105 protein-coding genes and 4 pseudogenes (1 of these 109 only partly in view) are annotated in these 113376 nt (G+C 71.0%); 46 read left to right on the top strand and 63 right to left on the bottom strand.

The genetic code is table 11. From position 1 onward, the window contains the following. Nucleotides 1-29 carry the 3' portion of a chloramphenicol phosphotransferase CPT family protein gene (locus ACFW6B_RS24105; protein ID WP_386598614.1) on the top strand. The gene continues 589 nt to the left of window position 1, outside the view, so 29 of the gene's 618 nt are visible here — the last part of the coding sequence; the start codon falls outside the window, past its left edge; its stop codon occupies nucleotides 27-29. Nucleotides 30-50: 21 nt separating this feature from the next. Here the strand turns inward: ACFW6B_RS24105 and ACFW6B_RS24100 are convergent, their stop codons facing one another. Then, complete coding sequence (locus ACFW6B_RS24100) at nucleotides 51-2240, bottom strand: FG-GAP repeat domain-containing protein (protein ID WP_386598613.1); 2190 nt, start codon at nucleotides 2238-2240, stop codon at nucleotides 51-53. A gap of 241 nt (nucleotides 2241-2481) precedes the next feature. Between ACFW6B_RS24100 and ACFW6B_RS24095 the strand changes: the two genes are divergently transcribed. Beyond that, nucleotides 2482-3357, top strand: coding sequence for a PhzF family phenazine biosynthesis protein (locus ACFW6B_RS24095; RefSeq protein ID WP_386598612.1), 876 nt, complete (start codon nucleotides 2482-2484; stop codon nucleotides 3355-3357). Nucleotides 3358-3422: 65 nt separating this feature from the next. Here ACFW6B_RS24095 and ACFW6B_RS24090 read toward each other — a convergent pair. From ACFW6B_RS24090 to ACFW6B_RS24080, 3 genes and pseudogenes are all read right to left on the bottom strand, one after another. Continuing rightward, nucleotides 3423-4790, bottom strand: a pseudogene (locus tag ACFW6B_RS24090) (IS256 family transposase). Further along, a complete protein-coding gene (locus tag ACFW6B_RS24085; RefSeq protein WP_386598611.1) occupies nucleotides 4780-5598 on the bottom strand; it encodes a thioesterase II family protein in 819 nt (272 codons plus the stop codon). The pseudogene ACFW6B_RS24090 and the gene ACFW6B_RS24085 overlap by 11 nt, the downstream one beginning before the upstream one ends. Nucleotides 5599-5627: 29 nt before the next feature. After that, nucleotides 5628-6317, bottom strand: coding sequence for a FadR/GntR family transcriptional regulator (locus tag ACFW6B_RS24080; protein ID WP_386598609.1), 690 nt, complete (start codon nucleotides 6315-6317; stop codon nucleotides 5628-5630). Nucleotides 6318-6504: 187 nt separating this feature from the next. Here ACFW6B_RS24080 and leuA point away from each other — a divergent pair, with 187 nt between their 5' ends. Both leuA and ACFW6B_RS24070 read left to right on the top strand, forming a co-directional pair. Further along, the gene (leuA, locus tag ACFW6B_RS24075; protein ID WP_386598608.1) at nucleotides 6505-8304 is read left to right on the top strand and encodes a 2-isopropylmalate synthase; all 1800 of its coding nucleotides are present in this window, start codon (nucleotides 6505-6507) and stop codon (nucleotides 8302-8304) included. Between the two features lie 20 nt (nucleotides 8305-8324). Continuing rightward, nucleotides 8325-9110 (top strand): ABC transporter ATP-binding protein, encoded by a 786-nt coding sequence (locus tag ACFW6B_RS24070; RefSeq protein ID WP_386598607.1) that lies wholly within the window; start codon nucleotides 8325-8327, stop codon nucleotides 9108-9110. A gap of 54 nt (nucleotides 9111-9164) precedes the next feature. On the opposite strand, the gene ACFW6B_RS24065 is transcribed toward ACFW6B_RS24070, so the two are convergent. Next, the gene (locus tag ACFW6B_RS24065) at nucleotides 9165-10022 is read right to left on the bottom strand and encodes a hypothetical protein (protein WP_386598606.1); all 858 of its coding nucleotides are present in this window, start codon (nucleotides 10020-10022) and stop codon (nucleotides 9165-9167) included. A gap of 263 nt (nucleotides 10023-10285) precedes the next feature. Here ACFW6B_RS24065 and ACFW6B_RS24060 point away from each other — a divergent pair, with 263 nt between their 5' ends. From ACFW6B_RS24060 to ACFW6B_RS24015, 10 genes are all read left to right on the top strand, one after another. Beyond that, a complete protein-coding gene (locus ACFW6B_RS24060; RefSeq protein ID WP_386598605.1) occupies nucleotides 10286-11515 on the top strand; it encodes an MFS transporter in 1230 nt (409 codons plus the stop codon). A 196-nt stretch (nucleotides 11516-11711) separates the two neighbouring features. Continuing rightward, nucleotides 11712-12080, top strand: a complete 369-nt coding sequence (locus ACFW6B_RS24055; RefSeq protein WP_386598604.1) for a cupin domain-containing protein — start codon at nucleotides 11712-11714, stop codon at nucleotides 12078-12080. A gap of 63 nt (nucleotides 12081-12143) precedes the next feature. Further along, the gene (locus ACFW6B_RS24050; protein WP_386598603.1) at nucleotides 12144-13679 is read left to right on the top strand and encodes an AMP-binding protein; all 1536 of its coding nucleotides are present in this window, start codon (nucleotides 12144-12146) and stop codon (nucleotides 13677-13679) included. A 62-nt stretch (nucleotides 13680-13741) separates the two neighbouring features. After that, nucleotides 13742-14206 carry a hypothetical protein gene (locus tag ACFW6B_RS24045; protein WP_386598602.1) on the top strand — a complete coding sequence of 155 codons (465 nt, stop codon included), beginning with the start codon at nucleotides 13742-13744 and terminating at the stop codon, nucleotides 14204-14206. A gap of 71 nt (nucleotides 14207-14277) precedes the next feature. Then, on the top strand, nucleotides 14278-15351 hold the full coding sequence (locus ACFW6B_RS24040; protein ID WP_386598601.1) for a cytochrome P450: 1074 nt from the start codon (nucleotides 14278-14280) through the stop codon (nucleotides 15349-15351). Between the two features lie 14 nt (nucleotides 15352-15365). After that, nucleotides 15366-15602, top strand: a complete 237-nt coding sequence (locus ACFW6B_RS24035; RefSeq protein ID WP_362971631.1) for an acyl carrier protein — start codon at nucleotides 15366-15368, stop codon at nucleotides 15600-15602. Between the two features lie 20 nt (nucleotides 15603-15622). Beyond that, nucleotides 15623-16342: an SDR family oxidoreductase gene (locus ACFW6B_RS24030; protein WP_386598599.1), complete on the top strand. Its 720-nt coding sequence runs from the start codon at nucleotides 15623-15625 to the stop codon at nucleotides 16340-16342. 24 nt (nucleotides 16343-16366) lie between these two features. Next, nucleotides 16367-17188 (top strand): PAS domain-containing protein, encoded by an 822-nt coding sequence (locus ACFW6B_RS24025; protein WP_386598598.1) that lies wholly within the window; start codon nucleotides 16367-16369, stop codon nucleotides 17186-17188. A 178-nt stretch (nucleotides 17189-17366) separates the two neighbouring features. After that, entirely contained in the window at nucleotides 17367-17759 is a 393-nt protein-coding gene (locus tag ACFW6B_RS24020) for a hypothetical protein (RefSeq protein ID WP_386598597.1), read from the top strand. Continuing rightward, nucleotides 17756-18640, top strand: a complete 885-nt coding sequence (locus ACFW6B_RS24015) for a 2-hydroxy-3-oxopropionate reductase (protein WP_386598596.1) — start codon at nucleotides 17756-17758, stop codon at nucleotides 18638-18640. Before ACFW6B_RS24020 ends, ACFW6B_RS24015 begins: the two co-directional genes overlap by 4 nt. 283 nt (nucleotides 18641-18923) lie before the next feature. On the opposite strand, the gene pntB is transcribed toward ACFW6B_RS24015, so the two are convergent. Beyond that, complete coding sequence (gene pntB / locus ACFW6B_RS24010) at nucleotides 18924-20378, bottom strand: Re/Si-specific NAD(P)(+) transhydrogenase subunit beta (protein ID WP_386598595.1); 1455 nt, start codon at nucleotides 20376-20378, stop codon at nucleotides 18924-18926. Nucleotides 20379-20384: 6 nt separating this feature from the next. Next, entirely contained in the window at nucleotides 20385-21944 is a 1560-nt protein-coding gene (locus ACFW6B_RS24005) for a Re/Si-specific NAD(P)(+) transhydrogenase subunit alpha (RefSeq protein ID WP_386598593.1), read from the bottom strand. A 404-nt stretch (nucleotides 21945-22348) separates the two neighbouring features. On the opposite strand from ACFW6B_RS24005, the gene hemC reads away from it, so the two are divergent. Continuing rightward, a complete protein-coding gene (gene hemC / locus ACFW6B_RS24000; protein WP_386598592.1) occupies nucleotides 22349-23281 on the top strand; it encodes a hydroxymethylbilane synthase in 933 nt (310 codons plus the stop codon). A gap of 90 nt (nucleotides 23282-23371) precedes the next feature. Here the strand turns inward: hemC and ACFW6B_RS23995 are convergent, their stop codons facing one another. Beyond that, nucleotides 23372-25039: a beta-1,3-glucanase family protein gene (locus ACFW6B_RS23995; protein WP_386598591.1), complete on the bottom strand. Its 1668-nt coding sequence runs from the start codon at nucleotides 25037-25039 to the stop codon at nucleotides 23372-23374. Nucleotides 25040-25403: 364 nt separating this feature from the next. After that, the gene (locus ACFW6B_RS23990; protein WP_386598590.1) at nucleotides 25404-26645 is read right to left on the bottom strand and encodes an MFS transporter; all 1242 of its coding nucleotides are present in this window, start codon (nucleotides 26643-26645) and stop codon (nucleotides 25404-25406) included. A 97-nt stretch (nucleotides 26646-26742) separates the two neighbouring features. On the opposite strand from ACFW6B_RS23990, the gene ACFW6B_RS23985 reads away from it, so the two are divergent. Further along, on the top strand, nucleotides 26743-27261 hold the full coding sequence (locus ACFW6B_RS23985; protein ID WP_386598589.1) for an ArsR/SmtB family transcription factor: 519 nt from the start codon (nucleotides 26743-26745) through the stop codon (nucleotides 27259-27261). Between the two features lie 161 nt (nucleotides 27262-27422). Next, complete coding sequence (locus ACFW6B_RS23980) at nucleotides 27423-27917, top strand: hypothetical protein (RefSeq protein ID WP_386598588.1); 495 nt, start codon at nucleotides 27423-27425, stop codon at nucleotides 27915-27917. Nucleotides 27918-28007: 90 nt separating this feature from the next. On the opposite strand, the gene ACFW6B_RS23975 is transcribed toward ACFW6B_RS23980, so the two are convergent. Then, nucleotides 28008-28583 (bottom strand): hypothetical protein, encoded by a 576-nt coding sequence (locus tag ACFW6B_RS23975; RefSeq protein WP_386598587.1) that lies wholly within the window; start codon nucleotides 28581-28583, stop codon nucleotides 28008-28010. Nucleotides 28584-28829: 246 nt separating this feature from the next. Here ACFW6B_RS23975 and ribB point away from each other — a divergent pair, with 246 nt between their 5' ends. Beyond that, nucleotides 28830-29678 carry a 3,4-dihydroxy-2-butanone-4-phosphate synthase gene (ribB, locus tag ACFW6B_RS23970; protein ID WP_386598586.1) on the top strand — a complete coding sequence of 283 codons (849 nt, stop codon included), beginning with the start codon at nucleotides 28830-28832 and terminating at the stop codon, nucleotides 29676-29678. On the opposite strand, the gene ACFW6B_RS23965 is transcribed toward ribB, so the two are convergent. Then, complete coding sequence (locus ACFW6B_RS23965; protein ID WP_386598584.1) at nucleotides 29662-30579, bottom strand: hypothetical protein; 918 nt, start codon at nucleotides 30577-30579, stop codon at nucleotides 29662-29664. The two genes, ribB and ACFW6B_RS23965, sit on opposite strands and share 17 nt — an antisense overlap. Nucleotides 30580-30950: 371 nt before the next feature. Continuing rightward, the gene (locus ACFW6B_RS23960; protein ID WP_386598583.1) at nucleotides 30951-31655 is read right to left on the bottom strand and encodes a type 1 glutamine amidotransferase domain-containing protein; all 705 of its coding nucleotides are present in this window, start codon (nucleotides 31653-31655) and stop codon (nucleotides 30951-30953) included. Between the two features lie 281 nt (nucleotides 31656-31936). Between ACFW6B_RS23960 and ACFW6B_RS23955 the strand changes: the two genes are divergently transcribed. Beyond that, nucleotides 31937-32842 (top strand): LysR family transcriptional regulator, encoded by a 906-nt coding sequence (locus ACFW6B_RS23955; protein WP_386598582.1) that lies wholly within the window; start codon nucleotides 31937-31939, stop codon nucleotides 32840-32842. A gap of 219 nt (nucleotides 32843-33061) precedes the next feature. Here ACFW6B_RS23955 and ACFW6B_RS23950 read toward each other — a convergent pair whose 3' ends face one another. After that, nucleotides 33062-33973, bottom strand: coding sequence for a hypothetical protein (locus ACFW6B_RS23950; protein ID WP_386598581.1), 912 nt, complete (start codon nucleotides 33971-33973; stop codon nucleotides 33062-33064). A gap of 223 nt (nucleotides 33974-34196) precedes the next feature. Beyond that, on the bottom strand, nucleotides 34197-34919 hold the full coding sequence (locus tag ACFW6B_RS23945; RefSeq protein WP_386598580.1) for a hypothetical protein: 723 nt from the start codon (nucleotides 34917-34919) through the stop codon (nucleotides 34197-34199). 234 nt (nucleotides 34920-35153) lie between these two features. Here ACFW6B_RS23945 and ACFW6B_RS23940 point away from each other — a divergent pair, with 234 nt between their 5' ends. Further along, nucleotides 35154-35486 (top strand): ANTAR domain-containing protein, encoded by a 333-nt coding sequence (locus tag ACFW6B_RS23940; protein ID WP_386598579.1) that lies wholly within the window; start codon nucleotides 35154-35156, stop codon nucleotides 35484-35486. Nucleotides 35487-35646: 160 nt separating this feature from the next. After that, nucleotides 35647-35832, top strand: coding sequence for a hypothetical protein (locus ACFW6B_RS23935; protein WP_386598575.1), 186 nt, complete (start codon nucleotides 35647-35649; stop codon nucleotides 35830-35832). A 56-nt stretch (nucleotides 35833-35888) separates the two neighbouring features. Here the strand turns inward: ACFW6B_RS23935 and ACFW6B_RS23930 are convergent, their stop codons facing one another. The 3 genes from ACFW6B_RS23930 to ACFW6B_RS23920 all read right to left on the bottom strand — a co-directional run bounded on the left by ACFW6B_RS23930 (nucleotide 35889) and on the right by ACFW6B_RS23920 (nucleotide 40820). Continuing rightward, a complete protein-coding gene (locus ACFW6B_RS23930; RefSeq protein WP_386598578.1) occupies nucleotides 35889-37307 on the bottom strand; it encodes an MFS transporter in 1419 nt (472 codons plus the stop codon). A gap of 107 nt (nucleotides 37308-37414) precedes the next feature. Continuing rightward, entirely contained in the window at nucleotides 37415-38206 is a 792-nt protein-coding gene (locus tag ACFW6B_RS23925; protein ID WP_386598577.1) for a hypothetical protein, read from the bottom strand. Nucleotides 38207-38369: 163 nt separating this feature from the next. Then, nucleotides 38370-40820, bottom strand: a complete 2451-nt coding sequence (locus ACFW6B_RS23920) for an ABC transporter substrate-binding protein (protein WP_386598576.1) — start codon at nucleotides 40818-40820, stop codon at nucleotides 38370-38372. Between the two features lie 374 nt (nucleotides 40821-41194). On the opposite strand from ACFW6B_RS23920, the gene ACFW6B_RS23915 reads away from it, so the two are divergent. After that, a complete protein-coding gene (locus ACFW6B_RS23915) occupies nucleotides 41195-41380 on the top strand; it encodes a hypothetical protein (RefSeq protein WP_386598575.1) in 186 nt (61 codons plus the stop codon). Nucleotides 41381-41436: 56 nt separating this feature from the next. Here ACFW6B_RS23915 and ACFW6B_RS23910 read toward each other — a convergent pair whose 3' ends face one another. From ACFW6B_RS23910 to ACFW6B_RS23900, 3 genes are read right to left on the bottom strand one after another with little or no spacing between them, the layout of a single operon-like run. Then, nucleotides 41437-42135 carry a B3/4 domain-containing protein gene (locus ACFW6B_RS23910; RefSeq protein WP_386598574.1) on the bottom strand — a complete coding sequence of 233 codons (699 nt, stop codon included), beginning with the start codon at nucleotides 42133-42135 and terminating at the stop codon, nucleotides 41437-41439. Nucleotides 42136-42173: 38 nt separating this feature from the next. Beyond that, a complete protein-coding gene (locus tag ACFW6B_RS23905) occupies nucleotides 42174-42821 on the bottom strand; it encodes an FMN-binding negative transcriptional regulator (protein ID WP_386598572.1) in 648 nt (215 codons plus the stop codon). A 29-nt stretch (nucleotides 42822-42850) separates the two neighbouring features. Then, on the bottom strand, nucleotides 42851-43687 hold the full coding sequence (locus tag ACFW6B_RS23900) for an EamA family transporter (RefSeq protein ID WP_386598571.1): 837 nt from the start codon (nucleotides 43685-43687) through the stop codon (nucleotides 42851-42853). 115 nt (nucleotides 43688-43802) lie between these two features. Here ACFW6B_RS23900 and ACFW6B_RS23895 point away from each other — a divergent pair, with 115 nt between their 5' ends. Further along, nucleotides 43803-44387, top strand: a complete 585-nt coding sequence (locus ACFW6B_RS23895; protein ID WP_386598570.1) for a helix-turn-helix domain-containing protein — start codon at nucleotides 43803-43805, stop codon at nucleotides 44385-44387. Between the two features lie 62 nt (nucleotides 44388-44449). Here the strand turns inward: ACFW6B_RS23895 and ACFW6B_RS23890 are convergent, their stop codons facing one another. Both ACFW6B_RS23890 and ACFW6B_RS23885 read right to left on the bottom strand, forming a co-directional pair. Then, entirely contained in the window at nucleotides 44450-45553 is a 1104-nt protein-coding gene (locus tag ACFW6B_RS23890; protein ID WP_386598568.1) for a S8 family peptidase, read from the bottom strand. Nucleotides 45554-45672: 119 nt separating this feature from the next. Next, on the bottom strand, nucleotides 45673-45978 hold the full coding sequence (locus ACFW6B_RS23885; RefSeq protein ID WP_386598567.1) for a hypothetical protein: 306 nt from the start codon (nucleotides 45976-45978) through the stop codon (nucleotides 45673-45675). A gap of 155 nt (nucleotides 45979-46133) precedes the next feature. Between ACFW6B_RS23885 and ACFW6B_RS23880 the strand changes: the two genes are divergently transcribed. Continuing rightward, complete coding sequence (locus tag ACFW6B_RS23880) at nucleotides 46134-46487, top strand: hypothetical protein (RefSeq protein ID WP_386598566.1); 354 nt, start codon at nucleotides 46134-46136, stop codon at nucleotides 46485-46487. A gap of 89 nt (nucleotides 46488-46576) precedes the next feature. Here the strand turns inward: ACFW6B_RS23880 and ACFW6B_RS23875 are convergent, their stop codons facing one another. Together ACFW6B_RS23875 and pnuC are read right to left on the bottom strand one after the other, a co-directional pair. Next, nucleotides 46577-47668 carry an AAA family ATPase gene (locus ACFW6B_RS23875; protein ID WP_386598565.1) on the bottom strand — a complete coding sequence of 364 codons (1092 nt, stop codon included), beginning with the start codon at nucleotides 47666-47668 and terminating at the stop codon, nucleotides 46577-46579. Next, nucleotides 47665-48297: a nicotinamide riboside transporter PnuC gene (gene pnuC / locus ACFW6B_RS23870; RefSeq protein WP_386598564.1), complete on the bottom strand. Its 633-nt coding sequence runs from the start codon at nucleotides 48295-48297 to the stop codon at nucleotides 47665-47667. The genes ACFW6B_RS23875 and pnuC overlap by 4 nt, the downstream gene beginning before the upstream one ends. Before the next feature lie 228 nt (nucleotides 48298-48525). Here pnuC and ACFW6B_RS23865 point away from each other — a divergent pair. After that, nucleotides 48526-48930, top strand: a pseudogene (locus ACFW6B_RS23865) (SUKH-4 family immunity protein); the annotation flags it as partial. Here ACFW6B_RS23865 and ACFW6B_RS23860 read toward each other — a convergent pair. Together ACFW6B_RS23860 and ACFW6B_RS23855 are read right to left on the bottom strand one after the other, a co-directional pair. Next, a complete protein-coding gene (locus ACFW6B_RS23860; protein ID WP_386598563.1) occupies nucleotides 48915-49583 on the bottom strand; it encodes a response regulator in 669 nt (222 codons plus the stop codon). The pseudogene ACFW6B_RS23865 and the gene ACFW6B_RS23860 overlap by 16 nt on opposite strands. After that, entirely contained in the window at nucleotides 49547-50818 is a 1272-nt protein-coding gene (locus ACFW6B_RS23855) for a sensor histidine kinase (protein WP_386598630.1), read from the bottom strand. The genes ACFW6B_RS23860 and ACFW6B_RS23855 overlap by 37 nt, the downstream gene beginning before the upstream one ends. Nucleotides 50819-51059: 241 nt before the next feature. On the opposite strand from ACFW6B_RS23855, the gene ACFW6B_RS23850 reads away from it, so the two are divergent. Both ACFW6B_RS23850 and ACFW6B_RS23845 read left to right on the top strand, forming a co-directional pair. Then, nucleotides 51060-51797 (top strand): ABC transporter ATP-binding protein, encoded by a 738-nt coding sequence (locus tag ACFW6B_RS23850; protein WP_386598561.1) that lies wholly within the window; start codon nucleotides 51060-51062, stop codon nucleotides 51795-51797. Then, on the top strand, nucleotides 51791-54256 hold the full coding sequence (locus ACFW6B_RS23845; protein WP_386598560.1) for an FtsX-like permease family protein: 2466 nt from the start codon (nucleotides 51791-51793) through the stop codon (nucleotides 54254-54256). The genes ACFW6B_RS23850 and ACFW6B_RS23845 overlap by 7 nt, the downstream gene beginning before the upstream one ends. A 105-nt stretch (nucleotides 54257-54361) precedes the next feature. Here ACFW6B_RS23845 and ACFW6B_RS23840 read toward each other — a convergent pair whose 3' ends face one another. Beyond that, complete coding sequence (locus ACFW6B_RS23840) at nucleotides 54362-55294, bottom strand: hypothetical protein (RefSeq protein WP_386598559.1); 933 nt, start codon at nucleotides 55292-55294, stop codon at nucleotides 54362-54364. Nucleotides 55295-55402: 108 nt separating this feature from the next. On the opposite strand from ACFW6B_RS23840, the gene ACFW6B_RS23835 reads away from it, so the two are divergent. Then, entirely contained in the window at nucleotides 55403-56650 is a 1248-nt protein-coding gene (locus ACFW6B_RS23835) for a MalY/PatB family protein (RefSeq protein WP_386598558.1), read from the top strand. 276 nt (nucleotides 56651-56926) lie between these two features. Here the strand turns inward: ACFW6B_RS23835 and ACFW6B_RS23830 are convergent, their stop codons facing one another. Continuing rightward, on the bottom strand, nucleotides 56927-58969 hold the full coding sequence (locus tag ACFW6B_RS23830; RefSeq protein ID WP_386598557.1) for a calcium-binding protein: 2043 nt from the start codon (nucleotides 58967-58969) through the stop codon (nucleotides 56927-56929). A gap of 579 nt (nucleotides 58970-59548) precedes the next feature. Here ACFW6B_RS23830 and ACFW6B_RS23825 point away from each other — a divergent pair. Both ACFW6B_RS23825 and ACFW6B_RS23820 read left to right on the top strand, forming a co-directional pair. Next, entirely contained in the window at nucleotides 59549-59989 is a 441-nt protein-coding gene (locus ACFW6B_RS23825; RefSeq protein ID WP_386598556.1) for a peptidoglycan-binding protein, read from the top strand. A 75-nt stretch (nucleotides 59990-60064) separates the two neighbouring features. Next, the gene (locus ACFW6B_RS23820) at nucleotides 60065-60472 is read left to right on the top strand and encodes a peptidoglycan-binding protein (protein WP_386598555.1); all 408 of its coding nucleotides are present in this window, start codon (nucleotides 60065-60067) and stop codon (nucleotides 60470-60472) included. 220 nt (nucleotides 60473-60692) lie between these two features. Here the strand turns inward: ACFW6B_RS23820 and ACFW6B_RS23815 are convergent, their stop codons facing one another. Next, nucleotides 60693-61415, bottom strand: a complete 723-nt coding sequence (locus ACFW6B_RS23815; RefSeq protein WP_386598554.1) for a dienelactone hydrolase family protein — start codon at nucleotides 61413-61415, stop codon at nucleotides 60693-60695. Between the two features lie 215 nt (nucleotides 61416-61630). Here ACFW6B_RS23815 and ACFW6B_RS23810 point away from each other — a divergent pair, with 215 nt between their 5' ends. Both ACFW6B_RS23810 and ACFW6B_RS23805 read left to right on the top strand, forming a co-directional pair. Further along, the gene (locus ACFW6B_RS23810) at nucleotides 61631-62371 is read left to right on the top strand and encodes an SDR family NAD(P)-dependent oxidoreductase (protein ID WP_386598553.1); all 741 of its coding nucleotides are present in this window, start codon (nucleotides 61631-61633) and stop codon (nucleotides 62369-62371) included. A gap of 267 nt (nucleotides 62372-62638) precedes the next feature. Beyond that, nucleotides 62639-63160 carry a hypothetical protein gene (locus ACFW6B_RS23805; RefSeq protein ID WP_386598552.1) on the top strand — a complete coding sequence of 174 codons (522 nt, stop codon included), beginning with the start codon at nucleotides 62639-62641 and terminating at the stop codon, nucleotides 63158-63160. Between the two features lie 97 nt (nucleotides 63161-63257). Here ACFW6B_RS23805 and ACFW6B_RS23800 read toward each other — a convergent pair whose 3' ends face one another. Next, a complete protein-coding gene (locus ACFW6B_RS23800) occupies nucleotides 63258-64040 on the bottom strand; it encodes a VOC family protein (RefSeq protein ID WP_386598551.1) in 783 nt (260 codons plus the stop codon). A 398-nt stretch (nucleotides 64041-64438) separates the two neighbouring features. On the opposite strand from ACFW6B_RS23800, the gene ACFW6B_RS23795 reads away from it, so the two are divergent. Genes ACFW6B_RS23795 through ACFW6B_RS23785 form a run of 3 tightly spaced genes read left to right on the top strand, consistent with a single transcriptional unit; the run spans nucleotide 64439 to nucleotide 66907 of the window. Continuing rightward, on the top strand, nucleotides 64439-65107 hold the full coding sequence (locus tag ACFW6B_RS23795) for a hypothetical protein (protein WP_386598550.1): 669 nt from the start codon (nucleotides 64439-64441) through the stop codon (nucleotides 65105-65107). A gap of 31 nt (nucleotides 65108-65138) precedes the next feature. Beyond that, complete coding sequence (locus tag ACFW6B_RS23790; protein ID WP_386598549.1) at nucleotides 65139-66134, top strand: ATP-binding cassette domain-containing protein; 996 nt, start codon at nucleotides 65139-65141, stop codon at nucleotides 66132-66134. Further along, a complete protein-coding gene (locus ACFW6B_RS23785; RefSeq protein ID WP_386598548.1) occupies nucleotides 66131-66907 on the top strand; it encodes an ABC transporter permease in 777 nt (258 codons plus the stop codon). The genes ACFW6B_RS23790 and ACFW6B_RS23785 overlap by 4 nt, the downstream gene beginning before the upstream one ends. A gap of 94 nt (nucleotides 66908-67001) precedes the next feature. Here ACFW6B_RS23785 and ACFW6B_RS23780 read toward each other — a convergent pair whose 3' ends face one another. The 21 genes from ACFW6B_RS23780 to ACFW6B_RS23680 all read right to left on the bottom strand — a co-directional run bounded on the left by ACFW6B_RS23780 (nucleotide 67002) and on the right by ACFW6B_RS23680 (nucleotide 88446). Next, nucleotides 67002-68018 (bottom strand): ScbA/BarX family gamma-butyrolactone biosynthesis protein, encoded by a 1017-nt coding sequence (locus tag ACFW6B_RS23780; RefSeq protein ID WP_386598547.1) that lies wholly within the window; start codon nucleotides 68016-68018, stop codon nucleotides 67002-67004. Nucleotides 68019-68051: 33 nt separating this feature from the next. Next, nucleotides 68052-68525, bottom strand: coding sequence for a flavin reductase family protein (locus ACFW6B_RS23775; RefSeq protein ID WP_386598546.1), 474 nt, complete (start codon nucleotides 68523-68525; stop codon nucleotides 68052-68054). 118 nt (nucleotides 68526-68643) lie between these two features. Continuing rightward, on the bottom strand, nucleotides 68644-69759 hold the full coding sequence (locus tag ACFW6B_RS23770; RefSeq protein WP_386598545.1) for an LLM class flavin-dependent oxidoreductase: 1116 nt from the start codon (nucleotides 69757-69759) through the stop codon (nucleotides 68644-68646). Between the two features lie 108 nt (nucleotides 69760-69867). After that, nucleotides 69868-71145 (bottom strand): ATP-grasp domain-containing protein, encoded by a 1278-nt coding sequence (locus ACFW6B_RS23765; protein WP_386598544.1) that lies wholly within the window; start codon nucleotides 71143-71145, stop codon nucleotides 69868-69870. Nucleotides 71146-71268: 123 nt separating this feature from the next. Next, nucleotides 71269-72633, bottom strand: coding sequence for a PLP-dependent aminotransferase family protein (locus ACFW6B_RS23760; protein ID WP_386598543.1), 1365 nt, complete (start codon nucleotides 72631-72633; stop codon nucleotides 71269-71271). Continuing rightward, entirely contained in the window at nucleotides 72630-72923 is a 294-nt protein-coding gene (locus ACFW6B_RS23755; protein WP_386598542.1) for a YciI family protein, read from the bottom strand. Before ACFW6B_RS23755 ends, ACFW6B_RS23760 begins: the two co-directional genes overlap by 4 nt. Before the next feature lie 35 nt (nucleotides 72924-72958). After that, nucleotides 72959-73714, bottom strand: a complete 756-nt coding sequence (locus ACFW6B_RS23750; RefSeq protein ID WP_386598541.1) for an SDR family NAD(P)-dependent oxidoreductase — start codon at nucleotides 73712-73714, stop codon at nucleotides 72959-72961. A 54-nt stretch (nucleotides 73715-73768) separates the two neighbouring features. Beyond that, nucleotides 73769-75019 carry an MFS transporter gene (locus ACFW6B_RS23745; protein WP_386598540.1) on the bottom strand — a complete coding sequence of 417 codons (1251 nt, stop codon included), beginning with the start codon at nucleotides 75017-75019 and terminating at the stop codon, nucleotides 73769-73771. Then, nucleotides 75019-76215 (bottom strand): IS701 family transposase, encoded by a 1197-nt coding sequence (locus ACFW6B_RS23740; protein ID WP_386598539.1) that lies wholly within the window; start codon nucleotides 76213-76215, stop codon nucleotides 75019-75021. The genes ACFW6B_RS23745 and ACFW6B_RS23740 overlap by 1 nt, the downstream gene beginning before the upstream one ends. A 251-nt stretch (nucleotides 76216-76466) precedes the next feature. Continuing rightward, on the bottom strand, nucleotides 76467-77984 hold the full coding sequence (locus ACFW6B_RS23735) for a hypothetical protein (protein ID WP_386598538.1): 1518 nt from the start codon (nucleotides 77982-77984) through the stop codon (nucleotides 76467-76469). Then, complete coding sequence (locus ACFW6B_RS23730) at nucleotides 77981-78904, bottom strand: FAH family protein (RefSeq protein WP_386598537.1); 924 nt, start codon at nucleotides 78902-78904, stop codon at nucleotides 77981-77983. Before ACFW6B_RS23730 ends, ACFW6B_RS23735 begins: the two co-directional genes overlap by 4 nt. 136 nt (nucleotides 78905-79040) lie before the next feature. Further along, entirely contained in the window at nucleotides 79041-80282 is a 1242-nt protein-coding gene (locus ACFW6B_RS23725) for a mandelate racemase/muconate lactonizing enzyme family protein (RefSeq protein WP_386598536.1), read from the bottom strand. Continuing rightward, a complete protein-coding gene (locus tag ACFW6B_RS23720; protein WP_386598535.1) occupies nucleotides 80275-81156 on the bottom strand; it encodes an alpha/beta hydrolase in 882 nt (293 codons plus the stop codon). The genes ACFW6B_RS23725 and ACFW6B_RS23720 overlap by 8 nt, the downstream gene beginning before the upstream one ends. A gap of 13 nt (nucleotides 81157-81169) precedes the next feature. Continuing rightward, the gene (locus tag ACFW6B_RS23715; protein ID WP_386598534.1) at nucleotides 81170-82963 is read right to left on the bottom strand and encodes a GH3 auxin-responsive promoter family protein; all 1794 of its coding nucleotides are present in this window, start codon (nucleotides 82961-82963) and stop codon (nucleotides 81170-81172) included. A 246-nt stretch (nucleotides 82964-83209) separates the two neighbouring features. Continuing rightward, nucleotides 83210-83440: a transcriptional regulator gene (locus ACFW6B_RS23710; protein ID WP_386598533.1), complete on the bottom strand. Its 231-nt coding sequence runs from the start codon at nucleotides 83438-83440 to the stop codon at nucleotides 83210-83212. Further along, nucleotides 83437-84078 (bottom strand): hypothetical protein, encoded by a 642-nt coding sequence (locus ACFW6B_RS23705; protein ID WP_386598532.1) that lies wholly within the window; start codon nucleotides 84076-84078, stop codon nucleotides 83437-83439. Before ACFW6B_RS23705 ends, ACFW6B_RS23710 begins: the two co-directional genes overlap by 4 nt. A 269-nt stretch (nucleotides 84079-84347) precedes the next feature. Further along, nucleotides 84348-85145: a carbon-nitrogen family hydrolase gene (locus tag ACFW6B_RS23700; protein WP_386598629.1), complete on the bottom strand. Its 798-nt coding sequence runs from the start codon at nucleotides 85143-85145 to the stop codon at nucleotides 84348-84350. Nucleotides 85146-85227: 82 nt separating this feature from the next. Beyond that, nucleotides 85228-85407, bottom strand: coding sequence for a hypothetical protein (locus tag ACFW6B_RS23695; protein WP_386598531.1), 180 nt, complete (start codon nucleotides 85405-85407; stop codon nucleotides 85228-85230). 135 nt (nucleotides 85408-85542) lie between these two features. Further along, nucleotides 85543-86250 carry a TetR family transcriptional regulator gene (locus ACFW6B_RS23690; RefSeq protein ID WP_386598530.1) on the bottom strand — a complete coding sequence of 236 codons (708 nt, stop codon included), beginning with the start codon at nucleotides 86248-86250 and terminating at the stop codon, nucleotides 85543-85545. Nucleotides 86251-86809: 559 nt separating this feature from the next. Then, a complete protein-coding gene (locus ACFW6B_RS23685; protein WP_386598529.1) occupies nucleotides 86810-87763 on the bottom strand; it encodes an NAD-dependent epimerase/dehydratase family protein in 954 nt (317 codons plus the stop codon). Next, nucleotides 87760-88446 (bottom strand): ScbR family autoregulator-binding transcription factor, encoded by a 687-nt coding sequence (locus ACFW6B_RS23680; protein WP_386598528.1) that lies wholly within the window; start codon nucleotides 88444-88446, stop codon nucleotides 87760-87762. Before ACFW6B_RS23680 ends, ACFW6B_RS23685 begins: the two co-directional genes overlap by 4 nt. A gap of 122 nt (nucleotides 88447-88568) precedes the next feature. Between ACFW6B_RS23680 and ACFW6B_RS23675 the strand changes: the two genes are divergently transcribed. Then, on the top strand, nucleotides 88569-89642 hold the full coding sequence (locus tag ACFW6B_RS23675; RefSeq protein WP_386598527.1) for a ScbA/BarX family gamma-butyrolactone biosynthesis protein: 1074 nt from the start codon (nucleotides 88569-88571) through the stop codon (nucleotides 89640-89642). Between the two features lie 257 nt (nucleotides 89643-89899). On the opposite strand, the gene ACFW6B_RS23670 is transcribed toward ACFW6B_RS23675, so the two are convergent. After that, on the bottom strand, nucleotides 89900-90286 hold the full coding sequence (locus ACFW6B_RS23670) for a VOC family protein (RefSeq protein WP_386598526.1): 387 nt from the start codon (nucleotides 90284-90286) through the stop codon (nucleotides 89900-89902). After that, on the bottom strand, nucleotides 90283-90576 hold the full coding sequence (locus ACFW6B_RS23665; protein WP_386598525.1) for an ArsR/SmtB family transcription factor: 294 nt from the start codon (nucleotides 90574-90576) through the stop codon (nucleotides 90283-90285). The genes ACFW6B_RS23670 and ACFW6B_RS23665 overlap by 4 nt, the downstream gene beginning before the upstream one ends. 253 nt (nucleotides 90577-90829) lie before the next feature. On the opposite strand from ACFW6B_RS23665, the pseudogene ACFW6B_RS23660 reads away from it, so the two are divergent. The 3 genes and pseudogenes from ACFW6B_RS23660 to ACFW6B_RS23650 all read left to right on the top strand — a co-directional run. Beyond that, nucleotides 90830-91079 (top strand): annotated as a pseudogene (locus ACFW6B_RS23660) (AraC family transcriptional regulator); the annotation flags it as partial. 36 nt (nucleotides 91080-91115) lie between these two features. Then, nucleotides 91116-91475: a hypothetical protein gene (locus ACFW6B_RS23655; RefSeq protein ID WP_386598523.1), complete on the top strand. Its 360-nt coding sequence runs from the start codon at nucleotides 91116-91118 to the stop codon at nucleotides 91473-91475. Between the two features lie 97 nt (nucleotides 91476-91572). Next, on the top strand, nucleotides 91573-92559 hold the full coding sequence (locus tag ACFW6B_RS23650; protein WP_386598522.1) for a tetratricopeptide repeat protein: 987 nt from the start codon (nucleotides 91573-91575) through the stop codon (nucleotides 92557-92559). Between the two features lie 96 nt (nucleotides 92560-92655). Here ACFW6B_RS23650 and ACFW6B_RS23645 read toward each other — a convergent pair whose 3' ends face one another. Further along, the gene (locus ACFW6B_RS23645) at nucleotides 92656-93348 is read right to left on the bottom strand and encodes a hypothetical protein (RefSeq protein ID WP_386598632.1); all 693 of its coding nucleotides are present in this window, start codon (nucleotides 93346-93348) and stop codon (nucleotides 92656-92658) included. A 107-nt stretch (nucleotides 93349-93455) separates the two neighbouring features. Beyond that, a pseudogene (locus ACFW6B_RS23640) lies at nucleotides 93456-93521 on the bottom strand (hypothetical protein); the annotation flags it as partial. A gap of 142 nt (nucleotides 93522-93663) precedes the next feature. Between ACFW6B_RS23640 and ACFW6B_RS23635 the strand changes: the two are divergent. Together ACFW6B_RS23635 and ACFW6B_RS23630 are read left to right on the top strand one after the other, a co-directional pair. Further along, on the top strand, nucleotides 93664-93789 hold the full coding sequence (locus tag ACFW6B_RS23635; RefSeq protein ID WP_386598631.1) for a hypothetical protein: 126 nt from the start codon (nucleotides 93664-93666) through the stop codon (nucleotides 93787-93789). A gap of 470 nt (nucleotides 93790-94259) precedes the next feature. Then, nucleotides 94260-94652: a helix-turn-helix domain-containing protein gene (locus tag ACFW6B_RS23630; RefSeq protein ID WP_386598521.1), complete on the top strand. Its 393-nt coding sequence runs from the start codon at nucleotides 94260-94262 to the stop codon at nucleotides 94650-94652. Nucleotides 94653-94691: 39 nt separating this feature from the next. On the opposite strand, the gene ACFW6B_RS23625 is transcribed toward ACFW6B_RS23630, so the two are convergent. From ACFW6B_RS23625 to ACFW6B_RS23600, 6 genes are all read right to left on the bottom strand, one after another. Beyond that, on the bottom strand, nucleotides 94692-94910 hold the full coding sequence (locus ACFW6B_RS23625; protein ID WP_386598520.1) for a hypothetical protein: 219 nt from the start codon (nucleotides 94908-94910) through the stop codon (nucleotides 94692-94694). 35 nt (nucleotides 94911-94945) lie between these two features. Then, the gene (locus ACFW6B_RS23620; protein ID WP_386598519.1) at nucleotides 94946-95791 is read right to left on the bottom strand and encodes an IS3 family transposase; all 846 of its coding nucleotides are present in this window, start codon (nucleotides 95789-95791) and stop codon (nucleotides 94946-94948) included. Then, nucleotides 95791-96090, bottom strand: coding sequence for a helix-turn-helix domain-containing protein (locus ACFW6B_RS23615; RefSeq protein ID WP_386598518.1), 300 nt, complete (start codon nucleotides 96088-96090; stop codon nucleotides 95791-95793). The genes ACFW6B_RS23620 and ACFW6B_RS23615 overlap by 1 nt, the downstream gene beginning before the upstream one ends. 137 nt (nucleotides 96091-96227) lie before the next feature. Beyond that, complete coding sequence (locus ACFW6B_RS23610; RefSeq protein WP_386598517.1) at nucleotides 96228-96914, bottom strand: hypothetical protein; 687 nt, start codon at nucleotides 96912-96914, stop codon at nucleotides 96228-96230. 44 nt (nucleotides 96915-96958) lie between these two features. Beyond that, nucleotides 96959-98620 (bottom strand): hypothetical protein, encoded by a 1662-nt coding sequence (locus tag ACFW6B_RS23605; protein WP_386598515.1) that lies wholly within the window; start codon nucleotides 98618-98620, stop codon nucleotides 96959-96961. A 481-nt stretch (nucleotides 98621-99101) separates the two neighbouring features. After that, nucleotides 99102-99314, bottom strand: a complete 213-nt coding sequence (locus tag ACFW6B_RS23600; protein ID WP_386598514.1) for a hypothetical protein — start codon at nucleotides 99312-99314, stop codon at nucleotides 99102-99104. 4993 nt (nucleotides 99315-104307) lie between these two features. On the opposite strand from ACFW6B_RS23600, the gene ACFW6B_RS23595 reads away from it, so the two are divergent. The 3 genes from ACFW6B_RS23595 (at nucleotide 104308) to ACFW6B_RS23585 (ending at nucleotide 105684) form a co-directional block, all read left to right on the top strand. Further along, on the top strand, nucleotides 104308-104901 hold the full coding sequence (locus ACFW6B_RS23595) for a dihydrofolate reductase family protein (protein WP_386598513.1): 594 nt from the start codon (nucleotides 104308-104310) through the stop codon (nucleotides 104899-104901). Nucleotides 104902-105049: 148 nt separating this feature from the next. Then, nucleotides 105050-105328, top strand: coding sequence for a hypothetical protein (locus ACFW6B_RS23590; RefSeq protein WP_386598512.1), 279 nt, complete (start codon nucleotides 105050-105052; stop codon nucleotides 105326-105328). Then, nucleotides 105328-105684 carry a GNAT family N-acetyltransferase gene (locus tag ACFW6B_RS23585; RefSeq protein WP_386598511.1) on the top strand — a complete coding sequence of 119 codons (357 nt, stop codon included), beginning with the start codon at nucleotides 105328-105330 and terminating at the stop codon, nucleotides 105682-105684. Before ACFW6B_RS23590 ends, ACFW6B_RS23585 begins: the two co-directional genes overlap by 1 nt. A gap of 151 nt (nucleotides 105685-105835) precedes the next feature. On the opposite strand, the gene ACFW6B_RS23580 is transcribed toward ACFW6B_RS23585, so the two are convergent. Then, the gene (locus ACFW6B_RS23580; protein ID WP_386598510.1) at nucleotides 105836-107047 is read right to left on the bottom strand and encodes a S8 family peptidase; all 1212 of its coding nucleotides are present in this window, start codon (nucleotides 107045-107047) and stop codon (nucleotides 105836-105838) included. Between the two features lie 352 nt (nucleotides 107048-107399). After that, nucleotides 107400-109271 carry a hypothetical protein gene (locus tag ACFW6B_RS23575; protein ID WP_386598509.1) on the bottom strand — a complete coding sequence of 624 codons (1872 nt, stop codon included), beginning with the start codon at nucleotides 109269-109271 and terminating at the stop codon, nucleotides 107400-107402. 263 nt (nucleotides 109272-109534) lie between these two features. On the opposite strand from ACFW6B_RS23575, the gene ACFW6B_RS23570 reads away from it, so the two are divergent. Next, nucleotides 109535-111574, top strand: coding sequence for a HelD family protein (locus tag ACFW6B_RS23570; protein WP_386598628.1), 2040 nt, complete (start codon nucleotides 109535-109537; stop codon nucleotides 111572-111574). Nucleotides 111575-111671: 97 nt separating this feature from the next. Further along, entirely contained in the window at nucleotides 111672-113108 is a 1437-nt protein-coding gene (locus ACFW6B_RS23565) for an IS1380 family transposase (RefSeq protein ID WP_386598627.1), read from the top strand. The last annotated feature ends 268 nt before the right edge of the window (nucleotides 113109-113376 follow it).

Here is a 113376-nt window from a genome sequence, read left to right as displayed (position 1 = left end):
GGGGCGCCGGGGTGGCCGACGCCCCGTGACCGCAGTGACGCGTGGACGTGTCAGGCGAGTGACGCCCAGGACTTCCAGTACGTCGGATCCCCCGCCTGGACACGGCTCTTGAAGGTGCCCGTGCCCGTTCCCGCGTTGAGCCAGAGGTTGTCGGAGGTGTCGCGGGAGACGAGGTCGTTCCTGCCGTCGCCGTCGACGTCGCCCGCGCCGATGACGTCCTTGTAGGTGCGGCCCCAGTCCTTGAACACCTGGACGCGGTCCTTGAGTCTGCCGGTGCGCGTGCCGTTGTAGCGCCAGAGCTTTCCGGAGCCGTCGAGGGCGAGCACGTCACCGAGCCCGTCGCCGTCGAGGTCGCCGGCGCCGATGACGCGCTTGTAACCCGTCCAGGCGGAGCGGATCCTCACGCGCGGCAGGAAGCCGTCGGTGCCGTTGTGGGCGTACAGGTAGAGGTCACCGGAGGCCTTGTCGCGGGCCAGCAGGTCCGGGCGGCCGTCGCCGGTCTGGTCTCCGCCGGAGAGCAGGGTGTCGTACGCGCTCCAGTCCCGCGACAGCCGCCGGTAGGCGGAGTCGGGCGCGGGCAGGCCGCCGCACACGGGGGTGTAGAGCCTCGCCTCGCCGCCGGGCATCCGTACGACGAGGTCGTTGCAGCGGTTCCCGTCGAAGTCGCCGAACGGCACGATCCGGGTCTCCTCCGCCCAGGGCCGCGCCTGGAACGTGCGGAGCGGGTTGGCGCCGTCCTGCGTCAGCAGGTTCATCGTGTCGCTGCGGCCGGTGCCCAGGACGTCCGAGCGGGTGCTGTCGGCGTAGTCGTGCCACTTGGGCAGGGCACGGGCGGCCGTGGTCGCGGTGAACGCGACGGGCGAGGAGCCGTCGGCCGCGGACTGCGTCCAGACCGCCACCGGGCGCCCCTTGTCGTCGGTCGCCACCCGGCCCGCGCTGGTGGTCCCGTCCGTCAGGGAGTTGAGGGTGCGCGGCTTGGACGCACTGCCGACGCCGACGGTCTGGGCGACGAAGTCGCGCCGGACCGTGCGGCCCGAGACGAAGCGCTTCTGGGTGTACGTGACGACCAGCGAACCGTCCGCCGTCCGGGTGCTGGAGAACGAGCCGGCCTCGGTGTCACCGGCCAGGTCCTGCGGTGCCTTCCAGCCGCCGCCGGTCGCGGGGCGCGTGGCGACGGCCGGGCCCCTGGAGCCCGAACCGACCGCCGTGACATCGCCGTTCGGGGCGGTGAGCAGCTCGGCGGGGCGGGTGCCGTTCGAGTAGATCCCGGTGCTCTCGGCCGGACCCCAGTTCGCCGCCCCGGCCGCCTTGCGGGCGTAGTTGTTGAAGGAGAGCAGCTGGAAACCGCCCTGGGGGTGGGCCGCGAGCGTGACGAGCCGGGGCTTCTCACCGAGCTGTGGCAGATCCCGCGGGGCGGTCCAGGAGGCCGAACCGGCCGCCTTCTCCAGGTACTTGTAGTGCCACTGGTACGCGGTGGGGTCCGGGTCGACCCCGTCCCCCGTGTAGTAGCTGTCCCCGCCCCAGACCAGCCCGAGGGCACCGTCCTCGGCGACGGCGAGGCGCAGGTCCCGCATGTGGAAGTCGTAGACGTTGTCGGGCCGGACGATCGGCTCGGGGAGCCGGTCGAGGACCGTGGGCGCGGACCAGGCGCCCGTCGGCCCGGGGCGCTCGGCCACGGTGAGCCGGTGGTCCCCGTCCATCCAGGCGACGGCCTGGCGGCCGGTGGGGCCCGCCGCGACAGTGGTGACGGCAGTTCCCCGGTAGTGGCCGTCGACGGCCGGGGAGCCGGTCGCGACGACCTCCGCGGGCCCGAAGGCGGTGGCGTCGGGTGCCAGCCGGGACATCCGCAGCGTGCCGCTCGTCGCGTCCGTGGCCTTCTCCCACCACAGGAGGACGAGGGCGCCGTCGTCCGTGCGGTGGAGCGTCGCGCCGGGGGCGGGCTCGACGGAACCCCAGGCCGAGCTGCCCGCGGCCCTGACCGAGAGGACGGTCCTGCCGCCCTGCTCGAAGAGTCCCGCCAGGGTGCCGCCCCGCGACGACTGGAGGTCGATCACCCGGGTGACGCCGGGCAGTTGCTTCGGCGTGGCCCAGGGACCTGACCCCACGGCGACCGCGGCGGCGGCAGCATTGCTCGTGGTCGCGGCGGTGGACGGGACCGCGTGGGCGCACGGCGCGGTCACCGTCAGCGCGAACACGGGAACCAGCGCGCTCCCCAGAAGCGCGCGCGAATGCATGATCATGTGGAAGGCCCCCCCAGGCTTGGTCTCATGAAGTGGTCGCAGCGTATATCAGCCATGAACACGGCAATCGGTGCACCCTGCCGCACCCTCGCACGTGGGCGCCGCGCACGCCCACGTGGGGCGCGGGACACGGCGGACGCTTCGCGGTGCGGTCCGCGGCCGCCGGGATCCGGCGCCGGGGAAGTTCTTCCGCCGAGTCAACTCCCGGGAACAACCGCCGGATGCGCCGCGTTCCACGATCATGACAACGAACGCGCCGCGTCCCGAGATACTGCGCTACACCGCCTTCTCCAGCACCCCCGACGGCGGAAACCCCGCCGGCGTCGTCCTGGACGCCGCGGCCCTGGACGACGGCGACATGCTGGCCGTCGCCGCCGACCTCGGATACTCGGAGTCCGCGTTCCTGACCGCACCCCCCGAGGGTCTCGGCGGTCAGGAGGGACGCGCCTACACCGTCCGTTACTTCAGCCCGAAGGCCGAGGTGCCGTTCTGCGGGCACGCCACGGTCGCCACCGCCGTCGCGCTGGCCGAGCGGATCGGGCCCGGTGAGCTGGTGTTCGCGACGCCCGCCGGCGTCGTGCCGGTGGAGGTCACCCAGGAGAACGGGACGGTCCGGGCCACGCTCACCAGCGTCGAGCCGCACATCGAGGAGATCGCCGACGCCGACCTCACGGAGGCGCTCGCCGCGCTCGACTGGCCGGCCGGCGATCTCGACCCCGCCTTCCCGCCCCGCGTCGCTTTCGCCGGCGCCCGCCACCTCGTACTGGCGGCGGCGACGCGCGCCCGACTCGCGGATCTCGCGTACGACTTCGCACGCCTCGAAGCCCTGATGCACCGCCTGGACCTGACCACGGTCCAGCTGGTCTGGCGGGAGTCGGCCACCGTCTTCCACGTCCGTGACCCCTTCCCCGTCGGCGGTGTCGTCGAGGACCCGGCGACCGGTGCCGCGGCCGCCGCGTTCGGCGCGTACGCCCGTGAACTCGGCCTGGTCCCCGAGGACGCCGTCCTCACCCTCCACCAGGGCGAGGACCTGGGCCGCCCCGGCGAACTCACGGTGACACTGCGCGCGGGCGACCCCCGTGTCCGCGTCGGCGGCGCGGGGACGCGCATCGGCTGAGCGGCCGCGGCGAACCGCGGGGACCGGGACTGCCAAACGAGTCGTGCAACTGGGGTAGTTGAGGGTTACTGGCGGGCGGCTGAGAGGCGGCCGTCGAAGGTGGTGTCGAAGGCGTTCGGTGCGGTCTTCCAGCGCATGGTCCAGCGGGCCTGGCCCCTGCCGGTGGGATCGAGCGACATGATCGCCGCGTAGACGCACTTCAGCGCGGCCTGCTCGTTGGGGAAGTGCCCGCGGGCCTTGACCGCCCGCCGGATGCGCGCGTTGACCGACTCGATCGCGTTCGTCGTGCAGACGATGCGCCGGATCTCGGTGTCGAAGCGCAGGAACGGGGTGAACTCCCCCCAGACTCCGTCCGGGGGCACCCCCACCCACGTGTTCTCCCAGAGTTTCACGATCGCCGGATACTTCCTGCCCCGGGCGTTGGCGAACTCCGCGAACCGCTCCAGGGCGGCCTCCTCGGTCGGCGCCGTGAGACGGACTTGAGAAGCTTGGCGATCTTGTCTCAGTGCTGACGGGCGGCATAGCGGAAGGAGTTCCGCAGCAGGTGGACCACGCACGTCTGCACGATCGTCCTGGGCCAGACCGTCTCCACCGCCTCGGGCAGGTCCTTGAGCCCGTCGCGGACGAGGATGAGGACGTCACTGACGCCGCGGTTCTTGATCTCGGTGAGGATGTGCAGCCAGTGCTTGGCGCCCTCGCCGCCGTCGCCGGCCCACAGCCCCAGGATCTCCCGCCGGCCCTCGGCGGTGACGGCCAGGGCCACGTAGACGGGCCGGTTGGCGACCGCGCCGTCGCGGATCTTGGTTCTGTCGACGATCTTGTGATCCGGATGGTCTGCCTCATTGTGCGAGCAGGACGCGTTTGCGAAGGAGATCACTGGATAGACGGCGTCGAGGGGGCGGCTCTGCCATTCGGCCATGCCCCTCGAGGACCTGGTCGGTGATGGTGGAGATGGTCTGGAGGGAGACCTCGGTGCCATAGACCTCCGCGAGGTGGGCCTGGACCTCGCCGGTGGTCAGACCCTTCACGGCCAGTGAGATGACCATCTCGTCGACACCGGTCAGGCGCTTCTGCCGCTTCTTGACGATCCTCGGCCCGAAGGAGCCGTCCCGGTCGCGGGGCACGGTGATCTCCACCGGGCCGACGTCGGTCAGCACCGTCTTGGAGCGTTTGCCGTTGCGGGAGTTGCCGCCGTCCTTACCCGCCGGACCGTGCTTGCCGTAGCCGAGGTGGTCGGTGATCTCGCCCTCCAGGGCGGACTCCAGCAGCCGCTTGGTCAGATGCTGCAGCAGCCCGCCCCCACCGGTCAGCCGCAGCCCCCTGGCCTGGGCCCGGTGCACCGGCTCGTCGATCAACTGGTCGTCCACGGCCTTCACCGACACGGCCTTCGAGGGCTCGACGGCTCCGGACTCGGACACGTTCTCACTGGTCATCGATGCATCTTCCATGACCGGGAGTTACACCGAACGTCTTGCAGTCCCGATCAGTGGTCATGACGCAGCGCAAGATGTCGGCAACTTCCCCGGTGTGCTCGTTGGTGAAGAAGTGCCCCCCAGGGAGCGCGTGCACTCGCAACGTCGAGGACGTGTGCTGCTGCCATGCCTGTACGTCCAGGGAGTTGGTGAGCGGATCCGTGGTCCCCATGAGAGCGATGATGGGACAGTTCACAGCCGAGTCGGCTTCGGGGCGGTAACGGCTGTGCGCCATGAGGTCACTGGATATGACGGGCAGGAACATTCGACGGAGCAGCGGATGATCCAGAAGGCTGGCATCGGCACCGCCCAGCGATCTGATCAGCTCGACCAGCGGCTCGTCAGGGTCCTTTGAGCCATCGTCGACGGGGTCGAAGGCAGGCAGCCTCATACGAGAAGGAGCAGGATGCCCGGAGACCACAAGGACGGTCTGCCGCTGGTCAGGCACTCGTAGGACGACCTCGTAGGCCACCGCCGCCCCCAGGCTGTGACCGAAGAAGATCACCGGTCCGCCCCGGCCTACCCGGGCGAGTGCTTCAGCCACCTGATCCGCGAGGACGTGGACATCTGCGAAAAGGGGTTCTTGCTGGCGTTCCGCGCGCCCGGGGTACTGGACACACGCCGTCCGCGCCACGTCGGCCAGCTGCGCCGCCAGGTGCTGATAGGAGCCGGCGGAGCCGCCTGAGTGCGGGAAGAAGAGGACCGTCCAGGGCGTGGTGGGCGCTGCAGAGACGGGAAAATACCGTATCCACGGTTCGGCGTCGAGCATGACTACCGTTCTCCGAAGGGCGGACGAGGTCAGAGGGAGTGGAGCAGGGCGAGAGTTTGCTCGAGCTCGTCCCGCAGCGCGCGTCCGGCCGCCTCGGCGTCCCCCTGCACCACGGCGTCGATCAGTACGGTGTGCCCCTCGTCGCCGTGGTTCGGGTCGTCGGAGCGCAGGTCGAGCAGCTCGACCAGATCGAGCAGCCGACGTTGCAGCACAGGTACGAACTCGATGAACAATCCGGTGAGCACCGGGTTGTGCGCCGCGACGACCACGGCCTCGTGCAGGGCGATGTCGGCCTCGACGAACTCGGCATTGCCGGCGTTCCCGGCGTCGCGGCGCCTGGCCAGGGCATCATGCAGGGCGGCGATGTCGTCGTCGGTTCGGCGCTGCGCGGCCAACTGCGCGGCTTCGACCTCGACGAGCATGCGGACCTCGTAGACATCGGTGATGACTGCCTGGCGGAGTTGGGTGGCCCAGTCCTCCTTGGGCTTGGCCGCGATGACGAAGACACCGGCTCCCTGGCGTGCCTGCACCAGACCGGCGCCGGCCAGTGCCCGCAGGGCTTCACGAACGGTTGAGCGCCCCACGCCAAGGGACTTGGCCAGAGTGGTCTCGCCGGGGAGCTTCGTCCCGACGGCCCATTCGCCTCCGGTGATCTGTTCACGCAGGTGTTCAGTAGCTTGCTCGACCAAAGGGGACGGCCGCAACGCACCTAGTGACATGTGAAATTCACCTTCCCGCGCCTCTCGGGTTGTCTGAGGAGCTGAGTTGTCGTTACTGTACCCCCATGCTGCTGCACGAGCTTCTTCTCCTCGGTTGCCGCTGCGGGGTCTGACACGACCGGCACCCCGCAGCGGGGTACCGGGCTGTGCCGGTCATCGTATGGCCGACTGAAAGAAGTTCTGCACGATGGCTTCCTCCTTCCAGAACGCGGTGTTTCCCACCCTGCGCACTCCCTCCGGTGGCATCCCGGCTGATGCGCCCCGGTGGAACCCCCAGCGCCCGAGCGCGATGCCCCATCACCGCTACCAGCCCGCAGAGCGGCGGGTCGCCCTGCCCCTGACGGACAGGACCTGGCCGTCGCGCCGGCTCGAGCGGGCTCCGCTGTGGGTGCCGGTCGACCTGCGCGACGGGAACCAGGCCCTGGCCGAGCCGATGGACACGGAGCGCAAGCGCCGGATGTTCGACCTCTTAGTCACCATGGGCTTCAAGGAGATCGAGGTCGGTTACCCCTCGGCCAGCCAGACCGACTTCGACTTCGTGCGTCACCTGGCCGACAGCGGCGCTGTCCCCGATGACGTGACCGTCTCCGTGTTCACCGCGGCCCGCCAGGACCTGATCGACCGGACCGTCGCCTCCGTCGAGGGGCTCCCGCGCACCCTCGTGCACCTCTACACCGCGACCGCCCCCACGTGGCGGGACGTGGTGTTGGGCCGCTCCCGCGCCGAAGTCCACGAGCTGGTCCGGGATGCCGCCACCTACCTGATGCGCCGTGCCGAAGAACGGCCGGGTGCCGACATCCGGTTCGAGTTCTCCCCAGAGGTCTTCAACCTCACCGAGCCGGACTTCGTCCTGGACGTGTGTAACAGCCTGACCGAGCTGTGGGAAGCGAGTCCGGACCGGCCGGTGGTCCACAACCTGCCCGCGACGGTGGAGATCGCCACTCCCAATGTCTACGCGGACCAGATCGAGTACATGAACCGCAACCTGGCGCGCCGCGAGTCCGTGATTCTGTCGGTCCACCCGCACAACGACCGCGGCACCGGCGTCGCCTGTGCCGAACTCGCCGTCCTGGCAGGGGCGCAGCGCGTGGAGGGCTGCCTGTTCGGCAACGGCGAGCGCACCGGGAACGTCGACCTGGTGACCCTGGCGCTGAACCTGTACGCACAGGGCGTGAACCCCATGATCGACTTCTCCGACATCGACGCGGTGCGCGAAGCGGTGGAGTACTGCAACCGGCTGCCGGTCCACCCTCGCCACCCCTACGGGGGCGACCTCGTCCACACGGCCTTCTCCGGCACCCACCAGGACGCCATCGCCAAGGGCATGGCCCACCATGCCAAGCAGGCCGCCGAGAAGGGCCTGCCCGTCGAGGAAGCTCCATGGGCCGTGCCGTATCTGCCCATCGACCCGGGCGACATCGGGCGCACCTACGAGGAAGTCATCCGCATCAACTCCCAGTCCGGCAAGGGAGGCATCGCCCACCTGCTGCACACCCACCACGGCCTGGACCTGCCCCAGACGATGCGCCCGGACTTCTCCAGCGCGGTCCAGCAGGTCACCGACGCCACCGGTCAGGAGCTGTCCCACAAGGAGCTGTGGGAGCTCTTCCGCACCACGTACATCACCCCGGCACTGGACGGCCCCGTCACCCTGGTGTCCTGGAGTGCCGCGGAACCAACTCCCGGCGAGCACCAGTTCACCTGCACACTGCACATCAGCGGACAGGAGCGCGCCTGCCGGGGCACCGGAAACGGGCCCCTGTCCGCCCTCGCCGATGCGCTCCGGAACGTCGGAATCACCGTCGACATCCTCAGCTACACCGAGCACTCCACCAGCACAGGACCGGGCAGTCCCGCCGTCGCATACGCCGAGTGTCGCGTGAACGAGGTCACCTGCTGGGGAGCGGGCTGGGATACCTCGGTTCTGACCGCATCGGTCCACGCCGTCATGTCCGCCGTCAACCGCTCCGGTCGGGCCTCCTCGTGAGCGGAGCCCCGGTACTCCGCGTGGAAGATGTGGCCGTCGTCCGCGACGGCAATCCGATTCTGCGTGAGGTATCGCTGACCGTACGAGCCGGTGAGCACTGGGCCCTGCTCGGCGCCAACGGGGCGGGCAAGAGCACCCTGCTCAGTCTCCTCGGGGCGCTCGCGCACCCCACTCGCGGCATCGTGGAGGTGCTGGGCCACCGGCTGGGGCGGGTCGACACACGGCAACTGCGTTCTTACGTCGGCCACGTGAACCCGCGGCACGATCTGCGCTCGCCCCTCAAGGTCGAGGACGTTGTCCTGACCGGACTGACCAACACCATCGAACGCGTGCCCCGCTGGGCCCCGACATCCGAGCAGGTCGCCGATGCCGATCGTCTCATCGGCCTGCTCGGCCTCGGTGATCGGCACAGTGCACGCTGGCCGACCCTGTCCCAAGGGGAACGGGGCCGTGCATTGATCGCCCGGGCTCTCATGCCCAGCCCGCAACTGCTGCTGCTCGACGAGCCCGCGACCGGCCTTGACGTCGCCGGCCGCGAGCAGCTCATCGAACGGATCGACATGCTTCAACACGCCTACCCGGATCTCGCATCGGTCCTGGTCACCCACCATCTGGAGGAGCTGCCTCCCGGGACGACCCATGTGATGCTGCTGCGTGACGGGCGTTGTCTGGCGTCCGGTCCCGCCGATGAGGTCCTGACCAGCGACCAGGTCAGCAAGTGCTTCGATCACCCCATTCTCCTCACCCGCGTCGATGGGCGTTGGAGTGTGAGGGCCAACCGCCCGGTCAAACCACAAGTCGGCTGAGAAGGTTGTCGCGGCGGTGCGCTCCCACCGGAGCACTCCGCCGCGTGCACTTCCTCAGGACAGCGACTTCTCGGCCTTCTCGACAGCCTCCTGAGCCTGACCCCAGTCCCCGTCGAAGTGATCGGCCAGGGCGTGAAGCCAGCGCTCGATCCCGAAACCGACACAGCTGGTGGACGCGGGGGCGCCGTTGGGCAGCGATATGGAGCATCGCTCACCGAAGAAGGTGTGGTGCGTGTTCACGGAGGCGATGGCCATGCCCTTGTACACGTACTCGTGTTTGACCGGGACGATCTGCTGGAAGGTGGCGCGTTCCCCGGACTGGTCGTAGAAGGGGTCGGAGGCCGCGCGGCGTTCCCATGGCAGACCGATCTCACCGGCCAGGGTCTCCAGGAAGTGGGCGGAGTGACCGAGGTGGGCCGTGACCTGGTCCGGGGTTCCCAGCGCCACGACCTCGCGCATCCGGAATGCCTTGAGCCGACGGAGTCCGTCGAAGTGATCCTCGTTACGGAAGCACTGCCCCAGCAAGGTCACCAGCTCTCCGCCCCCCGCCACCTGCCGACCCCTGAAGTGGAGGTACACCCCGTAGCAGGCGCTGGAGGGGAGTGCCAGACCGGCTGAGCGCAGTGAGCCGGGCGCGAACCCTCCCGAGGCGGCCTCCTGCTCGATCTGCTCGGTCCCTGCCGTGGCAACGTCCAGGGCCGAAGAGACGAGGGCGAGCTGAGGGAAGTTCCGGTAGACATCGAGCGTGGCGAGGTCAGCCACCGGCAACAACGGCGGCACAGTCAGTGCCGCCGCCCCCGAGCCGTGGGCCCAGCCTGTGCAGATACGGTCCAGCGTCCCGGCGAGCCGCGTTGGCTCCTCCTCCAGTGCAGCAAGTCCTTCTGACACCCGAACACGGGCGTTGATGCTCATCACAAGCTCCTTTGCGTGAATGCCTCGTCCGACAGGAAGGCCCGTCGGCAGCGGTGAGGGCGGCTTGCCGGCCGCCCGGGCATGCTGCGGTCTCTCTCGGGGCAGCGGGGAGCAGAGAGTGCACGGCGTGCGCGGCGAGCCCAACACCCCTCACGGGTAAGGACTTTCGATGCCTCGCAGCACTCGCTAAGGTAACACCTCAGAGGACCTGAGTACCTGAGGTCTATTGGGTATGCATCACGGCGAACAGGACAGACTTTTCGATGAAAAAAGGGCAACTCGGCTTCCTGGCCGGTACGCACGCGGTCAACGACCTGTATCAGGGAGCGATCCCCGCGATGCTGCCGTTCCTGATGTCCGAGCGTCACTACAGCTACGCGGCGATCTCCGGCCTGGCGTTTGCGTCCAGTGGCGTCTCCAGCCTGTTCCAGCCGCTCTTCGGCGTCCTCTCCGACCGAAAGCCGCGGACCTGGCTCGTACCGGCCGGATTCATCACTGCGGCCCTGGGGGTGGTGGCGGCCGGGCTGTCCGGCAACTACATGATCACCTGGCTCTGTGTCGCCTTGGCGGGGATCGGCATCGCGGCCTACCACCCGCCCGCGACGAGCCAGGCCCGTGCCGCCGGCGGCTCCTCACAGAAGGCCATGAGCATCTTCTCCGTAGGCGGAACCGTAGGCGGCTCCATCGCACCATCGCTGGTGACTCTCGTGATCGGATCGGCGGGATTCGACGGCAGTTACCTGCTGGCGGTCCCCGCCCTGGTCATGCTGTTCCTGTGGGGGCTCAAGGGGCCCTGGATGCGCCGGCAGGGCTACGTGGAGGCGACTCCGCTGGTGGTCGGTGCATCAGCGAGGTCGACGGCGAACCAGCCACGACGGTCGGACGACTGGCGCTCCTTCGCCCGCTTGGTGGTCGTCATCATCGGGTGGTCCATCCCCTTCGTCACGGTCACCTCGCTGGTGTCACTGCACGCGCAGCGTGATCTGGGCCAGTCCACAGCCGCAGGGGCCGCCACGCTGACCTCCTACACGGCGGCGGGAGCGGTGGGCACGCTGCTCGGCGGCTGGGTCGGCGACAAGTACGGCCGGATGACCTCGGTGCGGATCGGATACCTGGTGGCACTCCCCGCCTTGGTGGGCATCGCCTGGGCGCCGGCATTCCCCGTGCTCGTGGCAAGCACCGTCGTGTTCGGCACAGCCATGTTCCTGCCCTTCGCGGCACAAGTCACGCTCGCACAGGACTACTTGCCCAACCGTCCAGGGACGGCGAGCGGTCTGACTCTGGGGCTCGCCATGGCCGCAGGCGGCCTGTGTTCACCCGCGTTCGGGTGGTTGGCTGATTCGAGCGGCCTGCGGGCCGCCTTCTACGCACTGCTCCTCGTATTCGTCATCCCTGTCGTCATGGGGATGCGCCTTCCCGATCGCGTCCTGGACTCGCCCGACGGCCGGCCGGCGGAGCAGCGCGAGGCAGAAAATGCCGGAAGCCCACAATAGGAGTATCGGCCAACTTGCAACAGGGAACATCATGCAGCTCCCTAATGCGCTGCTCAATATTTGAGATGGCCATTGAAAGTAACTTCGCTGTTACGTAGCGTCTGGTCCAGCGAAGAAAGCATTCACCCGAAGCAATGCGTCACCGATGCAAAAACATCCACGATGTCCATCCTGTGTGTCAGCAAGGAGGAATCTGATGAAGATTAACTGGGATGACCACGAGGAACTGAAGGCCGAAGGAATCGCACTTTCACGGCGCTTCGCTTTCGGTCAGGAGATGTCCTGCCTGAAGGTGGTCGCCGACCAGTCCGGAGACCTGAACCTCCCGCCGCACTGGCATGAGAACGAGCAGTGGGTCGTGGTCACCGAGGGTTCGATCCGCTTCATCTGCGAAGGAACCGAGTACGAGCTCAACGCCGGCGACGTGGCCTACATACCTTCGCGTCAGCGCCACACGGCCACATTCGTCGGCGAGGAGGGCGCCGTTCTCATGGAATTCTCTGCTCCTCCGCGACTCGACCTCGCACCCGGTTCCATCCTTCCGTCGTCGATGAAATTCGACTGAATCCCGCCGATAACATTCACCGGTACGTTCACCGGCTATCACCACGCCGATGGAGGATCGACCGTGCGCAGCAGCATGTTCGGCAGGGCCAATGCAGAGATAACCATCCACGAAGCATTCGGACGGGTCGCACGCCAGTTTCCCGACCGGAACGCCATTGTCACCGCGAACAGTGCAGTGACCTACGCAGAACTCGCGAGCAAGTCCCGTCACATCGCCCGCGACTTGATCGGCCGCGGTATCCAGCCCGGCAGTATCGTCCCCGTGGCGGCCCGTAGGTCACCGGATCTGGCGGCCGTCATCCTCGGTGTGCTCATGGCCGGCGGGTCCTACGGCATCCTCGACGTGAGGTGGCCGCTCCCCCGCATCTCTCGGCTCCTGCGCAGCATGCACCCTCTGGTCGTGCTGGCGGACGCCACGGGTTCCAGCCTCCTCCGACAGGCGCAGATCAGTCACACAAGCTTCGAAGACCTGAAGCAGACGTCATCGGTCTCCGAGGCGTCGGCTGCCCTGCCGGATGTCCCGCCGGACGCCTGCGCGACCCTGTTCTGGACATCGGGGAGCACGGGCATCCCGAAGGCGGTCCTGTCGCCGCACCGGGCCACCACCAGGCTTTTCGCCCCGAACGGCTTCATGGACTTCGGCGAGCATCCCGTGATGATCAATGCGGCGGCGGTCGCCTGGGACGCCTTCACCCTGGAACTCTGGGGCATGCTGCTCAGCGGCGGTACCGCTGTTGTCCATGAGGACGATCTCCTCCTGCCGCCGGCGATCCGAGGCTACGTCCGTGGCTTCGGCGCCACCCACCTCTTCCTCACGCCATCGCTCTTCGACGTGATCGCGGGCGGCGACATCGACTGCCTGGCCGGGCTGCGCGCCGTGCTCCTGGGCGGCGACAGGCCGCCCCCTGCAACCTGCCGGAAGTTCCTCGACACCCATCCGGGCATCGAGTTGTACAACGGTTACGGCCCCGTCGAGTCCTGCGTGTTCGCAACGACCCATCGCGTCACCTTGGACGACACCGACACGGCCCTCGGTGTGCCGGCCGGCCTCCCCGTGCCCGGCACGGAACTGCATGTCATCCGCGACGGCGCCACGGTCCAGCGCGGTGAGATCGGCGAGGTCGCCATCGGAGGCTCGGGACTCGCCCTGGGTTATCTGGACGCTCCCGACCAGACAGCCGCAGTCTTCCAGCACATCACCGTCGACGGAAACAGGATCCCTGTCTACCTGACCGGGGACCAGGGCTGTATGGACCAAACCGGTGTCATGCATTTCGTCGGCCGCAAAGATGCGCAGGTAAAAATCGCCGGCCACCGAATCGAGCCGGCGGAAATCGAGTCGGCCGTCCGCTCTCTCGGAAGCATGAGATCGGTCGTCATGCCGATCCCCGACCGCAACGGAACACCGCGCATCATCCTGTTCGCCGAGGAGCCGGACAAGGCGATGACCGAACTGGAAATGCAGGGTCAACTCAGGGAGGCACTGCCCGCCTACATGGTGCCCTCGAAGGTGCACTTCGTCTCCTCGATGCCGCTCCTGGAAAACACAAAGATCAACAAGAGGGAGCTCTCGGACCGCTTCGGCTACACCTCCTGAGCACCCGCCCAGATTTCCGAACCACAGGTGCCAGACCCCGTGCACAGGCAAGGAATCAAATCTTGAGTACACAGAATCGCACGGAAGAGAAGTTCTCCGTCGCGCTCGAATCCATCCAGAGTAAGCGACGGATTGAACGAGTACAGGAGGCGGCGAACGCCCTCCTCGATCGCTATTCCGCGCAGCCCGACCCCGAAGAACGCCTGAAGCTGACCTTCGAGCTCATCCGACGAAACTTCACCCCGGAAATAGCCATTGTTTTCGGGAGCCTGGCCCTGGGCACCGACGGGCTGGTCGAACTTGCTGGTGCCGAAGCCGTATCTCCCGCGCCTCCTAGGGGACTCGGAGGCCAGACAATTTTCCACTGCAAAATATATGGGACCAGTGATAGAAGCGGATCGCTCACCGCGTTCTACACGGAACCCGGCTCCATGGGACTGACCAACGCCGAATGGCTCTCAGCGATGCGGCTGCTGGCCGGTATCAGCGGCCTGGGCGTCGGGGGGCGTGTGACATGCCCGGCGTAGCGACGATGGAGTCTCCGGCGAGTCTTCTGTCACAGCCGTACTGGTACCGGCACTTGCCGGCAGAGGCTGACGTGCACCAGCTGGGCGAGGGGCTCTTCGCCGTGACGGGCAACGCGGCCGTGCAGGAAGTGCTGACCCACCCCTTGATCGTGGCGGAGCATCCGCTCAAGGCCAGCGCGCGCGCCTTCGGCCCCAATGTGCTCGACGCCGATGGGCCGAGTCACAGGGCTTTCCGCGCCCTACTGGCGCCGATTCTGTCCGCCGGGCGCATCGCGGAGTACAAACAGGCGTTGATGCCCAGGCTCATTCACGGCCTGGTGGACAGCCTGGCGGGCATCGAGACCGACAACTTCCACTACTCCTTCGCACACAAAGTGCCGTACGGAATCGTGTGCACGATCCTCGGTATCGACGCCTCGCTGGAGGACCGGTTCCACGAGCTGACGCGGCCGCTGGCGCGGCTTCTGGACTATCCCACCCAGGAGACCGACGAGACGCACGCCAACGTCGCCGAGCTGCTGCGGCTGATCGAAGAGCAGCGGGCCGTCAGGACCGGCGGCGGACAGTCCCTGCTGGAGACGATCGAGCGGACCCGGGACCGTAAGGGCATCTCGCTGACGGACGGCGAAGTGCGGTCCACGGCGCTGCTGTTCTTCCTGGCCGGCACCGAAACCAGCAGCGCGTTCATCACCTCGCTCGTGTACTGCTTGGGCCGCGGGATCTTCGACCTGGACGAACTTCGTGATGAGGCGATCCGCGACGCGTACATCGAAGAGGTGCTGAGGCTGTACCCGCCCGTGCAGACGATCGTCCGGTTCGCAAGCGAGGACCTGATCGTTCAAGGCGTGGAAGTACCGCGGCACTCGGCGGTGCTGACCTCGATTGCCGGAGCCAATCGCGACCCTCGGGTCTTCGACCGCCCTGACCGGTTTCAGGCCGGCAGGAGCCTGAAGGGCTCGATTCCCTTCGCGGCCGGAGCACACGCCTGCCCAGGAGCAATGCTCGCCAAAACGGAGTTTTCGCTGCTCGTCCAGGAGATCGTCCAGCGCTGCTCGGACGTCGTCATCACCTGCGACCGCCTCGGCATGGAGAGCCAGTCGTTCTCCCATCCCACCGACTTTTCTGTCGAGTTCAGGACAAGGTAGAAGGAGAGAGAGCAGTGGAAAGCAAGATAGTGTCGCTGCGCAAGTGGCTCGACGGCCTGCACGAGGCGCCGCTCGACATCCAGGACGACACCGACCTGATCCAGTCGGGCGCGGTGACCAGCCTCCAGTTCGTCCAGATGGTGATCGAGATCGAGCGCCTGCACGGTCAGAAGCTGGACCCGGGCGTCATCACCATCGAGTCCATGCGCACGCTCAAGGCCATCGAGACGGCCGTCTTCCAGGCCGCTTGATGGGAGTCGACGCCTCCCCGGTGGCAGTGGTCTCCGGAACCTCGTCCGGGATCGGCGCGGCCGTGGCAACGGAGTTCCTCCGCCGGAAGTACAACGTCATCGGCCTGTCTCGACGCGGCAACCCTACCCTCGCGAAGGAAAACGGCTACGTCGACTGCCTCGCCGACCTGCGTGACGGTGAAGCCGTACGGGCCGCTCTCGCCTCCGCCGCCGATGCCGCCGCGGACAGGGTAAAGGCGGTGGTGCTCAACGCCGGCGCCTCACCGGATCCGGTCGACCTGGTCAAGGTCGAGTGGCAGGTGGCGGCGGAAACCTACGAGACCAACGTCCGCACGGCACTGAACCTCATCCAGCCAACGGCTCCGCTGCTCAAACAGAGCGGCGGAGGCTCAATGACGTTCATCGGGGCGAGCCTGGCGAACGGCTACAAGCCCGAACGCTGGGCGTACGCGGCCAGCAAGGCCGCGATGACGACCCTGATGCGAGCGTGCTCGGTCGAGTTCGCCGACGACGGCGTCGTGGCGAACGAGGTACGTCCCGGCCCAGTGGCCACCGCCATGACGATGGCTGGGCTGGATGGCGAGGTGAGCGACCAGATCATCCGCGCCATCAATGCGGGATTCGGAACGGACTGGCTCAAGTCGCCGCGCACCGTGGCGGAGTGGATCGTCACCATCGCCGAGTTCCCGTCGAACGGACCCACCGGTCAGATCTTCAACTACAGCCGCAAGGTTTTGTGACAAGAGAAAGGCGGACAGACGACCATGTCCAACTACCCCTCTTCCGAGCAGCTTCTCGACCTGTTCAACTGGGCCTCCCCCGGCATGCTGGTCACCGACGCCGACGGTACCGTGGTGCTGGCCAACAAGGCCGCCGCGGAGCTCCTGGGAGGCAACGCCGCGGCCGGCACCAAGCTCGCCGGTGCACTGGGTATCGACGACCACGACGCCCTGTTGGCGGCCGGGAGGCCGGTTGAGAACCAGGTGGCGACCTTCACGAACCCCGACTTCGCATCCGGGTACGCCAACGTCGGCTTCGGTGAGGTCGACGGCAAGACCTACGGCTTCTGGGCCCTGCGACCGGTCACCACCCACCCCACCCCATCCCCTGCGTCGGGTGAGGGCTCCTCCACCGCCCAGGCATGGATCAATCAGGTCGACCACGTCAACGAGTCCTACACGCCGGTCGGTGAGGACGCGCTCAAGTTCATCCAGGCGTACTACGACAACTGCCCGGTCGCCATCCATCTCATCGAGGAGGACGGCACGGTCGCCCACGCGAACTGGAAGGACATCGCGATCGTCGGGGCGAGCGAGCAGCCGGACACCTACGTCGGCCACCACATCCGGCACATCTACGCCGACCAGGACGTCGTAGAGGACTTCCTGGGCCGATGGGGCGAGGACGCGCCGATCATCGACTTCCGCGCGGACTTCCTCAACAAGGGGGAGCGGGTCCCGGTGGTGATCTTCTCCACGGCCAAGGTCGAGGACAACAAGCTGAAGAACACCCGCTGCTTCGTCTTCCCCGACAGCCACCCGGACCGCGAGCGGGACAAGGTCAAGGCACTGGACCTCAGCTTCTGAGCCCCCTGACGCCACAAGCCGCTTCCCAGACCGTCTCGTTGCCGATGCCCTCGGTCTGAGAAGCGCTCCGCCCCTTCCGCCGGAACAGCGGTGCTCAACGGATACGCCGGGCCCCGGCGAGCAACCTTCGCCGGGGCCCGTCTGTGCCCACAAAGCCCGTCGCGCACCCGGAGCGAACGTGGCTCACACATCTGCCCGGCCAGACGGCTGGCTCACCGGCTGGGATCCCGAGGACGAAGATGCCTGGCACAAGGGAGGCCATCGGGCAGCCCACCGCGACCTCATCCTCTCCGTCCTCTCCGAGCACGTCGGGTTCTCGGTATGGGCGCTGTGGTCCGTCCTCGTCCTGTTCATGTCGCCCGAGATCGGCCACGGCTTCAGTCCTGGGGAGAAGTTCCTGCTGGTTGCCACGCCCACCGTCGTCGGCTCACTGCTGCGCCTGCCCCACAGCTACGCGGTGACCCGGTTCAGCGGACGGACGTCGGCCACCGAGGGCCCGCAGACCTGGAGCAACTGCTCCTCCCCTGAACGTCTCCTCTGCCACCACCCTCACAAAGGAACCTCACGTTGAAAACGATCGGCTTCCTCGGCCTTGGCACCATGGGCAGCCCGATGGCTGTCAACCTGTGCAGAGCCGGACACACCGTGTACGGCTGGAACCGCAGCGACGGCAGGACTGGGCCCTTGCTGGCAGCAGGTGGCCGAGCCGCGATGTCGATAGGCGAAGCGGTCCGCGACGCCAACGTCGTGATCACGATGCTGCCGGACGCCCCCCAAGTGGAGGAGGTCGCCTACGGCCCTGACGGAATCCTGGCCAACGCCCGGTCGGGAGCCCTGTTGATCGACATGTCCACCATCGCCCCGCAGAGTTCGATCAGGCTGGCCGGCAACGCCGCCAAACAGGGAATTCGTGTTCTGGATGCCCCGGTTGCAGGCGGCGAGGCCGGTGCCGTCGAAGGCATCCTGTCCGTCATGGTCGGTGGGGAAGCCGACGACTTCGAGGAGGCGAAGCCCGTCTTCGAAGCGCTCGGCAGGACCATCACGCACTGCGGTTCCCATGGCCTCGGTCAGACGGTAAAAGCCGCCAACCAGCTGATCCTGGCGATCAACATTCAGGCATGCGCGGAGGCCGTGATCTTCCTTGAGAAGTCGGGCGTAGATCTCGAAACGGCCCTCGACGTCCTGAGCGGCGGCCTCGCCGGCTCCAACGTCCTCACCCGCAAGAGGACCAACTTCCTGGATCGCGACTACACGCCCAGCTTCAAGATGGCCCTCCACCACAAGGACATGGGCATCGTCGCCGACACCGCACGCGCGATCGGCGCCGCCATCCCTCTGGGCAGCATCGCCGTGCAGCTCGTGGCGTCCGCCGTGGCCCGTGGAGATGCAGCCCTCGACCACTCCGCCCTGCTTCGGGGCGTCGAACTCCTCAGCGGCTGCAACCACCAGTAAGACAACGCGCCCACAGGCCGTCACCCCACACAAAACAGCTTCGTCGCAGGCAGGAACGCCCCCGCACGCGAGAGTGTCTCCAAGAGGTCCTGAGAAAGGCGTTGGACGGTGTCGGTGCCTGGTGCGGGCGCTGGCACCCGCCCGGAAAGCGCACGGCCCACCGGCCGGCCTCCCGCACAGGAGTGCGTGGGGCGGACGGTGGGCCGTATCCGGACACGGGCGCACGGACGGCGGCGCGGCCGTGCGTGAAGCAGCTGAGGGCGGCGCGCCCGGTGCGCCGCCCTCAGCGGGCGAGTGCGGCTTCGCTCGACGCCTGGGCGCGGGGGTCGGCGGGGAGCGCCCGCAGGATCTCCTCGACACTCTGCTTGGCGTCGCCGAACAGCATGCCGCTGTTCTCACGGAAGAACAGCGGGTTCTGCACACCCGCGTAGCCGGAGGCCATGGACCGCTTGAAGACGACGACCTGCTCTGCCTCCCACACCCGCAGCACCGGCATGCCCGCGATCGGGCTGGCGGGATCCTCCTCCGCGGCCGGGTTGACGGTGTCGTTGGCACCGATGACCAGGACGACGGAGGTGTCGGCGAGGTCGTCGTTGATCTCGTCCATCTCCAGGACGATGTCGTACGGCACCTTGGCCTCGGCCAGCAGCACGTTCATGTGTCCGGGCAGACGGCCCGCCACGGGGTGAACGCCGAAGCGGACCTCCACACCGCGCTCCCGCAGCTGACGCGTCAGCTCGGCGACGGGGTGCTGCGCCTGGGCCACGGCCATGCCGTAGCCGGGGGTGATGACCACCGACCGGGCCTGGACCAGGAGTTCGGCCACCTCCTGGGCCTGGATCTCGCGGTGCTCGCCCTGCTCCTCGTCCCCGCCGGAGGGAGCCTCGATACCGAATCCGCCCGCGATGACCGAGATGAAGGACCGGTTCATCGCCTTGCACATGATGTACGACAGGTAGGCGCCCGAGGACCCGACCAGCGCGCCCGTGACGATCAGCAGGTTGTTGTCGAGCAGGAATCCAGCGGCCGCCGCGGCCCAGCCGGAGTAGCTGTTGAGCATGGAGACGACGACGGGCATGTCGCCGCCGCCGATCGAGGCGACCAGGTGCCAGCCCAGGGCGAGCGCGAGCACCGTCACGGCGATCATCAGACCGAGGCTGGGGCTGATCGTGAACCAGACCGTCAGCGCCACGAACGCCACCAGCGCCGCGACGTTGAGGGCGTTCTTGCCCGGCAGGACCAGCGGACGGGACTTGACGCGCGCAGACAGCTTGAGGAACGCGACGATCGAGCCGGTGAAGGTGACGGCGCCGATGAAGATGCCGATGAACACCTCGGCGTGGTGGATCCCCAGCAGGTCGGCGGTGACGTGGCGCTGCGCGTCCCCGTGCGCCTCGACCTCCAGGTAGCTGTTCCAGCCGACCAGCACCGCGGCGAGGCCGACGAAGCTGTGCAGCACGGCGATGAGTTCGGGCATCTGGGTCATCTCGACCTGCCGCGCCCGCCAGATGCCGATCACGGCGCCCAGCACCATCGCGACGACGATCAGGGCGACCGCGCCCGCGGTGATGCTCTGTGCCGCGAGCACGACGGTGGCGACCAGGGCGAGGGCCATGCCGGCGATGCCGTACACGACACCGGCGCGGGAGGTGCGGTGCTGGGACAGTCCCGCCAGGCTGAGGATGAACAGCAGGGCGGCGACCAGGTCCGCCGCGTGGGAGGCTGTGGTTGACGTCATGGCGGCTCAGCCCTTCGAGAACATGGACAGCATGCGGCGGGTGACGGCGAAACCGCCGAAGATGTTCACGCTCGTCAGCAGGATCGCGACGAACGAGAGCGTGGTGACGACCGCGCTCTCGTGCCCGATCTGCAGCAGCGCCCCTATCACCACGATCCCGGAGATCGCGTTGGTGACGGACATCAGCGGCGTGTGCAGCGCGTGGTGCACCTTGCCGATCACGTAGTAGCCGATCACCACCGCCAGCGCGAAGACCGTGAAGTTGGCGGCGAGTTGCGCGGGGGCGAAGGCGACCAGGGCGAACATCGCCAGCATGCCCGCGCCGATCAGGGAGAACCGGGCCGCCGGGGTGAGCCGTGGCTCCTTGGGCTTCTCGGCCTGCGCGGCCGCCGCGGCGGGCGCGGGCTGGGGGGCGGCCGAGACGGCCACGGGCGGCGGGGGCCAGGTGACCTCGCCGTCGCGTACGACGGTCACCGCCCGCTGGACCACGTCGTCGAAGTCGATGACCAGCCGGCCGTCCTTGCCGGGCGTCAGCAGCTTGACCAGGTTCACCAGGTTGGTGCCGAACAGCTGCGAGGCCTGGGTGGGCAGCCGGGACGCGAGATCGGTGTAACCGATGATGGTGACGTCGTTGTCGGTGACCACGGTGCGTCCGGCGACGGTTCCCGCGACGTTGCCGCCCTGGACGGCGGCCATGTCGACGATGACGCTGCCGGGCTTCATCGCCGCCACGTCCTCCGCCGTGAGCAGGCGCGGCGCGGGGCGGCCCGGGATCAGCGCGGTCGTGATGACGATGTCCACGTCCTTCGCCTGCCCGTGGTACAGCTCGGCGGCGGCGCGGTCGTAGTCGGCCGACGTCGCCTTGGCGTAACCGTCGGTGCTCTCCTCCTGGGCGACGTCGACCGGGAGGTATTCGCCGCCCAACGACCGCACCTGGTCGGCCACCTCGGGCCGCGGGTCGGTCGCCCGGACGATCGCCCCGAGGCTGGAGGCGGCACCGATGGCGGCCAGACCGGCCACACCGGCGCCGGCCACCAGTACCTTCGCCGGCGGGACCTTGCCCGCGGCCGTCACCTGGCCGGTGAAGAAGCGCCCGAACACGTGCGCCGCCTCGATCACGGCCCGGTAGCCGGCGATGTTGGCCATGGAACTGAGCACGTCCATGGACTGCGCCCGCGAGATCCGCGGTACCGCGTCCAGGGCCAGCACGGTGATGGGCCGGCTCGCGAGCTCCTCGAGGAGGTCCGCCCGCTGGGCCGGACTGATCAGCGCGATCAGCGTCGAGCCGTCGGGCACGCGCGCGATCTCTCCCGGCGACGGGGAGTTGACCTTGAGCACGACGTCCGTCCGCCAGGCGTCGCCGATCCGTGCCCCCGCTTCGCCGTAGGCGTCGTCCGTGAAGCCCGACGCCGTGCCGGCCTCCGACTCGACGACGACCTCGTATCCCAGTCCCACCAACTGGCGCACGGTGGCGGGCGTCGCCGCGACACGGGTCTCCCCTGGAGTGGACTCGGCAACCACTCCGATGCACTGGGGCGGGTGATGGGCCGATTCTTCTGCGGGCATGGCGATGTCTCCCTCGGGGGGCGCGGATATGCAGGCACGATTGTGTGATCAGGGGGAGTCCACGCCCCTTGGACGCAGGAACTTACATGGTGGAGCAGGCTGTTCGGCACAGCGCGCAGCCGTGACTTGTTTCACGGGACATGTGTTGCGGACACCACGACGAGGGCGCTGTGGTAGGGCTTTCCGGACATGTTCCCCGCCGTTCCGGTGCCTCACGAGCGGGCTGGGCGAGAGCGAGGGGGCCGGGCACCTCGGGCCGGGTGTCGTACGGACCGCTCGGGGATCCGCTCGCGGCAGGCGGCCGGAGCGCCGCCCACCGGATTCCCAACAGCCGTGCTACGCCGTTGGGATGAGGTTCAGGATGACAGAGGGAAAGCCGGCTCCGGCGCACTATCGTGTACGACATGTCCGCCCCTGAGCTGATCCGCATCGTCTCCCGCGACTCGCCCATGGCCCTGGCCCAGGTGGAGCGTGTCCGCGCCGAACTCGGCGCGCTGCGTCCGGGGATCCGGACCACGGTGGTCCCGGTCAGGACGACCGGCGACAAGTGGATGGGAGACCTTTCCCAGGTCGAGGGCAAGGGGGCGTTCACCAAGGAGGTCGACGCCGCGCTCGTCGCCGGGGAGGCGGACCTCGCGGTGCACTGCGTCAAGGACGTGCCCGCCGACAGGCCGTTGCCCGCCGGTACGACCTTCGCGGCGTTCCTGAAGCGGGACGACATCCGTGACGCCCTCGTCCATCCCGGGGGCCTGCTCCTCGACGAACTCCCCGCGGGCACCCGGATCGGAACCTCCTCGGTGCGCAGGGTCGCCCAGCTCGCCGCCTCCCATCCGCATCTGCGGTGCGTGCCGTTCCGCGGCAACGCCAACCGCCGCCTGGAAAAGCTCGCCGCGGGCGAGGTCGACGCGCTGCTGCTGGCCGCCTCCGGACTGGAGCGCATCGGCCGGGCCGACGTGATCACCGAGGTCCTGTCGACCGAGACGATGTGCCCGCCGATCGGGGCCGGCGTGCTGGCCCTCCAGTGCCGTGAGGCCGACACCCCCACCATCGACGTCGTCAGCGGTCTGAACGACGCCGACACCTATCGGGAGGCCACGGCGGAGCGGATGTTCCTGCACGTCCTCCAGGGGCACTGCAACAGCCCGATCGCCGGTTACGCGAAGGCGTCCCGGGGGGATCTGTCGTTGCGGGCCTGTGTGTTCAGCCCCGACGGGAAGACCGTCCTGAACGCCCACGAATGGGCCGGACGGCTCAGCCCGGCGGACCTCGGCGCCTCGGTCGCGCTGGCTCTGCTGCGGCAGGGCGCCCGTGAGCTGATCGACGGCATCGCCCACTGACGCCGTCCGGCGGTGCGGCCGCCCTCGTGGGGTGGCCGCACCGCCGTGCCGTGCCGTGCCGTCTTCGGTCCGCTGTCGCCGGGCCGGAGGTCAGCTGGTGAAGGTGAACCAGTTGATGTTGGCGAAGTCCGCGCCGCTGCCCGACGAGAAGACCAGGTAGACGTCGTGGACCCCGGTGGCGGAGGCGACGATGTTCGCGGGAACGGTCTGCCAGGTCTGCCAGCCGCCGCTGTTGGCGAAGTTGATCTCGGCGATCTTCGTGCCGGTGGTGCTGCCGAGCCGTACCTGGACGGCACCGCTGACACCGGCGGCCGCGCCCGAGGCCAGCCGGGCCTTGAACTGCTTGGGGGAGGCCGAACCGAAGTCGACGGAGGAGAACTTCAGCCAGTCGCCGTTCGCGATGTAGCCCACGTCGCTGCCGCCGCCGGTGTCGGAGCAGCTCTCCGTGGTGGTCCCGCTCTGCGCCGAGTAGGACTCGGCCTGGATGGTGCTGTAGGCGCTGACGTTGCCGCCACCACCGCCGCCCCCGCCCCCGGTGCCCCCGGCACCCAGGGTGATGCTCCACGAGGTGGGCGCCCCGTCCTGGATGTGCCCGTCGACGGGGGCCGAGCCGGTGGGGCCGACGTCGTCGTAGGGGAAGGCGTAGCCGATGCTGGCGTACTTGTGGACCAGCCGCGCGTAGTGGTTGGTGATCGGGTCCTGGTAGTACTGCGAGGGCGACACGCCGTCGGGGTTGTTGTTCCCGCCCGAGACCAGCAGCGAACTGCGGTTGATCGCGGCGGCGAGCCGGGCGGCGATCGCCCCGCGGGCGTCCCCGCCGGAGTTGTAGAGGGGACCGGAGGCGCAGCCGAAGATGTCGACGGCGCTCGGCTTGGTGAACGGCACGCCGTTGGTGTTGAGACCGGAGAAGACGATGGCGTTGCCGGAGACGGTCCCGGTGTAGGAGCCGATGCTGCCCTGGCCGTTGATGGTCAGCGGGGTGGTGGCGTAGCGGCTCCAGACCCGGTTCAGGTAGTCGTCCCAGTAGTTGCCGAAGCTCACCGGTGAGTGGGTGGGTGCCATGACGCGCAGCACCGCACCGGAGGAGTCGGTGACGACCAGCCGGTCCCAGGGCGCTCCGTCGGAGGCGTGCTGTGCCTGCAGGCCGGAGGCGATGGAGGCGAGGGCGCCGGAGGGCAGCGGGCTGACCGTCTGGTTGCCTCCGCTGCCGGTGCTGGCCATCGAGATCGGCAGCGCCACCATGTCCACGTAGGAGATGTTCGCGTAGAGGTTGGCGCTGTTGAAGGTGAACTCGCAGAACGTCCAGTTGGTCGAATAGTTGGGGTCGCCACTGGTCAGGGCGGGCTGCACCACGCCGGGCACGGTGCCCGGGTTGACGAAGAACTGGAGCTTCTTGCCGACCGAGAAATAGATGCGGCCGCTGATGACGTAATTGGTCAGGTTGACGGTGGTGGCGGCCGAGCCGGAGGCGCCCAGCGCGATGGAGTAGTCGGCGATGGGGGTCACCGCGGACGACGGGTTGGGCAACCGGTTCAGGGCGCCGTTCGCCGAGACGAAGACCGGCCAGCCGCTGCTGTCGGTACCGGATATGTAGGCGTAGACGGTGTCGTGACCGGAGTTGTTCGCCAGTTTCACGGGGAGCGGGACTCCCGCTGCCGCTGCAGTGGACGTCAGCGGCGAGACCGGTGAAAACGGGCTGAGCGCGGCCGTGCCGGCGACGGCAGCGGCTCCGGACAGGAAGGAACGTCGGGAAACCACGGGGGCCCTCCCGGAGGGGGTGATAGCCCGTCAAAAAGATGACGGTCGGGGGGAGTTGTTTGCTGTGGGGTTCTGTGCGGGGGTGACGTTATTGGACTGGACCAGTGCCGTCAAGGTTGCGGAACCATTACGTCCAAGTAACGGTGTTTGTGCCTTGCCGGGAATTCGTACCGGCGTCGGGCGCGGGGTTCACGGCGGGGACCGGTCCCGGGGCGCCGGGCCGATGCCGCGCGGGATCACCGCTTCGTACGCGGTCGGCGGACGACCGGGACCGAGCGGCGTTCCGTGTCCGCCGACGGCCGGAGTCGCGTCCGGCTCCCGGCGCACGACCGGGCACGGCACCCCCGCACGGGACCGCGCGGCGTCAGCTCTCCGGCGTTTCGGACAGGGGTTCCGTGCGGGCCGGTGCCGCGGTCCGCGCGCCGCGGCCCCGCGCGACCGACACGGACGCCACGGCCAGGCCGCACGTGCCGGCGGCGACGAGCTGCACCCGGTGGTCGAGCCACTCCACCATGCCCGTACCCAGGAGCAGGGCGAGCCCGGTGGGCGCGTACATCAGGGTGTTGGCCGTCGCCGCGACCCTGCCGAGCAGTGCGGACGGGGTGTGTCTCTGGACGGCCGTCAGCGCCGCGATGAGCGGGCAGGGCAGAGCCAGGCCGATCAGCAGACTGCCGCCGAGCACGACGGGCAGCCAGGAAGTCGCCCGCGCCAGCACGCCGAGGGCGAAGAGGGCGAGCCCGGCCGCCGGGAAGACGCGCTCGGGTATCCGGCGCATCAGCGCACCGGCCGCCAGCCCGCTGACGACCGAGCCGAGCCCCTGGAGCGAGATGAGCACGCCCGCGAAGGCCGGGGACCGGTGGAGCCCGGAGTCGAGCATCGCGTAGGTGGCCGTGCTGCTGACGCCGGCCAGGAACATGGTCGTCCCGCTGACGGCGACCATCGGACGCAGTACCGGGTGCCGTCGGAGGTAGCGGGCGCCTTCGGCCGTCCCGGCGGTCCACGCCCGCCTGCCACGGACCGCGGGCGGGTCCTCCTGCACCCGGATCAGTCTGAAGGCGGCCGCGGCCAGGACGAAGGTGACCGCGTCCAGCAGTGCCACGGTCGGCCCGCCGAACGCGGTGAACAGGCCCGCGCCCGCCAGCGGGGCGAGCAGCTTCATGCTCTCGTTGGAGGTGAGCACCAGACCGTTGAAGTCGCCGCGCAGTTCGTCCGGCACAGCGGCCGCCACCAGGGCGGTCTCGGCCGCGTCCGTGAGCACCACGCCCACGCCGACCAGGGTGAGCGCAGCGAACAGCAGCCAGACCTGTTCCCGCGAACGTACGAGGAGGGGCGCGGTCATGACGGCGGCCAGGGCCAGGTTGGTGGCCACCAGGAGCGGACGGCGGCGCACCCGGTCCGCCACCGCGCCTATCACGGGGCCCGCGAAGGTCGGCAGCCAGACGCAGAAGCCGACGAGTGCGGCGAGGCCGCTGGAACCGGTGAGCGTCTTGACCCAGATGCCGGCGGCCAGCGACATGGCCGAGTCGCCGAACCCGGAGACGACGACTCCGCCCAGGTAGAGACCCGCGTTGCGGTCCCGTAAGACCTTCGGCGTGTTCCAGCCCATCTCCCCGCCCTTCGGTGTGCCGGTCGCACAACCTACCCCCAATCATTTGATTGGCGGTAGTGGGCTCATGATGCAGGCGTGCGCTTTACTGGCTCGCGTGACCGATACCGATCCCGTGCTGCGTGCGCTCGCCCACCCCTTGCGGCTGCGGATGCTCAGCCTCATGTGGCCGGGGCCGATGTCGGCCGCCGAGCTCGCCCGCGAGCTGGACGTCTCGCACGCGCTGGCCAGCCAGCACCTGCGGCGCCTGGACTCGGTGGGCCTGGTCGTGCTGGCGGAGGAACGCACCCGCCGCGGCGGCAGGGAGCGCCGCTACCGAGCGGTCCGGGGCACACCCCTGTCCGACCGGCACGAGGGGACCCCGATGCTGGCCGAGACCATGGCGCACACCCTGCGGGAGCGAGCCGGACGGAGGGTGGAGGGCGGCGAGGGCGTGACCGTGGACGCCGAGCTGTGGGTGGACCCCGGGACCTGGGAGAGCGTCCGGCAGCGGCTCGTGGACCTCGCCGTCGAACTCCACGAAGCGGCCCGGCCACCCCACACACCGGGAACCGTTCCCCTGGGCGTGAGCATGATGGCCTTCCCGCTGCGGGACGGGACACACACCGACGGGTGAGCCGATGACACGGCCCGTTCCTCGCACCTGCGCCGACCGGGCCACTGCGGGGCTCGTGACCGAAGCCCGCCCCGTGGAGCCGTGAACTCGCCTCGGTGAGAATGCGGTGCGCCCGGGACGGGGCGTCGACGGGGAGCCGGGAGGGTGCGTAGATTCGTCAAGTGACCTACGACATCTTGCTCGTACGGGTGCGGGCGGGCCTGACGCTTCAGGAATCGCTCGACCGGCAGAACGCGGGCTTCGACCCCGACGGCGACCTGCCCCCGCTCCGGCTCACCGACGGGCACCGGGGCGAGTGGAACCGCATCCTTGACCGGGTCTCGCGGGACGTCGGACCTGTCGAGCACGAGGAGTACCCGTACAGCCTGACCCTCGGGACGGTCGGGCCTCCGGGACGGGTGCAGCTCGACTACTGCGGGGACACGGCCCACATCGAGGTCGCCTACCGCCACTCGGGCCGGGCGGCGTTCGAGGTGATGGAACGGGCCTACCGCATCGCTCGTGTCGTCGAGGAGGAAAGCGGTCTGACCGGCTACGACTTCGAGGTGGACCAGCCCACTCGAACCGGCGACCCGGCCGTGGCCGCCCTCCGGCTGAGCGGCGTCACCGACTGGGCGCAACGGGACTTGAGCCGGCGGACCACGAAGCGGGCCTGACGAGGACGCCGGGGATCCGGGGACCGCCCGGGCGGCAGACCCGCGCGAGGGGGTTCTGTGTGACGTCCGCCGGGCTTCTCGCCGTTCGGGTCAGCAGCCGTCGCCCGTGGGGGTGAAGCCGATGCGCGCGTGGTCGTCCGTGCCGACGGCCGCGTCGTAGTCGGTTCGGTCGACCTGGTACCAGACGTCGTCCCGGCCCTTGTCGCCGTCGACGTCGTCCAGGCTGACGCACCACTGTTCCGGCCGGACGACGCGCGTGTAGGACTCGGTTCCCCTGCGGACCTGCTTGCAGGTCTTGGAGTGCTCGGTCGAGTACCAGGTGCGGGTGTGCCGCTTGGTGCCCGAGCCGGTGCTCGACGTGTGTTTGACCCGCCGTGTGGTCGTGGCGCACTTCTTCGTCATGTGCGGCCGCGTGGCCCGGGCGGTCTTGGCCCTGAGGTGACGGACGTCGTCCCGGAGGCCGAAGACGCTCGCGTCGGCCGTGGCCGAGGCGTCCGGCCGGGACTCCCCGGCACCGCTCCCGCTCCCACTCCCGCTGTTCTGGCCGACGTCGACCGAGTAGTCCGAACCCTCGTCGTGGACGTCGCCCCCACCACCGCCACCGCACGCACCGAGCCCGGCCATCAGAACCACCGTCACCGCGGCAGTGGCAAGTCGCTTGAACATGTCTTCCTTCGTGATCGACGGCCCGCAGCGTAACGGATCACCGGCCGAAATCGAACGCCGGTGCGCGCGCCGACGGTCGTGGGTGCGCGCGCCGACGACCGCGGGTGTACGCGGACGACCCCGGCCCCGTCGCCGGGAACCGTCGTTCATCCGCCGACTCGCCTGTTGGAGTGCCGATCCTCAAGCCGGACCACGGGTTGGCCGATGCCAACGCCGGAAGAGCAAGATCGAGAAGGGCTGGACAGAGTGGCATCTGCTGGAACGCGACGGTCGCTCGACCCGCTCGTGGTCGCCGTCGAGGAACTGCGGGCCGGGCGCCCGGTCGTCGTGGTCGACGACGAGGACCGGGAGAACGAGGGCGACCTGGTCATGGCGGCCCAGTTCGCCACCGCGCGGACCATGGGATTCTTCGTACGCTTCACCAGCGGGCTGATCTGCGTCCCGATGGCCGGCGAGATCGCCGACCGGCTCCGGTTGCCGCTCATGGTGGAGCCCGCCCCGGGCACGGATCCGGCCGGGACGACCGCCTCCACCGTCTCCGTGGACGCGGTCGGCACCGGATCGGGGATCTCGGCCGCGGACCGGGCGGCGACCGCGCGCACGCCGGCCGACGCCTCGGCCCGTCCCGGACAACTGGTGCGCCCGGGGCACATGTTCCCGCTACGGGCCCGCCCCGGCGGGGTCGCCGAACGGCGCGGCCGCACCGAGGCCACCGTCGACCTGCTGCTCCTGGCCGGGCTCGCACCGGTCGGCGTGCTCGGCGAGGTCTGCGAGGACGACGGCTCCCTCGCCCGCTTCGAGCGGCTGCGCGCCTTCGCCGACGAACACCGGCCGGCACTGGTCTCCATCGAGCAGCTCTCCCGGCACCTGCGCGCCGCCGGTATGCCCGTCCTCGCCGTCCCCCGCGACCGCAGGGAACTCCCCGCGGACATCGTCCATCTGCCCCTGGACCGGGCCCCCGACGCGGCACGCGCCCTGCCGCTGCTGACCCGACTGCTCACCCGCCGGCCCGGACCGGCGGTCCCGGGGCGGGCGGTCGGCACGGCCGGGGCCCACCGGCCTCGTCGTCCGTCCGGGGTCAGTCGCCCCCGGTGAAGTCTCCGCCGCCCGGGCCGTCGTGGTGGGCGTCCTCCGGCTGCGTGGCCAGGTCGAGATCGAGGTCGAGACCGTACGGGGACGGTTCGCGGTCGGTGGCGTGGGCCGCGGTCCGGGGGCGCGGGACGGCCACGGCTTCCGGCGGGCGCCGGTCGGAGGGTTCCGAGGCGCTCGTGTGCACCCGGCGGCGGGTCTCCGGGGTCTGGTCGGCCAGGGCCCGGGTGACGGTGGTACGGCAGCGACGGGTGAAACCGGCCCAGGGGCGGGACATCTCCTGGGGCCAGAGTGCCGCGAGGGCGGCCAGCGCGGCCCACACCGCTATCCAGGCCGTGGTCCACAAGCCCGGATCCCGGGAGGGCAGTCCGGGCACCGGGCAGCGCATGAGCATCGCGTGCATGGACATGCCGAACGCGGTGACGAAGGCGGCGGTCAGCGCGGGCACGCGGTAGAAGCCGAACTGTGTGCGCAAGGGAGCGCGACGCGACTCCAGAACGTTCTGGAACCGCTGGAAACGGGGGTCGTTGAGCAGTTCGTGCACCGTGGCCCCCTTGTGGAGGCGCAGGAGGGTCACGAGGGCGGCGAGGACCGGGTCCTTCTGGCTGCCGAGCCGCCCGCGCGGCACGGTGATCCGGCCGTCACGGTCGATCCCGGCGTCCCCGGCCCGTATCAGCAGGCCCACGGCCACCTGTGCCGCGTAACCCTCCTGCTGAGGTGACGCGCCCGTCCACGAGGCGCCGAGCCACCACGCAGCCTGTATCGGGTCCACATCCGCCGCCCGGACGCCTCGCAGGAACCTCCGGTCCTCTCGTGTGAGCAGCCACCATGTCGCGTACAGCCCCGCGTTGACCGCGCCGAATCCCAGCAGCCAGCCGGTGGCTATCCATGCCGTCTCACCGCTCATGACACGGCCTCCGCCGTCCCGCTCGTCGGACACGACACCGGACGATCCCCCCTCGCGGTCCGTTGCTCCCCATCGAACGACCGCCAACAGCCTCCCATAGATGGGCATTTGGGGGAGGATTTCGCCCGGTCGAGTGTCCAGGGCGCCGGGTGCGGTGTGCGGTGTGCGGTGCGCGGTGGGCCTGAGGCAGCGACCCCGCCTCCGTCCGGTGCCGTGCGAAGGGTGACGGGACGGGCCGGGATCCACCGAGGACACGGAAACGGCCGCGGAGGCGTGCCGAGCCTCCGCGGCCGTTCCTTCGAGCGGTGTCCGGCCGTTCCTTCGAGCGGTGTTCAGGCGGGGCGCGCCGGTGCCCGGAGCCCCGGTGTGCCTCAGCGGCCGGCCAGAGCCTTCAGGGTCGCCTCGGCCGTGCCCGTGCTGGACTGCGGGTTCTGGCCGGTGATCAGCTTGCCGTCCACGACGACCGTGTTGCTCCACGGGGCCCCGGTCTCGACCACGGCACCGCGCTCGCGCAGCACGCTCTCCAGGAAGAAGGGGGTGTTGTCGCCGAGCCCGCCCTGCCGCTCCTCCTCGTCGGCGAAGGCGGTGAGGCTGCGGCCCGCGAACGTGAAGCCGCCGTCCGGAGTCTTGGCGCTGAGCAGGGCGGCGACGCCGTGGCACAGTGCGGCGACGACCGTGCCCCGGGCGTCGGCCTCGTTGAGGAGCCGCCCGAGGTCCGTGTCGTGGGCGAGGTCGGTCATCGGCGCGTGACCACCGGGGACGTAGAGCGCGTCGTAGTCGCTCAGGCTCACCTCGGCCAGCGACAGCGGGCTGGAGAGCTGGTCGTCGATGCCGTCGAGGTAGGCGCTGAACTCCTTGGCGTCGCTCTCGGACACGCCACCGCGCTCGTCGAGGCTCAGGGCGTCGACCGTCGGGCGGACGGCGCCGGGGGTGGCGATGTCCACCTGCGCCCCGGCGGCGCGCAGCACCTTGTGGGAAGCCACGACCTCCTCCGCCCAGAAGCCGGTCGGGTGGGTGGATCCGTCGGCCAGGACCAGGCTGTCGGCGGCTGAGACGATCATCAGGATCTTCGGCATCGAAATACCTGCTCTTATCTGTAGAACGATCATGGAAAGCAGTTCCTGGGGCTTGCGGACCGCAGTACCGCTGTGCTCAGGACAACTCCAGGATTCATCACGGAAATGCCCTGCCGCCTCCGCCATGTCATAAGAAGTCTTATGGAACCCGGGTGGCCCGTCTGCGGGTGGTGCGGCATGGCGTCGTACTGCCGGTGGCCGCACCCCGACTGCCGGGCGCCCATCACTAGGATTTGATCGAGTGGAGCACTTCATAAGCTCTGTGATGGACGGAGGCGCCCGTGCCCGGCCTGGACCTGCTGGCGACGTTCCTGGAGATCTACCGCACCGGCTCGCTGTCCGCGGCCGCCGCCCGCCTGGGGGTGAGCCAGCCGGCCGTCACCGGACAGCTGGCCCGTCTGGAGGAACAGCTGGGCGAGCCGCTGTTCGTCCGGTCGAGCAAAGGGGCCCGGCCGACGCCCAGGGCGGCCGCCCTGGCCGCCCGCGTCGGCCTGCACGTCGACGGGCTGCGCACCGCCCTGGCCCCTTCGGGGGAGGAGAGCATGCTGGAGGGCACCGTCCACCTCGGCGGAGCGGCCGAGGTGATGTCCCTGCAGGTGCTCCCCGCGCTGGCACCGCTCTCGGCCCGCGGACTCCGGATCCGGGTGACCCTGGGCCTGGCCGGGGAACTCCTGACGGCGCTGACGGCGGCAAGGCTCGACCTGGTGGTCTCCGCGGTCCGCCCCCAGCAGAAGGAACTGTCGGTGACACCGCTGGTGGACGAGGAGTTCCTGCTGGTGGGGCCGCCCGCGCTGGCGCACGCCGTGGACCAGGAGCGGCTGGCCGCCGACCCGGTCGCCGCGCTGGCCCACATGCCGCTGGTGGCCTACGCGGCCGATCTCCCGATCATCCGGCGGTACTGGCGCAGCGAGTTCGGACGGCGGCCGCCCAACCAGGTCGCGGTCGTCGTCCCGGACCTGCGCGCGGTGCTGGCCGCGGTGGTGTCCGGCATGGGCGTCTCCGTGCTGCCCCGGTACCTCGCCGCCCCGGCACTGGCCGCGGGCCAGGTCGTGCAGATGCACCGGCCGGAGGTCGAGCCGTTGAACACCCTCTACCTCGCGTCCCGGCGCGACATGCCGGCGAGCCCGGCCCTCGCGGCCGTGTGGGAACACCTGGCCCGGGCGGCCCAGGAATGGAAAAGCCTCTGATCCTCCCGGCGGTGATCGTGCTGTACGATTGATCTTGAGCCGATCGGGGGAAGCCCCGCCGGTCAGCCGCGCGTTGGTGGTCCAAGGAAAGACGTCCCGCTTCCTGCGGGGAGATGCAGGTGCAAGGCCTGCCCGGCGCTCTGTGAGGACCCCGTCCCGGGTTGTGCGGGACGGGGTCTTCTTCTTCCGGCTGTCTTCTTCCGGCTGTCCGGTGCCGGGTCATTCGGACCGGAGGTTCTCCAGGGTCGAGCGGGTGTCGGTCCTCACCCACCGCGAGACCTTGTCGATGTCGGGCGGAGTGGACGTCTCGTAGGAGGACGTGTAGGCGCTCCAGCTCATCTGGTACGTCATCCAGCCGTCGCGCACCGCGAGGATCACCGCCCGGCTGCCGCTGGTTCCCGTGCCGGAGGTGGTGTCCTCGGTCAGGAGATAGGCCTCGTCCCCGATGCCGGACACCTCCTCCACCTCGTAGTCCTCGTACCGCTGGTCGTACTCGGACCACACGGCCGTGAACTCGGGTGCGGGATCGGTCTTCTTGTGCAGGTCCATCTGCACCGAGAGGTACGCGTCGGCGTAGGAGGAACTGGACGACGTCTTCAGGGAGATGCTGCAGTAACTCTGATCGATCGCCTTGTGCTTCAGGGAGTTGTGCGTGGGGAGGTCGTCCTCCTCGCCGTACTCGGTCATCAGGGCGGTGTAGTCGACCGCGGAACAGAGATTGGCCTTGGCCCGGTACCCCGCGAGATCCGGGTCCTCGCCCCACGGGCCGAGGAGGAAGAGCCCTCCGGCCCACAGCGCGGAGGCGGCCACCGCACCGACCACCACCCACAGCACCGCGCGCCCCGCGGTGCCCTTGCCGCCGGGCGGCGGGGGGTAGCCGTGCGGTTGCCCGTACGTGTACTGCTGGGCCGGAGGGTAGCCGGGAGGAGCGCCGAAAGTGCTCGTGGCCGCCTGGCCCGGGTTCTGGGCAGGGCTCTGGCCCGGGGTGAGTTCGGGTCTCGGCTGCGGTAACGCCTGTGCCTGCGGCTGAGGTTGAAGCGCGGGGGAAGGTGCGGACGGGGCGGTGAAGCCGGGTTGGGTCGGCGTCTGTCCCGCGGGCTGCGTCGGGATGTCCTCGGGCCGATCCTGCATCCTGTGCTCCTTGGTCGTGGGAGTGCTGTCAGATGACGGAAGGGGGCCCGGGGGCCGACATGTGCGAGGCACCAACAGGCGAATTCTAAAGGCGAGTTCAGCAGAATCGCTCTTGTCTTACCGGCTGTTGCCCGGCCGCCGGTCCCGTCCTGCCGGGCAGGCACGCGGCGAGGGCCCCGCAGACGATCCGCGGGGCCCCTCGTGGTCGTCGTGCCGTGAACCGTCAGGCGGTCTTCTCGATCTTGGTGATCTGCGCCTCGACGACACCGGCCGGCACTTCGGGGGCCTTGCCGCGCACGGCGCTCATCGCGTAGAAGACGGCGAGGGTCGAACCGCTGCGCACGACCGTGTAGGTCATCGGGATCCTGGTTCCCTCGATGTTCCCGGTCATCGTGTACGACACCGCCTCGTCGCCGAGGGCGGGGGCCTTCGCGGGCTTGACCGCCGTGTACTGGTAGTCGGTGTGCTCGTACGAGCCGCACTTCCCGCTCTCGGTGCGCAGGTCCGCGACCACCTTCTTGGCGTCCGCCTCCTTCTGCGCGAGCAGGCCGACGCGCAGCACCGTGCCGTCGGTCACCTTCAGGCTCGTCAGCGAACGGGACACGCGGGCCGTCGCGTCGGGCTCGGTGCCCAGCAGGAACATGTCGGCGAGGGCCTGGCAGCCGGCGGGCTCGGCGGGCACGCTCACCTCCGGGATCTCGTCGTCGGGAGTGTCGCCGACGCGGTAGCCCTTGACGTCCGCCTTGGCGATCACGGCCTTCGTCAACTGTGCCTCGGTGAGCGGCTTCAGCCCCTCCTCGACGGCGGGCGTCGCCTTGGCGGCAGGCTTCTTCGATTCGGCGCCGCCGGTGCCGCCGCCGGTGTCCTTCCCCCCGCACGCGGCCGTCGTGGCGAGTGCCGCCATCACGCCGATGCCCACCAGGACGCGCCCCGGAAGTGACTTCACGATCGTTCCCACCCTCATGTCTTCATGGACGCGTCCACGACAACGGTCGCGCCGAGCCGCATTCAAGCCCACAACCAGCGGACTTTGCCAGCCCGTTAGCGTCGCTTGACGTAACGATCGGAGATCGGCGGCTTGGTTGTACGCCGCGACAGTGGTTCTCGACACCCCGCCGCTCGCGTCGCGGGGGAGCGCGAGCCGGTGGCATCGTGCCGGTCGGGTCACGAGGATGGAGCCATGGAACCGGGATCCAGTGAACCGAACGAGGAGAGCGACCGCGTCTTCGAGCTCGAGGCGGAAGTTCAGCAGCTGAAGGAGGCCGTCACATCGCACGCCGTCGTGGACCAGGCCATCGGGATGGTCGTCGCGCTCGGCCGGGTGTCCCCGGACCAGGGCTGGGCCGTACTGAAGGACGTCTCGCAGCACACCAACATCAAGCTCCGCAACATCGCCGAACTGATCCTGGTCTGGGGGCGCGACGGCGACATCCCCCCGGACGTCCGCGTCGAACTGGAGGAGGCCCTCGACCGGCACGGCCCCACCCAGATCCCCGAAGCGCCCCCGGAATGACATTCTGGTGACGTGAAGCGATCACTCCGCTCCTCTGCGTGCTCAATTCCCGTCGATCCTTCCGGTACGGCGCCGGATATGTGAAGCTGCTGGACCGAGTGGACCATGAACCGGTCGGCGTGCGTCCGTGCACGCCGGTGATGCCAGAGAGGACGGCTGCATGTCGACTGTGAAACGTCGGTACAGCCTGACGTGGACCGACCCGGACGGCGCGTCGCAGGCTTCCGCCGGACGCTACGACAAGCGTTCCGCCACGCGGCGCAGGCGTGCGCTGGAGGCGGTCGGCTGCACCCGTGTCGAGGTCGTCGTGGTCGAGCCCGGAGAGCTTCCCGAACCGGCGCTCTGACCCGTCCGGTGCCCGTGCCGGCGGGTCCTCCGGGGTGTCGGGAAGCGGCGGGTGCGTCAGCGCCCGGCATGCCCCGCCCTCGCCTCGGCTCCGTCTTCCGGGAGGGGGAGCGGTGGGGCGTGGCGGACGGCCGGGCTGGCGGTGGCGGCGATCGCGGTGGCGAGCATCACCGCGGCCAGCACCCACAGGGAGGGGACCGGTCCGGCGGCGGTGAGCAGGAAGCCCGCCCCGAGGGAGGCGACGGGCATGACGCCCCACGACAAGGTCATGGCGGCGCTGGTCACGCGCCCCAGCAGCTCGTCGGGGACCAGGAGGGTCGCGTAACTGATGATCACGACGTTCCACAGCGGTCCGACGAACGCGCAGGCGGCACCGATGACGCCGATCAGCAGGGGGCTGGACGTGAACGGGAACAGGGGCAGGAGCGCGGCCCAGATCCAGTTGGCCCCGAGGATGACGGTCTTGGGCGTGAAGTGCTGATGGAGCCTGCCCGCCGCGATCGCTCCGGCCAGGCCGCCTCCGCTGTAGATGCCGAGCATCGTGCCGACGGTGCCGGGGGTGGCCCCGTGGGGGCGGGCGAGGACGACGAGGATGAGGACGAGCGCCTGGAAGACCAGGTTGCCGGCGGCGATCAGCAGGATGGCGGCACGGACGAGCGGGTGACGCCAGACCCGGCGCAGGCCCGCGACCGCCGACCGCCACAGCGATTCCGGCGCCGCCGTCGCCCGGTTCCGCAGGTCGCTCCGGATGAACAGCAGTCCGACACAGGCGATCGCGTAGGAGAGCGCGTCGACCAGGAACGGCACGGCGCGGCCGACGCCGAAGAGCATGCCGCCGAAGGGAGGGCCGGCCAGGGCCGCCCCGCGGCTCCTGGCTTCGTTGTGGGCCGTCGCCGTGGGCAGCAGCGCCGCCGGGACGATCCTGGGGAGGACGGCGCGTTCGGCCAGCCCGAAGAAGACGAAACACAGCCCCTGGACGAAGGCGACCGCGGCGAGGTGCACGACCGTGACCGCCCCCAGCCATGTCGCGATCGGGACGATGGAGAGGGCCAGGGCCCCGCAGACCTCGCTGACCAGCAGGATGGTACGGCGGTTCCACCGGTCCACCAGGGGGCCGGCGGGCAGGTGGGCGACGAGGTGGGGAAGCGTTCCGGCGGCTCCCACGATCCCGGCGTCGGAGGGCGACCCCGTGGTCGCCAGGACGAGCAGTGGCATCGCCGTCCCGCTGGTCTGCGCGCCCAGCGTCGAGACGACCTGACCGGTCCACAGGGCGAGGAACTCGCGGTTGCGCCATAACGAAGGCCGTTCGGCGGACCGGGCGGTGTCCTCCTCGATGAAACCGAACCGGGCCAGCTGCCGCAGGTGGTAACTGGTCGCGCCGCGGTCTTCGTCGAACTCGGCGGCCAGGTCGGCGGACGTGGCCGGGCCGTGCCGAATGCCTCGGAGAGGTTTTCGTCCCGCGGGATCTGTCGCCAACGGCCTTTCGGGTCAGGGGAGTTCGTGGCGAGTGCGGTCGGTGGCGGTGCGGAGCACGTCCGGTCGGTCCGGGCCGGGGCCGACCGGACGAACAGGTTCCGGCACCGTCACCTGACGTCGACGAAGTCGCCGGTCGCCGTGGCCGGGCCGGTGGTGGAGGAGCCGGTGAAGAGGAAGCGGAAGTAGCCGTCCGCCGTGGCCTTCGTGGTGGTCTTCAGCGCCCCGCCGCTGCCGGTGGTGACGGTCTTCAGCGTGGTGTACGTGTTGCTGTTCTTCTTGCGGAACTGGAGCTGGACCGCCCGGCCCTCGTAGCCGGTGTACGTGCCGGTCTCCCAGTTGGCGCGCGTCAGCCTGCCGGTGACCGTGACGGTCTTGCCCTTCTTCACCGGCTCGGGCGAGGCGTTCACCGTGAGCTTCGCGTACCGCTTGACACTCGCCGTGCCCGCGACGTCGACGGCCGTCCAGTCGTCGTTGGTGTCCTGGGCCTCGGCGAGCACCTTCCAGGTGCCGGCGAGGGCGGTGTCGTCGAAGTCCCGCGCGGCGTCCACGCCGAAGCTCACCTTGCAGGTGGAGGTGGTGGGGTCGGTGGGCGACACCGTGCACGTACCCGCGGGCGGGTAGAGCGGCAGTCTGCCGTCGGCGTCGTCGGTGTTGGGGCCGTGCCACAGGTAGGCCCAGGAAGCGACCACACCGTCCGGGTCCGTCGCCGTCCAGGTGATCGTGACGGTCTTCTTGGTGGTCAGGCCGAGCACGACGTCCTTGCCGCCGTCGACCACGACGTTCGAGAACGTCGTGGCGCCGGGCGCGGCCGTGCCCGCCGCCTGGGCGGCTGCCGGAATCACTGACGCGGAAAGAACGGTGGCGAGGAACGCGGCGGCGGAGGCCGGGCGGACGCGCATGGAATCCCCCCTCGGGATCGTGGGGCCCGCCGCGCTTCTTGCGGCGGGCCGGATGACGTGTCGCTGCCTAGACACTCAGGGGCCGGTCGCGGTTGCCCTGCCGTTCGGACGGGTTTCCGTCTTCCGTGACGCGGTCCGCCTTCCGTGACGCGGTCCGTGGGGGTCAGGAGGGCGCGGCTCCACTGGTGACGGTGGCCCAGCGGCCGTCGGCCAGCGAGCACAACGTCAGACCCCGGTTGCGGGTGTCGCCGTACTCGTCGAAGGACACGCGGCCGGTGACCCCGTCGAAGGCGAGCCCGGCCACCGCCTGCCGCATCTTCGCGCGGGCGTCCTGGGGGAGGGTCCCGCCGTTGGCCGTCACGAGGGACTTGACGGCCTCGACGATGCTCCAGGTCGCGTCGTAGGCGTACGGTCCGTACCAGTCGGCCGCGTCCTTGTATCCGGCCTCGTCGTACCGGGTGACGAAGTCGGCCCCGTCCGCCATGTCCTCGGCGGGCACGCCGATGTTGACGGCGAGGTCGCCGTCGGCCTTCGAGCCCGAGGTGAGGAACTCCTCCGTGAAGAGGCTGTCGCCGCCCACCAGGGGGATGCCGGCCCCGGCCTGCTCGAGCAGCTTGGAGAGCAGCCCCGCGGTGTTCTCGTGACCCCCGAAGTAGACGGCGTCGGCGCCCGAGGCCCGGACGCTCGCGGCGAGGTCGGGGAACCCGGTCCGGTCGGGATCGACCTGTTCCGTGCCGACCACGGTTCCGCCGAGCTTCTCGAACTCGGCCGTGAAACCGGAGGTGAGACCGGTGCCGTAGGCGCTCTTGTCGTCGATGACGTACACCTTGTCCTTCCCGGCCTCGGTGCGCAGGTACCGGGCGGCGAACGGGCCCTGGTCCACGTCCGTGGCCACGGTGCGGAAGTACGTGTCGTACGGACGGGACTTGGTGCCCGCGGCCCAGTCGGGGCCCAGCGTCAGATCGGGAGCGGTGTTGCTCGGTGAGACGGTGACCAGATCGGCCTGGTCCAGCGGCGCCACCAGGGTCCGGGCCACGCTGGAGTTCAACGGTCCGACGACGCCCAGCACCTTCGGGTCCGCTATGAAACCGGCCGCGTTCCGCGGACCCATGACGGGGTCGGAGGCGTCGTCCAAGGTTTTGATCTCGAACTTCACGCCGGGGACGAACCCCTTCTCGTTCGCGGTCCTGACCGCCAGATCGGCGGAGTTCCGGACGCCGAGGCCCATCGGGGACAGACCGCCGGTGAGCGGTGCGTCCACTCCGATCACCACCGTCGTGGCGGAGCCCGAGGCACCCCCGGCCGCCCTGTTGTCGCCGGGTGACCTGTCGTCACCCGAGAGGGTCCAGGTCAGCGCGGAACCGGCCGCGAGCGTGGCCAGTGCCGCGCCCAGGACCACGGAGCGCCGGGTGAGGGCGCGCGCCCGTACCGGCTTCCGCTCGCCCGCCTCCATCCAGGCCGTCGTCCCCAGCGTGACCAGGTCCTCGGTCGGGGGTGTGGGCACGGGGACCGGCGACGGGTCGGTCGGGCGGTCCGCGACGGGGTCCTTGACGGGGTCCTTGTCCGGGACAGGGGGGTGGTCCGGAACGGGGGGCCGGTCGTCCGGGGTCGCCGCCCCGGAATCCAGGACCGTGGGCTCGTGCGGCCTGCTCGGCGTCGCGGCCGTGGAAGGCTTTCGGGGCTTGGGGGGAACGGAGGACGACGCCTGCTCCGTGGCGGCGTCCGGGGCGGGACGGTGCCCGGGTTCAGGCCTGGGCTCCTCACCGGCGGCCGAGTCGTCCGGGGCCGGGAGGGAGCGCAGCACCGAGGCCAGCATCCCGGCGGCCTCGGTGGCGCCGATCCGCTGCTCCGGATCCTTCGTGAGCAGCGCCTCCAGTACGGGAGCGAGCGGTCCGGCGTGGACCGGCGGCCGGTGCGGGCGCGTGAACACGGCCACCGCCAGGGCGTGGAGCCCCTCCGCCTCGAACGGAGGCCGCCCCTCGACGGCGTGGTACAGGGTGGCGCCGAGTGCCCACAGGTCGTTGGCGGGGGTCGGACGCCTGCCCTCCAACTGCTCAGGGGACATGTACTGCGGCGTGCCGATGACGATCCCGCTGTGGCTCAGCTTGGTCGTGGCGTCCGCGAGGTGCGCGATGCCGAAGTCGGTGAGGACGACCCGGTCCTTGGCCAGGAGCACGTTGTCCGGCTTGATGTCGCGGTGGATGATCCGCCCCTCGTGCGCCTCGGCCAGCGCGTCGAGCATGGCGACGCCGATCTCGGCCACCCGCCGCACGGGCAGCCGGCCCCGCTCGCGGACGGCGGCCGCCAGCGACTGCCCGCGGATGAACTCCATGACGATCACAGGGGCGCCCCCGTGCTCCACGACGTCATGGATCGTGATGATTCCGGGATGGCTGATAGTGACCGCAGCGCGAGCCTCTGCGGTGAAGCGTCCGAGCAGTGTGGCGCGGGCGGCGTCCTCCAGCCCCGGCGGGAAGAGGATCTCCTTGACGGCGACCTCGCGTCCGAAGAGCTGCTGGTCAAGGCCACGCCAGACCCGGCCCATACCGCCCTGGCCGATGCGTTCGACCAGCTGGTAGCGGCCGGCGATGAGTTCGGGGTTCTGCTCGGTCACGCGCACACTCTAGGTCCTGTTGTGCCGTTCGTGTGAAGGAAAGATGGCTTGATCGCACCTGTGCGGAGGCGGACGGCCGACCGGCTGTCACGCGACCGTCCCGGCGGCGCCCGGCCATCAGCGGCAGCCGCGTCCGGGTCGCCGGCCGGGAACGTGCCGGTGACCCGGACGCCCGCGGATCATGGTTTTTCTCACAGCCCCCTCGTGGGCTTCCCCGCGAACGGTCTCCCGCCCGCTACGTGCGGCGATGACCTCCGCCACACCCGCTGGTCCTTCCGATGCGGTCCCAGGCATGTGAAGCTGCTGGATCGTATGAACGATGAACCGGTCCGGGTGCGCTCGTATGTGCCGGTGATGTCAGAGAGGACGGCTGCATGTCGACTGTGAAACGTCGGTACAGCCTGACGTGGACCGACCCGGACGGTGCGTCGCAGGCTTCCGCCGGACGCTACGACAAGCGTTCCGCCACGCGGCGCAGGCGTGCGCTGGAGGCGGTCGGCTGCACCCGTGTCGAGGTCGTCGTGGTCGAGCCCGGAGAGCTTCCCGAACCGGCGCTGTGAACAAGCCGGCGCTCTGAGCAGCCGGCGTTCTGGGCGAGGCGGCATGAAGACGTGGTTCAGGCGTCGGTGCCCGGGCCGAGGTAGCGAACCGTCACCTGCGCGGCGTGCGGTGCCAGCAGGTCACGGAGTTCGTCGGCCGCGGTCCTCACGAGATGCCCGTCGCGGGTGGCGTGGAGCGTTTCGAGGATGAACGCTACGTGGGTGGAGTCGCGGGTGACACGGGTGCGGTGGGCGTCGCGGTGGTTCCAGTGCCGGGTGAGTACGTCGGTGGTGTCGGCGTAGACGACTTCGCCGGGGCGGGGGTTCTCGACGGCGTCGGGTTCGCCGAGCGGGGTGAAGGTCTCGCCGCCGTCGGCGTAGCGGATCTCCACGTCGCCGGTGACATGGTCGAGGTCGAAGGCGCCGGCGGGCAGGCCGTGGCGGACGGAGACGGCGTTGTAGGAGTCGACGGCGGCGTTGATGCGTGGCAGGCCGCCCTTCTTGGCGAGGCGGCGGCCGAGGGCGTCGACGCTGGGCCGGGTGCGGCGGGGATTGGTGCCGAAGGAGCGGTAGGCGGTGTGCCATGCCTCGATGCGCGGATCGGTCTCGTCCGCGGGCTGCCAGGTGGTGTCGGCGAGCCGCTGCTCCAGGTCCTCGAGGGCGGCGGTGGTGGCGGGCCAGGGTTCACCGCCGCGCAGTCCGGTGGCGGTGACCACGGCGACGAGGGCGTCGGGGAAGGCGTCGGCGACGGCGGGGCTGATACGGAAGGTGGTCATCCGGGGTCCGTTCCGGGTCGGGGGCGTGAGGGGCGCGGTCAGGGTTTCCAGGTGCCGACGCGGTCCAGGCGGCGCGACTGCTGGGCCGCGGTGGGTGCGTCCAGACCGGTGCCGCGTTCGGTGAGCCGGCGGACGGTGTCGGCGCGCTGCTCGACGTCCTTGTGGTCGTCGTACTTGAACTTGGCGCGAACCGCCGTGACGTCCAGGCGCAGCCCGCGGATGCCGGCCAGCATCCGTCCGTAAGGAGCCTGGTGGTGCTCGATGGGCGCGTGGTCGCCCTCGGGCTGGAAGTGGGCCATCTGGCGGCGCAGCAGCTCGGCCTTGGCCTCGGGTTCGTCGACGACCGTCGCCCGGCAGGTGAACTGGACGGCCGCGTAGTAGCTGGTGGGGACGCCTTCGGTGGGCGGGACACCGGGCTTGGCACGCCAGGGTCCGGGGATGAAGGCGTAGTCGCCGGTGACGGTGAAGGTGACGTCCGGATCGGCCTCGATCGCCTTCCAGACGGGGTTGGGGCGGGCGAGGTGGACGAGCAGGCCGGCCCCGTCGACGGTGAAGTGGGTGGGCACGACGACGGGCGGCTGTCCCGGCAGGCCGTTGACGCTGAGGATGCCGAAGTCGTGGCCGTCGGCGATCCAGGTCTGCCATTCGGCGTCGTCCAGGGCGGCGTCCCAGGGCTGGATGAACATGCGGGGGTCCTTCCGGGGGGTGTACGGGGTCAGGTGAGGGCGAGGAGGCTGACGGCCGCGGCCGCGGTGCCCAGGCCGATCAGCTGCCCGCGGTGGATCCGCTCGGCGAGCACGCCGCGGGCCAGCAGGACGGTGCCGGCCGGATACAGGGCGGTGATCATGGCGACGACGGCCAGGTCACCGCTGCGGGCGGCGAGCAGGAACAGCAGATTGGCCACCGAGTCCAGCACGCCGGCCGTGGCCGACATCGCGTACGCGGGTTTCTCCGGGCCCAGGCGGCGGTGCATGAGCCCGGCGGCGGCGAGGGTGACGGCGGACGAGACGGCGCGGCCGACGATCAGCGGTCCGACGCCGCTGTCCGGGGGCGCCTGGTGCAGGAAGACCAGTTGCAGCGCGATGGCGGCCCCGGCGCCGCAGGCCAGCAGCAGCGCCGTGCGCGACGGGCGCGCGGTCCCGGCGCCGCCGCCGGCGCTGACCAGGACCACCGCCGCCAGCGCCAGCGGCAGTCCGATCAGCCCGGCCACGCCCAGGTCCTCGCCCTGCAGCACTCCGACACCGACCGGCAGCACGGCCGAGACCAGCGCGGTGAGGGGGGAGAGGACGTTCATCGGGCCGATCGCGAGCGTGCGGTAGAGCAGGGCGAAGGCGGCCGCCGACGCGACACCGGACGCGGCGCCCCAGGCGAGGGTCGCTGTGGAGAAGGAGGCGCCGAGGAAGGGCCACAGCAGCAGTTCGACGGTGAGCGACGCGGGGGCGGCGATCATCACGGTGCGCAGGACGTGGGCCTTGCGGGAGCCGAGGCCGCCGAAGAAGTCGGCGCATCCGTAGGCCAGGGAGCTGCCCAGGGCCAGCAGCAGAGCGATCACGGGTACATCCCTTACTATCAACAGAACGACTGCACCGTACAACGCACCGACCGAGGTGTGTCAACCGAACGACCGCGTGGTGCAGTGCAATGAACGCCGTGAGGAGGGGAGAGCCGTGACCGGGACCGAAGCGGCCCTGCGGACGCTCGCGCAGAACGTCAGAGCCGCGCGCACCCGTGCCGGGCTGTCCCTGGACGAACTCGGCCGCCGCGCCAAGGTCAGCAAAGGCGCCCTGGTCGGGCTGGAGAAGGCCCAGGGAAATCCGAACTTCGCCACGCTGGTCCGTCTCGCCGACACCCTCGGCGTCTCGGTGTCCGCGCTGATGGAGGGGCCGGCCGAAGGCCGCGTCCGGGTGGTGGACTCCGACGCCGTCGCGCCGCTGTGGGCCGGGGAGAAGGGCGGTGAGGCGCGGCTGATGCTCACCACCCAGGGACCGGCCCCGGTCGAGGTCTGGCGCTGGAGACTGGAACCCGGCGAGGAGTACCCCAGCCACCCGCATCAGGCCGGCGTCGTGGAGACCGTCAGCGTCACCGCCGGGCGGATGACGCTCGTCGTCGACGGCACCGAGCACGCCGTGGAGGCCGGCCAGACCGCCGCCTTCGACGGCGACGCCCCCCACGCGTACCGCGGCTCGGGCGACCGGACCTGCCATCTGATCATGACCGTCCACATCCCGCCCGGTCCGGCTTCCCCGGCCTGACCGGGCCGGGCGGATCCGCGACGCCGCCGCGGCGGGTCCCGGGCGGCGTCGGGCCCGACAGGTCAGAGGCCGCCGGTGTTGAGCAGCCTGTTGGGCGTGTCGGAGCGGACGCCGCGCACGACGCCCCGGGTGGCCGTGCGGTCGAGCCAGACGTGGGCCTCGTGGGCCGTGGCGTGGGGGTGCGCCGACAGGTACAGCGCGAGCACGCCGGTCGCGTGCGGCGCGGCCCAGGACGTCGCGCCGCCGTCCTCCGTGGCCGTGCCGCCGCCGGCGAGGGCGGCGGTGATCTTCTGGCCGGGGGCGTACAGGTCGACGCACCGCCCGTAGCCGGATCCGTAGGAGCTCGTGTCGCTCCACGCGCGGTCGCCGGAGGTGGAGGCCGCCACGACGATGGTGCCGGGGACGCCGGCGGGGGAGTGCTTGCAGGCGTCGTCGTGGAAGTTGCCGGCCGAGACCACCGTCGGGATGCCCGCGTCGACCATCTTCTTCACCGCGGACTCCAGGGCCGGCGACCGGTGGCCGAGGTTCAGCGACATGTTCACCACCGCGGGCTTCTGCGCGTGCGCGGTGACCCACTTGACCGACTTCACCAACGCCGCCTCGGCGGCCGCCGGGGAGCCGCCGCCCTCGCTCTCGCACACGACGCCCTGGACCCGTACGAGTTCGGCCTTGGGCGCCACCCCGTACTTGGCACCGCCGATGATGCCCGCGACGAACGTGCCGTGACCGGTGCCTCCCTCGCTGAAGCAGTCACCGGAGTCCTTCGGGCCCACGAAGTCGGCACCGAGGCGGGCGCGTCCGCCGAACTCCCCGTGGGCGATGTCCATTCCGGTGTCGATCACATAGACGTGGACGCCCTTGCCCTTGGCTGTGGTGGTGAGCTTCCCGTTCAGCGGCCGCGACCGCTGGTCCAGGATGTCGAGGTTCCACGGCACGTGCCGGGTGGTGGGCGTCGCGGCGATCCGTGCGGCCCTGGACGGCGCCCCCGCGCTGCCGCGACGCGTCGGCACCCAACCGGGCGAGGCGTCGCCCCCGAAGGGCTCCACGGTCTCTCCCGTCCTGTGCGCGGAAGGCGTCCCGCCCGCCGTCGAGCCGGCCTCCCCGCCGCAGGCCGAGGCCCCGAACACCGTCGCCAGGGCCACCATCAGGAGGCCGGCCTTCGTCACGTTCCGCGTCACAACTTCCCCCGCATCCCTGCCGCGTACACAGTCAGCGCACAAGACGACCACGGCGGGCGAGCGGTTCCGACCCGGTGCGCGGCGGAAACCCACCCGGTACGGGACGCCTACCAGTAGGTGCGCGCGATCCTGTCGGGCAGTGGGTCCTGACGTTCCGCCTCCCGGAGGATCGCCGAGGCCACGGTCAGGAACGCGCGGCGGAGTGCCGGGTCCGGGTCGGGGTTCTCCACGTTCCCGGTGTTCTTGTCGAGGAGCGTCCCGCCGAGAGGTGTCCCCTCCGGTGTGCAGGCGCGGGCGACCGATCTCTCCGGGGCGAGCAGGATGCTGCCGGTGAAGCCTTCCACGGTTTCCCAGGCGTAGACGGTCCCCGCTTCGAGGGAAAGGGTCTTCCTGCAGATCAGGGATGCTGTCACGGGGATGTCCACCAGTTCGCTCGCGGCAGGGATTCGATCACCCGGATCCTGGATCCCGAACCCCGGACAACGCGTGGCTGCCGAGTTCGTGGTGAGGGTATCGTCCGGGTTCCCGACCCGCCGTACCCACGGCTGATGTTCAGAGAGCGATGCAGATGACGAGTCGGCGAGCGACGACGACCCTGTCGCGGCCCACCGGCCTCAAGGAGCTGGATCTGGTTCGGGAGCTGAACTGGCGTGCCTGGCCGCCCCGGCTGCCCGAGCAGCCGATCTTCTATCCGGTCCTCGACGAGGACTACGCGATCAGGATCGCGCGGGACTGGAACGTGAAGCACAGCGGCGCCGGCTTCGTCACCCGTTTCGAGGTCGACTCGGAGTTCTTGAGCCGATACCCCGTCCAGCAGGCCGGCGGCCGGACGATCCTCGAACTCTGGGTTCCGGCCGAGGAACGGGACGACTTCAACGCCCACATCGTCGGCGAGATCCAGGTGGTCCACGAGCTCCGCTGAAGAGCGGGCGGACGGTCTTGCCGACGGCCCGCGGCCGGCCGAAGACGAAGACGAAGGCGAAGTCGCCCGGAGACGGAGGGCGGTGGTCGTCACCGGCGCTCCGGGAGCGGGTCGGCGAAGTGCCAGCCCTCGGCGAGCAGGCCGTCCACCGCTGCCACGGCGGTGCGCAGCCGCTCCTCGGGGCTGCCGGTGACCAGCAGGAACCGGCGGCCGGTGCGCTCCAGTTCCTCCCGGAACCGGCCGGTCATCCACGGGCGCAGGTGCGGGCCGTCGCGCAGACCGTCGTCCTCGAAGGGCACGCCCTCGTGGTCGGTGAGCAGGTACAGGTGACGTGGGGTGCGGTCGGCGAGCGCCGCCACCTCGGGGTTCGGTGCGCCGAGGTAGCGCTCGTGCCAGATCGCGGTGGCGAAGGAGTCGGTGTCGCAGAAGAGCACCGGGGAGCCGTCGCGGGCCGCCCGCTGTTCCTCGGCGTCCTGACGGCGGGCGATGACGGGGAACTCCTCGGAGGTGAACTCCACTCGGGCCCAGTCGGCTCCGGGGTCGGTGACCCTGACAGCGGCGAGCTTCTCCTCGCTGAACGTGCGCCCGTACTCGGGCACCCAGCCTGTGTCCGCCCAGACGCCGCCGCGCTCGCGGTAGTGGGCGGCCAGCGCCCGGGAGAGGGTGGTGGTGCCGGTGGACTCGGCGCCGAGGACGACCACGCGCCGGGTGAGGGCGGCGCGTACACCCGGGCCGAGGAACGCCCAGCAGCCCACCGGGTCCTTGCGCACGGCCGTGCCGGAGACGGGGTACGCGGTGCGGTCGAGGTCCACGGTGACCTCGGCCGCGCCGAACCGGCGGGCCAGCTCGGTGCCGTAGGACTCGGAGGTGAACACGGCGTCCACCGCCTCCGGGACGGCCGCGCGGAAGACCGCCATGTGGGCGTCCCACACAGCGGGGTCGTGCAGGTCGACCGCGTGGTCGTCGACGGCGCCGACGACCACGGCCTTTGGGTGGGCCTCGCGCATCCACGCCACCCGGTCGGCGAGCGGCACCGATTCCACGGAGGCGGCGCAGACCAGGACGGTCAGCCGCTCGCACCGCTCCAGGGCGGTGCGGACGAGGTGGTGGTGGCCGGCGTGCGGCGGATAGAACTTGCCGAGCACCAGGCCGTGCCGGTACGGGCGGACGGTGGCGCTCACGCGGTCACCGCCGTCGCGGCGCGGGGGCCGGCCGCCATGAGGGTGCGCCGCCAGCCGAGGAGGCCGGCCACGCACAGGGCGAGGAAGCCGACGTACAGCACGGAGGTCAGGTACAGGTCCTTGTGGGCGTAGAGCGGGATGTAGACCAGATCGGCGGCGATCCACAGCCACCAGGACTCCAGCAGCTTGCGGCACTGGCCGTAGGTGGCCGCCAGGGAGAGGGCCGTGGTGAGCGCGTCCCAGAAGGGGACGGTGGAGTCGGTCGCCCTGTCCAGCAGCAGGGTGAGGACGGCGGTGCCCAGCACTCCGGCGGCGGCGAGCCAGGCCCATTCGGCTCCTGTCGTGCGGCGCACCGGCAGGACGTCGGCGGTCGCCGGTCCGCCGCCGCGGGCCCAGGTCCACCAGCCGTAGGCGGCCAGCGCGATGAAGACGACCTGGAGGCCGGCGTCGGCGTACAGGCCGGCCTGGAGGAAGAGCACGATGAAGAAGACGTTGTTGGCGATGCCCACGGGCCAGTTGGCGATGTGCTGGCGGGCGACCAGCCAGACGCAGACGGCGCCGGTGGCGAAGCCGAGCGTTTCGGTCCAGCTGAGGTTCCAGTTCACGGACGACTCCTTAATAGTCGCCATGACTATAAAAAGATCGGTGGGCGGAGGCAAGGGAATTGCCTGCGGTTCCAGGGGGTGGGCGGGATCCTCTGACCGCCACCGCCACCGCCACCGCCACCGCCCCGGCCGTGTTGTCAGCGGCGGCTGGCAGCATGTCCGTATGACTCGCGAGGATCCTGACGCACTGTTCGCTTCCCCCGCGGCCCTGCTCGCCGCAGGCCCCGAGGCCCTTCGGGAGAGGAGGCGTTCGGTCCGGACGGGACGGTGCTGCTGAAGGAGGATCAGCTGCCCGCCGCGCTGACCCACACGCCCACACGGGAGTCGGCCATGACGGCGGGACTGCCGACGTGGTTCGTCGCAGGCGTCGCCACGTTCACCCTGGCCTGGGAGGACGGGAAGGCGCACGCGCTGGAGCCCGACGAGAACGGCCTGCTGCACCTGGGCACCTTCGAGCTGGCGCACGGCGACACCGGCCCGGTGCTCGTCCACCCCGGGACGGGAGCGGTGTCGATGGTCCGCGAGGGCGAGGGCCCGTTCCCCCTCGCCAGGGACACCGAGACCTTCGTACGACTCCTGGAGGCGGTGTACCGCTTCATGGGCGCCTGCTGGAACCCGTACCCGGGCGAGCCCGGACCGGGTCAGGAGCGCAGGTAGGCGAGGACGGCCAGGACCCTGCGGTGGGTGGTGTCCGTCGGACGCAGGTCCAGCTTCGTGAAGATGTTGCCGATGTGCTTGCCGACCGCCGCCTCCGAGACCACCAGGTCCCTGGCGATCGCGCCGTTGGACCTGCCCTCGGCGATCAGCGCCAGCACCTCGCGTTCGCGCGGGGTCAGCCGCTCCAGCGGATCACGGCGGCGGCGCAGCAACTGCCGTACCACCTCGGGATCGACCACCGTTCCGCCGTCCGCGACCTCGCGCAGGGCCTCGGTGAACTCCTCGACCTGGCCGACCCGGTCCTTGAGCAGATAACCGACGCCGGACCCGTCGCCCGAGTCCAGGAGCTCGGCGGCGTACGTCCGCTGCACGTACTGGGTGAGGACCAGGACCGGCAGGGCGGGGCGCGCCTCGCGCAGCCGCACGGCCGCGTGCAGGCCCTCGTCCTGGAAACCGGGCGGCATGCGTACGTCCGTCACCACGATGTCGGGGGTGTGCTCCTCGACCGCCGCGACCAGTGCCCGTGCGTCCCCGACGGCCGAGACCACCTCGTGTCCGCAGCGGTCGAGCAGACCGACGAGCCCTTCGCGCAGCAGCACGCTGTCCTCGGCCAGTACTACGCGGAGCGATCGCCCACCCTGGTCAACCGGCAAGGGAACTCCACACGCAACAGGGTCGGCCCACCCGGCGGACTGGTCAGGGCAAGTCTGCCATCCAGGACCGACACCCGGTCCGCGAGGCCGGTGAGGCCGCTGCCCGCCGAGGCGTCCGCGCCGCCGCGGCCGTCGTCGCGCACCTCGATGAACAGCCGCCCGTCGCGGTACCCCCCGCTCACCCCGGCGCGGCCGGCCCCGCTGTGCCGGTCGACGTTGGCCAGCGCCTCGCGGACCACGAAGTACGCCGCGGACTCGACCGCCCGGGGCGGCCGGCCCGGCAGTTCGAGGCCGACGTCCACGGGGACGGCACAGCGGTCGGCGGCGTCGGCGACGGCGGCTTCGAGACCGTAGTCGGTGAGGACCTTGGGGTGGATGCCGTGGATGAGCTCGCGCAGCTCGGCGAGCGCCTCGCCGGCCTCCTGGTGGGCCTTGGCGAGCCGGTCGGCGAGCGGGCCGGGCGGGGCGTCGAGGCGGGCGATCCCGAGGGCCAGGGTCAGGGCCACGAGGCGTTGCTGGGCGCCGTCGTGCAGATCGCGCTCGATACGGCGCCGCTCGGCGTCGAAGGCGTCCACCAGCCGGACCCGGGAGCGGGCCAGTTCCACCACCTGCGCGCCGAGTTCGCCCTCGCGGGAGGCGATGAGCAGCCGGACCAGCCCGGCGCGGGCACCCGCCGTCGCACCGAGCACGTAAGCGCACAGGACCGTCAGGAGCAGACCCAGTACGGCGACGCCGAAAGCGGCGGGCCAGGTGCCGACCGTCCACTGCTTGAGCACCTTCGTCTCGTGTCCGTCGCCGACGGTGGCCATCAGCAGCGGGGCGGCGACCATGGACAGCGGGAAGAGCAGGGCGACCGTGATCACCAGGGCGTCGACGGGCCACAGCAGCCCGGCGAACAGCAGCGCGTACCCGAGCTCCCGCCAGGTCGCCTGTTCGCGCAGCCGGACGGTCAGCCACGCCCGCAGTCCCGGCTCGGGCGGCACCCGGTGCGGGCCGGACACCGGGGCGCGGTCGATCAGGCGCAGCCTGCGCCGTTCCACCGCGGCCACCGGGATCCCGCCGAGGGCGGCCAGGGCGAGCAGTGGCAGCCCCACCAGGACGACGGCGAGCACGCCGCAGACGGCCGCCACGGTCACGATCCCCACCAGGAGGACGGCGCCGGCCAGCGCGCCGGTGAGCAGGTACGCGGCGGAGCGCCAGGGCCAGACCGACAGGACGAAGCCCGGCCGGGACATGGCCTGCCACACGTTCCGAGGATGCATGCGCACGACCGTAGGCGGCCCCGCCGGGCGGTGCCATCGGCCCAGGACCCGTGCCGGGGGTAGGGCCCGCACTACCCCAGGTCTCGTTCCCGCCGTACTGCGCCGAGAGGAGCTCCCGGGGTTTCGTGGAGACGTCGACGAAACCGATGACACCCATGACGCCGACGGCCGCGGCGGCACCGACGACAAGGAACAGGTTCGAGTGGAGAGACACATGACCGACGACGCGATCCGGCTGCGGTCCGTGTCCAGACGGTTCGGCGCGGGCGGTACGTCCGTCACCGCTCTCGACGGGGTCTCGCTCGCCTTCGCGAGGGGGACGTTCACCGCGGTGATGGGTCCGTCCGGGTCCGGGAAGTCGACCCTGCTGCAGTGCGCCGCGGGCCTGGACCGGCCCACGTCGGGCTCGGTCACCCTGGGCGGCACGGAGCTGACCGGGCTGAGCGAGACCCGGTTGACCCTGCTGCGCCGCGAACGCGTCGGTTTCGTGTTCCAGGCGTTCAACCTGCTGCCCTCGCTGACGGCCGAGCAGAACGTGGCCCTGCCGCTGCGGCTGGCCGGCCGCCGCCCGAAGAGGACCGAGGTGCGGGAGGCGCTCCGGCGGGTCGGACTCGGCGACCGGGCGCGGCACCGGCCGGCGGAGATGTCCGGAGGCCAGCAGCAGAGAGTCGCCCTGGCCCGTGCCCTGATCACCCGCCCCGAGGTGCTGTTCGGCGACGAGCCCACCGGCGCGCTCGACACGCACACCGGCCGCCAGGTACTGACGTTGCTGCGCGGGATGGCCGACGGGGAAGGCCGGACGATCGTCATGGTCACCCACGACCCCGTCGCCGCCTCGTACGCGGACCGCGTCGTCTTCCTCGTCGACGGCCGTGTCAACGGCGAGCTGGCCGGCGCGTCCGCCGAGGACATCGCGGCGCGCATGGCCGGACTGGAGACCGCGCCGTGCTGAGCATCGCCCTGCGCACGCTGCGCACCCGCCGGGCCACCTTCGCCGGCAGCTTCGTCGCCCTCTGCCTGGGCGTGGCGCTGATCACCGTCATGGGGCTCACGCTGGCCTCCTCGCTGGACGCGCCCGACCGGGGGCCCGAGCGGTTCGCCGCCGCGCCGGTCGTCGTCAAGGGCCGGGACACCCTCACGGTGTCCACCCCGGTCGGCGACCGCACCCGGAAGCTCGCACGGCCACGTGCCGTGCCCGGTGCCACCGTCGCGCGGCTGCGGGCCCTCGGGGACGTCGTCGAGGACCGGGCGTTCGCCGTGCGGGCCGATGGCGGGCCCGCCGATCTGGTGGGCCACCCCTGGTCCACCGCGAGGTTCGCGCCGTACGAACTCGAGGCGGGGCGCGCGCCCGAGGCCCCGGACGAGGTCGTCGTCAGCGGTGACTGGGCCCGTCCGGGCGCCCGGGTGCGCACCGGCGGCGGCACCGTACGCGTCGTCGGCACCGTGGCCGGACTCGGCTTCGAGAACGCCGTGTTCTACACCGACACCCGCGCCGCCGGCCTGTCGCCGCGCAGCCTCCAGCTCGTGGTCGACGCCGACGCGGCGGCCGTGCGCGCGGCGGTGCGCGACGGCGACGGCGTCCGGGTCCTCACCGGGGACGCGCGCCGGTACGCCGACGCCGACCCGGACCGGGACAGCGAGGCCCTCGCCGCCCTGAACGCCATGTTCGGCACGGCCGGCGGCGTCACCGGGTTCGTGTCGGTGTTCGTGGTCGCCTCGACCTTCGCCTTCTCGGTGGCCCAGCGGCGCCGCGAGTTCGGGCTGCTGCGCACCGCCGGAGCGACCCCGGGGCAGATCCGCCGCATGGTCGTCCACGAGGCGCTCGTGGTGGGCGCACTGGCCTCCGCGTCCGGCTGCCTGCTCGGTGCCCGGGCGGCTCCGGGGCTCGCCGGGTGGGCGGTCGGCGAGGGCCTCGCGCCCCGCTGGTTCACCATCGGGAACCACGTCTGGCCGTACCACGTGGCGTTCTGGACAGGGCTGGCCGTGGCCCTGTGCGGTGTGGCGGCCGCGTCCTGGCGGGCCGGGACGACCGGCCCCGCCGAGGCACTGCGCGAGGCGTCCGTGGACACGCGCACCATGACACGGGGCCGCCTGCTGTTCGGCGCGGTCCTGCTCGCCACCGCCGTGGTGACCCTGGTCCTCGCCCTGACGGCGGACCCGGGCGACCTGCTGCACCGCAAGTCCTACGTGAGCCGGCCCATGCTGCTGATCACCGCGGCCGCGCTGGCGGCGCCGGTGGCGGTGCGGCCGCTGACGCGGCTGATCGCCTGGCTGCCGGCCCGGCTGCCCGGCGCCGGAGGGATGCTGGTGCGGGAGAACGCCGCCGCCGGGGTACGCCGTACGGCCGCCGTCGCGGCCCCCGTCCTGGTCACGGTCGCGCTGGCGGGCTCCCTGCTGGGCGCCACCGCCACCCTCGACGCGGCGAAGGCCGCCGAGGTCCGCGGGCGGACGGCCGCCGACTTCGTGGTCACCCCGGCGGACGACGCCGGTTTCGACGACGCGACACTGCGCCGGATCCGTGCCGTCACCGGTGCGAGGGCCGGCGCGAGTTCGGCGAGCGCTGTGTACGTCCTGGAGGAGGGCGTGGCGCTCGTCGGGTCCGGGGCCAGGGCCGCCGAGCCGGAAGAGCTCGCGGCGACGGCCCGTCTCCCGCTCGCCGCGGGGAGGCTGAGCGACCTGGACGACGACTCGATCGTCGTCAACGAGGAGTGGGAGGAGCACCGCGTGGGCGAGCGGGTGGACGTGTGGCTCGGCGACGGCGGGCGGAAGTCCCTGAGGATCGCCGCGGTCATGACCACCGGCACCGGTGACAACGGCGTCTACGTCACCCCGCGCAACGCTCCCGGGGCGCCTGTCGACCGGGTCGACGTACGCCTCGCGGACGGCGCGGACGGCGCGGACCCGGGCACGGTGGCCGCGGCCCTGCGCCAGGCGGTGCGGGCGTCGGGCGGGGTGGTCCGCACCAAGGACGCCTGGGTGCGGGCGACGTACCCCGAGACCGGCCGGACGACCCGGGCGGGCCTCTTCCTGGTCCTCGGGATCGCCCTCCTCTACACCGGCGTCTCACTGGTCAACACGATGGTCATGGCGACCTCCGACCGGATCCGTGAATTCGCCGCGCTGCGGCTGGCCGGCGCGACCCGAGGGCAGGTGCTGCGTCTGACGGGCGCCGAGGCGCTGACGGTGGTCGCGGTCGGCGGGGTGCTGGGAGCCCTGGTCGCCGCGTTCAACCTGGCGGGGCTGTGGGGCGCGCTGAGCCTGCTCTCCGTACGGGCGTCCGTCGAGGTCCCGTGGACGGCGCTCGCGGCGGTCACGGGAACCTGCGCGGTGCTCGCCGTGCTGTCGGCGGTCGTTCCGGCCGGCCTCGCCCTGCGCCGAGGGGCGGTGGAACTCGCCGGAGCGCGCGAGTGATCTGCCGGGCGCGGGGTGGTACGAGGCCACGGGGGCGCCGGCGAGGACGGCCGGCGGGGGCGGCCGGGGAGGGCGAGGCCGTCGGTCCGCCCTCCGGGAGCCGCGTCAGTCTCCGCCGCACCCTCCGCCGCACCCTCCGCACGAGTCCACGCCGCCTCCGCACGAGTCCGCGCCGCCGCTGTCGGCCCACGCACCGCCCCGGTCCCGGGTGTGGTCGCGGGCCCGCGGGGCCGGGGGCGGCTTCGGCCGTTCCCTGGTCAGGGCGATCGCCTGCCGTGTGCGGTCGGGCAGGGCCGCACGCGCGATCTCCGTCTCGTCCCTGCAGTACGCGTCGAGGGCCCTCCAACGGCGCCGCTTCTCCGACGGCCACAGGGACGCCAGTGTCCACTGCGCCAGCCAGGCGGCCACGCAGACGGCCAGCCAGAGCGATCTGTCGGCCCCGGGCGCGAACGGCACGGCCGCATTGGTCGGCCCGGCGTGGAGGCCCATGCCGAACGCGGTCACCATCGAGGTGACCAGCATGAGGGTCTGGCTCCTCCCCGACGCCGTCGGCCGCACCGCGGGCGACTCGCGCTCGACGAGTTCCCTGAACCGGGTGAAGCGGGCACCGTCCGCGATCTCGTACAGCTTGGTCGTCGCGCCCGCCGGCGTGCCGCGGATCTCCTCCGCCAGGGCGCGCAGAGCCCGGTCCGTCTGCTTCCTGCCCCGGTGGGTGGGCCGCAGCCCGCCGGTGGAGGAGACCTTCACCACGCCGTCGTCGACGAGCACGCAGACCGCGGTCTCCGCCGCTTCGGCCGTCCCGCCGAGGAGGAACGAGGCCCGCACCGGATGGAGGTCCCCGGCGAGCAGTTCCCCGACGGTCCGCCGCTGCTCCCCGTCACGGAACCAGCAGTACACGCCGCGCAGTCCGTTGCACACCGCGAAGACCAGCAGCCAGCACGCCACGATCCCCTCGCCGTCGGTCAGCCACCAGTCCACCGAGCGTCCCCCCAGCCCCGGTGCGGGCCTCCGGCCGTACCCGGCGGAGGTCAATCGCACAGATGTACCCAGAGTATCGGCGCGGCACCGGGGAAAGGGGTGTGGTTCTTGTGCGCCGTGCCCCGGACCGGCAGGCGGACGTCGCCTGCCGCGGCCTAGCATCCAGCCATGGCACCTGACACCTCCCCCCACGGCCGGACGCCGCGGAACGCCCCGGGAGCCGGGACCGGATCGGTCTTCGACGCCGTCGTCGACCGCAGGAACAGCAACTCCATGAAGTGGGCCGGTGCCTCCCGGTTCCTGGCGGCCGACGAGGCCGCGGCCGACCCGCTGCCGATGTGGGTCGCCGACACCGACTTCAGGGCTCCTCAGGCCGTGATCGACGCGCTCCACCGGGCCGTGGAACACGGAGTGTTCGGATACCCCGGCGGCGCGACCGACAGCTACCTCGACGCCGTGACCGGCTGGCAGGCCAAGCGGTTCGGCTGGGAGGTCCCCCGGGAGTGGGTGATGCAGACCTCCGGAATCATCACCACGCTCAAGACGGTCGTGCAGGCCTTCTCCGCGCCGGGCGACTCGGTCCTCATCCAGCCCCCGGTCTACGTCCATTTCCACGAGGACGTCCTGCTGAACGGCCGCCACCTGGCGTTCGCGCCGCTGCGACGGACCGGTGACGGCTACGGGTTCGACGCCCGGACGTTCGAGGCCGCCATCCGTCCGGACACCAAGGTGTTCATCCTCAGCCACCCGCACAATCCCACCGGCAACGTGTGGACCGAGGACGAACTGCGGACCATGGGCGAGATCTGCGCCCGGCACGACGTCCTGGTCGTCTCCGACGAGGTCCACCAGGACCTCGTCCTCCACCCGGAGCGCAAGCACGTCCCCTTCGCCTCGCTCGGCGAGGAGTTCGCGCGCAACAGCATCACCTGCACCGCTCCCAGCAAGACGTTCAACCTCCCCGGCCTGCAGAGCGCCAACGTCTTCGTGCCCGATCCCGGGCTGCGGGCGGAACTGGCGCGCCAGTACGACCGCAATGTGTTCCCGCTGGTCAACCTGCTCGGCATGGTCGCGGCCGAGGCGGCGTACACGCACGGCGAGCCCTGGCTGGAGGAACTGCTCACCTATCTGCGCGGCAATCACGCGCGCTTCGCGCAGGCGGTCAACTCCGCGACCTCCAAGGTGCGCGTCCTGCCGGCCGACTCCCTGTACCTGGCGTGGATGGACTGCCGGGGGCTGGGGATGGACGCCGAGGCGCTGGACAGGTTCATGCTCCTCGAGGCACGGCTGTGGCTGGACAAGGGCCAGAAGTTCGGGATCGAGGGCCACGGCTACATGCGGGTGAACCTGGGCTGCCCCCGCTCCACGGTCGACGAGGCCGCGGACCGTCTGCTCACCGCCGTCGGGACGCTGTAGCCGACGCCCCTCACGGGCGACCGTGCCGTCCTGTCCGGCTCGTCGGCCCGGGACGGGGTGCCCCTGGAGGGTGGCGTACCGGGCCTGCTAGGGTTCACCCAGAGCCGGTCGGAGGAAGTCGCTCCGGTTGGTGCTCGCGTTGGTGGTCCAAGGAAAGACGCCCCGCTTCCTGCGGGGAAATGCAGGTGCAAGGCCTGCCCGGCGCTCCACGAAGGCCCCGTCCCTGGGTTTGGGACGGGGCCTTTTCGTCTCCGGTCCGTACCGCGGGGTGTGCGGCTACGGGCAGCTGACGCGGATGTCGCCCGCGTCCGTCGTGCAGGTGTCCGTGCCGAGGCCGCCGTTGGCGGTGTCGTTGCCGGACACGTTGTCGACGGTGTCGAGGTTGTCGGTACCGGAGCTGCCGGTCAGGTTGTCGTTGCCGGGGCCCGCGGTGAGGGTGTCGTTGCCCGGGCCGCCGTCGACGCGGTCGTTGCCGTACCCGCCGTGGACGGTGTCGTTGCCGTTGCCCGCGTTGACGGTGTCGTCGCCGCCGAGGGCACAGATCACGTCGTTGCCGACGGTGCCGGTGATGCTGTCGTTGCCACTGGTGCCGATATGGGTGCAGCCGCGCGCGTTGTTCACCGTGGTGGTCGCCGTGGCGGTGTTGTTGCCGGAGTTCGGGTCGGTCTGGGTGGCGCCGGTGGTGGCCCGGTCGGTGAGGGTGCCGGTGGCCCGTGGTTCGGCGGTGACCGTCACCGTCACGGCGGCTCCGGGAGCGAGGGTGCCGAGGGAACAGCTCGCGGTGGTGGCGGTGGTGGTGCAGGTGCCCGAACCGGCCGTCGCCGAGACGACCGAGGCGGCGACGCCGCTGAGCGTGTCGGACAGGGAGACGTCGGTGGCCGGGGTCGTGGTGCTGTTGTTGGTCACCCGCACGGTGTAGGTGGCACGGTCACCGATGCTGACCGTGGTGGGACCGGACTTGGTCACCGACAGGTCCGCACCGGCCGGTGGCGGCGGTGGGGAGCCGCCGCCCTCGAAGCGGGCCAGGGCGAAGTCCCTGTCCGCACCGCCTCCGCCGGCGGCGACGATCCTTCCGTCCGTCTGGAGGGCGACGCCACGGGCGGCGTCGTTGCCGCCGAAGTCCGCGGTCGTGAGACCGCCGGTGCCGAAGCCGGTGTCCTGGCTGCCGTCGGGGTTGTAGCGCAGGACGGCGAAATCGCCGCCGGGTCCGTTGGTCCCGGCGATCACGATCCGGCCGTCACCCGGCTGCAGTGCCACGGCCGCCGCCGTGCCTCCGGGGGTGATCGCCGTGCCGTTGCCGTCGAAGCCGGTGTCGAGGGCGCCGTTGGGGAGGTAACGGGCCAGGGCGAACCTGGTGCCGCTGCCGCCGGTGGCGACGATCTTTCCGTCGGGCTGGAGCGCGAGCCCTTCCACGGACTCGTAGTCGCCGAAGTCGGTGCGGACGATGCCGTCGCCGTCGAAGCCCGTGTCCACGCTGCCGTCGGTGTTGAAGCGCATCAGCGCGAAGTCGAAGCGGGTCGCGCCGACCTGGCCCCCGACGACGATCTTGCCGTCGGCCTGCAGCGCCAGGGCGCGGCCGTCACCGCCTTCCTGCAGGACCGGCCCGGCCGGATTCGCGGTCACCGTGCCGTCGCCCCCGAACGTGGTGTCCGGGGTGCCGTCGCCGGTCAGGCGCAGCACCGCCATCCAGCCTCCGGTGTAGCCGGCCGCGACGATCCTGCCGCTGGAGTCGATGGCCACGTCGCGGGCCTCGGTGGGCCCGTCGAAGTCGGCGAAGACCCGGCCGTCACCGCTGAAGGTGTTGTCCAGGGTCCCGTCGGGGTTGTAGCGGGTCACCACGAACCAGCAGCAGTCCTCGTACCCCCGCCAGCTGCTGCCCACGACGACGATCTTGCCGTCGGCCTGCAGCGCGACGGCGTGCGCCTCGCTCCACTGGAGGCTCGGGCCCATGTTGTTGACGGCGGTCCGTACCGTGCCGCCGGTGCCGAAGCCGGTGTCCAAGGTGCCGTCGGGGTTGTGGCGGGTCAGCGCGAAGTCGCTCTCCGGCAGCGTCTCGTCGACGGAGGAGCCGACCGAGAGGATCTTTCCGTCGGGCTGCACCACCACGTCGTCGGCGTGGTCGTCGTCGGCGACGGTGGTGACCGCCTTGCCGTCACCGCTGAAGGTGGTGTCCAGGTTGCCCGGGGCCGCGACCGCGGTGCCGGGGAGGGCGAGGACCAGGGCCAGGACCGTCGCCGCGACGGTCCCGGCCCGTGCCGGGAAGAACCGGCGGCGGTCGACGCGTTGCCGCCGGGCCGGTCGTGCAGGGGGTGTGAACATGTGCGACAGCGTTCCGCCGCCCGCGCGCGCCGACGGCCACCACGAGCGGCGTTGCCCTCACCGGACGCACGAATCCATCCGGGCGGGTGAGCGCCCTCGGGGGCTGCTTGACACAGGTGCGGCAGGGCTCGGCCGGGGGCGCCGGGGCCGGAGTACGAGGGGTGTTCCCGTCCTTGGCGAGGACGTCGTACTCGTGGTGCCGTACTCGTGGACGCCGCACTCGGGGAGGCCGCGTCCAAGTCCGCTTCCGTGGCCGAAACCACGCGCCGGGACGCCGTCGGGACGCATCCGGGACGATCGTGGGACGCGCCCGGGACGCCGTGGGACGAAACCGGACCGCTGCCTTCCGTGGGACGGCCGAGGCCCTGCCGGACCGGCCCGCGACCCTCCGGCCCGGTCTCCCACGGCCCTTCCCGGGACGCCGGCCGGGTCTGGGACGCCTGGTGGCGGGCGGGACGCGGGGTACGGGAGCGCTGTTAGGTTTTTGCCGAGCCGGAGGGCAACTCGCCGCCGGCCGGCATTCGTTCGTATCCGATCGCCGTGAAGGCCGTCGGACCGCACATCGGGGGACGACCCACCATGAAGCTCAAGCGCACTCTCGCCACGCTCGGCGCGGCCGCCGCGATCACCGCCGGCATGTTCGCCGTCAGCCCCGCCGCGCATGCTGCCATCCCCGGCTGCACGGCCTACACGACCTACTTCAGCGGTGACTTCTACGCGAAGTTCCCGACGATCGGCACCGGCGGCACCAACTTCTGCACCCTGCGCTCCGGCGCCAGCGGCATGCAGGTGTACTACCTCCAGGAGACCCTGAGCTACTGCTACAAGCAGGACCTCGGCGAGATCGACGGCAAGTTCGGCCCGAAGACGGCGGCCGCCCTCACCCGCGTCCAGCGGACCCTCGGCGTCGACGCCGACGGCATCTACGGTCCGCAGACCCGCGACAAGATCCTGTGGCACTGGATGACCCTGCAGGGCAGCAACAGCTGCACCACCCTCTACGACGCCCACGCGCACTGATGATCTCCCCCGCCCGGGGCGACGGGGGATGTCCACCCCCGGGCGGGGGTCCGCCCGTTCACTCCGTAGAGGAAAGTGATTCGACTGTCCCGCAACGCGAACAACGTCCTGGTCCGTGTGGCGTGCGCCGCCGCCGCTGTCACCGCCATGAGCCTTTCCGGCGGTACGGCCTCCGCCGCGACCGGAGCACCGTACGTCGGTGACGGCTACAGCAAGAACGCCACCGCCGTCTGGTGCGTGCAGCACCTCGTCAACGACTTCCGCCGGGCGGCCGGTCGCGCGGCCGTCGCGGAGGACGGCGTGTGGGGCCCGCAGACCAGGTCCGCCGTCGTCGACTTCCAGGCGAACACCGACAACACCGGACCCGCCGACGGCATCGTCGGCCCGCTGACCGGACGCGGTCTGCTGAACTACGACGCCACGGACATCTACGCAGGACACGGTTACTGCTACAGCTACCTGCCGACCCCTTCGGGTTTCTGACGGGAAGCGGTCCTCCGGCTGTTCCGTACGGGCACGACGACGCCCATGCGGAACAGCCGAGGTCTCACGAACCGACGGCTTCGGCCGACGCGGGCCCCCGCCGGACCGGCGGGGGCCCGCGGTGCGTAGAGCCGGGAAGAGCCGGAAAGCCGGGACACCGCCCTCGAGGGCGGTGTCCCGGCGCGCACCGCTCATCCTCCGCCGCAGGCCCCGTCCGGCGTCACTTCAGGTGCCGGTCCAGGAACCGGCACCCGTCCTCCAGCTCGAACCACGGGGTGCCGGTGTGGCCGCCCAGGTTGGCGTGCAGCGTCTTCTCCTTGCTGCCGAAGGCCTCGAACAGGTCCAGGGCGCGTTGCCGGGGGTTGCCCTCGTCGTCCCACTGCAGCAGGAACAGCAGCGGAACGGTGACCTGCCGGGCCTCCTCGCGCTGGGCACGGGGCACGTACCCTCCGGCGAAGAAGCCCGCGGCCGCGATGCGCGGCTCGGTCACCGCCAGCCGGATGCCGAGGGCGGTCCACCCTCCGGAATACCCGACCGGGCCGCCGATCTCGGGCAGTTCGAGGAGGGCGTCCAGAGTGGTCCGCCATTCCGGGACCGCGTTCTCGACCAGCGGGCCGATGAGCGACTCGAAGATCTCGTCGACCGGTTCGCCCGCCTGCATCGCCCGGCGGAGGTCGGCGCGGGCCTGTTCGTCGGCGGCGGACCGGGGACGGTCACCGCAGCCGGCGGCGTCGATGGTGGCCACCGCGTAGCCGCGCGCCGCGGTGTACCGGGCCCGGGCCACCAGCCGGGGGTCCGCCTTGGGCAGGCCGTTGTTGTGGGACATCAGGACCAGCGGGGCCGGTTCGGATCCCGGCGTCCACAGGGTTCCGGGGATCTCGCCGAGGATGAACTCGCGCTCGAGGACGCCGTCGTCGAGGCGCTGCTCGGAAGTGAAACGCATGGTCGTGCCTTTCGGGAGTGCTCGTGGAACGGCGCTCCCGGACGACCTATCGCCCGACCGTGACCCCGGAGGGGAGCACCCATGTGAATACTGCGTTCACGGGTACCACCTCCTCGTTCTCTCGCACGGCCTCCGGAAAGGTAGCAGTGGCCCCCGGGGTCCGCCAAACGGTTTCCCGGCCCGGGCGTGACGGCCGCCGTGGCAGGATCCGCGGGATGAGGATCGAACAGGCGGATCGGCCCGTCGCCCTGGTCAGCGGGTCCACCTCGGGGATCGGGGAGGCCGTCGCGCGGAGGCTGGCGGCGGACGGGATGCGGGTCGTGGTGCACTCGCGGCGCAGCACGGAGGCGGGGCAGGCGCTGGCGGCGGAGCTCGGCGGGGCGTACGTGCGGGCGGACCTGGCGGTGGAGGAGGAGGCCCGGGGGCTGGTCGAGGCGGCGCTCGGCCGGTACGGACGGCTGGACGTGCTGGTGAACAACGCGGGCATCAGCTGGCCGATCCCGCACGACGACCTCGCCGCGGCGACCCCCGCCGACTGGCGGCGGTTGCTCGAGGTGAACCTGATCGCGCCCTGGGTGCTGTGCACGTCGGCGCTCCCGGCGCTGCGCAGGTCCCCCGGTGGCGGCAGCATCGTGAACATCACCAGCCATGCCGGGGTGCGCCCCAAGGGCTCGTCGGTGCCGTACGCGGCGAGCAAGGCCGCGCTCAATCACGTGACCCGTCTGCTCGCGGCCGCGCTCGGGCCCGAGGTCCGGGTCAACGCGGTGGCGCCGGGACTGGTGGACACGCCGATGACGAAGGACTGGGCGCAGGCGCACGAGCTGTGGCGGGAGCGCGCGCCCATGCACCGGGCGGCCCGGCCCGCCGACGTGGCCGATCTGGTGGCGTCGCTGATCGCCGGCACGTACCTCACCGGCGAGGTCATCGTGTTGGACGGCGGACTGAATCTGACCTGAGCCCGACCTTCGTCCCCGGCGTCGAGCGGTGGCGGTGTCGGCTCGGCCCGCTGTAGCGTTCACCGCCATCCATTGCAATGGCCGGAGAGGAGGGGTGTTGCGTTAAAGGTGAGCCATTGCAACAATTTTCCGCCACCCACCTGCTCTTTTCTTCGTTTCGAGCAATAAATATGTTGCTGAATCCGTGAACGCAACGTAGCGTTTCCAGTGTTGGAAACAGTGAGGCGCGGTCTTGGGGCCGAGTGGGCGGACAAAGGGGTGGGGATCATGGAAACAGCGCAGAGCCGGCGGCGGGCCGCCGCTCCCGGCGCCTTCACCGCCTTCGTCCGCTTCGTGGTCTGCGGCGGGGGAGTGGGGCTCGCCTCCAGCTTCGCCGTGGTGGCCCTCGCCCGCTGGATTCCCTGGGGCCTGGCCAACGCGCTGATCACCGCGGGCTCCACGCTCCTGGCCACCGAACTGCACGCCCGCTTCACCTTCGGCGCCGGCGGGCGCGCGACCTGGCGCCAGCACACGCAGTCCGCCGGGTCCGCCGCGGCCACGTACGCGGTGACCTGCGCGGCGATGCTCGTCCTGCACCAACTGGCGGCGGCGCCCGGCGCGGTGCTCGAACAGACCGTCTATCTGTCCGCGTCCGCGCTCGCGGGCGTCGCGCGGTTCGTGCTGCTGCGCCTGGTCGTCTTCGCGCGCGGCCACGCCCAGGGCGCGGCCGGCGCCGCCCGCCCCGTGCCCGCGACCCCGGCCCGCACCACGGTGCCTGCGGGTCAGGCGGCGCTCTGCCGCGCCGCCTGACCGCTCCGCCCCGGCCGGCGCCGCCCGCCGGGGCGCCGTCCCCCTTTCCGACCGGGGTGTCCCGGCTCCCGTCCGGCGGGCCTCGTCCGTCGGGGCGTCACATCCGCGGGTCGGGCTTCAGCAGGGCGAACTCCGCGCCGAAGGGGTCGGCGAGCCAGGCGATCCGGCCGACGTCCGGGACGTCCGCGGCCGGCATCAGGACGGTCCCGCCGTTCGCCGTGGCCGCCGCGGCCGTGGCGTCGGCGTCCTCCGCGTGGAAGTAGGGCACCCAGCGAGGCCGTTCGGCCTCGCCGCCACCCATCGGCGCGACACCGCCGAAGGAGGCGTCCTGCTGGTCGCCGTCCTTGGTGCTCAGTACCCGGTACGTCATGCCGGGCGCCTGCATGTCCTGGCTGCGCCAGCCGAACAGGCCCTCGTAGAAGGCGATGGCGGCGAGGGGGTCGGGAACGTGCAGCTCCGCCCAGAGCAGCGTGTTCGGGGCGGAGGCGATCTCCAGTCCGGCGGTCTTGCCGGGCTGCCAGAGCGCGAACTCGGCGCCCTGCGGGTCCGTGACCTGCGCCAGGTGGCCCTCGCCCATGACGTCCATGGGCTCCGTCCGGACGGTGCCGCCGCCGGCGGTGACGGCCGAGACGGTGTCCTGGATGTCGTCGGCCTTGAAGTGGATCATCCAGGCGGACTTCGCGCCCTCCTCGGTGAGCGGACCGAGTCCGGCGACGGTCTTCCCGTCGGCCCGGAAGAACCCGTACCCGCCCGCCTCCGGTCCGGCGGAGACGAACTGCCAGCCGAGGACGGCGCCGTAGAACGCGGCGGCCGCCCCGGTGTCGGGGCTGCCGAGGTCGAGCCAGTTGGGCGATCCGAGGCTGAAGTCTGTACCGAGCATGAGGAGTCCTTCGGGAGCGTCGGTCGATCGGGCGGGGGCAACAATGCCGACTCGCTCCGCGGTGGGCCACCTGTGACCATCCGTGCGCCCCCTGCTTCACCCGTATGGAGCAGTCCGCACACCGGACCGGCCGCCGAAGCGGGGCCGGGGCCGGAAGGTGGGCCCAGGAACTCCCTTGCGGCCGCTCATAGCGTTCACTTGTGTCTATTGCAACGAATTCAGTGCGCGGCTGTTGCGTTAATCCTAAGGCCGTTGCAACAAATTCATGGCGTTAACCTGCGAGTATGGAAATCTGACGCAACAACTATGTTGCCGGATAGGTGAATGCAACGTAGCGTTTCTGTCATCGGAAAGCAGCGGGCCGACCAGGGCGCGCGATGCCGGAGAAGGAGAGCATCATGCAGAAGTTCGACACCCCCGCCCCCGTCTCGGCCGTCCTCGACATCCCCGCGGGCCGCATCCAGTTCATCGCCGCCGACCGCGCCGACACCACCGTCGAGGTCCTGCCCGCCAACCGCTCCAAGAGCCGCGACGTGAAGGCCGCCGAACAGGTCCGGATCGCCTACGCCGACGGCGTCCTGCGCGTTGAGGCCCCGGAGGCGAAGAACAGACTCCTCGGCCCGTCCGGGGCCGTCGAGGTGACCGTGCAGCTCCCGGCCGGCTCCCGCGTCGAGGCGAAGGCGGCCGCCGCGGAGTTCCGGGGCGTGGGACGGCTCGGCGACGTCACCTTCGAGGGCGGCCACCGCTCGGTCAAGCTCGACGAGGCCGACAGCGTCCGCCTGACCGGCCTCGACGCCGACATCACCGTCGGCCGCCTCAACGGCCCCGCCGAGATCAGCACCCAGAAGGGCGATCTGAACATCACCGAGGCCGCGGGTGGGCAGATCACGCTGAGCACTCAGATGGGCCACATCACCATCGGCACCGCCCCCGGGGTCTCCGCGTCCCTGGACGCGGGCACGACCTACGGACGGATCAGCAACACGCTCAGGAACACCGGCGCCACCCCCGGCCTGACCATCCGCGCGACCACGGCCCACGGCGACATCACCGCCCGCAGCCTCTGACCCGCAGGCTCGACAGAAGGAGCAGCACCCCATGAACGACCCGGCCATCGCCGCACACGGGCTGCGCAAGTCCTACGGCGACAAGACCGTCCTCGACGGCATCGACCTGACCGTCCCCGAGGGAACCGTCTTCTCCCTGCTCGGCCCGAACGGCGCCGGCAAGACCACCGCCGTCAAGATCCTCTCCACGCTCATCTCCCCGGACCCCGGCTCCGGCCCGATCCACGTCGGCGGCCACGACCTGGCCACCCAGGCCCAGGCCGCCCGTGCCGCGATCGGGGTCACCGGCCAGTTCTCCGCCGTGGACGGCCTGATCACCGGTCAGGAGAACATGCTCCTCATGGCCGACCTGCACCACCTCTCCAAGGCCGAGGGCCGGCGCGTCAGTGCCGAACTCCTGGAGCGCTTCGACCTCACCGAGGCCGCCCAGAAGCCCGCCTCCACCTACTCCGGAGGCATGAAGCGCCGCCTGGACATCGCCATGACCCTGGTCGGCGGCCCGCGCATCATCTTCCTCGACGAGCCGACCACCGGCCTGGACCCGCGCTCCCGGCACAACATGTGGCAGATCATCCGTGAACTCGTCACCGCCGGCACCACGGTCTTCCTCACCACCCAGTACCTGGAGGAGGCCGACGAACTCGCCGACCGCATCGCCGTCCTGAACGACGGCAGGATCGCGGCCGAAGGCACGGCCGAGGAACTCAAGCGGCTCGTCCCCGGCGGACACGTCCGCCTGCGCTTCACCGACCCGGCCGCCTACCGGTCGGCGGCCGCCTCGCTGGGCGACGCCTCCCGCGACGACGAAGCCCTCGCCCTGCAACTCGCCAGCGACGGCAGTCAGCGCCAACTGCGCGCCGTCCTCGACCGCCTGGACGCGGCCGGCGTCGAGGCCGACGAACTGACCGTGCACACCCCCGACCTCGACGACGTCTTCTTCGCCCTGACCGGCGGCACCGTACCGAGCCAGCCGAGCAAGTCGAACCAGCCGAACCAGCCGAACAAGCCCGAGGAGGCTGTCCGATGAGCTCCATCTCCCTCGCCGTGCGCGACTCGTCCACGATGCTGCGCCGCAACCTCCTGCACGCCCGCCGCTATCCCTCGCTCACCCTGAACCTGCTGCTCACCCCCGTGATGCTCCTGCTGCTGTTCGTCTACATCTTCGGTGACACCATGAGCGGCGGCGCGGGCCGCTCCGCCTACATCGCCTACATCGTTCCCGGCATCCTGCTGATGACCATCGGTTCCACCGTCGTCGGCACCGCGGTCTCCGTCGCCACCGACATGAACGAGGGCATCATCGCCCGCTTCCGCACGATGGCCATCCACCGCGGCTCCATACTGTTCGGACACGTCGTCGGCAGCGTGCTGCAGGCGGTCATCAGCGTCGTCCTGGTGGGTGCCGTCGGCGTCGCCATGGGCTTCCGCTCCACCGACGCGACCGTCGTGGAATGGCTGGCGGCCTTCGGACTGCTCGCCCTGTTCGCCCTGGCCTTCACCTGGATCGCGGTCGGCATGGGCATGGGCAGCCCCAACGCCGAGGCGGCCAGCAACAACGCCATGCCGCTGATCCTGCTGCCCCTCATCTCCAGCGCCTTCGTCCCGCTGGACTCCATGCCCGGCTGGTTCCAGCCGATCGCCGAGTACCAGCCCTTCACCCCCGCCATCGAAACCCTGCGCGGACTCCTCCTGGGCACCGAGATCGGCGACAACTGGTGGATCGCGCTGGCCTGGTGCCTGGGCCTGAGCTTCCTCGGTCACCGCTGGTCCAAGGCCCAGTTCGACCGCGACCCCGCGTAACCGCGTCCGCGCGGACACGGTCCCGCCCCGTGACCGACGTCCCGGCCCCGGGGCGGCGCACCCCGGCAGCACGCCGGAGCGCGCCGCCCCGGGGTCAGTCGCACAGGGCCGCCACCACCAGGCTGTCGAAGGCCAGGACGCCGTTCTGGGAGGCGGTCACACGGACCGCCGCGTCCTCGGACGCGTCCTGCTGGGGGAGCACGGTCGCGGCGATGTGGCACGCGACGTCCAGCTCCACGGGACGGTGGAAGGCGCTGCGCACCTCGACGGGCAGGACCCGGTACGGGGCGCGGACCGCCTGGGCGGCTTGGCGGGCGGCCTCGAGGAGCAGCATGGCGGGCACATGGTCCACGGGATGGTCGAAGAGCGCGGGGTGGCTGGGGTCGACCCGCAACTGCCAGGTGTGGCCGCCCCGGCCGGAGCGCGCGGCCGGGACGCCGAGCACCACGTCCCGTACGTCGAGACGCCCCACGACGGGCGGTGGCAGGGCCTCGGGCAGCGGCGGCAGCCCCGTGGGCGGGTCGAGGCGGTCTCCGCGCAGCCCGGCGTAGGCGGCGGGCGACAGGACGTCGAGGCTGATGCGGCCGGCACCGACGAACTCGTCGTCGTCGCGCAGCAGTTCGGCTTCCACGGTCATGGCCGTCGCCGCCACCGCACGAGCGCCGGGGGCCGCGGGAGGGTCCGTGCCGGGGGCCGGGTCAGGGCCGGGGGAGCGGGCCACCTCCAGCCGGATCTCGGCCGGCCGGCTGCCCAGGAGGAGAGCGGCCGGGACGACCTCGATGTCCAGTTCGCCGATGACCCACTGGTGGCCGCGGGGAATGCCGTAGTAGGTCTGGCCGACCAGCAAGGACGCCTGTCTCAGTGACTCGGCCGCCAGCAGGGGGTCGTACCAGGTGCCGGCGATCGGCGCGTAGAAGGCGTGGCCCCGGGGCCACTGGGCGCCGAGGAAGAAGGTGTCGGCTCCCGTCCGCTGCCAGTCGGTGATCAGTACGTCGGCGATGGCGCTGCGGTCGACGAGGTGGCGGGGTGCGGTGCGCAGGTAGGAGAGTTCGCCCTGACCGGGACCGTGGTCCGGTGCCAGGAGCGCGCGCGAGGATCGGATCGAGGACACGCGGGTCTGCCCTTCTCGTGGCCGGCGGCCCGGTCAGGCGACCAGTTCGGCGAAGCGTCCGGCGTGGAAGACCAGCGGACCCTCGGTGTCGGTGACGGCGCCCTCGACGGCGTCGGCGATGACCAGTTCGTGGTCGCCGGCCTGGTGGATGGCGGTGATGCGGCAGTCCAGCCAGCCCAGACCGTCCGCGGGTATGGGGTGCCCGGCGCGGGTGGAGTCCCACTCGCTCCCGCCGAAGCGGTCGGCGCCCCGGGTGGCGAAGGTCCGGCACAGCTGCGCGTGCTGCCCGCCCAGGATGGTCACGGCGAAGCTTCCCGCCTCCCGGATCGCCGGCCACGTGGTCGACGTGGAGGCCGCGCACAGGGCGATCAGCGGCGGGTCGAGGGAGACGGAGGTGAAGGAATTGACGGCCATGCCCACCGGTCCCGCTTCCGTCTGGGCGGTGATCAGGACGACCCCGGTGGTGAACCGGCCGAGGATGTCGCGGAACGAACGCTGCTCCAGCATGTGCTCTCCATGAGTTGTCGAGTGGCCGAAAAGGGCCGGCGCGGGGGCGGGAGATCCCGCCCCCGCGCCGTGTGACGGTCCCGGTGCCGGTTGACCCGCCCCGCGCCGCGGGTGAGGGTCAGCGGCCGGCGGCGCGGCTCGCGACGGCCCAGTCCACCGCTTCCTGCGGACGGGCCGCGGAGCCGGTGATCTGCGGGGACACGTAGCGGGCCAGCAGCTCCAGGCTGCGGTTGGTCTTCTCGTACGAGGTCCAGTCGGCCACGTAGACCAGGAGGCTGCCGAAGCCGCCGGTGGCCTCCTGCATGCGCCGGATGCCCTGCACGACGTCCTCGACCGAGCCGACGAGCGCGCCACCGGCCTCCACCCGGGCCTCGAGCGCCCTCTCGCGCGGGGTGTCCGGGCTGATGACCTCGCGGCCGGCCGCCTTGCCGAAGTACTCGAACAGCCAGCGGTCGTACCCCTCGCGGACGTCGGCGAACGCCTCGGCGCGGGTCTCCGCGACGTGCACCGGGAGCGCGATGCGCCAGTCCTCGCGCCGCAGGGTCCGGCCGTGCTCGTCCGCGGACTCCTCCGCGTACTTCCACTGCTGCGCCAGGCCGATGTGGTCCGGGGCGCCCGGCGTCATCAGCGCGAAGGGCAGCGCGAACGACGTCATGCTCAGACCGTACTTGCCGACCAGGCGCGGGCTGGAGGACGAGGTGCCGCTGGTGGCCATGGCCACCTCGATGCCGTGGGGGTTGAAGCGGGGCAACTGCAGCTTCGCGTCCTGGAGTTCGTACCAGTCGGTCTTCTGGGTGATCCGGGAGTCGCCGTTGACGAGCTCCAGGACGGTCGGCAGGGCCTCGTCCAGGCGGCGGCGCTGGACGTCGGGGGCGAGGCCGAACATCTTCGCGTCGAAGGGGACGCCGGGGCCGACACCGAGGATGTAGCGGCCGCGGCTGAGGTGGTCGAGGTGGACGGCCCGGCTGGCGACGTGGAAGGGGTGGTGCCCGGACAGCGGTACGACGCCGTGCGCCAGCTTGATCTGGCCGGTGCGCTGGGAGGCCGCGGCGATCATCGTCTCGGGCGCGCCGACCAGGCCCCAGCCCAGGGTGTGGTGCTCGCCGAACCACGCCTCGTCGAAGTTCAGGCGGTCCGCGTGCTCGACCAGGTCGAGGTTGCGGCGGACGGCGAGGTGCGGGTCCTGGCCGGTCTCGTGGACGGGGGACAGGAAGAGACCGATACGGCTGTGCACAGCATTCCTCCGGGGAACATGAAGAAGACGGAAGCGGGTCTGGATCTCTCGGTCCGGAACCGGGTCCGGATCCGGGTACGTGCGCGAGGACGCGCGGAGAGCGGTGGGTTACGGCTGAGGCTGAGGGGTGACGCGGTAGACGCTGTCCTTGAGGCCGCGGACCTTCTCGTAGTCGGCGTCGAGCAGCGCCTCGTCGCGCGCCGTGAGGTAGACGCGCATGGAGCTCGTCAGCAGGTCGGTGGTGGGGCGGATCCGCGAGCCCGGGGCCAGCTTCAGGCCGGCCAGGAACACGCTGTCGAGCGCGCGGATCTCGTCCACCGCCACGGTGTCGACGGCGTCGACGACACCGTCCTGTTCGGTGGGGGTGTTGTAGACGACGCCGGGCTGCAGGCGGGTGTAGACGCGGCCGCCGTACTCACGGCGGAACTCCTCGGGCCGGACGTACGCGCGGGCCGCCAGCCCCGCCTGGTTGTGGCCGAGGCACACGTCGTGGAAGCCGGCGTGGATGTTGCCGTTCAGGCGGGTGCCGATCTCGACCAGCGCCGGGCCCTGTTCGGTCATGATGACCTCGGCGTGCGCGGGCCCCCAGCGGACGTCGAGGGCCGCCAGCACCTCGCGTACGTACGCCACCAGGGCCGGCACCGGCCCGGCGTCCGGGGCCAGGAGGATGTCCCGGTTGTAGATGTTCTTGCCCGAGGGCAGGAGCGTCTTCTCGTACTGCCACACACCGCAGGCGTAGTGCTCGCCGTCACTGCTGACCGTGTCGACGATGTACTCGGTGCCCTTGAGGTACGACTGGACGAGGATCTCGGTGTTGGCCGCGCCGAAGATGTCCTGCGAGGCCAGCCCGGCGGAGGCCGCGGCCGCCACCTCCTCGGCGCTGTCGCAGACGTACACGCCGTCCGAGGCGGCCGAACTGAGCGGCTTGACGACGACCGGGTACACGCCCCGCTCCTCGGCCCAGCGGACCAGCTCCCGCACGTCGCCGCTCTTGAACTGGTCGGCGCACCGCACCCCGGCCCGCCGCAGCGCCTCGATCATCTCGTACTTGTCCCGGCGGGCCGCCGACAGACGGGTGCCGTTGGACGGGACGCCGAGCGCCTCGGAGAGGCGGTCCGCCAGCGGTACGGCGCCCTCCTGGCCGGCGACCACACAGGCCGGGGCGTACGGACGGAGCCGTTCCAGCAGCGCCTCCTCGTCGCCCTCGACGATGTTCTCGTCGTAGGCCGACAGGTCGGGGGCGAGCATGGAGGGGATGAGTTCCGGGGTGCTCTGCACGTGGACGACCCGTGCACCGGTCTCGGTGAAGGCCGCGGGGTAGAAGTTTCCGGCGGAGTAGCCGTCGACCACCACGACGGTGGGCCGCTGACTGCTGGTCTGGCTCATGGTCGTCCTTCTTCTGACGCGACGCGTCGTCGCTCGTTCACCAGGGGGAGTGCACAGCGGGGGTGCGAGGGGTACGGGAGTGCGGGGCGTGCGGGTGTGCGGGTGTGCGGGCAGGACGGGGTCCTACGCGCGGGGTGACTCCGAGATGAAGCGGGCCAGGCGCGCGACGCCCTCGCGGATCGCCTCCGGCGCGAGGTTGCTGAAACCGAGCCGGATCTGCCGTTCACCGCCGCCGCCGATGTGGAACATGCTCATCGGCGCCCAGCTCACGCCGTAGTCGCGGGCGCAGCGCTCCATCTCCGCCAGCCCGGCCTCGAACCCCACCTCCACGGTGAGGAAGAAGCCGCCGCGCGGGGTGTTCCAGCGCACCCGGTGCTCGGCGTACCGCTCGGGCGGGAAGTGCTCGGCGAGGCTGTCCAGCGTGGCCTGGAGCCGCTCCAGGTAGACGGCGGCCAGCTCACGCGTCGCGGGGCGCAGGGTGTGGCCGTTCTCGACGAGGATGCCGCCGACCACGGCCTGGGACAGGGAGGACGATCCGACACTGAACATGGCCTTGGCCCTGGACAGTTCCTGCGCCAGCGTGCGGGTGACGCCGTCGGCGGCGGTGACCGGCTGGTCGGCGACGAGGTAGCCCAGGCGGGCGCCGGGGAAGGCCGACTTGGCGAACGAGCCGAGGTAGATGACACGGCCCTCGGTGTCCAGCGACTTGAGGGTCGGCATCGCCTCGCCGTCCCGTGCGAACAATCCGTAGGGGTTGTCCTCCAGGATGACCAGGTCCTCCTCGGCCGCCACCTCCAGCAGCCGGCGGCGGGCCTCGACCGGCAGCACCGTGCCCGAGGGGTTGGAGAAGTCGGGGACGAGGTAGAGCGCGACCGGCCGCCTGCCCCCGGCCCGTACGCCGCGCGCCGCCGCGGCCACCGCCTCGGGGTCGAGGCCGTCGGGGCCCTCGGCGATACCCTCGACGGGGATGTCGAGCATCCGGGCCGCACCGCGTATGCCGACGTAGGCCGGGGAGACGCTCAGCAGCACGTCGTCGGGGCCGGCGAACAGACCGCGCAGGGCGACCAGCGTGGCTTCCTGGAAGCCGTGCGTGATCATGATGGCTTCGGCGGGGACGTCGATGTCCTCGTCCTGCCGCAGCATCCGCGCCACGTCGTCCTGGATGAAGCCGTTCACCGGCCCGTACTGGAACAGCGTCCGCGTGATGCGGTGTTGCGGGACGCCGCTCTCCTGGAGGTGCTTGACGTAGCGGTCGATGTGGAAGGAGAGGTCCGCCAGGTCGTGGTTCCCGTCGTAGGGCGCCCCCGAGGAGAAGGAGAGGGCGTCGGGGAACTTCATGGCGGTCTCGCTGAGGATCCGCATCGAGTCCATCGCGGGATCGGCGATCCCGGCGTGCAGCGCTTCCTGGCGCAGGGCCAGGGCCGCCCAGCCGCTGTCCGCCGTGTCCGCGGCCTCGGACGCGGACGATGTCGTGGTGCTCAAGGTCATTTCCTTCCTTCCGTGATCCAGCTGCCCTTGCCGGGCGACCACTGGCGGATGCGGGTGGCGGCGACGATCCCGCCCTGTACGTAGGGCTCGGCGTCCAGCACCTTCTGGAGTTCGGCCCGGTCCTCGACCTCGTAGAGCAGCAGGCCGGCGTTCTCGTCGGCCAGCGGCCCGCCCAGGAGCAGCACGCCGCTCCGGGCGAGGCGGTGGAGGTTCTCGGCGTGCGCCGGGTGCAGTTCCTGGCGTCCCGCGCGGTCCACGTTGTACTCGAATTCGACGACGAACTTCGCCACGGTTGTCTCCTCTTCGCTCTTTCCGGTCCTGGGGCTCACATGTAGAGGCCGCCGTTGACGTCGATCACCGCGCCGGTGGAGTAGCCGGCGCTCTCGGAGCACAGGTGCAGGACGCTGCCGACCGCCTCGGCGACCGTGCCCATGCGCCGCATCGGCAGCTTCGAGAGCACCGCCCGCTTCTGCTCCGGGTCGCGGCGCTCCCAGGCGCCGGCCACCCGGTCGGTCGCGATGGGCCCGTGGGCGACCACGTTGACCACGACCCCGGCGGGGGCGAGCTCGTAGGCCATCTGCTTGGTCATGCCGATCACGGCGGCCTTGGCGCCGACGTAGGCGGCGTTGTTGAAGTGGCTGTAGGTGCGGCCGCCGGCCGAGGCGAAGTTGACGATGCGTCCGTAGCCGTCCTGCGCCATCCGCGGGGCACACGCCTTGATCGCGACGAACGTGCTGACGACGTTCTCCAGGTGGGACTGGCCGAAGTGCTCCTCGGTCAGGTCCGCGTACCCGATGACCCGGGTGTCGCCGCCCACCCCGTTGACCAGGATGGAGGGGGCGTGCCGGTCGACTATGTCGGCGAGCTGCGCCTGCGCCGCGGGGATGTCGGTGATGTCGCCGACGACCACGTCGACCTTGGTCTGCCGTGCCAGTTCGGCGGCGAGGCGGTTCACGGCCTCCTCGTTCCGGTCGAAGAGGACGAGGGTGTGCCCTTCGCGGGCCAGGCCGCGCGCCACGTCCTGGAGGATTCCGCCCGCCGCGCCGATCAGGAGGGCGGTGCGCGGGGTCTGTACGGTCATGTCGATTCCCTGGGTTGGGGTTGTGGCTGGGACGGGGAACTGGGGTGGGGAGGATCAGGGCCGGCCGGTCGGGCCCGGCGCCGCGGCGGTCTCGGGGTCCTGGTCGGGGACCGGCCGCTTCGCGGTGGTGGCGGCGAAGCCGGAGATCCGCGGCAGGGACCTGAAGCCGACGGCGACGCCGAGGCCGAGGACGAGCAGGCCGGTCCACAGGAACGGGTATCCGTAGGCGTTCGCCACGGTGATCCCGACGGGACCGCCGATGACGAAGGCGGCGTTCCAGGCGAAGAAGTAGGAGCCCTGGTACGTGCTGACGCGTCCCTCGGGGGCCCGGGAGGCGATGAAGGTCGCCGACATGGGCGCCCACAGGACCTCGCCGAGCGTCCAGACGACGGTCGCCGCGGTGAACAGGACGATGTCGTCCGCCAGGGCGTTGACGCCGAAGCCGACGGCGATCAGCGCGGCCGCCAGGACGAGCGGCGTCTCGTCGCCCATCCCCTTGACCACCCTGGGCACCAGGGGGAGCAGGGCGATGGAGAGCACCGCGTTGACCGCCAGCACGATGCCGATGTCCCCGGGGCTCAGCCCCGACCGGCGCATGTCCAGCGGCAGGGCCGAGTTGACCTGGAGGTAGACGCAGGCCAGCAGGAAGACGAGGGCGAGGAAGGCGACCAGGACCGGTGAGCGGTAGGGCTCGCCGATGCTGCGTGCCGCGCGCCGCAGGGCCGACGCCCCGCTCCCGCCGGGCTCCTCGGGGCTCTTCCTGTCGGCGGGCAGGCCGCAGACCAGGAGCGCGTAGACGGCGCTGCCGGCGGCCCAGACGAGGAACAGCGCGGGCGGGTAGGCGGAGAGCAGGAACCCGGAGATGACCGGGCTCAGCGACATCCCGACGTTGAAGCCGACGAGGAGGAGGCTGTAGGCCTTCGAGAACTGCTCCGGGGGGACGATCCCGGCGATCAGCCCGGCGCCGGCCGGCCGGTCCACCGCCGACAGGAAACCGGTCGCGAGCGAGAGCAGGCCGAGCGCGTACACGTCGGTGGTCACGAGGAACAGCAGGGCCGTGGCGGCCGCGAGCGGCTGGGCGGCGATGATCGTGCGCCGCGGCCCGATCATGTCGGCCACCGCGCCGCCCACCAGACCGGAGACGAGGACGCCGGCCCCGAACAGGCCGACCATGACCGGTGTGGTGCGGGCGTCGACCAGGTGGTCCTGCTCCAGGAAGAGGACCAGGAAGGCCGGGGCGAGGATGCCCAGCCGGCTGACGGTCTGCCCGGCCCAGAGCAGCCAGAACGTCCTGGGAAGCGCCATCAGTTGCCGCCCCTTCGTGCGGTGGTGAGGCTGCTGTACGCGAAGGCGGCGGAGACCAGCGTCATGTGGTGGTGCCATCCGGGGTAGGACCGGCCTTCGAAGGCGCGCAGCCCGAAGTCGTCCTCCAGCTGCCGTACGGTGTCGGCGGTGCCGGCGTGCAGGGCCGCGAGTTCGAGCAGTTCGCCCGCGGGCCGGTTCACCAGACTGGTGATCCAGGTCCGTCCGAGGCGGCGGGTTTCCGGGTCCCGCTCGGCGAACACCCGGTAGACGGACGGGTGTCCGGCGGCGCGGGCCGGCCGGGCCGCCCCCGGCTCCGGTTCCGGCAGCCGGACCAGGCCGGTCAGGACGTGCGCCGCGCGCTCCTCGCCCCGCCGGGTCCGTAACGTCACGGGGTGCGGGGCCAGGGCCTCGCGGCGGGTGAGGAACTGCCGTGCCGTCAGGGCGGACTGGTGGTCCTGACGGGCCGGGCGGACGCCCGGCGGCGGGGCCGGGACGGCCAGGACCGGCAGGGCGGAGGGCACCGCGAGGACGAAGTGGCGTCCCCGGGAGCTCAGCGCCCGCACGATCTCCCCGCCGTCCGCGTAGCCGTCGAGGTCCGCGACCACCGGCACCTCGGCGAGCCGCCCGGCCGTGGGCAGGCCCTCGACCAGGTCGAGGGCCTGTGCCTCGGCGGAGCGGTGCCCGGTGCTCTCGGGGATGCGGGCCCGCCGGCGCAGCGCCGGGTCGTTGGACCACGGGTCGGGCAGCAGCAGACGCCAGTCGACGGGTACGTCCTCGGTGTCCGTGGAGAGGAAGGCGCCAAGACCGACCTGGCAGTTGAGGGTGCGGCCGGCCTGGGGCACGAAGCGGCGGTGCACACCGCAGGACCGGTCGCCGCGCTTGGGGACCACGGCCAGTCCGATGGTCCAGGCGCGGGGCGCGGTGTGCCGCTGGACCCAGCGGGTCAGCTCGGCGCGTACGGGCTCCCACGCCCAGGGGCTGGCGTTGATGAACTGGTGCAGGGACTGGGGGGCCGTGCACGAGTCCGACACGGTCGCCGCCAGGCGCCGCACGCTCTTCTTGCCCGGTGTGGTCAGCAGCCCCTCCATGTAGGCGTGCGCCCACCGCCGCTGGTCGGCCCGGGGCAGCCGCCCGAAGAGCTCCTGCGTGAACGCTGAGACCGATGTCCGTGCCCGCGTGCCCGGCTTCGTCGCCATCGCTCGTGTCCCTCCCGCTGGTCCTGCTGTCCCGGCCCCGAACGGCGCCGCACTAAAAGAATAGAGAACGATCGCTTTGTTTTCGACTCCGGGGTGGGGGCTGCCGGATACTTAGCGAAGTCCGCTTGCGAGATCGGCCGGAAAATACGGCTTGACCTGCGCATACGTGGAAGCGGTGCGCAGAGTCGGGCGACAGGGTGTGCAGGGTCGGGCGACAGGGTGTGCAGGGTCGGGCGACGGGGTCCGCAGGGTCAGGCGACGAGGTCCAGGGCGCGCGCGGTCAGTTCCGCCGCGATCTCGGGCGCGGTGAGACCCCCGTCGCCGGGCGGAGTCCCCGCCCCCGCCCCCGATTCCGGGAGGCCCGGCATCCCCAGTGACAGCGTGAGGGCTCCCCTGAAGCGGGACAGGTGCAGGACGCCGGGCGGCCGGGGAACCGCGCCGCGCACGGCCGCCCCGCGGGTGGTCCCGTACGCGGCTCCGTACCCGCCGTTCGTCCCGTCCGCGGACACGTACGGAGCGGCCCCGTCCGGGACGGCGTGCCCGGCCGGGTGCGGGACGGCTCCGTACGGGGTGGTCCCGTACCGGGTCACCAGGGCCGCGTGATGACCGAGCACGGTGTCCACGTACCCCTCCTGCGCGACCCGGAAGACGAGCCCGCCGCCGGAGGCCGCCGTCTCGTCCTCGACCGCGCGCCGGATGCGGGCGTGGTCCTGCCGGACCGGGCGCCAGGCGGCGTCCGCCGCCCGCACCGCCAGACCGTACGCGCGGGCGCGCTCCACCAGCGCGCCACCGTCCCCGGCCCGTACGGTCGCCCGTACGACGTTGACGAAACAGCCGACCTCGGACACCCGGACGCTCTCCGCGTACCGCCCCCGCAACGAGACCGCCGTCAGCAGCGCCACCTCCTCCTCGCCCGCCGCCCGCGCACAGGAGTCGGCCAGCGCCGCCGCGAAGAACTGGCCCGCGGAGATGCGGTGCCGCCCGCACCACGCCGTCAGGCGCGCGCTCTGCCGCGCGGTCAGCGACACCGGCACCACGCCTCCCGCACCGCCGGCCGCCGCGACCGTCCCCGTCGCCCCCGGACCCGGGGCCGCGCTCTTCGGCCCCGCCGCACGGCGTGCGAGCGGGGTCCGCGGGGGCGGGACCGGCCCCGCCCCCGGGATCGGTTCCATCCCCGTACCCGGGTACGGGGGCGGCGGCGCCCGGTAGGTCAGCTCGTCCGCGTCCGGGGCCGGGTCCTGCCGGTAGCCCGGCCGGCCGCAGCCGGCCGCGCCCTGCCCGAGCAGGGCGTCCAGCAGTGCCCGCAGCAGCCGCGCCGTGGACGGGCCGTCGCACAGCGCCGGGTGACAGGTCAGCAGCAGGTGCGTCGCGGCGGCGGCCGGATCGTGTCCCACCCCCAGCCGCCACAGCGGGCCCCCGGCCGTCAGGACGTCCCCGGCGCCGGACGCCGGGAGGCCCCCGGCACCGGATCCCAGGTCCCAGGCGGGATGGGGGCCGGACGCCGTACGCATCTCCTGCCGGAGCTGGTCGGGCGCGAAGCCGGGCACCTCGTGGAACCACAGGCTCCCGCCCTCCTCCACGATCCTCAGGGACAGCGCGCGAAACCCCCGCGCCCACCGCGCCACGGCCCGCTCCACGTACGCCGGGGAGAACACGGCGGCCACCGTCAGACGCGTGGCGGCCTGGGTCCGGCCGCCGGTCAGCGCGTGCCGGTAGGCGCAGGCCGCCTCGGTCCCGCTGAGCCTGCGCAGCACCCCGGCCGGCGTCATCCCGCGACTCGTCCCGCGACCGGCCGCGGCGCCCCCTGGCCGGGCCAGGAGACCGTGTTGGTCAGGCCGACCCCGTGGCTGTCGAAGTCGAGCGTGACGCGGTCCCGGTCGGCCATCGTGAACCCGCCGTGGAAACTGCTGCGGTCGGCGCCGAGATACACGTAGTGCACCCGCCCCGGGTGCAGCAGCGCCCCGTGGGAGAACAGCCCGGACATCATGTCCTCGAGCCCGTAGTGCAGCGCCTCGGTCCCGGTGGCGAACTCGCCCTCCCAGACCCGCGCGCCGTCCCGCTCGATCGTCACGCGCCCGGTCACCGACCGGGGCGGCTCGTCCAGGAACAGCCAGGGCGCCACCCCGGCGTCGCAGAGCTTCGCGTACGACAGGTGCCCGGGGTGGCGCCGGAACCGGCCGATGTCGGTGAGGTCGTTGCCGAAGGTGTAGCCGGTGTAGCGCGGGCTGCCGTGTTCGTCGGTGACGAACACCAGCACCACTTCCGCCTCCTCGCACAGCGCGACGGCGCCCGGCGGTACGGACAGCGGCTCGCCGGAGACCTTCAGGACCTCCCCGAGCCCCTTGACGAACCAGTTGGGCTGCGCCTGCGTGGCGGCGTCGACCTTGACGTTGTGGGTCTGCATGAAACCGCTGACCATCGCGTCGCCGACGGACGCGGGCAACAGCGGGGGCCGCGGCACGAGGCCGTCGCGTCCGTCGGCCGGGACGACCACCTCGGGCCGGCCGGCGGTGAGCGCCGCCCGCAGCGCGGCGCCGTCACCGCCCGCCGCCGACACCGCGGCGACGACCGCGGCGCCCAGGTCCTCGGCGGGGCGGACCGGGTGGAGCCGGACCGGCTCGCCGTCCCCGGGCAGGCCGAGGCCGAAGTGGCGCTCGCCCTGGTAGGTGCATTCGAAGAACACGTTCATGGCGGAGATCTCCTTTGGGGCCGCCGCACCGGTGTGGGAGCGGGCGGCACGGCAGATGTCGGATGCTGGATGTCGGGGCAGGGCAGGGCAGGGCAGGGCAGGGCCGGGCGGGGGCCGGGCTGTCGGGGCGCGGTGCTCAGCGCGAGGCGTGGGCGGCGGGGCGCGGGGAGGCCACGGGCCGCCAGGATCCGCTTTCCTCGGGGAGGACGAGCACGGCCCACTGCCCGGCCGCGTCGTTCAGGCTCATGCCGAAGCCGGGGCCCGGTGCGGGCGAAAGGGTGTTGGCGCGGCGGTCGACGACCGGGCGCGGCGAGACGATCATCTCGGGGAAGAAGCGGTCGCTCTGGCCCGCCTCGACGGTCAGCGCGTCACGGTGGCGGAAGGCCAGCGCCCGGCCCGCGTTGATCAGCGGCCCGACCTCGGCCACCTGGACACCGATCTGGAACGCGATGCCGTGCCGGCGGGCGTGGCCGATGAGACGGGCCGCGCCCAGCGGGCCGCCGTTCTTCGCGACCCGGATGTTGAAGGCGTCGCACGCCCGTGCCTCGACCGCCGTCCGGGCGTCCTCGGGGGTGCACAGGGACTCGTCCAGCATGATCTTCAGCCCCGCCCGGCGGCGCAGGGCGCCCAGAGCGGCCCAGGAGCCCTTGGGCAGCGGCTCTTCCACGTAGTCCGCCCCGGCGTCCCGCAGCCGCCACGCGTGGGGGAGCGCGGTGGCCTCGGTCCAGCTCATGTTCGCGTCCACCATGACCGGCACGCCGTCACCCACGTGCGCGCGCACCGCCCGGACGCTGCGGGCGTCGCGCTCGATGTCGTCGGACGCCTTGATCTTGACGAAGTGGAACGGACCGCGGGTGGCCAGGAACTCCTCGGCCGTGATGCTCAGGTCCAGCACCTGCGAGACGGGCAGGGCCTGCGGGACCGGCGGGGCCTGCGGGACCGGCGGGGCGGCCGGGGGCGTTCCTCCCGCCGTCGCCGGCCCGGCGTCGCCGATCAGCTCCGCCGCACCGAGCCCCAGCCGCCGGCCGAGCAGGTCCAGGACCGCCGTCTCCAGCAGGCACAGCAGGTTGTTCCCGCCGGTGGTCCCGAAGACCCCGGCGAAGCCCTCGCGCCGGATCCGCTCCAGGAGTCCGGCCGGCGGCTCGCCGCGCAGGAGCGAGAAGACCCGCTCCAGTGGCGTCCGGCGCAGCGCCGCGACGACGGACTCGCCGCTCTCGCCGGTCACGTACGTCCGGGGCGCGCACTCGCCGATGCCGCTGACGCCGTCGCAGGCGAGCCGCAGGACCAGGCTGTCGGACGCGGCGCGGCGCGCCGCGGGGTGGTCGAAACGGGTGTGCATGGGCTGGCGCACCCGGTAGAGCACGGCGGCCTCAGACATCACGGTCGAGCCCCTGGAGCAGGGTGTGGGTGGAGGTCCAGTCGACCAGGTCCGCGCTCACGCCGGTGAAGAAGAGGTAGTGCTTGTCGGTGGGCAGCTTCATGATCGTCCCGCGGTCCGGTGCCATCGCGGCGAACACCCGGTGGGCGCTGTCGAGGTCGACGATGGGGTCGCTCATGCCCGACACGAAGGTGGCCGGGACCGCCGGGAGCGCCCGGGTGCCCGGCTCCAGGTAGCGTCGTTCGATCTCCAGCAGGGTGGCCCGCGAGCGGCGGGTGATCAGGCGTACGGCGAGGTCGTCGTGGTCGATGAACTCCCGGTACTTGGGGTCGTCGGTGAAGTCCCGCGACCTCAGGCCCGCGTCCCACGGCTCGGTGCCGGTCCCGGCGGCCAGCGCCCGCAGTTCGTCGTCGCCGAGCGTGGCGTGCATGCGCCCCAGCCAGGACGAGCAGAACACGGCGGCGTCGTAGCGGGTGGTGAAGTCCGGGTGGTGCATGAGGGCGGCCATGAAGGAGCCGCCCAGGCAGTGGCCGAAGAGCGACAGCGGCACGTCGTCGCCGATCATCTCCCGTACGTGGGCCAGCGCGGCGACGTAGTCACCGAGCAGGGTCTCGGCCCCGGGCAGGTCCCCGCGGTCACCGGGGCTGATCCCGCTGCCCCGCCGGTCCAGGACGAAGAAGGCGATGTCGTTGTCGGCGAAGCGGGGGCCGACCTCCCACATCCAGCCGGCGTGGCTCTGCAGGCCGTGGAAGTAGAAGACGGCGCCCTTGACCCGCTGGGGCCGCCAGAGGTGCAGGGCCAGGTCGACTCCGCCGGACGGCAGGTCGATTATCTCGCGGCGGGTGTTCTGCGGGGGCCTCTTGGTCTCGATCATCTCGTTGTTCTCCTCAGCGTGCGAAGTGGCCGGCGGCGGTGACCGCGGCGAGGGCGACCGGTGTGCCGACGGGAGCGTCGGCCGGTGTGGTGGTGACCGGAGCGCCGGAGGTGCCCGTGACGGTGGCGACCGGGGTGCCGGCGGTGAAGGCGTCGATGCCGGTCATGAAGTCGACGTCCTGGTGGAACGGCTTGTACTTGTACTGGGTGGCGTTGCCCGCCTGCCGGCGGGACTCGGCGTACGCGGTGATCGCGTCGAGCGGCACGGTGCGCACCTCCAGCGGCCCGAGCCGGCCGCTGTCCCGCTTGGAGGCGTACTCGATGTTGACCTCGCACAGCTCCCGGTCCACGGCCAGGGAGAGGGCCCGGTCGAGGTGTCCGCCCGGAACGGGGACCTCGGCGGCGACGACGTAGTGCGGCGGCTCGGCCCACCGCGGCCCGCACATGTACAGGCCGGTGTCGAGACCGAGCCCGCCCATGCCCTGCTTGATGGCCCGGGTGACCTCCGCCTCGGTGATCTTCTCTCCGGTGAAGGAGTGGAACACCCCGTCCCGGTGGACGAAGTGCAGCCACGGGGTGCCGTCGACGATCCGGTCGACGCGGTAGATGTCACCGGTCCACAGCCGGTAGAGGCCGTTGCCCTGGGTCATGATCAGGTGGTAGTCGCGGCCCGCCTCGACCTCGTCGAACAACAGCGTCCGTACCGGGGTCCCCGCGTCGACCAGTTCGCCCAGCGGCACGTCGGCGGGGACGAACTCGAAGAACGCCTGGCCGACCGCGAGCGGCTGGCTGTCCAGCGAGTCGTCCACCGGTACGGAGGTCACGCCCTCGGTGCCGCAGCCCATGAACGGCAGCTTGCTGACACCGGGCAGCACCGCGTCCAGCTTGGCGCGGTACAGCTCCGCGCTGGAGGACAGCCAGCAGCTGTACAGGGTCAGCGACGGCCACACGTCCGTCAGGCTGAACTCTCCCTTGGCCAGCACCGATTCGAGGTGGCGGGCCGCCGTCTCGTCCGGCTCGGACCACGGCCGGCCGTCGAGCGTGCCCTCGCGCAGCTCGCGTACGAGATCCTCGCCGTGCTCGGCGACCAGGTCGCGCAGCGAGATGAGCGTGCTCGGGTTGATGGCCGAGATGTAGTGCAGGTCCTTGCCGACGAGGTGGCGGATGCGGTGGTACATCCGGCCCGCGTGGGTGGCGGGGGCCTGGGTGTCGAACCAGGGGGACTGGTACCACGGCGGGTTCCAGTCACGGCTGTTGATCTGCGGGTGCCGGTTGCTGATCGCCTGGTGCTCCACGCCGTGCACGAAGTCGTACACGTCCTCGCGGACGGTCTGGGTGTCCAGGGTGGCCCAGGGGTGGGCGAGGAGTTCGGGGTGGTGCAGGAGGTAGGTGCCCCACATGGCCTTCATGGCGGGAATGCGGTACGTGAGCAGCCAGTGCAGGGTGTACGGGACCCGCTTGGGCACCCCGGTCGTGCCGCTGGTCTTGAGCCAGCGCAGTACGGGGCTGCAGGAGAGCACGCCTCCCTTGGTGCGGGTCTCGCGCTCGATCTCCGGGAGGAAGTCGGCGTACCGCCTGATCGGCAGGACCGAACGGAAGAGGGAGGGGTCCTCGGCGGTGACGTTGTAGCCCCGCGCCTTCCAGTGGAGGGAGTCGGCGCAGACGCCGATGATGTCGCGCAGCACGCGTTCCTGCGCGGATCCGGGGTCCTTGAGGTCCGCGAGCAGGTCGTCGCGGGCCTCGAGGCACTCCTGCACGAAGGGGTCACGCCGGTTGTTCCAGTGCTGCTGCCAGTCGGTGGTGTCCATGGGGTGTCGTCTCTCCTTGCGGATGAATGCGAGTGAATGCGGATAAAACGGTCAGATGGGGTATGGGGGTGTCCTGATCCAGGGGTGCTGGGGGAGGGGGCCGGGACAGGTGCGGGGTGGGGTGGACGGCCGCCCCTGTCCCGCCGCGTCGGTCACGGGAGCCGGGGGCACCGGCCTCCGGTGCCCCCGGCCGCGCTCACGGCCGACGGGCGTGGCCGAAGAGTCGGGGCCGTGCGCGGGCGTGGCTCAGGAGGCGGGTCCGTGCGCGGGCGCTCCAGGAGGAGCGGGCGCGGGTTCGGGAGTGGGCGTGGTCGTACGGGCGAGTTCGGTCAGTTCGTCGAGGTCGTACAGGGCGCGCCGCGCGGTCCCGTACCGGGTGATCTTGCCGCGTCGGGCCCACTGGCGGATCGTGACCTCCCGGACGCCGAGGGCGAGTGCCGCGAGTTCCGTGGGCACCCGGCGGGCGCGGGCGCTCACGCCGCCTCCCGCAGGGCGAGCCACTGGCGCGGGGTCAGGACATGCCCCGCGGCGCAGACCGGCCCGCGCAGCAGCAGGCCCTCGCCGCCCCGGCGGGGCAGGAACACCTCGGCCGCGCAGCCCTCTTCGACGCACGGTCCGAGGGAGACGAGGCCGGTCGCCGGAGCGCTGTCCTCCCGGCGCAGCGCCGCCGTCGCCCGCGCCATCTCGTCGGCGAACCGGCCTGCCTCCGGACGGGCCGCCAGCCGGTCGGCGTACCGGCCGAGGAAGGCGGCCATGTCGGCCACCGTACGGCGCGGCGGCACCGCGTCCGCCACCTCGTCCACCACCAGGCGCGACCAGGCGGACAGCACGGCGACCACGTCGTGGCGGGCCTCCAGGGCCGAGGGCCGCACCGGCAGCCCGGCCTCCCGGCTGCCGGTGACGCGCTGCGCGGGAGCGCCGCCGGAGGGCCTGCCCCGCTCGGACTCGCTGTGCCCGTACAGTCCCGGCAGGGCGGCCACGTCACGCGCGACGGCCCGGCGGCACAGGCCGCACAGACGGCTGCCGGTTTCCGCGCGCCGCCCGTGCGGGCGGGCGATGCCGCCGTCCGCCCTGCGGCAGCGCGTCGAGGCGCACTGGGACGTTTCGTCGGCCACGGCCAACTCCTAGCTTCTTCGGGGTCGGTGAACACGAAAGCGCCGCACGGGGCGGCGCTTCGGGAGAGGGGGCGATGAGCCGCCGTCCGCGCGAACGGGCCTGTGGAGCACGGCGGTTCGGGCGGTACGGAGAGCGTCCGGAAAACGACATACGGGCTCGGGAAAGAGCGTTACACGGCTGCCGCGCGGCCACAAGTGCCGACCGTCCCGGGGGCCGAACTCCCCGTCCACTTAGGCAAGTCCGGCGCCCCGGCCGCTCCAGGCCGGCTCTACGCGGGCTGCGGCACGCCCAGCCTCCGGTCGCGCAGCACGGGGAACTCCTCGCGGGTGCGGGCGACCAGGCCGGGGTCCAGCTCCACCCGCAGCACCTGCTCCCCGGCACCCGCTTCGGCGACCACCTCGCCCCACGGGTCGACGACCACGCTGTGTCCGGCCTGCTCCACCCCGGCGTGCGTGCCCGCGGTGTTGCAGGCCAGTACGTACGCCTGCGACTCCACCGCGCGGGCGCGCGCCAGCAGCGACCAGTGGGAGCGCCGCCGTGCGGGCCATCCGGCCGGGACGACCAGGAGATCGGCGCCGGCGTCGACGAGCAGCCGGAACTGCTCGGGGAAGCGCAGGTCGTAGCAGGTGGCCAGGCCCGCGGTCAGCCCGGTGCCGGTCAGCGGGGCGGTGACGACCTCCTGTCCGGCGGCCATCAGGGCGGCCTCGCCGCGGTCGAAGCCGAAGCGGTGGATCTTCCGGTACGTGCCGCGCGGCCGGCCGTCGGGTCCGAAGAGCAGCGAGGTGTTGCGCAGCGCCCCGTCCGGGCACCGCTCGACGATCGAACCGGCGTGCAGCCACACCCCGGCCTCGCGGGCGGCCGCCCCCATCGCCGCGGACGTCGGGCCCGCCAGCGGCTCCGCGTGGGAGCCGAACCGCTCGAAGTCGAAGGCGCCGACCGGCCACAGCTCGGGCAGTACCACCAGGTCCGCACCGCGTTCGGCCCGGACCAGCTCCGCGACGCGCTCGCGGCGGGCACCGGCCGTCTCGCCAGGGTCTACGTCGATCTGCAGGAGCGCCGCGCGCACCGTCGTACCGTCCATGGGAGTCCCTTTCCAAGTGATGCGTGATGGGTGACGCGTGATGTGCGGGGGTGTGGGGCGCCGTGTCTCAGCGCGGGTGGGAGGCGCCGTTGAGGCCGAGTACGGCACCGCCGGCCCACTCCGCCCGCTCGGAGGCGAGCCGGGCCACGGCCACGGCGTGTCCGGCGGCGGCCGGTTCGGTGGCGACGGCCGCTCCGATGCCGCGGGATGCACCGATGACGAGCGCGTGGCGTCGGGCGGTGGTCATGGGGGCGCTCCTTCGGTACGACGGGTGTGACGGGTCCGGCGGGGGAGACGGGCGGGGCGGGGAAACGGGGCGGCGCGAGACGCGACAGGGGCGCCGAAAAGGTAGTCGGGTGTGGCAGAGGGCGAGTCGAGGAACTCAGCGCGGCCCCTCCGGGCCCCCGGCGGAGGAACCGTCCCCGGCGCGGGCGGACCCTGCCGGGAGGACGGTGCTTCCCGAGCGGGCGGATCCCTCCGACGGGGAGGTGTCTCTCGTGAGGGCCGCGTGCAGCCCGCCGCACGTCAGGAACGCCCACAAGCCGCGCAACTCCTGTGAGACGCTGCCGCCTTCGGCCCCGGACCGCACCGACGCCTCGGCGCCGGCCATCAGATAGGCCACCAGCAGTTCCACGTCCCGCAGGTCCCTGTCGCACGGCACCCGGGTCCCGTACCCCTCGGGTCGGGCCCGCTCCAGCAGGTCCCGCAGGACACGGACCCATCCCGCGGGCCGCTGCGCCGCGTCGGCGGCCCGCTCCCGCGCCAGCCGTCCGGCGGCCCGTACGGTGACGTCCCGCTCCAGCAGCCGGGCCAGCTCGATCGTCAGGTCGATGACCACCTGGATCCCGGGGCGCGGTACGGCCGCGACGGGGCTCAGGGCGGCGAGCGTCGCCGCGTCCCCGGCGGCGTGCACGGCCTCCGCGAGGTCGCCCTTCGTGGGGAAGTGGAAGGTCAGCGCGCCCATGGTGGTGCCGGCCGTCTTGCAGATCCGTGACAGGGAGGTCCCGGCGTACCCGTGCCGGTCGAACTCCGAGGCGGCGGCGGCGATCAGCGCGTGGCGGGTCTGTTCGGCCCGTAGTTGTCTCACCATGCCGGGACCTCCGTGCCGCGACGGCGCCGTTCCCGCGGGGCGGGGGCGGCCGCCGGGGGCGGCGGGGGAGGGGTCCGCTGTTCTCGACCGGGCTGCACGGTTCCTCCGGGCTGCTAGAAGGCGTCGCGCCGTCGGGCCGGAGCGGGCCCGGGGTGTCCGGTGCCGTGCGCCGCACGGCGGAGGGATGGTTCCGTGCCGTTCGGACCGCCGGCCCCGGCGTTCGGGCCACCGGTCACCGGCCGCCCGGCGCCAGGGTGGACGGCCACCCGGCGCTCGGGTCACCGGCCTCCGCCGACCGCGCCGTCGGCCACCGGCCCCGCTGATCGGGCGACCGGTCCCGGCGGTCGACGGGACGGCGTTTCCTCGGCCCTCCTCCGGCGGTGGCCGGGGCCGAAGGCCCTGCGGGCCCGCGGGAACCCCGGACCGCGCGACACGATGTCGGTGCTTCGGTGCCTGGAGCCTATAGGCGGGCGGGTCCGGTGCCGCCCCGTACGCACACCCGGCGGACGACTTTGGCACCTTGCGGGAGTCCCGCCGTACGACACTGGCGCGTCCCTCGTCAGGCCGCCAGGTGAACGCGGTACCAGGGCGTGGACCCGGCGAGACGGGCCAGCGGGCCGGGACCCGCGGGGCAGCCGGTGATCCGCCAGATGTCCTCGCTGCGGTACCAGTGGTCGCGGGCCAGCAGGGAGAACTGACGCTCGCTCGTGCTTCCCGGCACCTCCCGCAGCCGCCGCAGGCAGTTCTCCCAGGACCAGTCTGCGGTGACCGGGTCCACCAGGCCCCGTTCCGTCAGCGCGGCCATCAGGTCGCGGTTGCTGACGGGCACCGGATGGCTCGCGTGGTGCACCGCGGGGCCCACCGGCGTGCCGGTCGCGGCGAGCGTGACGATCAGCCGGGCCAGGTCCGTGACGTCGACCACCGACAGGAGCCCGCTGCCGCCGTCCCAGTGGGCCGGGACCCTGGAGCGCAGCTCCGACAGGGCGGGCACCACCCAGCGGTCGCCGGCGCCGAGGACGAGTCCCGGCCGCAGCACGACCGCCCCCGCCTCCAGGGCGAGGCGTTCCCCGGCGAGCCGGGTGACGCTGGCGTGGGAGACGGGGGCGGGAAAGACCTCGTCCACCGCGATCCCGCGGTGCGGTCCCGGCCCGTAGACCGCGGCGGTGGACAGGTGCACGATCCGTGTGACGCCGGCACGCCGGGCCTCCTCCAGGAGGGCCCGGGTGCCGCGCACGTTGACGGCCTCGCACGCCTCCGGGCCGCCTGAGACCCGGGAGGCGAGGTGGACCAGGACGTCCGTTCCGCGTGCCGCGCCGCGCAGTGACGCCGGGTCCGACAGGTCCCCCGGCACCCAGGACGGACCGGATGCGTCCGGGGTGCCGGGCGGAGCGGTCCGTGCGAGGGCGCGGACATCGATGCCGTGCCCACCGGCGCGCCCGCGCAGCATGGTGCGCAGGACCTCGGAACCGACGAAGCCGGTGGCGCCGGTGAGCAGGACTCTGAGGGGTCTCATGCGGGGGGCTCCGTCCCGGTGGTGACAGGGGCGCCGCCGCCCGTCGCGGCGGCGGCGGCAGTAGCGCTGGTGATGCCGCTGTACAGGGACAGGTCGAGTTCCGCGATGACCTCGGCCGGCGCCAGCGCCGGCAGCAGACATCGCCACATCGAGGCGATCCGCTCGGGCAGGTCGGCCCGGCCGGTGGAGATCTGGGACATGATCTGCGTGCCGGTGTAGGCGCCCACCAGGAGCCGGGCGAAATCCGCCTCCTGGACGTGCGGCAGGATCTGCCCCATCTCGCGGGCCCGCTCCAGCTCCAGGCGGAACTGTTCGGCCCACCACTCGTAGATCGCGTAGTCCTGCAGCTCGGTGGCCCCCTGCTCCACCGCGAGCCGTACGCCCGCCCGGAAGAGGATGTTGCTCTGCATCTCGACCGCCAGGTAGGCGGTCATGTCCAGGAGCTGCTGGAGCCCGCCCACGCCTTCCGGGAGCCGCAGGTCGGCGGCCTGTTCCAGGATGACCGCGCGGGCCAGTTCCTCCTTGGACTTGAAGTGGAAGTACATGGCCCCGGTGGTGGCGCCGGCCCGTTCGAGGATCTTGTTGATGCTCGCTCCGGAGTAACCGACTTCGTCGAAGACCTCGGCGGCGGCGCGCAACAGTGTCTCCCGGGTCCTGACCGCACGCTCCTGCTGACGCGCCATCGATCGGCCTCCTGAATCCCTCGACAAACAAAAAGAACGACCTCTATGTTATTCGAGCCGGGCCCGACGACCAAACGGGGACCGGCGTCCATCTCGTGCTGAACCCAGGGGGAGATTCAGGCATGCCGTCGAACGCTGTCCGGGAACAGGTCACCACCGCAGTCCAGGAACACGTCGTCACCGCCGTACGGGAGCAGGCCGGCGGCTCGCTCGCACCCGTGCCGCAGAGCTACACGCACAAGACCAGGCCCGAGGAAGTGCTGCTCCGGACCTGGGAGCGCACGGGTCCGGACGCCTTCACCGTCACCGCCCAGTGGCCCCGCGACCACCGCTTCTACCGCACCCGCCACGGGCTGCTCGACCCGATGCTGCTGAGCGAGACGATCCGCCAGACCCTGCCGCTGCTCTCCCACGGGGCCTACGCCGTACCGTTCGGCCACCAGCTGTTGTGGCAGGACCTCGACTGGCACATCGTCGCCCCGGGCCCGGAGACACCCGCCGGCCCCGAAGGCCGCCCCGCCCCGCACACCGGCCCGGACCCCGCGTCCGCCGGCCTCGAAGGGCCTTCGGCTCTGCGCGCGGGTACGGGCACCGCTCCCGCCCTCGTCGAACTGCGCATCACCTGCCCGAAGGTCACCTATCGCCGTGACCGCGCCTCCGCGATAGCCCTGACCGTTCAAGTCCTGCGCGACGGAGCCCCGTTCGCCACCGCGCGCTCGCGCTTCACCATCCAGGACCGGGCCGTCTACGAGCGTCTGCGCGGCCGGTACGCCGACCTCGCCGCCGTCCGTGTCCTGCCGCTGTCGCCCCCGGCGTCCCCGCGACCCGTGGGCCGGGACGGCTTCGAGGACGTGGTGCTGTCTCCCACCCACGTCCGCGACCGGTGGCACCTGCGGGCCGACACCACCCACCCGATCCTCTTCGACCACCCGGTCGACCACGCCCCCGGCATGCTGCTGCTCGAAGCGGCGCGCCAGGCCGCCCAGGCCCTGGCCCATCCCGCGCCCACCGTCGCCGTCGGCATGGAGTCCGTCTTCACCCGCTACGCGGAACTCGACGTCCCGTGCTGGATCCTGGCCGACGCCCTTCCGGCCGACGCCCTCGGCCGCACCCGCGTCCGCGTCACCGCCCGCCAGAACGACCGTGACATCTTCACCTCGGCCGTCACCCTCGCTCCGGCCCCCGCTGACTGCTGACAGGACCGGGGCCCTGCGGTCGGCGTGTGCCGTCGGCGCGGTGCGGGGCCGGTGTTCCTCCGTGTCACCGGCCCCGCACCGTTGTGGCCGGCCCGGCCCCACCAGGCCCGGCCGGCCGACGGGTTCGGCCGTGGTGGTCGCCGTTCCGGACACGTGCCGGGCGTCGCCCGGCACGCTCCGTGGGGGCCCGTTCCTCTGCGCGAAGACCTGGACGCGGGCTTCTGTGCGGGCGGGCGGGCGGGCCTACGGCGGGCGGTTCACTTGCTGTGCACGATCTGGATCAGGTTGCCGCAGGTGTCGTCCAGCACCGCGGTGGTGACCGGGCCCATCTCCAGGGGCTCCTGGGTGAAGTGCACCCCCAGGCCGCGCAGTCGGCTGAACTCCGCCCGCACGTCCTCCACGGCGAAGGAGGTGGCCGGGATGCCGTCCTGGACCAGAGCCGTCTTGTACGGCCGCACCGCGGGATGACCGGAGGGCTCGAGCAGCAGCTCGGTCCCGTCGGGGTCTTCCGGCGAGACCACGGTCAGCCACCGGGCCTCGCCCAGGGGGACGTCGTGCTTCTTCACGAAGCCCAGCACGTCGGTGTAGAAGCGCAGGGCCGTCTCCTGGTCGTCGACGAAGACGCTGGACAGGTGGATCCTCATGGGGTGTTCTCCGGTGGGTCGGGCCTGAGCCATCGGGTGGCGATGCGCTCGAGGGGTTCGGTGTCGAGGTCGTGCAGCTTGTAGCGGCCCTGGCGCCGTGAGACGACCAGCCCCGCGGATTCCAGCACGGCCAGGTGCTGGCTGATCGCCTGACGGGAGAGCCCCAGGCCGTGTTTGGTCACGAGCCGTGTGCAGATCTCGAACAGGGTCTGCCCGTCCCGCTCCACCAGCTCGTCCAGGATCCGCCGCCGCGTGGGGTCGGCCAGCGCCTTGAAGACATCCTCCGTCACGCTCACCACGATAGGCAAGCGACGGCTTGCCTATCAAGTCGGGGCTCCACGCGATCGAATCCCGTACGAGACACCCGTACGAAGCATCCGTACGAGGCGCCGCACAGAGCACCCGTACGAAGCATCCGTACGAGGCGCCGCGCAGAGCACCCGTACGAAGCACCAGGACCGCTGCGTGCGGCGGACGACCGCGTCCGAATGTGCCGGCAGAGCGTCATCGCCCCCACCGAGTCGTGCCGGACAGGACGGGCCCATGTCCAGCACCCGCCGCGTCGTCATCGCGGTCTTCCCCGGCGTCGACCTCCTCGACGTCACCGGCCCGGCCGAGGTCTTCGCCCTGGCGGGCCGGGAGACCGGAGGCGCCGCGGGCTACCGGGTCGAGCTCGCGGGGCCGGCCCGCGGCGAGGTCAGCGGGGTTGCGGCTGGTCGCGGACCTGTCCTTCGGCGAGGTGGACGGCGTGCTGGACTCGCTGCTGGTCCCGGGGGCGGTCGCCACGGGCCCTCGCTGAGGCCGCGGGCCGAGCGGATACCGTGCGGCCATGGCAGTCATGGAAGTGTGCAACGACAACACGGGCCTGCTCGTACTGTGGCTGGAGCCGCTGGGCGAGGACCGCTGGCTGGAGCCCGGAGAGGCGTTCCGCGTCCGGTCCGACTACGACGGCGATGAGCTGGCCTTCTCGGTCACATGCTGGGCGGACGAGGAGGACAGGGCCGCCGGGATCGAGAACGTCACGGTCTGGGTCGAGGCCGGCGACTGGGACGCACAGGTGACCGACCGCTCGGGCAACGTCATCGAGTGCGGCCACCACCGGCCCGAGGAGATCGACAGGAGATGGACCGAGCGGGCGGAGGAAGCCCGTGGACGTGTGGAGGAGCGCGAGCGGCAGAACCTCTCCTGACGGCTCTGATCGTCCTGGTGGACGTCCTGTCCCCTGCTGGAGAAGCCCTGGCCGCCGTGCCCGAAGGGCGGGATTCCGGTGCCTCTACGATCTTCGGATGACGTCGAATCGAGCGGTGGCCGCCGGGGTCGGTCTCGCGCAGGTGCTGGCACACTGCGGGGGCAGCCCCGCGGCGGCCGTCCACTATCTGGGCGGCGCCATCGCCGCTGCCCCCGAGGACCCGAAACCCTACGAGGTGCTCGCCGAACTGTGGGAGGAGCGGCGGGCGGACCTGACCGAACTCCTTGAGAACGCCGACTCGTTGAGGTCGGTGCTGGCGTGGTCGTACGTCAGATTCCTCGAGGACGACATGGACGCCGCGGTGATGGCCCTCGGATCGGTCACCGGAGCGCGGCCCACCGTCGCCTGGGCCGACGCCCCCTGGTTCGGCGAGGCACGGTTCCTCGGGACGGTGACCGCCGACGCGCTGGCCGAGGCGGTCATGCGCACGATGGACCACGGCCACGCCCTGGACGCCCCCGCCACGCGGGAGCGGCTCCAGCCCTGGTTCGACGCCGTCGACACGGTCTGCGCCCGCGAGCCGGTGCCCGAGGCCATGGCCAAGATGGCGATCTTCCTGCGTGCCTGCGGTCGCACCGACGCGTCGTTCGAGCTGTGCGACCGGGCGGATTCCCTTGAACGGATCATGCTGACGGAAGTCGTACGGGCGGGGACCTGGCGGAAGCTGGGGGATCCCGGGCGGACCGAGGCGGCGTTCGAACGCGCCCTCGCCCTGGACCCGGCCAACTGGTCGCTGTACCTCGACCTGGCCGACCTCCGTGCCGAACGAGGAGACTTCGCGACCGCGGTCGAGCTCGTCGGGCAGGGGCTGGAGCACGAGCCGTCCGACGTCACCCTTCGCGCGGCCGGGGCCGCCTACCGCGCGCGGCTCACGGGCTCGCCCGACGACCTGCGCGCCCTCGTCGAACTGCTCCCGGACCTGCCGGACAGCCCGTACCGGAGCCTGCTCGTCGACCACGCCTGCTCCGGCCCCGCCCTGCCCGCGGACCTCGTGGCGGAGGCCCGCCGCTTCCGGAACGGCTGACGCCCGCGGCCTGAAGGCGGGGCCCGGCGAGCGCCGGGCCCCGCTCCTTGCTCCCGGGGCGGCGGTCCCGTCGGTGTGGTCCGCCGACCCCGGTGGTCATCCGTCGGCGGCGATCTCGTTCACGATCCACGCGCCGAGTTCTTCGGTCATGGTGGTGTGTCCTTCGTTGCGGCCGGCCGACATGAAGGCGTCGAGCGCGCTGGCATCCGGAGTGATCGGTTTGTAGAGCCGTGCCGGGTCGTCGATGGCGCCGGCGGCGAGGGCGCTGATGCCGGGGATGAAACAGGACGTGCCGATGACGTCGGGGTCGACCGTGTTGCCGAGAGCGGTCATGAGGAGGGCGGCCAGGCCGAAACTGCCGACGTCGCCGTCGGGGGACGGCACGATGAACAGGCCGCCGGGAGCTCCGTCGATCTCGGGCAGTCCGCTGGTGCGCACCGACACCGCCTCCTCGCCCGTCTTCTGCAGACGCGCGACGACCTGCTCGCCCTGTGCCTGGGTCTTGAGCCACGTGTCGTTCAGCGTGACACCGTTGCCCCTCACCGCGGTCGCGCCGGCCTCGATGCCGTTGCCGGTGTCCACCCTGTTGGCGACACCGATCTTGCGGACGCTGCTCGGCCATCCGCCGACCTCGTCGAGTGCGCGGAGGAACGCCGTCCGCTCCGGTGCCTGCTGCGGGGTGCTGCCGACCTTCTCGATGTGCCGGCGCGCCATCTGCTTCGCGGCGGGGCTGTTGAGCAGCCCGGAGAACTGGCGCAGCAGGGGCCCACGACGGGAGCGTCCTGCCACTTGTCCGTCGCGAAGTGGGTGAATCCCTGAAGGGCGACGGGGAGCCACGCACCTTCGTGGGGTGTGTCGTAGGAGAGGTAGAGGGACGTCTCGTGGTCGGGGAGCGAGGGGTCCTGCTCCATCTTGGCCAGCGCGTAGCGGGTGATCAGTCCTCCCATGCTGAATCCGCCCACGACCAGTTTCGCCCGGCCCGCCCGCTCGGCGATGGCCCGGCGGATGCAGTCGATGGCGGTGTCGGCGTTGTCCGTGATCGATGCCGTCCGGTCGTCGTAGCCGAGGATGATCACGTCCCGGCCGGTCGCGTGGAGTTCGGAGATGAAGCGGAAGTCACCGTTCTCCTCCAGGCCGTGCCAGAGCTGGTCGAGGTCGCTCGACCCGCTGGAGAAGCCGTCGGAAAGGATGACGGGCCTGATGAGCTGCCTGCGGTTCAGCGGGCTGTAGTAGATCCGGGCCGTTCCGCCGGCGAGGGTCCATTCTTCATGCGGCTCGGGTGCGGGAGGGAACGAGGAGCGGGCCTTGGGGGAGACCGGGCCCCAGATGTCAACGACGGGGTTCGACATGGTTGGTCGGCTCCTTGCATCTGTCGCGGATCGGCCGAACTGTCCGGTCCTGTAGGCGCGGCGCCGCGGAGTCGGCACCACCCGGCAGCGTCATCACAATGGGTACGGCAGTGACTACTGGAAGTCGCCATTTGGTGGCGCCTCCTGCCGTGAGGTCTCATCCGCGTCCAGGTGCGTTCCCCGGCTCGCGCCGCGACCGACCGGGCCGATGGAGCCGAATGAGTCAACCGCTATGGTGATTTAGGCCGTTTTGATGTAGAGGGGGATGGAGAAGACGATCATTGATCCGATTCGTTTAAACTCACTGACAAACGAGGCGGGAAGCAACACCCAAGCAGGAAGACACCAGCCGTGCCGAACCCACTGCAGGTACTGATCAAGCACCAACTTGAACAGCGCGGTTGGTCCTACAGCGACGTGGCGCGCCGCGGGGGTATCTCACGTTCCACGGTCCATCACCTGGCGACATCGGAGCGACTGGCGCAGATGCCGCAACAGAGCACGCTCGAGGGGCTGGCCAAAGGGCTCGGCATCCCCGTGGCCCCGGTGCACCGGGCCGCTGCCGAGGCGTGCGGCGTCAATCTCTACCGCGAGGACGCGCTCGCGGCCGGAGACCCCGAAGTCGCGATCCTGATCGCCAGCGTTCAGAAACTCAGCCCTGTCGACCGTAAGCACGTCTCCGCACTGGTGGAATCTCTGCTGCGCACCGCCGCGGCGGAGGAGGAGGCTCATCCCAGCCACTAGCCGATGGGACGGGGGTGTCCGCTGAGGCGGGGCTGGCGTTCAGAAATTTCGTGAGTTCGCCGCCCTCAGCCAGGCGATCACCATGGCGACCGTCTGATAGTCGAGCTCGGCGATCCGGGTGGTCGCCCCCGCTTCGCGCAGGGACGGAGGAACGCAGGCCGCGTCCATGGCGCAGTGGAGCAGGACTTCATGGGCTCTGGTGGCAGAGAGGTCCTCGCCCACTTTCAGACCCCCTTTGAGGGATGGCGCGATGGGCAAGGGCGGAGTCTCTTCTGTGTTCTGCATGTCCTCTTTCACCATTGTGTGAGCCGGCCCGCCTCCGGGGTTTCCGGCGTCGATGACTTCGAGTGGATGGCAGCTGTTCTTCGTTCGCTTGTGCCACAGGTGCACGATTCGTCGAACCGGCACCTGTGCGAGGTGAACGCTCCGAGAAGGCGCTTCAGTTCTTCCTGGAGGTTCCCGGGGCTGTTCCAGTTCTGTCGGAGGGGGAGGTGGTGGTCGACCTTCCTCCAGAAGCGCTCCACCGAGGCCTGGACGTGGCGGTCGGAAGCGAGAACGGATTCCGGAGACAGGGCGAGAACTCGTACGCGCTCGGTGAACGCGTAGGTGGTCCACTGGGCGTGCTGGAGCATGACGGGCGGACGCTGGGCGGCGTCCTCGGTGAGAGCGCTGTTCAGCGCCCTGCGTACCAGCTCGCGGGTCGCTGCCCGGTCCGTGCTCCAGCCCATGAGCCGACGCCGGTTGATGTCGAGGACGACAGCGCAGTACAGGGTGCCCATGGGTGTGGGGTGCGCCCTGGCGTCCGTGACCCACAGGCGCCGTGCTGTCCCGGAGTCGGGAACCTGCGGAGCTGTCCATCGGGAGCGGCCGGTCCGCCCCCTGATGCCGGCTTGCCGCATGAGCAGTTCCACTGTCCCGCGGCTGACGCTGACGCCGTAGCACTGCTGCAGTTCGTGATGAATGCGACGGGAGCCGTATGCGGACCTGGAGGCCCGGTGGATGGAGAGGATGAGTTCGGTCAGCCAGGCGTGGTGTTGCAGACGGCCCGAGGGGGCGCGTCGGCGCCAGGCGTAGTACCCGGATTCGGAAACACGCAGGAGCGTGGCCGTCGAACGGACCGAGTGCCCTTCTGCCGCCATCACCTGGATGGCCTCGAACCGCCTTTTGGGGGCACCACATCGTTCAGCAGCTCTGTCAGACGCCGGTGGGTGCGGAGCTCGCTCTCCAGTTTCGCGATGCGCGCTCGGGCGGCCTCCAGTTCCGAGGACACCTGATTGCCGGTGAACTGATGTGCGGTCAAATGCGCGTAAGCGTGACGCCAGCGGTACACGGTGGGTCTGCTGAGGTGCAGTTCAGCTGCGACGTCTTTGACAGATCGCCCTTCGGCCAGCAGGTCCAGGGCTCGGTTGTGCAGTGAAGAGGGATGCTGTCTGGGCATGTTCTTTCTGGTTTCAGGCCCGGGGGTGCGCGCAGGCCCGGCTCGATGGCCCGAGCCGGCGAAGTACCGGGAGTGCCGTGAGGCTGTCAGGTCGGAGGTGGTGGCTGAGCCGCATCTGTCCTGACAGCCTCGTCCTGTCAGCGGACGTGACGGTGCATGGTGACGGTGGGCCGGAAGTCGTCGAGCGGGTCCGCGGCGTTGCCGCGAGGGGCGGAAGCGGCTTCGCGGTCGAGGATGGTCTTGACTTCGTTCGCCAGCTCGTCGGCACGCTTCTTGACGCTGGGAATCGGCAGATCCGATGTCCTCAGCGCGGCCACTTCCCGGTGGACACGCGCGAGTTGACCGCGGGCCGATCGGCTGAGCGTCAACTCCTGGGGGGTGGCGACGACGAACTGGTACGCACCGGAGAAGGTCTCGCATCCGGTGCAGTGGTCGTTGGCCGACCGGCTGATGTTGGTGGCGTTGACCAGCCGCGCGTTGCGGCCGGCCGCGGTGACGATCTGGTAGGACAAAGCGATGGACCGGCACGGTTCGTAGACGGAGCAGCCCGCGGATTCGGCCATGGCCCGGTTGTTGGCCGTCACCGCGACGAGCGGACCGAACTGGTGGATCTTGAAGGATTCGTCGAACTGGTTGACGTGCAGACGGTCGGCATGAGTGTGCGCCATGTCCACGGCGGTGGAGGAGCTGTAGAAGCGGGAGCCGCCGGAATCCGCACTGGCCACCGTCGTCGTCGCGGCGACGGCCATCCCGGTGGTTGCGATCATGCCCAGTCGTACGGCGGTCCTGGCGACAGTGCTGCTGCGCGGCTTGCGGTGTGTCATCGATTCCTCCTGAGGGGCGAGGGGAGACGGGTTACGGGTCCTGCTCACGGTGTTTGCGATGCTGCGGAATCCACTCCGGCGGGGGCCGGCGACGTGGGAGCAGCCGTGGCCGAGACGGATTCCGACGGTGTGGGGGAGGCGGAGGAGAGCACTGCTGAAGAGGCGTCGGCACGCGTGCTCCGTACCGGCGTCGGCGCGGCGGTGCCCTTCTCGGCCGGTGCCGACGACCGACCGCGGGGGGAGCCGGAACTCGGGGCTGCCGCGCCCGAGGAGACGGGGTCCCCGCCGGGCGTGAGGGAAGGGGAGGGCGTTGCGGGAAGGGTGTGCTGCGGGGGCGGGAGGGTGGGCACATCCGCCGGGACCGCTGTGACGTCGTGCGACGGGGCCGGTGTGCGGTGTGGGGGCCTCGCCGTGGGCACACCGGGCTGGAGGACCGGGGCGACCGGCGACGCCGGGGGAAGCGGCTCGGGGGTCGCACCGTGCCACCACGCGCTGACCAAGAGGGACATACCCGCCAGAACCGCTACGCCGATGACCGCGCGAAGCGGGGTGTTGCCTTCGGTGACGCGCACCGCACCACGGGTGAGACGGTGGGCGAGCCGTACCGTCAGGTAAGCACCTCCTGCCATGGGGCAGATCAGCATGAGGCTGCCGATGATGCCGACCAGTCCCGCGGCGGTCTGTCCGTCGCCGAAGGCCGAAAAGGTCCCGGTGAGCTGCTCGATCAGCGAACGCAGGCTGGTGGAGAGCAGACGCGGAAGGTTCCACAGGACGTAGCAGATCTCCGCCAGCAATAGGGGGATCATGGTGGCGACCCAGACGGAGACCACGATCCGGGCGGAGCGCTTCAGGCCGGCCACGTCCGGGTGCACCGGGCGCCCTGGCAGGACGCTCAGCAGGATGGGTTTCACCTTGCCGAACAGGTCCGGGATGCCGGCGAGGTCGCCCAGGATGTAGTAACCGTCAAGGCGTACGACCGGCATCAGCTGTTCGAGCACCTCGAAGTGCGCCAGGTAGATGGCCGCGAGGAAGTAGGGCTGGCCGGTCGCCGCGTATGCGCCAGCCAGGACCAGCATGAAGAGCAGATTGAAATAGACGCCGCCCAGGCCCGTCCGCAGACGTCCGCCACGCCCCACTCTGTAGACGTCGGTGACATCGGTGTACATGGAGGGCCAGATCAGGAAGATGCCGTAGCCGATCTTTCCCGGCCTCGCTCCGCTGTAATGGCATGCCGACGCGTGTCCGAATTCGTGGAAGACCAACGACGCGACCGTCAGCACGAAGACGATCAGCATCCAGATCGGCTGTTCCAGGACACGGAGGACGGGCGTCATGGCACCGTGGAACCCGAACAGCCAGACATCCATGAGGGCCGTGCACGTCAGTGTCACGGCCACGATGAGCGGCTGGTGGAGCCACGCCAGTCCTGTGGCGATCCGCGACACCTGCTCTTCGCGGAAGACGACCTTGTGGCCTTTGAGGACCAGCAGGAGATCGGAGCGGGGTTGCGGCGCCGGGTCCGTCTCCGCTCCGTCGGCCGCCACGACGCCGAGGGGCATGAGCTTCCTCTCCAGGAGGTAGACCACGTTGTCTGCGGTGACCTCGGCGTCGTGGCGGCCGTTGACGAAGTGGGAGATGCGTTCCGCATCGCGCACTCCGTCAACGGCACTCACCACCAGATACAACAGCCGGGACAGCTGGATCACCTGACCGTCACCTCGGCGTACGAGGTACTTCGGCTGGGTGGATCCTGATCCCTTGTACTCCCCCAGACGTTCCAGGCCATGGCTCAGCCGTGGAACGGGAAAGGCCGGAAACGGCTGGGTGTCCATCGCCTGCAGCCGTGTTGTCCTCCAACTCGGCTGGAGAGGAACCGTAATGTCGTCTCCGACATCGTCTTGGCCGGCGCCGCAGAGGGGCTGCGTGTCCGGCAAGCCGACAGCGTCGGGGTTCTGATTTCCGGACACCGTCAACGTTCCTCCTCCGACGCGGGCAACCCCGCATCCAGCGCGATCACAAAAGGGTGAGAGCTACTGATGGACAGTCGATGGGCCGCGCGGTCTGTGACCGGGCGGACCCGAGGCACAGCACCCCGGGTGTTCCGGTCCGCAGGAGCCGGGCCGGCCGGAGCCGGCCCGGCATGAGACCAGCCCTAGGTGCAGATGCCGGTCATCGGCAGCGCCGCGACTACTGGTGGACGCTGATCGCCTGCGTGGCCTGCGACTGAGCGACCGCGAACGGCGAGAACGAGTTCGCCGCCAGCGACTCGTTGTGCGCGCCGACGGCGGCGGCCTTGTGCGTGATGTTGGTCGTCTTGGCGAAGTTGAACGAGAACTTCCCCAGAGCCTCACGGCCGGGCAGCAGCTCCGCGGACTCGGCTTCGAGCATTTCGTTGTTCATGATGAAGACCTTTCAGTGCGTGAATATGTGTCGATTCCCAGTGGATCCGGACCGAAGGCGAGAGTGCGGAACGCGTCGGGGTTCATCAGGTTCGACCCGTCCGCGGACACACCGTCCGGCAGGAGCCTTCGCCGGCGGCTGACCCGTACCGGGCCGCAGACGAGTAGCTCCCGTCAGAACCAGGACAGGAAGTGGACCGGGCTCTGACCGTTCGGCACGGCGCCGTGACAAGGCTCTCGGAGATGTAGAGCCTCGGACGGCAGCCGCTGTCCGGAGTCTCCGGACAACTTGTCCGGAGGTCTGGACAGTAGCGGACGGGGAGATGGTTCGCAAACCCCTCAGAGGGAGCCTTCATGCCCAAAACGCACGCCAGTTCGCCCTGATCTCTGACGGTTGAGCTGACGGACGCGGACGATCCGCAGGTCGAGACGCTGAAGAGGAGGTTGCGGCGCTCCTGGGTACTGAGGGGCAGGCTCGGATCAGGTCGTGGCGTCCGGTGCTGCGCCTCGGGAACAGGAGGGCCCCGGGTGGCGGGCGCGCACGGGTCATGTGACAACGCCGTATCGGGTTCCCTGCTTCACGGCCTCGGGGGAGTGGCGTGCCGGACGCCGCGGACCTGGGCCGATCCGGAGATTTTCTGCCCCGGCAACTCCGCCGCCCGTCGGTGGCCGGCCAACTCGGCGTCCAGTTCGGCGATGCGTTGGACGGCCGCCCTCGGAGCGGAAAGGCCGTCGCCGACCGTATCGGTCTCGGCGGTCCCCGGTGCCACCTGATCGACACCGGGGCGGGCCGTAGTCCTGGCCGAGGCTTGTCGGACAGGCCGTCCAGCCGCTCGGCGGCAAGGTGTCGCCGCCACTTGCGAACCGTGTCCGCGGCCACCCGCAGATCCCTGGCGACCGAGACGATCGGCGGCACCTCGGGCCCCGCGCACGCCGGCACGATCCGCGCACGCAGAGCCAGTGCCTGGGGCGGTGCCGCCCAGCGCTCCAGCGCCGTTCGTTCATCCGCGGAGAGCCGCCACGGCTCCAACTCGGGTCCTCTGACGGGAAACTGATGCTCCATTAGCAAAAGTCATGCACCCGCTGGCGAGCCGCGACCGGCACGGGGCACCCTGCACGACGGTGCGTTTCCGCCGGGCACGGGCGGGACCGGGCGCGGTCCCCGTTCGGTGTGCACAGCCTCGACGGGGCCGAGTTGGGCCACCCGATAGGACATGTCCTGGGAACCGGTGCCGACATGAGCGCCGACACCAGCGATCCCCAGGCCGCCTCGGGTCACAGGAGGCGGCATCCCGGACTGATCTGCTCCGAAGTTGCCCGACATGAAAAGAAGTTGAGCAATGGCGGCACATCAAAGCGTAGGAGTTCGCATCTTTTGGTATTGACTGAATAGTTCAGTAAATTCGGTGAAGCTGCATGGCGGTGTGAATCGCCCACTCGGGGAGCTGAGACATGTGCTGGTTGCCGGTGTTCGTCGGAGGCCGCGGGAACAGCGGCGGGTCGCGAACCTGAGCCGCCGTGCGACGACATGTGAGGCGATGCGTCGCCGGGCCGCTCCGCTCGTCCGGAGGAGGTCCGCTCCTGCGAGGAGGGCGTCGACCGTCGTCCCGCCGCACCTGGTGGGTGCCCTTGAGCCGCGGTGCGACCGCCGACCTGTCGAAGTGGCCCGGACCTCGTGGGCGGCGGGGCCGCGAGCGACGGCCCGGCGCCGGGAACGGCCGCATCAAGATCGTGCCATCGGTGACCAGCGAATACGGGCCGTCCATTGGTGAAGCGGCACACGGTCAGGTGTCGTCGATCGCCGTTGTTCAGGGACGGCATGGGCTTCTGTTCCAGCACATAAGAGCGGCCACGTGCTGCTTTCCCGGATCTCCCCCACGATTCCAAGCCGGACCAGTAGGTGCGAAAGAGAGGATTTTTGTCGCTATCCTCTTGTTCTGCCCGGGCTGAACGGGTTTCCTGGTGAAGTGTCGTCGGAGGGGTCCAAGTGTTCGTCGTCCAAGGATCATCCACCACTGCTGTTGTGCGCGGTACCACAGGAGAGCCGGTGATTCTGCTCTCGGGGGAGCTGCCGGAGTGCCTGACGGCCGCAGCCTTGGATGATGTAATGAACATGGCTTTGGCAGTTCTCAGCGGAGACGAGATGAGACTATTCAGATCATGCCTAACAGCCTTGTGCTGCGGTGAAAAACTGGAAGAGCGTCGCATTGAGGTGAGTGGAGCGGTCCTGACAATTTTCAGAAGATGACCTGGACGCTTACCCTCATTCTCACAAGAAACGATCCTTCGGTCGGGGCGGGAAGCGTACGGCTTGACGAGCTTCGTGGGCACGGACCGGGATGGAGACGGCAACCCTGTTATCCATATTGGGTGATGAATTTACTGTGATTGCCTGACCGGGGGATCTGATGTTCGATCGTGTGATGTGCCGTCCGTGCGGCTCGCCCCTGGGCAAGGGGAGCGGTGGGGCATTCGACCTCCTGGGGCGGGTCGGCCGAGTGGCCGGCGGAGGGGCGCTCTGCCCGTGCGGTTCTGACGATGGCGCGGGACGACGCCGCGTCGCACAGGGCACTGCCCGCCGCATGACTTTGCATGGCGGCGGGCAGTGTCGCAGTTGATGGCCCGAGGTCACCGGAGCCAGACAGGTACGCAGACCCAGCGGTTGTTGTGGTGCTGTCCCCAGCCGTGACGGTGGTTCCAGAAGCATCGGCGGCCGAGGTCGCGGTCCCCGTGCCAGCCCCGGTCGTAGTGGTAGTTTCCGTGCCGGCCGCGACCCCTGTCGTAGTCTCCGTTCCAGCCGCGACCCCGATCGCGGTATCCGTCCCAGCCGCGGCCCCGGTCGCCGACACGGCTCCTGTCCCCGCCGTGGTCTCCGCCGCGGTCACGAGACTCCAGGGGGGAGCTCGCGACGACGTTCGGCACCTTGAGGCCGGGAGCCGGAGCGGCTGCCGCCGACCCTGCGAGCGGCAGAATGACGGCCCCGGCCGTCAGAACTGCGGCAGCCAATGTTCCAGCCATGCGCTTCACTGATTGATCCTCCTTGAATTTCTGGGCAATCTCTGCCCGGAAACTGACAGTACCCGCAGCTTTTGGACTGACGATCCAGGCGATCGGCGTCGTGTCCGATGGTTCTGCATGGCCCCCGAGGATCTAAACAGCAGGTCGGAAGGCATGAGCGAGGCTTCCAGCGCTTTCATTTTCTCTGGAAATTGATCAGCAAAAACACCCGACCGGCGGACGGGCCGTGCGAGTCGAATGAATGGGCCCCTCGGTGGATTGGCGAGACGCTCATCAGGGATCCTGTTCCTTGATTCCGGATGTAAAGTGCCCTGCTTTTCGAGGATACGGGTCGTCCGTTTTTATCGCACCCAGCAGGAAAAACATCGAGAAGGCATAGTCTTTGCTCGACCGAAATGCCCCGGCTTTTTCGGAGTACTTTTTTCTTGGATTTCTCGTATCTTCCCGGGCTGCTTCGAGAGGCTGCGCATCCAGGAAGGCGGGCCCCGGACCGGACACGCCGTCGGTCGCGTGGCCGGAGAGCCTGGCCCGGATCGAACGGTCGACGGCGGCGGACGGACCGGCGGGTGTCCGCGGTCCTCGCGACCGTCGGTCTGACCGGAATCGCCCCGGCGCCGTTCGCTGGTCGGGGTGACGGGGGCGTCGCGTGCCCGATCGACGGCTTCGGGTGGGTGGGCAAACGGAACGGCTGTCGGTCCGGGGCGATAAAGAGGAGTGAAAGTAGGAAAATATGAACGAAATCCGAACTTTCTGACCGCTACTTCGCTGATTTCGCCCCGCGTGCAACTGGCTCGTGAGCGAGAAAGCTGTCGAAATGTGAAACGGCGGGGCTTGTTCCGACGGGAACTGCAATCGCGCCTGTGCGTTGCCCTGCCTCTACCGATCTGGACGTCCTTGGTGCTACGGTCGATCGGTTCGCAATGTAGAAGGCGGTACGGTCGGGGAGGAATTGATGATCTCAACTGCCTCGGAGTTCGCCGCATGGCTCGCGGAAATGTCTGGCGATCGGGAAAAAGTATTCAACGACTGGCGTGTGAGTGGATGTGGAATGGCCATGCTTTCGGCCGGCGCGTCCTGGGATGCGGTCAGATTTCCGGAGGTAAAGGCGTATCGGGTATACGTCGGCCTGCTCGGCGCCGCGGACCCCATCGGTCCTGTGCTTTGGGATTCCTGGTGTCGGCAGGTGTATTTTCTGATCTCTCCGGGGCGGTCGCACCTGTTGCGATCTCTCGACGTGCGAGTGGTTTCCCGGGGCGGATGGCTGGCGGTTCCGGATCCGAGGCGGTACGGGAGTAGGTTCGTGTGGATCGTGAGCAGCCCTAACAAGCAGCTGACCTGCCCTGGACGGCTCTACCTCTCCGCCGTGGAGGCTGATTCAATCGCTCCTGGTGATGCTGAGTACTGTTCCGGCACGGCCGGTCATATTTCTGCTTGGGCGTATGTTGCGACCGGAAGCCGGATGAGCCGAATTTTCTAGCGCTTCCTGATCTGGATGTTGTCGCCCTGAATGGATCGATGCGGTGGTAATGACTTGTGGAGGGGTCGCTGCCTTCATTTCTCGTGCGGTGCCTGCGCGGTGATGCATGACGGTCGAAACGCCTCTCGTGGCGGATCGGCATCGACTCCATGAGGCGGCGCCCCTCCGGAATGTACTCGTCGAATAGGCCGGTGTGTCGATATTCGGTCTGAGATTTCACGGGAATGCCGCGGGCCGTTGCGTGTGAATCTGTCCTGGAAGGGCAGCGGGGATGTGCGCCTCGGACTTTATTCGCGGAGCGTCTGATCCAGTTCTGTGACCGCATAGGTTTGCCGATTCGGCAGTTCGGTGGTCGTGGTGGTTGGAAGGCGGTGATGTCCGTTCGCCCCGTGGATGTGAGGGGGCTGAGACCCGCCCTTTTATCCGCTGGTCGATCCGCGAACCAGCTGCTTGTCTGAGAGTCGGTCCCCACCGCAAGGGCACCGCCGAGACGCCGACTGTGCTGAAGCCGATCCGCGCCGCCCGGCCCGATGGCGCCCCCGACCTGGTGGGCTGCTCCCGTTATGTTTTTCGCGGTCCTGCAAGAGGGCCGCTGGCCTCCGGGCCCGGGGGAAGCCGGGGCCTGGACGACTACTTCACCCGGGACTTCGGCCACAACATCGGCGCCGAGATCATGGGCCGCAACGAGTTCGGACCCCAGCGCGGCCCGTGGCGCGACCACGGCTGGCGCGGCTGGTGGGGTGACGAGCCGCCCTTCCGCACACCGGTGTTCGTCCTGACCCACCACGAGCGTCCGTCGTTCACGCTCTCCGACACCACGTTCCACTTCGTGGACGGCGACCCCGCCACCGTTCTCGCGCGGGCGAAGGAGGCCGCGCAGGGCAAGGACGTCCGGCTCGGCGGCGGAGTGACCACCGTCCGGGAGTTCCTCGACGCCGGTCTCGTCGACACCCTGCACGTGGTCGTCTCCCCGGTGAAGCTCGGGTCCGGGCTGCGCCTCTGGGACTCGCCCGAACAGCTGCTGGACCGGTTCCACATGGAGGCCGTTCCCAGCCCGAGCGGCGTGACGCACCACCTTTTCTGGCGCAGGTGACGGGAGAGCTGACGGGCTGACCCCACCGATGCATCCCCATAGTTATTGCAATCTATATGCAATAAAGGCGTGGGACGCCTCCGGACGATCACGCATGGATGCACATCCCGGTGAGTCATCACCTGTGCCTGGGTGCGTCTTGCCTTGCATGAACACGGCCGACGCCGTGCGCGGGTGGGTCCACGGCTGGACCGTTTCGCGCGGCACGGCCGAACCTGTCCCCGCGGCCTGGGGGTTCACCGTCGACGTCGGCCTGCCCGGGCACGTCGTACGTCACGCGCTGTCGGCCGCCGACGAAGCAGCCGTGCGCGAGATCACCGAGAACACGGCCGCCCCCGGTGTCTGGCTGAAGGTGCCCGCTCCACCGGACGTGCTCGAACCCTGGCTGGGCCCGGCTGGTCCCTCGCCGGCGGCCCCAGTTTCCTGATGTCCGCCCCTTGGCGCCCCGCCCGTGCCGAAGCCCCACCGGTGATCGCCGAGGGCTACCGGCTGGACACCTGGACCCGGGCCGGCGTCACGCGCGTTCTGGTCCGCTCCGCCGAGGGAGCCTTCGCCGCGCGCGGTCACGTCACCGGCCCTGCCCATGTCGTCGACCAGGTCGAGACCGACCCCGGTCATCGGCGCCGCGGTCTGGGACGCCTGGTGATGCACACGCTCGCGGGCATCGCGGCCGGACAGGGGGCCACGACGGGTGTGCTGGTCGCGACACCGCAGGGCCGGGCTCTGCACGAGACGGTGGGGTGGCGCGTACTGGCCCCGCTGACCGGTGCCGTACGGAGCTGAGGCCCGGCCGGAAGATCCGGCCGGGCCTCTCACGTGAACCGACGGTCACCCGTCACGCCACGGGTGAGTCACCGCTGCGACGCCCCCGGGAAACGTGCCTCGTGGGCATGGGGCCTTCCCGGCCCGGCGTCGGCCGGGCCCGCATCCCCGTTCAGGGAACGAGCTTCAGCAGCTTGTTCGGGGAACCCGATCCGACACCGCTGAGGACCCCGCCGGTCGCGCCGCCGACCAGCGCGCCGCCGACCGTCGCGGGGGAGGAACCCGGGTGGGCCGTCAGGTAGAGGGCGGCGGCGCCGGAGACGTGCGGGGCGGCGAACGACGTGCCGTTGCCCGTGTACGTGGCCGAGTCGGAGCTGTTCCAGGCCGCCGTGATGCCGGAGCCGGGGGCGAAGAGGTCCACCCTGGAACCGTAGTTGGAGTAGCTCGCCCGCGCGTCGCCGCTCGTCGTCGCGCCGACGGTCAGCGCCTCCGCGACCCGGGCCGGGGAGTAATTGGACGCCAGGGCACCCGAGTTGCCCGCCGCGATGGAGTACGTCACCCCGGACGCGATCGAGTTCCTCACCGCGGTGTCCAGCGAGGCGCTGGCTCCGCCGCCGAGGGAGACGTTGGCGACGGAGTCGGCCACGTGGTTGGCGGTGATCCAGTCCACGCCCGCGATGACGCCGGCGGTCGTACCGGAGCCGTCGTCGCCGAGGACCCGGACGGCGACGACCTTCGCCTTCTTGGCCACGCCGTAGGTGGTGCCGGCGGCGACGGTCGCGACGAAGGTGCCGTGGCCGTAGCCGTCCTGCGCGGTGGCGTCGTTGTCGACGAAGTCCCATCCGTACGAGGCGCGGCCCGCGATGTCCTGGTGGGTGATGCGCACACCGGTGTCCAGGACGTACACGGTCGACCCGCTGCCCCCGGTGTCGGGGTAGGAGTAGGTGCCGCTCAGCGGAAGGTTCGTCTGGTCGACGCGGTCCAGGCCCCAGGGAGCGCCGGTCTGGGTGCCGGTCGTGCGGACGACCTGGTCCTGCTCGACCGAGGCGACAGCGGGGTCGGCCGCCAGCCTCCTGGCCTGGGCGCCGGTGAGACTGACGGAGTAGCCGTTGAGGGCGGAGGTGAACGTCCGCTCGACGGTGCCCCCGTACTCGGACACCAGGCCCTTTCCGCGCGCGGCGGTGGCCTTGAAACCGACGTTCTTCTTGAGCGTGACGATGTAGCTGCCGGGAACGGCGTGCGGGGAGTTCGCCCCTAAGACGGTTCCCTCGGCCGGTGCGGCCTGGGCGGGGAGGGCGGAAAGCGTGCCGACTGCGGTCGCGACGGCGGCCGTTGTGGCGATCGCCGTGGCGATGCGCCGCTTCATGGTGCGCACTGCTGCCATGTGGGGAGGTCCTTTGCGATCGGGCGGGGGAATCGTCGTGTGGATCCCCGCCGAACCAGGTGAGGCACTCGGGTCGGTGCCACGGAGCGACCATGGGGCACCGGCCCGGTCACGGGACAGTGATGACATGCATCCGACATGAACCTGTCATGCCGGGTCATCCTGTGCAGCACTGCGGCCACGGGAGGTCATGTCCGCTTGATCTGCGGCGAACCTCAAGTGGCCATGCCTGTAGGCGAGTTCAGTCCGGCGGCGGGGTGAAGTCCACCCCCGGGATATGCCGGAGCGGGAAGGGGGCCCAGTACCGCTGCCGCGCCGTCGGTTCTGGCGACCGTCGGTGCGACGGCGGCCGTCAGGCCTTCGACCCCTGGGCCTCGCGGACCAGGCGCCAGGCCTCGGCGAACAGCGCCGGGAGCGTGTCCGGCAGCAGCTCGAAGTGCCGCACACCGTCCCCGGAGAAGTCCAACCGGGCTCCGATCAGCGGTGCCTTCCAGGTCTCCATCGGCGGCAGGGGCTTCTTGGCGTGCGCCCACGGGCCGGGCAGGAAGAGCGTGCGTCCCGCGCGGGCCCTGCGGTCCTCCACCACCAGGGCGCGCGCCACCAGTTCGGCCGCGGCCGCCTTGTGGCGGGCCGGACCCCAGGCGTTCCAGCGCCGTACGTTGCGGTCCGACGGCACGGGGAGCAGCAGGAGCTGGAGGTAGAGGGTCGCGGCGTCCTCGGACAGGCCGAGGGTGGCGGCGACGTCGGCGACCAGGTCCGGGGCACAGGCGCGCGGGTCGGACTCGTAGCGGCCCGGAGGCAGGTCTCCGGCGGCGATGCGGGCGGTGACGCGGTCACAGGTGCCGTCCGTCAGCAAGTCCTGGCGCCGGGGCCCAGGGCTGTGGCGTTCCACGCTCTCCTGGAAGAACCCGGCCGACGCGTCGCCCGCGGCCAGCACCCGGCGCAGGTGGCGGACGACCTCGGGCATCCCCTCGCGCACGGGGTCCCCGGCGGGCAGATCCGCGTACGCCCACGACAGGCCGGCGAAGACGGCGTCCACGACGGGGTCGGCCTCGTAGTGGCTCGTGACGTCCCACGGGGTCCGCCGGCCGGTCCGGTCGAGCGTGCCGGGCCGGACCCGCGGGCGGAAGCCCGGCGGCAGGCCGGAGCCCGCCGGGTCGAGGAACAGGTGGCACAGATGCGCCGCCGGCATCCTGGCCTCCAGGCCGAGTGCGGCCTGCCACGTGCTCCACGGCGGGGTCGGGCGGGCCCCCTGCTGCTGTGCCCAGGCCGCCGCGATGCGCTCCGCGACACGGGCCGGACCGCCCGGTTCCCACAGGTCCGCGGGGTCCTCGGGCATCACGTCGGCGAGCAGGGCGAGCCGCCCGTCATCCCCCAGCATCCCCAACTCGTCGTGGGCCGAGTTGAGTTCACCCTGCTTGAAACCGAGCACGGTACGTTCGTGCTGGTCCAGGAAGGGCTCGTGCCAGCTGCCCGCACCGGGGTTGCCGGCCAGGGCGAGGGCCGCGGCGGGGCGGCTCAGCCCGGTCGCCTCGCTCAGGGCCACCACCGCCTCCGCGTCCCAGGCGACCGGGCCGCGCTCCCGGACGAGCTCCACCAGACGCCGTAGCTGCCCGGGAGTTCCCCAGCCGCGGTGGCAGTCCATGACGTGGAGCGGTTCCTCGGGGCGGGGGGCGGCCTCGCCGCCGGGCAGCAGGGCCTCGAAGTAGAGGGTTCTGCGTGCTCCCGGCAGATGCAGGCCGAAGGAGACGCCCTGGTTGTCACGGGCGTTGAACGAGACCTTCCCGGCGAGCCGGCCCACGCGGAAGCGGTAGGCCGGATCGGCGAACGGCGTCCGCGCCCACATCTCCAGGAAGCCGAGCACCACTCCGCGGCGCTCGGGTCTGGTCGCGGGGGACGCCGCGCGCAGCGCGAGCCCGCCCACGCGTCCTATGGCCTCCGTCCAGGTGCCCGATCCGGGCAGACGGACCTTCCGTCCGGAGGGATCGGGTGCCCAACTGGCCTTGATCTCCTCCCAGTTCCCCTCCGGGGACAGATGGACCTCCTGTTCGTCCGGACCGAGCGCCCGGCCGCCTTCGACGTAACCTCCGATGCGCTCGATGTCCTCGAAGGTGCGCGAGTTCCAGCCGTGCGGGACATGGACGAGACCTCCCAGCGCGCCGCCCAGGGCGCGGCCGTCCCGGATGTGGGGAGGCAGGGACGGAGCCGTGTCGATGTCGTTCATGGGTCCGATCATGGCGGACGGCACTGACAGCGGGCCGCGCGGGCCGTGGCCCGCGCCTCCGGTGCCCACGCGATCGGCCGCGGCACGAGAGGGCATGGCAGTGGTGCCGGAGGTCCGACCCGGGCAACTAAGTCAAGCCTTACTTTCAGGGAAATCCGGCTGCATAGTGGAGGGCCGGATCAGGAGGAGGAGAACTGCTGTTGCCACAGTTCGACGAGGGTGCCGCAGGACAGGTCGAGGCGGAGCAGGCTCACGTGGCCGCGATGTACGGGCTGCTCGACGAGCGGATGGCGGAGGCGCGGGCGCAGTTGGCGGAGGTACTGAGGTCGCCGGCCGACAGCGCGGGCGAGGTGTACGAGAGGGACGCCACCGCGGAGCGTCTGGCACGTCGGCTCCGCCGGCTGGAGGGGGCCGCGGAGGGGCTGGCGTTCGGCCGGATCGACGGTGCGGACGGAACGGCGCTGCACATCGGACGACTCGGGCTGCACGTGCCCGACCGGGATCTGCCCCTGCTCCTCGACTGGCGGGCGGAGGCGGCGCGGCCCTTCTACGAGGCGACGACCGTCCATCCGATGGGGCTGCGGCGCCGCCGTCACCTTCGCCTCCAGGACCGTGTGGTGCGCACGGTGAGCGACGAACTCCTCGACGGATCGGCGGCCGCGGACGACGACATCATCGGCGACGGTCCCCTGACCGAGGCGCTGGAGGCACGCCGCACGGGACGGATGGGCACGGCGGTCGCGACGCTGCAGACGGAGCAGGACGCCGTCGTCCGGTCCCCGTACCGGGGGGTGACGGTGGTGCAGGGCGGGCCCGGCACGGGCAAGACCGTGGTCGCGCTGCACCGGGCGGCGTACGTGCTGTACGCGTTCCCGGGCGTCGCCGCGCGGGGCGTGCTGGTGCTCGGGCCGAACACGCGGTTCCTCGACTACGTGTCCCAGGTGCTCCCCTCGCTGGGGGAGAACGACGTGCTGCTGGCGACCTGCGCGGAGCTGGCCGGGGTGGTGCCCACGGCCGTGGAGCCGTTCGACGTCGCGCGCCTCAAGGGGAGTTCGGCGCTGGCCGAGGCGCTGGCGGACCTGGTGCGCTCCCGTCAGGCACCCGACGGCGGTTTCGCGGTGCGGGTCGGGCAGGAGTGGGTCCGGCTGGAGAGCGCGGACGTCGCGGCGGCACGGGAGGCCGCGACGGCGAGCGGCCTGGCGCACAACCGCGCGCGGGAGGTGTTCAAGGAACATCTGATCGGCGCGGTCACGGACGCCCTGGAGCGCGGTGCCTTCGAAGCCCTCGAACGCATCGACGCCGAGATCGCCGAGAGCACGGGCCTGGATCTCGACGCCGTGGCCGGGGCCGGCCTGCGGGCTCTCGGCTTCGACGACGCTCCGGCCGCCGACCCGGCCGAGGTGTTCGACGCCGACGCCACCCGTGCGAACCTCATGGGCGACGCCCACGTCGACCGCGCGGTGGAATCCCTCTGGCCGCGTCTGACGCCCGAAGGGCTCGTACGGGCCCTGCTGACGGACGTCCGCACGATGACCAGGCACCTGACCCCGCTCACCGACGACGAGATCTCCCGGCTGGTGTGTCCTCCCGACGCCCCGTGGACCGATGCCGACGTGGCGCTGCTGGACGAGGCGGCAAACCTGGTGGAGGGGCCGCCTGAGCAGTCGTTCGGGCACGTCGTGGTCGACGAGGCCCAGGAGCTGACCGCCATGCAGTGGCGGATGGTGATCCGCCGGTGTCCGGCCAGGTCGATGACGCTGGTGGGCGACTTCGCCCAGGCGGGCGCCGCGACGGTGGCGAACGACTGGTCCCAGGCGCTGGGCCCGCACCTCGGCGACCGGTTCGCCCTGCACACGTTGACGGTCAGTTACCGCACGACCCAGGAGATCCTGGCGGCCACCCACGACCTGCTGTCGCGGATCGCCCCCGGACAGACCCCCAGCCGGTCGATCCGGCACGGGGAGCCTCCCCGCCACCTCACCACGACACCGCGCGACGTCACCGCCACCGTGATCGAGGAACTCCGGGCGCAGGCCGCGGCCCACCCGGGTGAACTCCTCGCCGTGATCTGCGCGGACGAACGGGTCCAGGAGATGGCGTCCGCCGGTGTCACGCGGTGGGCGCGCCTCGTGCCGGCGTCCGAGGCCCGCGGCCTGGAGTTCGACGCGATCGTGGTCGTCGCCCCCGAGGAGATGACCGAAGCCCGCCCCAGCGGCGAGCGCGACCTGTACGTCGCCCTCACCCGAGCCACCAAGAGACTGTGCACGATCGCCGCGCCCCCGACGCCGCAGCCCGTCTCGTGACGCCTAGCCTCGCCGTTTCGCTTGGGTACGACAGCTGTTGAGGCGGAAATACGAAAGTGCCTTCCTGACCTGGGACGATGAACCTTGCTGAGGGGTTCTGTCGGTCCAGGCGGAGGGCACTTTCTACGTGCAGGCTATCGGGTTGCGTCCCAGGGGTCAGGTCAGTGCCGACGGTTCGGGGGTGGTCGGGCATGCCGGGGCACGGCTGCTGGCGGATCTCGCTGATGCCACCGGGCTGACCGCCGGGTACTCCGCCGCACTCCGGTTGCTTCGGCCGCGCGGGACCGGACATGATCCGGGCCGGATCGCCACCGACTTGGCGGTGATGCTCGCCGACGGCGGCAAGGCCATCGCTGACCTTGCTGTACTGCGGGACCAGGCAGCAGTCTTCGGCCCTGTCGCTTCGACACCGACGGCCTGGCGGCTGCTCGCCGATGTCGACGAGACGGCCCTTGCCTCGCTGGCCTCTGCCCGCGCCCAGGCCCGGGAGGTCGCCTGGCTGCAGGCCGCCGAGCACGGTGAGGGCATCCCCGCCGCCCGGGCTGCGGGACGCACGCTGCCCGGTCTGGTCCTGGACCTCGATGCCACGCTGATCACCTGCCACTCCGAGAAACAGCAGGCCGCACCCACCTACAAAGGCGGCTTCGGCTTCCACCCGCTGCTGTGCTTCCTGGCCAACACCGGCGAGGCACTGTCCGGCCGACTGCGGCCCGGCAACGCCGGCGCCAACACCGCCACCGACCACATCACCGTGCTCGACCAGGCACTCGCCCAGATCCCCGACGCCCACCGGCACGGCACCGACATCCTCATCCGCACCGATAGCGCCGGATCCGCGAAGGCCTTCCTCGCCCACGTCCGCGACCTGCATAAACGAGGCATCCGCACCTGTTTCTCAGTCGGATACGCCATCACCGGAACGGTCCGCCGCGCCATCCGGGCCATGCCCGACGGCCTCTGGCATCCCGCCCTGGACCAGGACGGAACGCTGCGTGAGGGCGCCGAGGTCGCCGAGCTGACAGGCATGATCGACCTGGACGGCTATCCGAACGGCACCCGCGTCATCGTGCGCCGGGAGCGGCCGCACCCCGGAGCCCAGCTGTCCCTGTTCGACCAGGACGAGGGCCGGCGTCATCAGGTGTTTCTCACCGACACTCCCTACTCCGGTGGCGGCTCGGCCCAGTTCCTGGAAGTCCGCCACCGAGGGCATGCCACCGTCGAGGACCACATCCGGTGCGGCAAGACCACCGGCTTCGGCCGTTTCCCCTACCGCGACTTCCACGTCAACGCCGCCTGGCTCGAACTCAGCCTCACCGCGATCGACCTGCTGGCCTGGACGCGCGTCCTGCTGCTGGACGGCGAACTCGCGGCTGCCGAGCCGAAGAAGCTCCGCTACCGGCTGCTGCACGTCGCTGCACGCCTCACCCGCGGCGGCCGCCGCCTGCACCTGCGGATATCAGCCACCTGGCCCTGGAGAAACGAACTCGCCACGGCCTTTCATCGCCTGGCCACACTGCCCCGCCCCGCCGGCTGACCGGCAACACCACCTGACCGCCACGACCCGAAGGACCTGGAGAACCCGACCACCGCGCCGGGCCTCCACCATGCCCGAGCACTCAAATCGAGTCGCCCACCCGACAGCTGACGATCAGCAACGTCTCATCACACCAACCGAAACGGCGAGGCTAGGGTTGCCGAGCAACTGCTCTCCATCCCTGATCTTGCAGGGTATCCCCGGCTTTAGCAGGGGAGGGAATGCATCCTTGGCCCGGAGCCGCGAAGCGGCGGGGTTCTCTGTGGCT

It is taken from the genome of Streptomyces sp. NPDC058751, assembly GCF_042746485.1.
GTDB lineage: Bacteria > Actinomycetota > Actinomycetes > Streptomycetales > Streptomycetaceae > Streptomyces.
The sequence above is the reverse complement of the archived record's forward strand: the minus strand, read 5'-3'. Positions and strand labels throughout refer to the sequence as shown.

Coding starts and splice junctions, on each gene's coding strand:
- ACFW6B_RS24100 (WP_386598613.1), bottom strand. CDS start 2,240: ATGATCATGCATTCGCGCGCGCTTCTGGGGAGCGCGCTGGTTCCCGTG.
- ACFW6B_RS24095 (WP_386598612.1), top strand. CDS start 2,482: ATGACAACGAACGCGCCGCGTCCCGAGATACTGCGCTACACCGCCTTC.
- ACFW6B_RS24085 (WP_386598611.1), bottom strand. CDS start 5,598: ATGCTCGACGCCGAACCGTGGATACGGTATTTTCCCGTCTCTGCAGCG.
- ACFW6B_RS24080 (WP_386598609.1), bottom strand. CDS start 6,317: ATGTCACTAGGTGCGTTGCGGCCGTCCCCTTTGGTCGAGCAAGCTACT.
- leuA (WP_386598608.1), top strand. CDS start 6,505: ATGGCTTCCTCCTTCCAGAACGCGGTGTTTCCCACCCTGCGCACTCCC.
- ACFW6B_RS24065 (WP_386598606.1), bottom strand. CDS start 10,022: ATGAGCATCAACGCCCGTGTTCGGGTGTCAGAAGGACTTGCTGCACTG.
- ACFW6B_RS24060 (WP_386598605.1), top strand. CDS start 10,286: ATGAAAAAAGGGCAACTCGGCTTCCTGGCCGGTACGCACGCGGTCAAC.
- ACFW6B_RS24055 (WP_386598604.1), top strand. CDS start 11,712: ATGAAGATTAACTGGGATGACCACGAGGAACTGAAGGCCGAAGGAATC.
- ACFW6B_RS24025 (WP_386598598.1), top strand. CDS start 16,367: ATGTCCAACTACCCCTCTTCCGAGCAGCTTCTCGACCTGTTCAACTGG.
- pntB (WP_386598595.1), bottom strand. CDS start 20,378: ATGACGTCAACCACAGCCTCCCACGCGGCGGACCTGGTCGCCGCCCTG.
- ACFW6B_RS24005 (WP_386598593.1), bottom strand. CDS start 21,944: ATGCCCGCAGAAGAATCGGCCCATCACCCGCCCCAGTGCATCGGAGTG.
- hemC (WP_386598592.1), top strand. CDS start 22,349: ATGTCCGCCCCTGAGCTGATCCGCATCGTCTCCCGCGACTCGCCCATG.
- ACFW6B_RS23990 (WP_386598590.1), bottom strand. CDS start 26,645: ATGGGCTGGAACACGCCGAAGGTCTTACGGGACCGCAACGCGGGTCTC.
- ACFW6B_RS23975 (WP_386598587.1), bottom strand. CDS start 28,583: ATGTTCAAGCGACTTGCCACTGCCGCGGTGACGGTGGTTCTGATGGCC.
- ACFW6B_RS23965 (WP_386598584.1), bottom strand. CDS start 30,579: ATGAGCGGTGAGACGGCATGGATAGCCACCGGCTGGCTGCTGGGATTC.
- ACFW6B_RS23960 (WP_386598583.1), bottom strand. CDS start 31,655: ATGCCGAAGATCCTGATGATCGTCTCAGCCGCCGACAGCCTGGTCCTG.
- ACFW6B_RS23950 (WP_386598581.1), bottom strand. CDS start 33,973: ATGCAGGATCGGCCCGAGGACATCCCGACGCAGCCCGCGGGACAGACG.
- ACFW6B_RS23940 (WP_386598579.1), top strand. CDS start 35,154: ATGGAACCGGGATCCAGTGAACCGAACGAGGAGAGCGACCGCGTCTTC.
- ACFW6B_RS23935 (WP_386598575.1), top strand. CDS start 35,647: ATGTCGACTGTGAAACGTCGGTACAGCCTGACGTGGACCGACCCGGAC.
- ACFW6B_RS23925 (WP_386598577.1), bottom strand. CDS start 38,206: ATGCGCGTCCGCCCGGCCTCCGCCGCCGCGTTCCTCGCCACCGTTCTT.
- ACFW6B_RS23915 (WP_386598575.1), top strand. CDS start 41,195: ATGTCGACTGTGAAACGTCGGTACAGCCTGACGTGGACCGACCCGGAC.
- ACFW6B_RS23910 (WP_386598574.1), bottom strand. CDS start 42,135: ATGACCACCTTCCGTATCAGCCCCGCCGTCGCCGACGCCTTCCCCGAC.
- ACFW6B_RS23905 (WP_386598572.1), bottom strand. CDS start 42,821: ATGTTCATCCAGCCCTGGGACGCCGCCCTGGACGACGCCGAATGGCAG.
- ACFW6B_RS23880 (WP_386598566.1), top strand. CDS start 46,134: ATGACGAGTCGGCGAGCGACGACGACCCTGTCGCGGCCCACCGGCCTC.
- pnuC (WP_386598564.1), bottom strand. CDS start 48,297: ATGGCGACTATTAAGGAGTCGTCCGTGAACTGGAACCTCAGCTGGACC.
- ACFW6B_RS23855 (WP_386598630.1), bottom strand. CDS start 50,818: ATGTCCCGGCCGGGCTTCGTCCTGTCGGTCTGGCCCTGGCGCTCCGCC.
- ACFW6B_RS23850 (WP_386598561.1), top strand. CDS start 51,060: ATGACCGACGACGCGATCCGGCTGCGGTCCGTGTCCAGACGGTTCGGC.
- ACFW6B_RS23835 (WP_386598558.1), top strand. CDS start 55,403: ATGGCACCTGACACCTCCCCCCACGGCCGGACGCCGCGGAACGCCCCG.
- ACFW6B_RS23830 (WP_386598557.1), bottom strand. CDS start 58,969: ATGTTCACACCCCCTGCACGACCGGCCCGGCGGCAACGCGTCGACCGC.
- ACFW6B_RS23825 (WP_386598556.1), top strand. CDS start 59,549: ATGAAGCTCAAGCGCACTCTCGCCACGCTCGGCGCGGCCGCCGCGATC.
- ACFW6B_RS23815 (WP_386598554.1), bottom strand. CDS start 61,415: ATGCGTTTCACTTCCGAGCAGCGCCTCGACGACGGCGTCCTCGAGCGC.
- ACFW6B_RS23810 (WP_386598553.1), top strand. CDS start 61,631: ATGAGGATCGAACAGGCGGATCGGCCCGTCGCCCTGGTCAGCGGGTCC.
- ACFW6B_RS23805 (WP_386598552.1), top strand. CDS start 62,639: ATGGAAACAGCGCAGAGCCGGCGGCGGGCCGCCGCTCCCGGCGCCTTC.
- ACFW6B_RS23800 (WP_386598551.1), bottom strand. CDS start 64,040: ATGCTCGGTACAGACTTCAGCCTCGGATCGCCCAACTGGCTCGACCTC.
- ACFW6B_RS23795 (WP_386598550.1), top strand. CDS start 64,439: ATGCAGAAGTTCGACACCCCCGCCCCCGTCTCGGCCGTCCTCGACATC.
- ACFW6B_RS23790 (WP_386598549.1), top strand. CDS start 65,139: ATGAACGACCCGGCCATCGCCGCACACGGGCTGCGCAAGTCCTACGGC.
- ACFW6B_RS23785 (WP_386598548.1), top strand. CDS start 66,131: ATGAGCTCCATCTCCCTCGCCGTGCGCGACTCGTCCACGATGCTGCGC.
- ACFW6B_RS23775 (WP_386598546.1), bottom strand. CDS start 68,525: ATGCTGGAGCAGCGTTCGTTCCGCGACATCCTCGGCCGGTTCACCACC.
- ACFW6B_RS23765 (WP_386598544.1), bottom strand. CDS start 71,145: ATGAGCCAGACCAGCAGTCAGCGGCCCACCGTCGTGGTGGTCGACGGC.
- ACFW6B_RS23760 (WP_386598543.1), bottom strand. CDS start 72,633: ATGACCTTGAGCACCACGACATCGTCCGCGTCCGAGGCCGCGGACACG.
- ACFW6B_RS23750 (WP_386598541.1), bottom strand. CDS start 73,714: ATGACCGTACAGACCCCGCGCACCGCCCTCCTGATCGGCGCGGCGGGC.
- ACFW6B_RS23745 (WP_386598540.1), bottom strand. CDS start 75,019: ATGGCGCTTCCCAGGACGTTCTGGCTGCTCTGGGCCGGGCAGACCGTC.
- ACFW6B_RS23740 (WP_386598539.1), bottom strand. CDS start 76,215: ATGGCGACGAAGCCGGGCACGCGGGCACGGACATCGGTCTCAGCGTTC.
- ACFW6B_RS23735 (WP_386598538.1), bottom strand. CDS start 77,984: ATGACGCCGGCCGGGGTGCTGCGCAGGCTCAGCGGGACCGAGGCGGCC.
- ACFW6B_RS23730 (WP_386598537.1), bottom strand. CDS start 78,904: ATGAACGTGTTCTTCGAATGCACCTACCAGGGCGAGCGCCACTTCGGC.
- ACFW6B_RS23725 (WP_386598536.1), bottom strand. CDS start 80,282: ATGTCTGAGGCCGCCGTGCTCTACCGGGTGCGCCAGCCCATGCACACC.
- ACFW6B_RS23720 (WP_386598535.1), bottom strand. CDS start 81,156: ATGATCGAGACCAAGAGGCCCCCGCAGAACACCCGCCGCGAGATAATC.
- ACFW6B_RS23715 (WP_386598534.1), bottom strand. CDS start 82,963: ATGGACACCACCGACTGGCAGCAGCACTGGAACAACCGGCGTGACCCC.
- ACFW6B_RS23695 (WP_386598531.1), bottom strand. CDS start 85,407: ATGACCACCGCCCGACGCCACGCGCTCGTCATCGGTGCATCCCGCGGC.
- ACFW6B_RS23690 (WP_386598530.1), bottom strand. CDS start 86,250: ATGGTGAGACAACTACGGGCCGAACAGACCCGCCACGCGCTGATCGCC.
- ACFW6B_RS23685 (WP_386598529.1), bottom strand. CDS start 87,763: ATGAGACCCCTCAGAGTCCTGCTCACCGGCGCCACCGGCTTCGTCGGT.
- ACFW6B_RS23680 (WP_386598528.1), bottom strand. CDS start 88,446: ATGGCGCGTCAGCAGGAGCGTGCGGTCAGGACCCGGGAGACACTGTTG.
- ACFW6B_RS23675 (WP_386598527.1), top strand. CDS start 88,569: ATGCCGTCGAACGCTGTCCGGGAACAGGTCACCACCGCAGTCCAGGAA.
- ACFW6B_RS23670 (WP_386598526.1), bottom strand. CDS start 90,286: ATGAGGATCCACCTGTCCAGCGTCTTCGTCGACGACCAGGAGACGGCC.
- ACFW6B_RS23655 (WP_386598523.1), top strand. CDS start 91,116: ATGGCAGTCATGGAAGTGTGCAACGACAACACGGGCCTGCTCGTACTG.
- ACFW6B_RS23650 (WP_386598522.1), top strand. CDS start 91,573: ATGACGTCGAATCGAGCGGTGGCCGCCGGGGTCGGTCTCGCGCAGGTG.
- ACFW6B_RS23635 (WP_386598631.1), top strand. CDS start 93,664: ATGAAGCGGAAGTCACCGTTCTCCTCCAGGCCGTGCCAGAGCTGGTCG.
- ACFW6B_RS23620 (WP_386598519.1), bottom strand. CDS start 95,791: ATGGCGGCAGAAGGGCACTCGGTCCGTTCGACGGCCACGCTCCTGCGT.
- ACFW6B_RS23615 (WP_386598518.1), bottom strand. CDS start 96,090: ATGCCCAGACAGCATCCCTCTTCACTGCACAACCGAGCCCTGGACCTG.
- ACFW6B_RS23610 (WP_386598517.1), bottom strand. CDS start 96,914: ATGACACACCGCAAGCCGCGCAGCAGCACTGTCGCCAGGACCGCCGTA.
- ACFW6B_RS23600 (WP_386598514.1), bottom strand. CDS start 99,314: ATGAACAACGAAATGCTCGAAGCCGAGTCCGCGGAGCTGCTGCCCGGC.
- ACFW6B_RS23590 (WP_386598512.1), top strand. CDS start 105,050: ATGAACACGGCCGACGCCGTGCGCGGGTGGGTCCACGGCTGGACCGTT.
- ACFW6B_RS23585 (WP_386598511.1), top strand. CDS start 105,328: ATGTCCGCCCCTTGGCGCCCCGCCCGTGCCGAAGCCCCACCGGTGATC.
- ACFW6B_RS23580 (WP_386598510.1), bottom strand. CDS start 107,047: ATGGCAGCAGTGCGCACCATGAAGCGGCGCATCGCCACGGCGATCGCC.
- ACFW6B_RS23575 (WP_386598509.1), bottom strand. CDS start 109,271: ATGAACGACATCGACACGGCTCCGTCCCTGCCTCCCCACATCCGGGAC.
- ACFW6B_RS23570 (WP_386598628.1), top strand. CDS start 109,535: ATGTACGGGCTGCTCGACGAGCGGATGGCGGAGGCGCGGGCGCAGTTG.